This window comes from Pseudarthrobacter sp. O4, from assembly GCF_050157025.1.
Taxonomy (GTDB): Bacteria; Actinomycetota; Actinomycetes; order Actinomycetales; family Micrococcaceae; genus Arthrobacter.
This window is the reverse complement of sequence record NZ_CP189592.1, coordinates 1-103,623: the sequence shown is the minus strand read 5'-3', so window position 1 is coordinate 103,623 and position 103,623 is coordinate 1. Positions and strand designations below refer to the sequence as shown.

95 protein-coding genes and 2 pseudogenes are annotated in these 103,623 nt (G+C 61.4%); 44 read left to right on the top strand and 53 right to left on the bottom strand.

Annotated features, from left to right (window positions below; genetic code table 11):
• Window positions 1-205: 205 nt before the first annotated feature.
• The 5 genes from ACQCSU_RS22060 to ACQCSU_RS22040 form a co-directional block, all read right to left on the bottom strand.
• Window positions 206-433, bottom strand: coding sequence for an META domain-containing protein (locus ACQCSU_RS22060; RefSeq protein ID WP_426980033.1), 228 nt, complete (start codon window positions 431-433; stop codon window positions 206-208).
• Window positions 434-1,157: 724 nt separating this feature from the next.
• A complete protein-coding gene (locus tag ACQCSU_RS22055) occupies window positions 1,158-1,706 on the bottom strand; it encodes a DUF6262 family protein (protein ID WP_426979982.1) in 549 nt (182 codons plus the stop codon).
• Window positions 1,703-1,990 carry a hypothetical protein gene (locus ACQCSU_RS22050; RefSeq protein ID WP_426979981.1) on the bottom strand — a complete coding sequence of 96 codons (288 nt, stop codon included), beginning with the start codon at window positions 1,988-1,990 and terminating at the stop codon, window positions 1,703-1,705. The genes ACQCSU_RS22055 and ACQCSU_RS22050 overlap by 4 nt, the downstream gene beginning before the upstream one ends.
• On the bottom strand, window positions 1,987-3,300 hold the full coding sequence (locus ACQCSU_RS22045) for a tyrosine-type recombinase/integrase (protein ID WP_426979980.1): 1,314 nt from the start codon (window positions 3,298-3,300) through the stop codon (window positions 1,987-1,989). Before ACQCSU_RS22045 ends, ACQCSU_RS22050 begins: the two co-directional genes overlap by 4 nt.
• Before the next feature lie 47 nt (window positions 3,301-3,347).
• The gene (locus ACQCSU_RS22040; protein WP_426978556.1) at window positions 3,348-4,502 is read right to left on the bottom strand and encodes a tyrosine-type recombinase/integrase; all 1,155 of its coding nucleotides are present in this window, start codon (window positions 4,500-4,502) and stop codon (window positions 3,348-3,350) included.
• A 203-nt stretch (window positions 4,503-4,705) separates the two neighbouring features.
• On the opposite strand from ACQCSU_RS22040, the gene ACQCSU_RS22035 reads away from it, so the two are divergent.
• Together ACQCSU_RS22035 and ACQCSU_RS22030 are read left to right on the top strand one after the other, a co-directional pair.
• Window positions 4,706-5,452: a phosphotransferase gene (locus tag ACQCSU_RS22035; protein WP_426979979.1), complete on the top strand. Its 747-nt coding sequence runs from the start codon at window positions 4,706-4,708 to the stop codon at window positions 5,450-5,452.
• Window positions 5,453-5,484: 32 nt separating this feature from the next.
• Window positions 5,485-5,763, top strand: coding sequence for a hypothetical protein (locus ACQCSU_RS22030; protein WP_426979977.1), 279 nt, complete (start codon window positions 5,485-5,487; stop codon window positions 5,761-5,763).
• Between the two features lie 83 nt (window positions 5,764-5,846).
• Here the strand turns inward: ACQCSU_RS22030 and ACQCSU_RS22025 are convergent, their stop codons facing one another.
• From ACQCSU_RS22025 to ACQCSU_RS21980, 10 genes are all read right to left on the bottom strand, one after another.
• Window positions 5,847-6,476, bottom strand: a complete 630-nt coding sequence (locus ACQCSU_RS22025) for an AAA family ATPase (protein WP_426979976.1) — start codon at window positions 6,474-6,476, stop codon at window positions 5,847-5,849.
• A gap of 19 nt (window positions 6,477-6,495) precedes the next feature.
• Window positions 6,496-7,155, bottom strand: a complete 660-nt coding sequence (locus ACQCSU_RS22020; RefSeq protein WP_426979975.1) for an HAD-IB family hydrolase — start codon at window positions 7,153-7,155, stop codon at window positions 6,496-6,498.
• Between the two features lie 8 nt (window positions 7,156-7,163).
• Window positions 7,164-7,427: a phosphopantetheine-binding protein gene (locus tag ACQCSU_RS22015; protein ID WP_426979974.1), complete on the bottom strand. Its 264-nt coding sequence runs from the start codon at window positions 7,425-7,427 to the stop codon at window positions 7,164-7,166.
• Entirely contained in the window at window positions 7,403-8,500 is a 1,098-nt protein-coding gene (locus tag ACQCSU_RS22010) for a beta-ketoacyl-ACP synthase III (protein ID WP_426979973.1), read from the bottom strand. The genes ACQCSU_RS22015 and ACQCSU_RS22010 overlap by 25 nt, the downstream gene beginning before the upstream one ends.
• Window positions 8,457-9,161 (bottom strand): AAA family ATPase, encoded by a 705-nt coding sequence (locus ACQCSU_RS22005; RefSeq protein WP_426979972.1) that lies wholly within the window; start codon window positions 9,159-9,161, stop codon window positions 8,457-8,459. The genes ACQCSU_RS22010 and ACQCSU_RS22005 overlap by 44 nt, the downstream gene beginning before the upstream one ends.
• 46 nt (window positions 9,162-9,207) lie before the next feature.
• Window positions 9,208-10,200 carry an AvrD family protein gene (locus tag ACQCSU_RS22000; protein WP_426979971.1) on the bottom strand — a complete coding sequence of 331 codons (993 nt, stop codon included), beginning with the start codon at window positions 10,198-10,200 and terminating at the stop codon, window positions 9,208-9,210.
• 26 nt (window positions 10,201-10,226) lie between these two features.
• Complete coding sequence (locus ACQCSU_RS21995; RefSeq protein ID WP_426979970.1) at window positions 10,227-11,687, bottom strand: MFS transporter; 1,461 nt, start codon at window positions 11,685-11,687, stop codon at window positions 10,227-10,229.
• A gap of 69 nt (window positions 11,688-11,756) precedes the next feature.
• Window positions 11,757-12,479, bottom strand: coding sequence for an MBL fold metallo-hydrolase (locus tag ACQCSU_RS21990; RefSeq protein WP_426979969.1), 723 nt, complete (start codon window positions 12,477-12,479; stop codon window positions 11,757-11,759).
• A gap of 157 nt (window positions 12,480-12,636) precedes the next feature.
• Window positions 12,637-13,446, bottom strand: coding sequence for a helix-turn-helix transcriptional regulator (locus ACQCSU_RS21985; RefSeq protein ID WP_426979968.1), 810 nt, complete (start codon window positions 13,444-13,446; stop codon window positions 12,637-12,639).
• 97 nt (window positions 13,447-13,543) lie between these two features.
• The gene (locus tag ACQCSU_RS21980) at window positions 13,544-14,215 is read right to left on the bottom strand and encodes a thioesterase II family protein (RefSeq protein ID WP_426979967.1); all 672 of its coding nucleotides are present in this window, start codon (window positions 14,213-14,215) and stop codon (window positions 13,544-13,546) included.
• 120 nt (window positions 14,216-14,335) lie between these two features.
• Here ACQCSU_RS21980 and ACQCSU_RS21975 point away from each other — a divergent pair, with 120 nt between their 5' ends.
• Window positions 14,336-15,283, top strand: a complete 948-nt coding sequence (locus tag ACQCSU_RS21975; RefSeq protein ID WP_426979966.1) for an NADP-dependent oxidoreductase — start codon at window positions 14,336-14,338, stop codon at window positions 15,281-15,283.
• 89 nt (window positions 15,284-15,372) lie between these two features.
• Here the strand turns inward: ACQCSU_RS21975 and ACQCSU_RS21970 are convergent, their stop codons facing one another.
• From ACQCSU_RS21970 to ACQCSU_RS21950, 5 genes are all read right to left on the bottom strand, one after another.
• A complete protein-coding gene (locus tag ACQCSU_RS21970; protein ID WP_426979965.1) occupies window positions 15,373-15,552 on the bottom strand; it encodes a hypothetical protein in 180 nt (59 codons plus the stop codon).
• A gap of 263 nt (window positions 15,553-15,815) precedes the next feature.
• Window positions 15,816-16,484: a DUF6308 family protein gene (locus ACQCSU_RS21965; protein WP_426979964.1), complete on the bottom strand. Its 669-nt coding sequence runs from the start codon at window positions 16,482-16,484 to the stop codon at window positions 15,816-15,818.
• The gene (locus ACQCSU_RS21960) at window positions 16,481-17,032 is read right to left on the bottom strand and encodes a hypothetical protein (protein ID WP_426979963.1); all 552 of its coding nucleotides are present in this window, start codon (window positions 17,030-17,032) and stop codon (window positions 16,481-16,483) included. The genes ACQCSU_RS21965 and ACQCSU_RS21960 overlap by 4 nt, the downstream gene beginning before the upstream one ends.
• A 99-nt stretch (window positions 17,033-17,131) precedes the next feature.
• Window positions 17,132-18,073: a hypothetical protein gene (locus ACQCSU_RS21955; RefSeq protein ID WP_426979962.1), complete on the bottom strand. Its 942-nt coding sequence runs from the start codon at window positions 18,071-18,073 to the stop codon at window positions 17,132-17,134.
• A 351-nt stretch (window positions 18,074-18,424) separates the two neighbouring features.
• Window positions 18,425-19,144: a TIGR02391 family protein gene (locus ACQCSU_RS21950; RefSeq protein WP_426979961.1), complete on the bottom strand. Its 720-nt coding sequence runs from the start codon at window positions 19,142-19,144 to the stop codon at window positions 18,425-18,427.
• An 865-nt stretch (window positions 19,145-20,009) separates the two neighbouring features.
• On the opposite strand from ACQCSU_RS21950, the gene ACQCSU_RS21945 reads away from it, so the two are divergent.
• Window positions 20,010-21,782 (top strand): N-6 DNA methylase, encoded by a 1,773-nt coding sequence (locus ACQCSU_RS21945; protein ID WP_426979960.1) that lies wholly within the window; start codon window positions 20,010-20,012, stop codon window positions 21,780-21,782.
• Entirely contained in the window at window positions 21,706-22,836 is a 1,131-nt protein-coding gene (locus tag ACQCSU_RS21940) for a BsuBI/PstI family type II restriction endonuclease (RefSeq protein WP_426979959.1), read from the top strand. Before ACQCSU_RS21945 ends, ACQCSU_RS21940 begins: the two co-directional genes overlap by 77 nt.
• Window positions 22,837-22,941: 105 nt before the next feature.
• Here the strand turns inward: ACQCSU_RS21940 and ACQCSU_RS21935 are convergent, their stop codons facing one another.
• From ACQCSU_RS21935 to ACQCSU_RS21920, 4 genes are all read right to left on the bottom strand, one after another.
• Window positions 22,942-23,925 (bottom strand): hypothetical protein, encoded by a 984-nt coding sequence (locus ACQCSU_RS21935; protein ID WP_426979958.1) that lies wholly within the window; start codon window positions 23,923-23,925, stop codon window positions 22,942-22,944.
• On the bottom strand, window positions 23,912-25,039 hold the full coding sequence (locus ACQCSU_RS21930) for a DUF262 domain-containing protein (protein ID WP_426979957.1): 1,128 nt from the start codon (window positions 25,037-25,039) through the stop codon (window positions 23,912-23,914). Before ACQCSU_RS21930 ends, ACQCSU_RS21935 begins: the two co-directional genes overlap by 14 nt.
• Before the next feature lie 509 nt (window positions 25,040-25,548).
• On the bottom strand, window positions 25,549-25,788 hold the full coding sequence (locus tag ACQCSU_RS21925) for a hypothetical protein (protein WP_426979956.1): 240 nt from the start codon (window positions 25,786-25,788) through the stop codon (window positions 25,549-25,551).
• A 44-nt stretch (window positions 25,789-25,832) separates the two neighbouring features.
• Window positions 25,833-25,976, bottom strand: a complete 144-nt coding sequence (locus ACQCSU_RS21920) for a hypothetical protein (RefSeq protein WP_426979955.1) — start codon at window positions 25,974-25,976, stop codon at window positions 25,833-25,835.
• A gap of 516 nt (window positions 25,977-26,492) precedes the next feature.
• Between ACQCSU_RS21920 and ACQCSU_RS21915 the strand changes: the two genes are divergently transcribed.
• The 5 genes from ACQCSU_RS21915 to ACQCSU_RS21895 all read left to right on the top strand — a co-directional run bounded on the left by ACQCSU_RS21915 (window position 26,493) and on the right by ACQCSU_RS21895 (window position 36,451).
• Window positions 26,493-26,903: a hypothetical protein gene (locus ACQCSU_RS21915; RefSeq protein ID WP_426979954.1), complete on the top strand. Its 411-nt coding sequence runs from the start codon at window positions 26,493-26,495 to the stop codon at window positions 26,901-26,903.
• The gene (locus ACQCSU_RS21910; RefSeq protein ID WP_426979953.1) at window positions 26,900-27,265 is read left to right on the top strand and encodes a hypothetical protein; all 366 of its coding nucleotides are present in this window, start codon (window positions 26,900-26,902) and stop codon (window positions 27,263-27,265) included. The genes ACQCSU_RS21915 and ACQCSU_RS21910 overlap by 4 nt, the downstream gene beginning before the upstream one ends.
• Before the next feature lie 247 nt (window positions 27,266-27,512).
• Window positions 27,513-27,977, top strand: coding sequence for a single-stranded DNA-binding protein (locus tag ACQCSU_RS21905; RefSeq protein WP_426979952.1), 465 nt, complete (start codon window positions 27,513-27,515; stop codon window positions 27,975-27,977).
• Between the two features lie 222 nt (window positions 27,978-28,199).
• The gene (locus ACQCSU_RS21900) at window positions 28,200-28,685 is read left to right on the top strand and encodes a hypothetical protein (RefSeq protein WP_426979951.1); all 486 of its coding nucleotides are present in this window, start codon (window positions 28,200-28,202) and stop codon (window positions 28,683-28,685) included.
• Window positions 28,686-28,762: 77 nt separating this feature from the next.
• A complete protein-coding gene (locus ACQCSU_RS21895; RefSeq protein ID WP_426980032.1) occupies window positions 28,763-36,451 on the top strand; it encodes a DEAD/DEAH box helicase family protein in 7,689 nt (2,562 codons plus the stop codon).
• A 229-nt stretch (window positions 36,452-36,680) separates the two neighbouring features.
• On the opposite strand, the gene ACQCSU_RS21890 is transcribed toward ACQCSU_RS21895, so the two are convergent.
• From ACQCSU_RS21890 to ACQCSU_RS21830, 13 genes are all read right to left on the bottom strand, one after another.
• A complete protein-coding gene (locus ACQCSU_RS21890) occupies window positions 36,681-37,400 on the bottom strand; it encodes a nucleotidyl transferase AbiEii/AbiGii toxin family protein (RefSeq protein ID WP_426979949.1) in 720 nt (239 codons plus the stop codon).
• Window positions 37,379-37,876, bottom strand: coding sequence for a hypothetical protein (locus tag ACQCSU_RS21885; protein ID WP_426979948.1), 498 nt, complete (start codon window positions 37,874-37,876; stop codon window positions 37,379-37,381). Before ACQCSU_RS21885 ends, ACQCSU_RS21890 begins: the two co-directional genes overlap by 22 nt.
• Before the next feature lie 89 nt (window positions 37,877-37,965).
• Window positions 37,966-41,718 (bottom strand): MobF family relaxase, encoded by a 3,753-nt coding sequence (gene mobF / locus ACQCSU_RS21880; RefSeq protein WP_426979947.1) that lies wholly within the window; start codon window positions 41,716-41,718, stop codon window positions 37,966-37,968.
• Complete coding sequence (locus ACQCSU_RS21875; RefSeq protein ID WP_426979946.1) at window positions 41,715-42,248, bottom strand: hypothetical protein; 534 nt, start codon at window positions 42,246-42,248, stop codon at window positions 41,715-41,717. The genes mobF and ACQCSU_RS21875 overlap by 4 nt, the downstream gene beginning before the upstream one ends.
• A 1,410-nt stretch (window positions 42,249-43,658) precedes the next feature.
• Window positions 43,659-45,005: a ParB/RepB/Spo0J family partition protein gene (locus ACQCSU_RS21870; protein ID WP_426979945.1), complete on the bottom strand. Its 1,347-nt coding sequence runs from the start codon at window positions 45,003-45,005 to the stop codon at window positions 43,659-43,661.
• 527 nt (window positions 45,006-45,532) lie between these two features.
• On the bottom strand, window positions 45,533-45,682 hold the full coding sequence (locus ACQCSU_RS21865) for a hypothetical protein (RefSeq protein ID WP_201762539.1): 150 nt from the start codon (window positions 45,680-45,682) through the stop codon (window positions 45,533-45,535).
• A 159-nt stretch (window positions 45,683-45,841) separates the two neighbouring features.
• Window positions 45,842-46,828: a DUF4192 domain-containing protein gene (locus tag ACQCSU_RS21860; RefSeq protein WP_426979944.1), complete on the bottom strand. Its 987-nt coding sequence runs from the start codon at window positions 46,826-46,828 to the stop codon at window positions 45,842-45,844.
• Window positions 46,829-47,560: 732 nt separating this feature from the next.
• Window positions 47,561-48,919 (bottom strand): IS4 family transposase, encoded by a 1,359-nt coding sequence (locus ACQCSU_RS21855; RefSeq protein WP_426979943.1) that lies wholly within the window; start codon window positions 48,917-48,919, stop codon window positions 47,561-47,563.
• A gap of 199 nt (window positions 48,920-49,118) precedes the next feature.
• Window positions 49,119-50,567, bottom strand: a complete 1,449-nt coding sequence (locus ACQCSU_RS21850) for a MinD/ParA family ATP-binding protein (RefSeq protein ID WP_426979942.1) — start codon at window positions 50,565-50,567, stop codon at window positions 49,119-49,121.
• Between the two features lie 127 nt (window positions 50,568-50,694).
• Complete coding sequence (locus ACQCSU_RS21845; RefSeq protein ID WP_069953121.1) at window positions 50,695-50,973, bottom strand: glutaredoxin domain-containing protein; 279 nt, start codon at window positions 50,971-50,973, stop codon at window positions 50,695-50,697.
• A 31-nt stretch (window positions 50,974-51,004) separates the two neighbouring features.
• On the bottom strand, window positions 51,005-51,511 hold the full coding sequence (locus tag ACQCSU_RS21840) for a hypothetical protein (RefSeq protein ID WP_426979941.1): 507 nt from the start codon (window positions 51,509-51,511) through the stop codon (window positions 51,005-51,007).
• Between the two features lie 76 nt (window positions 51,512-51,587).
• A complete protein-coding gene (locus ACQCSU_RS21835; protein WP_426980030.1) occupies window positions 51,588-51,821 on the bottom strand; it encodes a hypothetical protein in 234 nt (77 codons plus the stop codon).
• Between the two features lie 855 nt (window positions 51,822-52,676).
• Window positions 52,677-53,318 carry an AAA family ATPase gene (locus ACQCSU_RS21830; RefSeq protein ID WP_426980029.1) on the bottom strand — a complete coding sequence of 214 codons (642 nt, stop codon included), beginning with the start codon at window positions 53,316-53,318 and terminating at the stop codon, window positions 52,677-52,679.
• A 335-nt stretch (window positions 53,319-53,653) separates the two neighbouring features.
• Between ACQCSU_RS21830 and ACQCSU_RS21825 the strand changes: the two genes are divergently transcribed.
• On the top strand, window positions 53,654-54,748 hold the full coding sequence (locus ACQCSU_RS21825) for a hypothetical protein (RefSeq protein ID WP_426980028.1): 1,095 nt from the start codon (window positions 53,654-53,656) through the stop codon (window positions 54,746-54,748).
• Between the two features lie 1,085 nt (window positions 54,749-55,833).
• Here ACQCSU_RS21825 and ACQCSU_RS21820 read toward each other — a convergent pair.
• The 4 genes and pseudogenes from ACQCSU_RS21820 to ACQCSU_RS21805 form a co-directional block, all read right to left on the bottom strand.
• Window positions 55,834-57,948, bottom strand: coding sequence for a hypothetical protein (locus ACQCSU_RS21820; RefSeq protein WP_426980027.1), 2,115 nt, complete (start codon window positions 57,946-57,948; stop codon window positions 55,834-55,836).
• Between the two features lie 649 nt (window positions 57,949-58,597).
• Window positions 58,598-59,059: pseudogene (locus ACQCSU_RS21815) on the bottom strand (recombinase family protein); the annotation flags it as partial.
• A 146-nt stretch (window positions 59,060-59,205) separates the two neighbouring features.
• Window positions 59,206-59,760, bottom strand: a complete 555-nt coding sequence (locus ACQCSU_RS21810; protein ID WP_426980026.1) for a DUF5305 family protein — start codon at window positions 59,758-59,760, stop codon at window positions 59,206-59,208.
• A gap of 69 nt (window positions 59,761-59,829) precedes the next feature.
• A complete protein-coding gene (locus tag ACQCSU_RS21805) occupies window positions 59,830-60,021 on the bottom strand; it encodes a hypothetical protein (protein ID WP_426980025.1) in 192 nt (63 codons plus the stop codon).
• 228 nt (window positions 60,022-60,249) lie between these two features.
• Between ACQCSU_RS21805 and ACQCSU_RS21800 the strand changes: the two genes are divergently transcribed.
• The 3 genes from ACQCSU_RS21800 to ACQCSU_RS21790 are packed head-to-tail and all read left to right on the top strand — an operon-like array spanning window position 60,250 to window position 62,085.
• Window positions 60,250-60,717, top strand: coding sequence for a hypothetical protein (locus ACQCSU_RS21800; protein ID WP_426980024.1), 468 nt, complete (start codon window positions 60,250-60,252; stop codon window positions 60,715-60,717).
• A complete protein-coding gene (locus tag ACQCSU_RS21795; RefSeq protein ID WP_426980023.1) occupies window positions 60,718-61,167 on the top strand; it encodes a hypothetical protein in 450 nt (149 codons plus the stop codon). It abuts the gene before it with no gap.
• 60 nt (window positions 61,168-61,227) lie between these two features.
• On the top strand, window positions 61,228-62,085 hold the full coding sequence (locus ACQCSU_RS21790) for a hypothetical protein (RefSeq protein ID WP_426980022.1): 858 nt from the start codon (window positions 61,228-61,230) through the stop codon (window positions 62,083-62,085).
• Here ACQCSU_RS21790 and ACQCSU_RS21785 read toward each other — a convergent pair.
• Window positions 62,082-63,233, bottom strand: a complete 1,152-nt coding sequence (locus tag ACQCSU_RS21785; RefSeq protein ID WP_426980021.1) for an alpha/beta hydrolase family protein — start codon at window positions 63,231-63,233, stop codon at window positions 62,082-62,084. The two genes, ACQCSU_RS21790 and ACQCSU_RS21785, sit on opposite strands and share 4 nt — an antisense overlap.
• Window positions 63,234-63,410: 177 nt before the next feature.
• Between ACQCSU_RS21785 and ACQCSU_RS21780 the strand changes: the two genes are divergently transcribed.
• The 17 genes from ACQCSU_RS21780 (at window position 63,411) to ACQCSU_RS21700 (ending at window position 78,955) form a co-directional block, all read left to right on the top strand.
• Window positions 63,411-64,388 (top strand): hypothetical protein, encoded by a 978-nt coding sequence (locus ACQCSU_RS21780; protein WP_426980020.1) that lies wholly within the window; start codon window positions 63,411-63,413, stop codon window positions 64,386-64,388.
• A gap of 159 nt (window positions 64,389-64,547) precedes the next feature.
• On the top strand, window positions 64,548-65,519 hold the full coding sequence (locus ACQCSU_RS21775) for a DUF2637 domain-containing protein (RefSeq protein ID WP_078107860.1): 972 nt from the start codon (window positions 64,548-64,550) through the stop codon (window positions 65,517-65,519).
• Complete coding sequence (locus tag ACQCSU_RS21770; RefSeq protein WP_426980019.1) at window positions 65,516-65,884, top strand: hypothetical protein; 369 nt, start codon at window positions 65,516-65,518, stop codon at window positions 65,882-65,884. Before ACQCSU_RS21775 ends, ACQCSU_RS21770 begins: the two co-directional genes overlap by 4 nt.
• Window positions 65,881-67,095 (top strand): helix-turn-helix domain-containing protein, encoded by a 1,215-nt coding sequence (locus ACQCSU_RS21765; RefSeq protein WP_426980017.1) that lies wholly within the window; start codon window positions 65,881-65,883, stop codon window positions 67,093-67,095. The genes ACQCSU_RS21770 and ACQCSU_RS21765 overlap by 4 nt, the downstream gene beginning before the upstream one ends.
• 83 nt (window positions 67,096-67,178) lie before the next feature.
• A complete protein-coding gene (locus tag ACQCSU_RS21760) occupies window positions 67,179-67,925 on the top strand; it encodes an RNA polymerase sigma factor (protein WP_426980016.1) in 747 nt (248 codons plus the stop codon).
• A gap of 56 nt (window positions 67,926-67,981) precedes the next feature.
• Complete coding sequence (locus tag ACQCSU_RS21755) at window positions 67,982-68,320, top strand: hypothetical protein (protein WP_426980015.1); 339 nt, start codon at window positions 67,982-67,984, stop codon at window positions 68,318-68,320.
• 2 nt (window positions 68,321-68,322) lie between these two features.
• A complete protein-coding gene (locus ACQCSU_RS21750) occupies window positions 68,323-69,468 on the top strand; it encodes a CHAP domain-containing protein (protein ID WP_426980031.1) in 1,146 nt (381 codons plus the stop codon).
• A 29-nt stretch (window positions 69,469-69,497) separates the two neighbouring features.
• On the top strand, window positions 69,498-70,130 hold the full coding sequence (locus tag ACQCSU_RS21745) for a hypothetical protein (protein ID WP_426980014.1): 633 nt from the start codon (window positions 69,498-69,500) through the stop codon (window positions 70,128-70,130).
• 169 nt (window positions 70,131-70,299) lie between these two features.
• Window positions 70,300-70,920 carry a hypothetical protein gene (locus ACQCSU_RS21740; protein ID WP_426980013.1) on the top strand — a complete coding sequence of 207 codons (621 nt, stop codon included), beginning with the start codon at window positions 70,300-70,302 and terminating at the stop codon, window positions 70,918-70,920.
• A gap of 9 nt (window positions 70,921-70,929) precedes the next feature.
• Entirely contained in the window at window positions 70,930-71,295 is a 366-nt protein-coding gene (locus ACQCSU_RS21735) for a hypothetical protein (protein WP_426980012.1), read from the top strand.
• Window positions 71,296-71,299: 4 nt separating this feature from the next.
• On the top strand, window positions 71,300-72,367 hold the full coding sequence (locus tag ACQCSU_RS21730) for a hypothetical protein (protein ID WP_426980011.1): 1,068 nt from the start codon (window positions 71,300-71,302) through the stop codon (window positions 72,365-72,367).
• A gap of 40 nt (window positions 72,368-72,407) precedes the next feature.
• The gene (locus ACQCSU_RS21725; protein WP_426980010.1) at window positions 72,408-74,057 is read left to right on the top strand and encodes an SCO6880 family protein; all 1,650 of its coding nucleotides are present in this window, start codon (window positions 72,408-72,410) and stop codon (window positions 74,055-74,057) included.
• On the top strand, window positions 74,054-75,577 hold the full coding sequence (locus ACQCSU_RS21720) for a conjugal transfer protein TraC (RefSeq protein ID WP_426980009.1): 1,524 nt from the start codon (window positions 74,054-74,056) through the stop codon (window positions 75,575-75,577). The genes ACQCSU_RS21725 and ACQCSU_RS21720 overlap by 4 nt, the downstream gene beginning before the upstream one ends.
• A complete protein-coding gene (locus ACQCSU_RS21715) occupies window positions 75,574-77,400 on the top strand; it encodes a type IV secretory system conjugative DNA transfer family protein (RefSeq protein WP_426980008.1) in 1,827 nt (608 codons plus the stop codon). The genes ACQCSU_RS21720 and ACQCSU_RS21715 overlap by 4 nt, the downstream gene beginning before the upstream one ends.
• Window positions 77,401-77,403: 3 nt before the next feature.
• On the top strand, window positions 77,404-77,802 hold the full coding sequence (locus ACQCSU_RS21710) for a hypothetical protein (protein WP_426980007.1): 399 nt from the start codon (window positions 77,404-77,406) through the stop codon (window positions 77,800-77,802).
• Complete coding sequence (locus ACQCSU_RS21705; protein ID WP_078107874.1) at window positions 77,799-78,089, top strand: hypothetical protein; 291 nt, start codon at window positions 77,799-77,801, stop codon at window positions 78,087-78,089. Before ACQCSU_RS21710 ends, ACQCSU_RS21705 begins: the two co-directional genes overlap by 4 nt.
• Window positions 78,086-78,955 (top strand): hypothetical protein, encoded by an 870-nt coding sequence (locus tag ACQCSU_RS21700; protein ID WP_426980006.1) that lies wholly within the window; start codon window positions 78,086-78,088, stop codon window positions 78,953-78,955. The genes ACQCSU_RS21705 and ACQCSU_RS21700 overlap by 4 nt, the downstream gene beginning before the upstream one ends.
• Before the next feature lie 249 nt (window positions 78,956-79,204).
• Here the strand turns inward: ACQCSU_RS21700 and ACQCSU_RS21695 are convergent, their stop codons facing one another.
• The 5 genes from ACQCSU_RS21695 to ACQCSU_RS21675 form a co-directional block, all read right to left on the bottom strand.
• Window positions 79,205-79,663, bottom strand: a complete 459-nt coding sequence (locus tag ACQCSU_RS21695) for an HIT family protein (RefSeq protein WP_426980005.1) — start codon at window positions 79,661-79,663, stop codon at window positions 79,205-79,207.
• Window positions 79,660-80,493, bottom strand: coding sequence for a macro domain-containing protein (locus tag ACQCSU_RS21690; protein WP_426980004.1), 834 nt, complete (start codon window positions 80,491-80,493; stop codon window positions 79,660-79,662). The genes ACQCSU_RS21695 and ACQCSU_RS21690 overlap by 4 nt, the downstream gene beginning before the upstream one ends.
• 13 nt (window positions 80,494-80,506) lie before the next feature.
• Window positions 80,507-81,016: a TIR domain-containing protein gene (locus tag ACQCSU_RS21685; RefSeq protein ID WP_426980003.1), complete on the bottom strand. Its 510-nt coding sequence runs from the start codon at window positions 81,014-81,016 to the stop codon at window positions 80,507-80,509.
• A gap of 297 nt (window positions 81,017-81,313) precedes the next feature.
• Window positions 81,314-81,898 (bottom strand): recombinase family protein, encoded by a 585-nt coding sequence (locus ACQCSU_RS21680; protein ID WP_426980002.1) that lies wholly within the window; start codon window positions 81,896-81,898, stop codon window positions 81,314-81,316.
• Between the two features lie 201 nt (window positions 81,899-82,099).
• A complete protein-coding gene (locus tag ACQCSU_RS21675) occupies window positions 82,100-82,771 on the bottom strand; it encodes a ScbR family autoregulator-binding transcription factor (protein WP_426980001.1) in 672 nt (223 codons plus the stop codon).
• A gap of 223 nt (window positions 82,772-82,994) precedes the next feature.
• Between ACQCSU_RS21675 and ACQCSU_RS21670 the strand changes: the two genes are divergently transcribed.
• The 9 genes and pseudogenes from ACQCSU_RS21670 to ACQCSU_RS21630 all read left to right on the top strand — a co-directional run.
• A complete protein-coding gene (locus tag ACQCSU_RS21670; RefSeq protein ID WP_426980000.1) occupies window positions 82,995-84,230 on the top strand; it encodes an MFS transporter in 1,236 nt (411 codons plus the stop codon).
• Between the two features lie 52 nt (window positions 84,231-84,282).
• Complete coding sequence (locus tag ACQCSU_RS21665; protein ID WP_426979999.1) at window positions 84,283-84,693, top strand: hypothetical protein; 411 nt, start codon at window positions 84,283-84,285, stop codon at window positions 84,691-84,693.
• A gap of 210 nt (window positions 84,694-84,903) precedes the next feature.
• Window positions 84,904-85,923 (top strand): glycosyltransferase family 8 protein, encoded by a 1,020-nt coding sequence (locus ACQCSU_RS21660; RefSeq protein ID WP_426979998.1) that lies wholly within the window; start codon window positions 84,904-84,906, stop codon window positions 85,921-85,923.
• On the top strand, window positions 85,916-86,902 hold the full coding sequence (locus ACQCSU_RS21655; RefSeq protein ID WP_426979997.1) for a glycosyltransferase family 2 protein: 987 nt from the start codon (window positions 85,916-85,918) through the stop codon (window positions 86,900-86,902). Before ACQCSU_RS21660 ends, ACQCSU_RS21655 begins: the two co-directional genes overlap by 8 nt.
• Window positions 86,899-88,281 carry an NAD(P)/FAD-dependent oxidoreductase gene (locus ACQCSU_RS21650; RefSeq protein ID WP_426979996.1) on the top strand — a complete coding sequence of 461 codons (1,383 nt, stop codon included), beginning with the start codon at window positions 86,899-86,901 and terminating at the stop codon, window positions 88,279-88,281. Before ACQCSU_RS21655 ends, ACQCSU_RS21650 begins: the two co-directional genes overlap by 4 nt.
• Before the next feature lie 28 nt (window positions 88,282-88,309).
• Window positions 88,310-89,692, top strand: coding sequence for an aspartate aminotransferase family protein (locus tag ACQCSU_RS21645; RefSeq protein ID WP_426979995.1), 1,383 nt, complete (start codon window positions 88,310-88,312; stop codon window positions 89,690-89,692).
• A gap of 346 nt (window positions 89,693-90,038) precedes the next feature.
• Window positions 90,039-91,487 (top strand): GMC family oxidoreductase N-terminal domain-containing protein, encoded by a 1,449-nt coding sequence (locus tag ACQCSU_RS21640; protein ID WP_426979994.1) that lies wholly within the window; start codon window positions 90,039-90,041, stop codon window positions 91,485-91,487.
• 688 nt (window positions 91,488-92,175) lie between these two features.
• The gene (locus ACQCSU_RS21635; RefSeq protein WP_426979993.1) at window positions 92,176-93,606 is read left to right on the top strand and encodes a glycosyltransferase 87 family protein; all 1,431 of its coding nucleotides are present in this window, start codon (window positions 92,176-92,178) and stop codon (window positions 93,604-93,606) included.
• Window positions 93,607-93,971: 365 nt separating this feature from the next.
• Window positions 93,972-94,155, top strand: a pseudogene (locus ACQCSU_RS21630) (hypothetical protein); the annotation flags it as partial.
• On the opposite strand, the gene ACQCSU_RS21625 reads toward ACQCSU_RS21630, so the two are convergent.
• The 4 genes from ACQCSU_RS21625 to ACQCSU_RS21610 all read right to left on the bottom strand — a co-directional run bounded on the left by ACQCSU_RS21625 (window position 94,152) and on the right by ACQCSU_RS21610 (window position 98,756).
• The gene (locus tag ACQCSU_RS21625; protein ID WP_426979992.1) at window positions 94,152-96,155 is read right to left on the bottom strand and encodes an ATP-binding cassette domain-containing protein; all 2,004 of its coding nucleotides are present in this window, start codon (window positions 96,153-96,155) and stop codon (window positions 94,152-94,154) included. The pseudogene ACQCSU_RS21630 and the gene ACQCSU_RS21625 sit on opposite strands and share 4 nt — an antisense overlap.
• A gap of 2 nt (window positions 96,156-96,157) precedes the next feature.
• A complete protein-coding gene (locus tag ACQCSU_RS21620; RefSeq protein WP_426979991.1) occupies window positions 96,158-97,441 on the bottom strand; it encodes a hypothetical protein in 1,284 nt (427 codons plus the stop codon).
• Window positions 97,401-98,264, bottom strand: coding sequence for a hypothetical protein (locus tag ACQCSU_RS21615; protein ID WP_426979990.1), 864 nt, complete (start codon window positions 98,262-98,264; stop codon window positions 97,401-97,403). The genes ACQCSU_RS21620 and ACQCSU_RS21615 overlap by 41 nt, the downstream gene beginning before the upstream one ends.
• Before the next feature lie 159 nt (window positions 98,265-98,423).
• The gene (locus ACQCSU_RS21610; protein ID WP_426979989.1) at window positions 98,424-98,756 is read right to left on the bottom strand and encodes a hypothetical protein; all 333 of its coding nucleotides are present in this window, start codon (window positions 98,754-98,756) and stop codon (window positions 98,424-98,426) included.
• Window positions 98,757-98,919: 163 nt separating this feature from the next.
• Between ACQCSU_RS21610 and ACQCSU_RS21605 the strand changes: the two genes are divergently transcribed.
• Window positions 98,920-99,945 carry a ScbA/BarX family gamma-butyrolactone biosynthesis protein gene (locus ACQCSU_RS21605; RefSeq protein ID WP_426979988.1) on the top strand — a complete coding sequence of 342 codons (1,026 nt, stop codon included), beginning with the start codon at window positions 98,920-98,922 and terminating at the stop codon, window positions 99,943-99,945.
• On the opposite strand, the gene ACQCSU_RS21600 is transcribed toward ACQCSU_RS21605, so the two are convergent.
• Entirely contained in the window at window positions 99,845-100,519 is a 675-nt protein-coding gene (locus ACQCSU_RS21600; RefSeq protein WP_426979987.1) for a ScbR family autoregulator-binding transcription factor, read from the bottom strand. The two genes, ACQCSU_RS21605 and ACQCSU_RS21600, sit on opposite strands and share 101 nt — an antisense overlap.
• Before the next feature lie 28 nt (window positions 100,520-100,547).
• Between ACQCSU_RS21600 and ACQCSU_RS21595 the strand changes: the two genes are divergently transcribed.
• Window positions 100,548-101,549 (top strand): NAD-dependent epimerase/dehydratase family protein, encoded by a 1,002-nt coding sequence (locus ACQCSU_RS21595; protein WP_426979986.1) that lies wholly within the window; start codon window positions 100,548-100,550, stop codon window positions 101,547-101,549.
• Between the two features lie 33 nt (window positions 101,550-101,582).
• Here the strand turns inward: ACQCSU_RS21595 and ACQCSU_RS21590 are convergent, their stop codons facing one another.
• On the bottom strand, window positions 101,583-101,759 hold the full coding sequence (locus ACQCSU_RS21590) for a hypothetical protein (protein ID WP_426980034.1): 177 nt from the start codon (window positions 101,757-101,759) through the stop codon (window positions 101,583-101,585).
• 121 nt (window positions 101,760-101,880) lie between these two features.
• On the opposite strand from ACQCSU_RS21590, the gene ACQCSU_RS21585 reads away from it, so the two are divergent.
• Window positions 101,881-102,417: an RNA polymerase sigma factor gene (locus ACQCSU_RS21585; protein ID WP_426979985.1), complete on the top strand. Its 537-nt coding sequence runs from the start codon at window positions 101,881-101,883 to the stop codon at window positions 102,415-102,417.
• A complete protein-coding gene (locus tag ACQCSU_RS21580) occupies window positions 102,383-103,450 on the top strand; it encodes a CU044_5270 family protein (protein WP_426979984.1) in 1,068 nt (355 codons plus the stop codon). Before ACQCSU_RS21585 ends, ACQCSU_RS21580 begins: the two co-directional genes overlap by 35 nt.
• The last annotated feature ends 173 nt before the right edge of the window (window positions 103,451-103,623 follow it).

Here is a 103,623-nt window from a genome sequence, read left to right as displayed (position 1 = left end):
CCTAGGTTCTCTCGGGGTCCTGCGTGACTGCGGCAGGGAACATACCTCGTTTGTGCAGGTCAGGCGTCGTCGGGCGCCACTCTGGCGTGGGCCACAGGTGTGGTCCTAGTGTTCACACCCGTCGGAGTGTGGCCGGTTGAGCCGGGTCATCAGCTCGCGCTGGGGCAGTCCCGCCGGCCAGTCCCACAACGGCACCTCCGGCTGTTCAGGAATCTGCGCTTTTGAAGCTGAGTGTGTCTGCTCCGCTCTTCCACTGAAGGGTGTCCTGGCTGAAGGTCATTTCTACCGGACGTTTCAGGAATTCCAGGACCCACTGGTCTTGCCGGCCGAGCTCCTCCGGGCACCCTATAGCGCCGATGGCAAGGTCACCGGCGGTCATGGCGTTCCCGGCGATTTCCACTGGCCCGCTAATGGGCGCGCAGTTGGTCCTCACGCTCAGGTAAAGGTCCCCAGTTACGGAGTTCAGCTGGACCCTGAGGCTGCCCGACGCCACCCACGGCAGATTCCTTCCACCCGCTGTTCCGGAAGTGCTCGTATAGATGGCACACGGGGCCGATGGCAGGAACGCCGCACATGTTTCCTGGGGCGGGTGGAGCTGGTCGGGGAGGCAGCGGAAATCACAGGGATGGTCGGGGCGGGACTGAGGCTGGTCGAGGAAGGAGACGATACGGAAGGACCTTGTCCGTCCGAAGTCTGGGCTCCGCAAGATGTCATTAGTGTGCCGATCAAGACGAGAGGAACACCATAGTTCCAGGCCCCAGTGCGCTTCATTGTGCTCCCTTGAAGGTGGACGCTGCTGGGAGCCTATACGCACGCAGCGGCTTTGTCTTGAAGCTGGCCCAGAGGCCGTGTCACCAGAGGTGGATCCGCTGACTGTTGTAGCCACAGCCGCGCTCGGCTGACACGAGTGTGGCTTGGTCTTCGCGAACGCCCCATACCGGTCCCGGCCGCGCCTTCACCAGACAGACGAAGTCATGCGTTCGTCTCCACCCGTAGGACATTGCCAAGGGCTTGTGGGACTCCGGCAACGTCCCACGGCCTATCCACATCCCAGGTCACCTCGGGGTCCGACGGGACTCCGGCAAGGGAAGAGACCTCGATTGTGCAAGTTAGGCGTCGTCGAGCGCCACTCTGGCGGGGGCCACAAGAGTGTGGTCCTAGTGATTGCACCCGTCGGGGTGTGGCCGGTTAAACCGGGTCATGAGCTCGCGGTTGGCTGCCCGTGCCGCGTCGAGCTCGTCGTCGCGTTCTGAGAGTTGCCGGTGTTGTTCTGCGGTGTGTTGTTCCAGCTCGGTGACGCGGCGGTGCAGACGGTCGACATCGTCGGGGGCTCCGAGGCCGGACTCTCGCCACACCTGTTCGCCGAGATGCTCGGACAGGCGCTGGCGGAGTTGGGCGTTTTCGCGGGTCAGGCGCGTGATGCGGTCATGAGCGTTGGCCAGGTCGGCTACGAGGGATGGCCTGCTGACGCAAGGGCCTCTGGTGCTGGCGGTGGTTGGTTCGGCGGCCTTGAGGAGTACCGCGGCGTGAAGATCGCGGTGGCGATAGAGGAAGCTGCGGTCCACCCCGGCGCGGCGGGCGATCGCGGAGATGCTTATTTCGGTGCCCAGATGGACAGCTTGCTCAAGCGCGGCGAGAACACGTTGCCGGCATCGTGTGCTGTGGGCTTGCCGGGCCGCGGCGATGCCGTTGGTGTTATTGTTCACGGTCTCTCCAGTCCCGCGCTGGTATCGGGCTTGCCCCTGATGGCAGGCATACCCAGACTGGTGACCTGGCGGGTACGCCGAACGGCCGAAATGGCGGCGGCGATGTCGGCTTGTTCGGCGGGGGCGAGCTGTTCAAGATGTTCCCCGACCCGGTGCACGAGTTCTTTCACCCGGCGGATTTCTTCCTCTGAGGGTAAAGCTTCTGTTCTGGCCCAGTTTTCGAGATCGGTGGTGGCCAGCACGCGTTCGCGGTCACGGAGCAGGTCATGCAGGTATGCCTTCAACTCGGGCAGGTGCGAGGGATCGGTGTGGAAGTGATCGCAGCCGACGCAGCGAAACCGGAATGGACAGGACCCACCCCTGCCTGGACGTTGGAGGGTTCGTGACAGTTGCCGTAGGGCACCGATACCTGGCCGAGCGTGTGGCGCGCGTGCTCGTCTTCGAGTAAAGCCTGGGCGTCTCGCCAGAGGTGGTTGCCGTGCCGGTCAAACCGGTGGTCGGCCAGCCGGTCGACCGCGGCACGGCGGCGTTTCTCGCCGACCTGGTAATAGGTCTGAGTCGAGCTCAACAGCTCGTGGCCCATCAGCTCGGCGAGTACATCGAGCGCGACGCCGGCGTCGGCGTGCCGTTGCGCGTAGGTGTGCCGATAGGAGTAGGGCGTGATCGTGGTCAGGTCGTAGCTGCTGCCGTCGGAGCGCCGGAGAGGAGAGGGCAGCGAAGCGATCCAGCCGCGGTGGGCCCGGCCGATGCGATGCCGGGCCATCGGACGCCGGCCGTCCGGGTCTTCGTCAGAGGGCAGCAGAACCAAGGACGCCGGGTTGCTGTCGGGGAACCGCTCCCGGATTGCTTTCTGTTGGGTGGTGATTAGCTCGGCGGTCGCCTGGGTGATCGGAAGCCGTCGGCCCGGCCTGTTGTTCTTGAGGTCGTCGTAGACCAGGACATAGTTCTCGTCGTGGTCGCGGTCTATGCAGTCCCAAGGCAGGTTCAGGATCTCGCCGGGACGGCGGCCTGTGTCGATGAGCAACTCGATCGCAACAGCCAACCCTTTGGGCATGCGCGTGCGCAGCAGCGGCAGGGCATCGCAGAGCTGGGCGAGGATCTCGGGAGGCAGCGACCGGTTTGGAGTTTGCCGGTCGGGGCGCCGGGGAATGTCCTCGCGCCGGAACGCGAAGTCGTCAGGCAGCCCGCTGAGCGGGTCACCGGCACGGGTCAGGCCGAGCAGCCGCATCTGACGCAGCGCATGATGAGCCTTTCGACAGCTCAGGGATCGGGACAACGCGGTGATCTTCTCGCAATGCTCCAGGTAGGTGAGTCGCTGCAGAAACAACTCAATGTCAGGGCGGCCGAGGTCACGGATGATCAGGCCGCGGTCGCTTCGATGGGCGCGCAAGCTCTCTGAGAGCCCCGCCAATGCCGCCACGTGGGCTCTCAGCACCGTGGTGGCGCCCTCGCCCCGACGATGTATCAGGTCGTGTATCGCCCACCGTTTCGCACCCTCGCGTAACCACGGTTGGCTTATCGCCGTGAAGTCCAACCGTCCGCTGTGGCCAAACAAGGACATCGCCCAAATGTCCTTGGCCTGTTCTGCCTCCAACGGGTCCTCGTGCGTCGGCGTGACCAGAGCACGGGCTGGCACGGCGGTCACCTCGTCACGTTCCCGGTGACGTGGCGGCCCGGGGCTACCCGCTCCACCGCCGCGCGCAACCGCTCCGGTGCCGGATGGACATACACCTGGCTCGAGCTGATCGAGGCATGGCCGAGGAGCTCTTGGACCTCGTCGATGCTCCCGCCGGCGTCCAGGACGTTGCTGGCAAACCCATGACGCAGCGCATGCGGGTGCACGGCCGGATCCAGACCCGCCCGGCGGGAGGCCGCGGCCAGCAATTCGTTTACCGCAGCGGGAGTCATCGGCGCGCCGATGGGCGCCCGGAACAGGTTCACGAACAAGAAATCGCTCTCACCTGCCGCGGTATTCATGGCTCTCTCGGTGAAGTACTGGTCGTGGGCATACACGACCAGCGAATCCACCGGGACGATCCTGGAGTGCCGCGATTTTGCCCACGCGCCGTTAGTGTTCTGCCTCCGCACCACGTGCAGGTGAGATCCGGGGAAGCGACAGCCCAAGGACGATGAGTCGACCAGGAAATGGACGTCCTCACGCCGCAGTCCAACCAGCTCGCCGCGACGCAATCCAGCCCGCGCGAGCAGCATCACCAGCAGCCGGTCACGCGCCGAGAGGCATGCCCTCAGCAGCGCGAGGACATCTTCATCGCGGGCCCGGTCAGGCCGTTGCCTGATAGCAGGAACCCTGTGCCGGGCCTTCATCCGCAGCCTCCAGACGCCGTCCTCGCCGCGCGCCTCAGCCGGCAGATCCTGGCTATTGGCAAGCTCATAAAGATGACCCAGCACTCCTCTCGGAGCGTCGCCGTGATCCACCGCGAAGGCCAGGAAGCCCCGCACCCCTGCGAGCACGCAGTTGATCCGCCGCGGTCCTCGGACCGCAGTCTCGACCGCGCCGCCGGTTGTTGTCCCCGGCTGCGACGGGGAGTGGCGGAGCCACAACACGAACGCCGGCATCTTCCCCGCAGCGGCCCGCCAGTCTTGCCCGGTGGCCGCGCACCACGATAGATAAAGTGCGACCGCGCCCGCATAGGTCTTAGTCGTCGACTCGGCAGCATCACGCCCGAACCGTAAATACCGCAGATATGCATCCGCCACAGAAATGACCAGCAGGTCCTCGCCGATCACTGTCCAGTAGCGCATTCCAGAAGGCATCTGGACCGGAAAAGTTCGCATAGTCATCTCCTACGCCAATCATGAACGCCATCACGACGAACACCTGACCGACACACGGAGAGAACCCGTCGTCCACCAAGCAAGCGATCCAACTTGTGCCACAGTCCACCACAGGTGGTCGGACCCCTATAGAACCTAGGAAGTGGAACGGCCGCGGCTCGGGTCTTTTGGCCGACGTGAGTGCCGCCCAGTAGCCTGCTGAGGTGATTGAGTACGAGCAGGAACTGACAGGTGGTAATGCTTCGGAAAGTGTTGTTCGCATTGGCAACACTGTCAGGAAACCCTGGTTAGAAAATTCGGCTGTCGTGCAGAACTACCTTGCTGAGCTCCGCACGGCCGGGGTGGACGTTCCTGAACCCCTAGGGCGGGACGAAGATGGCCGGCATGTCATTGAATACGTAGAAGGCGTATCCGCGCTGGATCAGTTACCGCTCGGACACGCTGAATTGCTACGGGTAGGCCAAATGATCCGGCAGATCCATGACGCGAGTGAAACAGTCGCGATTCCCAACGTGGACGGTTGGAATCCGCTGTTACCTGCTGAGAATCCGGACTTGATGTGCCACAACGACCTGGCCCCGTGGAACCTCATCATGGGGGAGCGCTGGGTATTCATCGATTGGGACGCGGCCGGCCCGAGCACGCGGCTTTGGGACCTAGCCTATGCGGCACAGTCATTCGGCGTGCTGTTTGACGGGCAGCCTGTGGACGAAGCCGCGCTGAGATTGCGCGCAGTTGTTGACGGGTACGGAGCTGGTGCCACGCTACGCAAGGCTTTGCCAGCCGCTATGGCCAAACGAACAGCGGCAATGTACGAGCTTCTGGAGTCCTCACACGAGACCGGGTTCCAACCTTGGGCCGACATGTACGTCAATGGCCACGGCGAGCACTGGCGTGCTGCCGCTGAATACGTCCTTCGCAACCAAGCCGTCTGGCAACAAGCGTTGTAGGAGCGGTTTTCCTCGGAGGGTGTTCCGCGCCGATGAGCGCCGCGGACACTTGCAAAGAATTCAAGGCTCTGGCTGCATCTTTTTCTGGGGGTCCAGCGGGCATGTCCCAAGAATCGCGTAACAAGGTAACTGGGCAATATGCCGATCTCGCCTCCAAGTCCCCAGAAGCCTTGAAGAGCGATACGAAAATCGTCGCCGACTACCTTAAAGTGTTGGTGGCCGACGGCAACGTCAGTGAGGCGAACCGGCTCCAAGACGAATACAGGCTGGCCGAACGGCGCATTGGGGCTGCCTGCAACGCCGTGAGCTAGACGGCTCCTTGGCGGTACTGCCAACCTCCGGCGACCCGCACGATTCAATCGCTCAGGGCAGACTAAATTGCCCGAGTAGGGGCCTAGAAGGCGTCTCGCACCCCTGTATAAGTTCCCTTGGGCGACGTATCGCTGCCTTCCAGAACCGCCAGGGCTGAAGACAAGCGATTCTCGAGTGATCCAGTGAGGACGTGGATTGGTTTGGAGCAGAGCGACAATAGTTCAAATAGATGCTTGCCAGCCTCCTCCTGGAATCGGTCGCTTATGGGTGCGCCGTCACGGGGTAGGGGGAATTCGATTGGTATGAAGAAGATCTGGTCATATGCCTTCTCTGTGTAGGCAAGGGCTTCTTCGGTGAAATCATCGATCAGGCTGAGCTGGATGTTTGCGGTGGCGGAGGGGTTGGGATCCTCATCTTGATCGGGAAAAATGCCGAGGCTGAGGCGTGTGGAGGCGTAAACCCACTCGTGAAGGACGGAGCCGTCCGAGATGATGTCAATTGCTGAGTGTTCCTGAACGATTCTCTCGGTGTAGCGTCTCTGGCTTAGCCGCAGCACCTCCTGATTTGTGCAGTCTTGGAGGGATTTGGTTATCCCTGGAAGGGGATTGTGCATTGGAGTAGGCACCGGAGCGACCAAGGGTGTGCGGGCCTCGAGTGCTTTTGTCAGCGTGGTTTTTCCGACGCCGTGGGCGCCGACTATAGCAAGTTTCATAGGGTTCCTTTGTTGGTTGTCAGGAGGCGCTCCGCCGGGACCAGCCAGGCGAAGAAGAGAGAAGTGTCATGCGTGGGTCGGAGCTATTCACAATGACCCTGTTCCCTGTCAGTTCCATGAAGGGAATGTCCGAAACATCATCCCCATATCCATAGGAGTTCCTGAGGTCGAGCCGATGACGGGCAGCATGGGCGGCAACTGCTGTGGCCTTGCCTTCACCGATCATGGGTTCTGAAATCTCGCCGGTGTACCGGCCCTGGTGCACAATTGCGGAGGTAGTTAGGACATCATCAGCGCCGATGTAAGTGGCAAGGGATGACAGTGCAGGGGCAAAGGAGCCGCTGACCAGAACGACCCGATGCTGCTGTGTGCGGTGGTTATGCAGGTCCCGGGACATTGCATGGAAGATCACATTCTCTCCATGTTCTCTGAGTGCACCTTGGAACCATTTGCGGCCCAGTTCATGGACTTCTGCCACATCCCGCCCCGCCCACCAGCGGAAGTACTCACGGTTCGTAGTCTCGCGCGGGGCTCCGGCAGCCCTGAGCTGCCGGAGCCGTCCAAGAAAAACCTGCCCGTCCGGGAGCCGGCCCGTTGAGTCTGCATCGAAAAGCAGAAGCTCGAACATTGTTGTCAGCGGGGTCAGTGTGCCATCAACATCAAAATACGCACCGGCCATGCCTCCGGTCAGAACGCTCCCTCCAGGACGCGACGGCCGTTGACGTGCTGGGCCAGCTCGGCAAACGAGCCCGCCTGAGCGATCTCCCAGTCGTGTACAACCAATCCGTATTTCTCACTGATCATCACAGCTATCTCAACCAGTGAGAGCGAATCGACTTCCATTTGGTCAAAGTTGGTCTGAACCGTTGCCTCGCCAATGATTTCAGGCGCAGCAGCGTGGACCATCTCAAGAAGGTCTTCGGCGGTTACATGGGCTGCGGGTTTGGACATGGTGTGGTCCTTTCATTGAGTTCCTGCTGTGGGTCAGTGACTGTGATGGCGGGCCAGGTCAGTGTTCCGGCGCCCCAGGTGGTGCCTCCGCCGAACGCAGTGAGCAGCAACTTCTCGCCAACTGCGAATTGGGGCGCATGGTCGGCCAGCGCCAAGGGGATCGAGGCGGCGGAGGTGTTGCCGACTCGGTCCAGATGTATGACTGCCTTCTCGGGGTCGATTCCCAGTACCCCGGCCACCCGGTTGAGGATCCGCTGGTTTGCTTGGTGAGCGACGAGCCAATCGACGTCACCGGGCCTCCAGCCGCTTTCCTCAAGGGCGGCACGGGAAGAATCGGCCATAGAGGTGACAGCCTGAACGAATACTTCCTTGCCTTGCATTGAAAAGTAGCGGTCTGCGTCGGAGGTGTCAGGAGTAACCGGCATCCGCGATCCGCCGGCCGCGACCTTGATGAGATCCTGACAGCTCCCGTCGGAGTGCAGATCGAACGCTGAAAGCTGACCTGGCTGGCCCTCTTCACCGGCACCGACAACAACTGCTCCGGCACCGTCCCCGAAGATGATGGCGGTGTTCCGGTCCTGCGGATTGATGATGGCGCTGAAGGTGTCCGCACCGATTACCAGTACTTTTCGGTGTTGACCGGAAAGTACTGCCGCGTTCGCTTGTGCCAGTGCGTAGACGAAGCCTGAGCAGACAGCGGCGAGGTCAAATGCAGCCACCGGACCCAGTCCTAGCCGGGATGCGACCGCAGGGGCGGTAGCCGGACAAGGGTGGTCAGGTGTCGTAGTGGCCAGAATAACCAGGTCAACGTCCGGGTTCCCGGCCGAAGCCAAAGCCCGACGGGCTGCTTCGGTGGCCATGTCACTGGTTGCTTCTCCGGGTCCTGCGAACCGCCGCGAGTGAATGCCGGTTCGCGTGCGGATCCATGCATCCGAGGTATCCAACCGCCCCTCAAGATCCAGGTTGGTCACCTCCTCCGAGGGAACATAGCCCCCCAGCCCTTGAAGGACGACGGCTTCGGGCCGGAATCTAACGGGTTGTGGCAAGTTCACGTTCCTGTTCGTTGCGTACATCCAAGGCGTCATATTCCGTCTGTGCCTTGGCTACGGCTTCCTCAATGCTCATGACCCGGGGCAGGTTGTAGTGTGCCGTGATTCCTTCAAGCCGCTCCGGAATCGTGCCACCGATGGTGACGTTCGGTATGCCCAGCTTGGTGATTTCATCCTGAATCATCTGGTCAGCCAGTGATCGGAACTTTTCGTTCACCGGGCGGTGGCCGTCAGCGACAAGGGGGAATTCGATGGGAAGGTGCACAAAGGCGTCGTAGTTGGCCAGAGCGTGTTGCTTGGCTGGCACGCCGAGTGCGCTGATGACCTCTTCGAAGAAGACGAGCTCTCCGGTCTTCTCGACGCTGTCCAGTTCCACTGAGTCGTTGGGGTTGATGCCGACCAGGACGCGGACCGTTCCGTAGATCCACTCGTGCAGGGACGATCCGTCGGAAATGAATGTGTCAGCCAGGTGGGACTCATTGACGGCGCGCTCGGTGTTCCGCCTGGTGATCAGCATTAGGATTTCCGCGGCAGTGCACTCCTCCAGGGTCTTGCCCGGGACAGAGATGGGCAGCAGTTCACGCATTGTTTTGGCGGCGCTGCGCGGCATGCCCGTCAAATGGGCCAGCGCCATCGTGGTGAACGTCTTGCCGGAGGAGTAGGTGCCGGAAATTGCAAGTTTCATTTTTTCTCTTTCATTGTTTTGATGCGAGGAGGGTAGGTTTTTGGGTCTAGAGCGGGAGTTCGTGCGCCACGTCGCAGGTGATTTCGAGGTGCTCGCCTATCCGCCCGACGATGTCTGCACAGCGCCAGTTTCTGCCGTTAAGCGGCAAGATCCTGGAGCGGCGAAGTTTTACGTCGAGAGGAAGTGCGGTCCGGATGCTGGATGGAGGAGCCGAGGCTTTGATGATGGTTCGTCGCATCCATAACGTGTTGCTGTCGGCACGGGAAATCCCGTCGAGCTCGTAGAGGAGGACCTGACCGAGTTGCAGTGTTGCGACGAAGCCCTCCATCAGGGACAGGCCAGGCTGATAGGCGCCTTCCAGCCCGATGGATGCGGGCATGTCCGGACTCGGTTCCGTCACCGCTACTGTGGCTCTGCTGGTTAGTGCAGAGCTGTCCAGCGTTATGTCCCGGATGTCTGTTTGCCGGGATTTGTAGATGTCTCCGTAGACCCGTAGGGCAGCGTCTCCGACGAGAGCATCGGGGTTCTCCGTTCGGAGGTTTGCCTTTGATGCCACGCATAAAGGGTGGTGCAGTTCCATGACCGCATTCATGGAGGCCATTTCCATGTGGACCCTCATGACCCCATCATTGGACTGTCCGGTGGTGGTGGCGGTCACGGGAAAGTCATCGAGGGTGTCTTCAATAGGAGTTGTTCCGGCGGTCAGGGTAATTTCCCGGACGTAAACTGCGGGAAGGATCGACGGTGCGTATCGGCTTGCCAGCAATGCTTCGGCTGCCTCCAGGGCCAGCACGATTGCATCAGTGGTGCCCAGGTGTGGCTGTTGGGACGTTGAGCCCTTTACGGACCAGTGGTCCCCGACCCGCACCGACCCGCGCGCCTCCATCACTGTGGTCCCGTCAGGGGCATGCCGGATGGCGAGTTCGCGCAGGGCCGGCGTGGTCTTGCGGTAACCGCTGCCGAAGAAGCGGGTGGATGAGGGTCCGAGGTAGTCATCCACGTTGGCCAGGACGAGCGGGTCAGGGAGGGTCAGGCTCATGGGACTGCGCTTTCTGTCGGTTTCAGTCAGACGGATTCTGCGGGGACGAGCTCGGCTTCGGCCGGGACCGCTTTTCTGGCGGGGAGGAAGGCCAGGATCACGGCTGCGGCTCCCAGGATGATGATGGCGTTGACGAGGAGCCCGAAGTGGACTCCGCCAAGGATCGCCTCGGCGGTGGCAGTATTGCTGTAGTTGGCTGTGGTGAAAGCCAGTGCGATTGCGCTGACAATGGGCGTACCGATCGTGAACGCTACCTGCTGGGTCTGACCGGCGAGCCCGGTTGCCAGGCCCTGTTCTGAGTCGGGGAGTCCGGAGGTGACGGCTACGGTGTATGCGACGATGACCAGGACATGGCCGAATCCGCCGATTGCCGTGGCAATGAGGATGTGGGTGAATCCGATGCCGGCGTTCATGCCTAGCAGCAGGAAGCTAAGGGTGGAGACGCCCTGAAGGGTCAGCCCCAGCACCAGGGTGGTTTTGGCGCCGACCTTGTTGATGATGTTGGCTGCGAGCAGGCCGCCGGTGAAGGCTCCTGCGCCCAGGACGCCGAATGCAAGTCCTGTGGCAAGGGCCGAGGACTCCAGTACCCGCTGCAGGTAGATGGTCAGGAGGAATACCTTGCCGCTCTCCATGGCGAAGGTCACCAGGCCGCCAAGGTTGCCCAGCGAGACTGAGGGACGCTTCAGGATAGTGACGGCGGCCAGTGGGTGTGAGGAGCGGGCTTCGATGTTCCAGAAGGCTACGAAGGCCACCACTGCAAGGCCCAGCAGTCCCAGGGTAGTAGGTGAGGACCAGCCTTCACGCTCCACTGCTGTGACGCCCAGGACCAGGGCAAGGAGGCCGAGGGTCAGTGTGATTGCTCCGGGGACATCGAGTTTCTGCTGGATTCGAGCGGAAAGGTCCTTGATGACGAACGGGGCTAGGGCGATGATGATGATGCCGACCGGGACGTTGATGAAGAAGGTGAAGCGCCAGCCGAACAGATCGGTCAGGACACCTCCCAGGACTGCCCCGACGGCGAAACCAAGGGAGAGCAGTGCTCCGTTCAGGCCCAGTGCTTTGTTCCTCAAAGGACCTTCCTCGAAGGATGTGGTCAGCAGGGACAGGGCTGCCGGCATCGTGATGGCTGTTGCCAGGCCCTGGCCGACGCGGGCGGCGAAGAGGACGGACGGGTCAGTGGCAAGGCCTCCGACAGCGGAGGCGATGGTCAGAATGACCATACCGATGAGGAACATCTTCTTTCGGCCGTAGTAGTCGCCGATCCTGCCCATCAGCAGCACAAGGCCTGCGGCGGAGAGGGCGAAGAGGGTGATGATCCATTGCAAATCGCCGTCTGCGATTCCCAGGTCCCGGCCCATTGCCGGTAGTGCGACCGTGACGATTGAGAAGTCGAGAGCGAACATGAACTGTGCGCCGAGAAGCAGGGTGAGGACCAGCCGCTGGCGACCTGTCAGTGAGTGCGTTGGTGGGGATGTTGTCGTTGACATGTTTACAGCCTGCTGCCTTGGCAACGCCCCATCCAGAGTCCGCTTATGGTGGTAGTGGCAGCACCTGCCTTAGCCGACTGGCTCCCAGTACTTGTCTTCCCCGGTGCCTGTGATGACGCGGCCGAAGACAACGTCCCCGAAATGCATTCCCGCACCGATCATGCCGGTATCAGACAGCAGGTCGATGGTCTGCTTTCTGGATTGGAGGGAGGCTGCAGGGTCGGCTTCAAAGCAGGAGTTCAGCCGGGGATGAGAAACCTGAACCGGGCTGTGCATGACGTCGCCGAAGCAGAGCAGGCTTTCGCCCTGGGATTCGATCAGGTAGGACATATGTCCCAAGGTGTGGCCGGGTGTCGCCACAGCTGTGATCCCGGGAAGGATCTCGGCTCCGCTGCGCGCCGGCATCCAACCCGGTGTACTTCCCAGGCCGTTGGTCTGCAGCTCCTTCTCAGATGCCATGAGGGTCGTGTTGCGAAGCAGGTGTCCGGGAGCTCCGTCAGCCTTGAGCCACCCTGTGTGGTCATCGTGCAGATGGGTGAAGAGCGCGGCGTCAAGGCTGGTCGGAAGACTGTTGAAGCGGGCCATGGCCCCGCCGTTCATCTCCCCCAAAGACGGGTGGGATCGGGCAGCCGGAAGATGCCTGGGGCCGAAACCTGCGTCGATGAGTACAGCCACATCCGGCCCGGTGACAAGCAAGGACCCGATGGATCCCGTCAGGTAACCGTCTTCAGTGATCAGTTCCGGCCTGCCGAAGTAGTTCTCGTCGTGGTCCCCCGAAAGGGAGAACCACACTTCAGGATGCAGCTGGACGAATCCGTCGGGCAGGTAAGTGATTGTGAGATTTCCGACGCTGATACTGCGTTGGCGCGCAGCGGCACTCCAGCGGTCGGCGTTCATCCGGGCGGGGCTGGTCTGGGCTTTCAGAAAATCTCCTTTGATACGGTGCCCTTCAGCTGGCACGGGCAAGAGCTTCGGCGGTGCCGGAGCCGGGTTTGGGAAGGTAGAGGAAGACACGCAGATCATCGCTGCCCAGTGGGTTCAGAACAACTGATTCAAGGGTTAGCCGGCCCATCTGATTGTGGTCAAAGACGATGTCCACGTGCGGCTCGACACCGACCACGTAGCTGTCCCAGTAGTCCTTGAATTCTGCGGAGACGGATGCGATCTTGTCGGCCAACATTGTGAAAGTCGCATCGCCTGCGTACATGGCTGCCTGCCGGTGGAACTGCGCGGCCATCATCCGTCCGGCCAGTTCCCGATGGGGATAGTGCGCCGCGACATCTGGTTTCGTGAAAAACTCCTCCAGACAGTTGGAACCCACGCTTATGCCAAACACATATTCCGAAATGGGGTTGGTAGCTACGACGTTCCAGTACCGGTCAACGGCGTAGGCGGGAGACTGGGTGAAGCCGGCGAGGATGCGGTCCATGATGGCCCTGATCTCGGCAGCCGCGGACCTACGAACCGGCTGCTGCTTTCCAGCGAGCTCGTAAAGGTGCTCAAGATCTCCGCCTTCGAGCCTGAGTGCCTGCCCAATGGCATCAACAACAACAGAGGACACGCCGATGTCCCGTCCCTGCTCCAGCCATGTGTACCAGGTGACACCGACGTTCGCCAGAACCGCGACCTCCTCCCTGCGCAGCCCGGGAGTACGCCGCCTACTGCTGTTGGGCAGGCCCACATCCTGGGGGCGCAACTGCTCTCTCTTGGCGCGCAAGAATCTAGCCAGGCTCTGTCGCCGTGCCTCGGATTCATCCACGTCCCTTGGGACGGCGAATGTGGGCATGTCAGTAGTTGCGGGGCGTAAAGTCGCGGATGCCATGAGTGCCTGCTCTTTCTTGATTTCAGTCTGGAAGTCAGGAAGCTGCTGCGGTTCCTGCGAGATGTGCGTTGCAGGGAATCAGCTGCCGCAAAACGATCATGAAATCGTCGAGTGCAGTTCGGTGAAAAAGATGTCCCCCATCCACTTCATGGTAGCGAGGAGACGGACTGCAATATTCCTCCCAAAGTCGCATGCGACGGATGTTTACCAGCCGGTCCCTCGTTCCCCCGATGAGATCAAGCTGTACCGGGAGCCCCTCACGTGGAGGAGAGTAAGCGCAGGCACGCCGGACCCCGGCCGCCGTCCGCTCGGTTATGTACGCTGGCAGGAGCGCCGGGGGCGGCTCCGTCTCGTCCAGTATCCGCAGTGCCTCGCGGCTGTCCGGAACGGACCTCGGGGCGGGGGAGCCGCCAAGAATAACCGCCGACGGCAATTTGAGGCCGTGCTTAATAAGTGACCGGCATACCTCAAAAGCAACATGGCCCCCCATGCTGTGACCGTAAAACGCCGATGTCGAAAGGTCGGCGTCTTGGAGATACGCGAAAGCCTTTGCTGCCATGTGCTCGATGGTTTCAGGTTCTCCAGTGCGACATTCGAGCGGAACTCCGATGACGGTGACAGAGGGATGAAGGTGGGAAGTCCAGGAGCGGAACTGCCACTCCGTACCTCCGGCATGATGAAAACAGTAGAGAGTTGTTCCTGCCATGTACCGAGTATGTGTCCTGGGCGCAGCAGCATCCAGAGGCTGCTTATCCTGTTACAAACTGTGCCCGGCTGAGGGCGGAATTCCAGGAATGACTTCCAGTGTCAGGGGGTTGGGCAGGTCATGAGAGCAATTGGAGTTATGACATATGGCGGCCCGAAGCAACTTGAGCTGCTCGAAGTAAACGAACCGGCACCCGGTTACGCAGAAGTCCGCGTCCGGGTCCATGCTGCGGCCGTGAGCCCCACTGACGTGATGCTTCGCAATGGGCAGCACGCTGCGACCATCGACGCCCATGGCCTTCGCCCGCCATACATTCCTGGCATGGACCTCGCGGGCGTAGTGGATGCTTTGGGGCCGGGCAATGACGGAAGGCTTAAGGAGGGTGACCCGGTAGTTGGTCTGGTGCTTCCTTTCCCTGCGGGCGCGTACGCAGACAAGATCGTCTTGCCCTCAGATTCTGTCGTGGCCGCGCCAAGGGGCTTTGATTTTGTGTCCGCGTCAACCCTTCTGATGAACGCAGCGACGGCGAGGATCGCTTTGAACGAGATGAAGCTGTCCCCAGGGCAGAAGCTGGCGATCACGGGGGCCTCGGGCGCCTTGGGTGGTTACGCAATACAGCTCGCAAAGGCCGAAGGTCTGACGGTTATCGCTGACGCGTCCCCCGATGATGAGGACTCCCTCCAGTCCATGGGTGCAGATCATTTGGTTCGCCGGCGCGGAGACTTTGTGCGTGAAGTGCGCTTACTTGTCCCGGAAGGAGTCGACGGAGTCATCGACGCGGCTGTCCTGAATGGTGAGACACTGGGCGCTATCCGTGATCACGGACACCTTTCCGTTTTTAGAGCATGGGACGGGGCAGGGCAGCGCGGCATCAATGTGCACAAGATCAATGTCGGATCAGTACTAAGAGAGACCGCCATCCTGAAAGAACTGGTCTGCCAAGCGGAGGAAGGTGTTCTGACGCTGCGTGTGGCCGATGTCTTTGCCCCGGAGGATGCCTGGGCCGCTCATGAACAGCTGGAGGCAGGTCGGGTAAGAGGCCGCCTCGTACTGGACTTCGGTTCCTAGCCGCCCTCTCGGAAAAGGTTTCACCCCTCCGTTACAGTCCTCGGGTCATCATGGCCAGATCGATGCTGGAATGTCCCAGTTCCAAGCGGTCAGGAACCGGGCCGCCGGCGTCCTAGCAGCAGCCGAACTCCGTGGCTGAGGAGGCCGACAATTCCGGCCAGGGCCAGCATCGCGGTGAACGCGATGATCTGGCCGAGGAACATGACCGCGGCCACCCCGAGGGTGCCGAGGTAGGTCAGGGTTAAGGTGAGCGTGGATGACTCGACCATCAGTTCTGGCCTGCCGACCCTTCGGGCCCTTCCGCCAGCGTTCCTGATGTCCGAACGCTCAGGGACGGAAGTCCCTCGCGCCAGGTTCATCTTCAATTAGCAGGCATACGCCGTGTGAATTCATGAGCCCCAAAGCCACTACCTCACCGCCCAGTCTAAGGTGAGAGCTCGGTAGAAATGGCCCGTGCCCCTGTGCCACAGTCCACCACAGGCGACCGGACCCCCATAGAACCTTGGAAATGGGACGCACCCTGTGGTGTTCGTTACCAGACCAGGATGTCCAGAAGGCGGAGATCCGTAAGTCCGTCCAGTAGCCGCACCTCGTGCTGCTTATTGATGTCATCCGACTCATATGAGCGAAGTCGACGCCGCAGTTCGTCCAACGCGCCGGAGGCCCGTGCCTCGAGTAGGTCATTGCGTACAGCGATCCACGTGCGTCGCCGCCATCCAAGCTGCGGGTAGTCCCTTCGGAGCATCTTTGCTGCGGGTGCATAAGAGCGCGCTATATGGCTGTCGAGGATGGGGAAAAGGCTTGGCAGCTTTAGGTGTAAGACCTTTGAGATCTTCGCGAAGCTCACGCCTTTTGGAGCGTTTTCAGCGAAGTGCCAGTAGAGATCCGTCATGGAGGCGAACAATTGCCCATCGACGGGAACGGCATCCGGGTCGGCGTTGGCGAGGTCGGCGGCGGGATTAATCCACGACGCCGTTGCAGCAGTCTCTACGAAGAAGGCCACTTCTTTGTTCGAGATCCGAGAGCTGATCTTACGGGTTCGAATCACTTCCAGGGCGGTGAGTTCTCCTGGCTCTCCAGCGCCCAAAAAGTCGAATGCGGCGGGCGTCTTCCGTGGGTATCCTTCCAGAACCCCCATAGCGTCTTCCAAGTTGCGGACATGGCCGGCCACATTAAGCGTCTGCGCTGTTCCTTGCTTCATGTCGTGATTGTTCCATCGATGCGGTTGGCGAACGGGCGCCGCCCCTGGTGGTTCTCCTTGAAGGCTTCGATAAGCGCACCTTCCACTTCAACGGGGTCGCCGGTGACTAACCAACAGACCTTGAGATCTTGGGCGTCCTCCAGCTGCCATATCGTACGACCGCCACTGTGGCCGCTGTTCCCGCCGTTGCCGAAGCGACGGTACTTGTTCAGTCGTTCATATATTCCGAGCTGGCACTGTGCCTTGCCAAAGTAGAGGATCGCAGTGTCTGGCACCCAGGCTGCCTGAAGGAAGTCCAACGTGTAGTGGCCTCCTTTTCTGCCGGTCCCCGGTACTAAGAAACATGGTTCCTGCGTGCTTTCGCGCACTACCGCGTAAACGCCGTGCTCGGTGGAGACTTCTTCAGGGGATATCGCGTCGAATCGAATGAATCCTTCAAATTCTTGGTCCTTCAGCCATTGGATCGTCATGTGACTACCGCCCGCGGCTTTCTTCAAACGGGTCCGGGGTTGCGAGAATTGTTTCGAGATCCGCGGCTGTTTGCTCATCAAAGGGCACGTCCTGTCCCTCTCCGCGAATAGCCCTTGCTTCCATCGCGTCCTGGAAGCGCTCCCGGGCAAACAAGAACTCCACCCACGCTTCAACTGTCATACCCCTCTCGCCTGTTCCTCACGGGAGACGGGATCGTAATCACGGAGGATGACCGCCCTGGTCGTCTTAAGAGCCTTGGCTGTTTCGTTAGCCAGTTCGATCTCATCCCGGGTCCATCCAGGCACAGCCTTTTTCGCGCGTCGCTTCGCTGTCCTGACCGCGTTCCGTTCCCGCTTCAGCTGCTCCGCCAGCTGCTCCGCAATGGCTTTGTGTGTGCGCACAAGCTGGGCCGCCTCTTTAGCTTCAGCGACGGCGTCCGCAGACCTCTGTTCGCCTGCCTCTGGGACTGTGATTTTTGTCTTCCAGAACTCCGCGTATTTCACTCGGTAGCGGGCCTGCTTGAGCTGTTCCCGTAGGTGCGCTAATTCCTCTTGTACTTGTTTGAGATGCTCTGCTGTTGAAAGCGGCTCGGCGGGTACTTCGGCAGGTGGTTCGGTAGGCGGTGCCGAGAATATCGTTTCCTTGGGCGGCCCGGGTGTGATTCCTAGAGTTGTCAGCAACCAGTCGAGGTCCAGGGTCCACTCATGGGTGTTTCGCTCCAGCCACTGATCCCTTGCGGCCAGGAGGTGGTCATTCAGTTCTTCCAGGGACCAACCGTTGACCTTCATCAGCTGGTCACTGGCGTCGTCGGCGTAACCCATCATCTGGGTCCTGCCGTAGTGTTTCGCGCCGTGACATCGCGGGCATAGGGCAATGAGCCCTACGAGATTTTGAACATGGAGTTCGCCGTCCTCGATCCACTCCCAACGCTCGTGGCAATCCACGTGGCCCTTTGCGCCGACACCGCCACAAACACCGCACGCGCTGTCTGAGGCCTCCTTGGCGAACTTCTTGCACTTTTCCCACTCGACGCGTGTCAGTCGGTTGCGGAGGTTTTCCCCGAAGAGGGGTTTCGGGATCAACTCCACGGAAAGCAAGGGCAAATCGTTGCGGCTCATGGGATTAATTCGATTCTTCAACGGTACGTTCAGAGCAGGGTCTGGCGGTGGCTGGCCCAGTGTTCGAGCCTTCTGGGAATGTTCAGGAGAGCTGACCAAAGCCATCTTGCAGTCCCTTTGATGACGCTGACGGCTAGGAATGCCAGGACAGTGCCGACCACGGACATGCCAATGGGCTCTCGCGTCCATGCCGACACCCAGCTAACGATTTCCGTTTCCATGTCCGGACCATAACTGTGGGGTCAGACAATTTGTGCGGATCTGTCCTGTGGCAGCTCGGACTGACGCTGTCACAGGAAGGAACCGTCAGGATTATCCGGTCTCCTTTTGCCTCCTGTACGGATCCAGACTTTAGTCACTGCTTCCCATGCCTCGCTGGTGCGCCGCCCGCCTTTCAGCACGGTGCAGTATTCGCAGGAGGAGGTCAGCTAACTGGATGACCTCAGCGGCCTCGACAGGATCGTCGAACTGCACGGTCCGGTGGCTCGCCGGGTTCTTATAGGCACCCATGGCCCCGGCGAACAGGTCAGCAGTCGCTTGTTGCTCGCCGCCTTCCGCCTCCGGATCCCGGAGTATGCCGTCCTTAGGACTGAAAGCTTTGCGCATCAGGTTCACGCCGAGCAGTTCGTTCGGCAGGCCAGCGACGCGCCGCACTTCGACCTCGACAGCCTTCATGGCCGCGAATGCTGCTGTCTCGTAGTCACCGAGCGCAAAGTTCGACTTGGCCGATCCGAGAGCCGCGTCTAAGTCGCCAGCCAGCCTCTCTGCGGCCCAGAGCTTGGTGATTGCGTTCGGGTCGTTGATCAGTTCTGTGCCAAGTTCGCTGACGCGCTGCCAAGGACTGCCGTCCCGCGGGTCTTTGGCAAGCAGCGCGTGGGCTTCAAGCCAGGCCCATGCATCTGCCACACGGTCCTGCAGAACGTCCACATCGGACTCGTCGGGGAACTCGGTTTGCCTCATCCAGAGCATCAAGTTGTGCAGGTTGCGCCAGCCTGACCACTGGACCAGGACTTTCATGGCGAGGTCAGGGAGGGGAAGATGGCGGATTTCGTCCGCATTCAGCTCGGTCATGGGCTGATCGTAGAGGCCGGGCCGTTGCCAGATCTAACTGCGTAGGGTGATCGGTTTGGCCTTCGACGATTACGGCTGCTGTTCGCCGCAACCATTCCGCATCTTTGGGACTTCTCCGAACTAGTATTCTTGTCCGGTGCCTACCGATCCCATTCACGTCGAGCTTGTTGGCCAATCCTGGTGGCAAAGCCTTCTGCCTGTTCTAGCTATCCTGATTTCACTCGCTTCTGTGGCGCTGACCCTCGTGCTGAAATTCCGTGATGACGCGCGCATAACCGTGGCAAGCAATCTGGGTGTCTTCGTCGGCGGTGGAAGCAGCCAGCCGCACGTCACTCGCACAGCGACCAACGTTGGCCGCACCGGAAAGACCGTACTCACTTCCCTTCATCTCAGGATTCCAAAGGGAGTCAGTCTTCATACACCCCGACCCCTCCCCGGAGCTACGGTGTTGCCAGAAACCCTGGAACCCGGCGCGTCCGCACACCAGTTCATTCCTGTCGCGGAGATACAGCGCGCTATGCGCGAGGGAGACATTGATCCCATGAAGCTCGTTGTGGTCGCGACAACTGGTCATGGGGAGCGGGTCTACTCACTCAGTAAGCATGTTCGACGAGTGCTGGCAGAAAGGTAGGAAATTCGAACCCGCGCCGCGGAACGGGCGTCATTTGATCGCCAAGCGGCATCGCGAAATCACCTACGTCTCAGCGTCGGCTGACGTTTTGGGTGTACTGCTTCGCAGCCAGGGAGCCGCCGTGGAACGGTGGTTTGAGCACACGGAACGCGGGCGCGCCCGGTACTCTTTTCATGGGCGCTAACCAGATTTCTGGTTGCGTCTCCAACGTTAATCCGAACAGCAGGAGAATCTGTGTCCATCCAGGCAGCAGTGGAATCGAAGGCAGATGCTTTCGGATCTCTGAAACCTGGAACGCAGGCCGTACTTGCATCGGTTAGTGGCTGGTGGGAACTCAAAGCTAACCAGGTAGGACTCTCTGGCCGTTGGGCGGACGTCACACAGGCTCTGGCCGCACAGCCTCCAGCCCCAGTGGACGGCGCTTTCGCGATTGAGAGCGTGGATGCCTCAACCACGCCAGACATGCTCGGAGCCCTGTACGTCAGTTCCCTGCCGAATGCCGAGCGCTCCAAAGAGGGAAAGCACTACACTCCCACCATTTTGACTGAGCGGTTGTGGGAGATGACTCGAGCAGCACTGGGTTATACGCGTGGGCGAGATCGTCGTCTCAGCGGCCTCGTTCGTGATCCGGCCTGCGGTGCCGGCGCGCTTCTGGTCCCACCTCTCCGTGAGCACCTTCGAGCGACAACCAAAGATGATCCCGCCATTACCATTCGTGGCTTGCCCTCATTGATCCACGGCATTGACATGGATCCCTGGTCAGCGTGGCTTACAAATGTGGTTTTGGGGGCTGAAGCCCTGCACACCCTAGCGCGTGTGCCGGAGGCACGCCGCAGGCCTGTTCCGGTGCTCGCGGAAACCGGTGATGGACTTGCTGTGGGCCGGGAGAAGGCCCTAGCCACCATTATGAATCCTCCCTACGGCAGGCTCAGGCTTGCCGTAGACCAAAGGTCGGACTTCGCTCACGTGCTCTACGGGCACGCCAATATCTATGGCATGTTCATGGCGTCAGGCGCGGACAATACTCGGTCCGATGGCGTCTTGGCCTGTCTGGTTCCGACGTCCTTCACAGCTGGCAGGTACTTCCATAAGCTGCGTGGCCATCTGGCGAAAACCATGCCGATGCACTCAATGAACTTCGTAGACGGACGTAACGGCGTCTTCGCCGGAGTGCTCCAGGAAACCTGCCTAGTCACGTTCCGGCGCAAGATCACCCGCAAGGTGGAAGTGACCCGCTCCAACGGGCATGTTGAGCACGTTGCCGAGATCCCCACACCTCGAGGGGACGGACCGTGGCTGCTTCCCCGCGAGGCTCGTGATGCTGCTACGGCCGCGGCCGCCGGCCGTATGCCGCTGACGCTGGAACGAGCCGGATGGCATGCCTCCACGGGCCCACTGGTGTGGAACCGTCGTAAAGATGACTTACATGCCCGTCAGGGCAAGAATCGGATACCGGTCTTGTGGGGAGCTGATGTTGACGGTGGTCAGGTCCATCGCGACCGCGCACGTGACACGATGCGCTTTCTGGCCTTGACCGTGAAGTCCGATCCGGACGTAATGGTCTTGGACGAACCCGCCGTCTTGGTACAGCGAACGACCGCCCCTGAACAAAGTCGGCGAATCGTTACTGCCGACTTGGACCGCGAAACACTGAATGAATTCGGGGGAAGAGTCGTCATCGAGAACCACTTGAATGTCCTCCGCACCATAGTTGAAGTGCCCCTGATTTCCCGAGCCACCCTGGCACGGGTACTGCAAACGCAAACCATGGACCGATTGATGCGCTGCATTTCCGGATCTGTGGCCGTCAGCTCATATGAGATCGACTCGCTACCCCTCCCCGAGGCCTCCGTTTTGGCCGAGTGGGAGGGTTTGTCCGGTCTTGAGCTTGAGAAAGCCGTCGCGGCGGCCTACAACCCTGGAGCGACCATTGTCCGATCTTCTGCCCGTAGTAACCCGCGAATTGTGCAAAGAGCGACTGGAACTGATCTTCCCGGAGGGCTTTAAGACTTCGCTATCGAGTCCGATGTCAGCGGCGACAGTGGCGGGATTGATTTGGGCTGATTGCGTCATGCCAGATGATGATGCCGAACTAGACGCGAGCCTTTCTTACGCGCGGCCAACCACCGGTCTTTGGATGAACGCTGAACTGTTGACCATTGACGATGATGACAAACGGCGAGCCTGGTACAAGGCCCACATAGCCGGGCAAGCGGCGGCCACAGCCCTTCAACGAGAGTGGGGCGTTGACACAGAGCAGTGGTATGCCACGAACAGCCGCGAGTCGGTGCGAAAGGGGCTTTACATACTTGGTCGCCAATATGGCGCCATGAGTATGGGTGTTGGCGTGAAGACGAACGCAGGTTCGGCACGGTGGATATTGCGCAGGAGCTTCGCGCAACTCTTTGATCCGGCACTCCAAGGCGAGGCGCTCCGCGGGGCAATAAATGACTGGACCAATACCGCGATGGACCCGGAGTCGCGCCTTCGCGCCATATTCGCTCGAGAACGACACAGCACCTCGACCAGTATTTCCGTGGCTCTGCCGAGCGGCGAGATTCGCCTACTGGCGCCCGATGAGTCGTCCCTAATACTCAAGGGAGTCATTGAGGTATGGGCAGAACAACGCCTCATGCAACCTGCCGTACTAACCATCAGTGAGCCGGGCGACAAGAAAGCTTTCGTGGACGAGCGGCGGCTGGCTCTTGCCGGAATCAACATCAACGTCTCGGACTTACTACCTGACGCCCTGATAGTAGACATGGGGCCCAGACCCGCTGAGTACTGGATCATCGAGGCCGTAGCCACCGGCGGTCCGGTAGATGAGCGTCGCAAACAGAACTTCATCGAATGGGCGCAGACACAGCGCATCAGGCCAGAACAACTGCGATTCCTCAACGCATTCATCTCGCGGAATGATTCGGCCGCGAAGAGGCACCTTATGGACCTAGCCGTCGGAACGTATGCGTGGTATCTGGATGAGCCAACCCGCGAGTTGGCTTGGAATGCAATCGAAACAGCCATACCGAACAACGTTATTGACCTGGGCAACTCCCGTTAGGGCGAGGACCCACTCGAAGCCGCTGGTACGCACGCTGCAGGCGATCGATTTGATGCTGGTCCCCGACCGTCTGGCCGTCCAATGGTGCGGTTGGGACACCTGCGTCTAGGCGGTGCCGAGCACCGTGGCGCGTGGCGCCTTTGCACGATTCAAGCCCATCTCAGCGAGCACTGAGTCGTACACGAATGCGGAGCCATTCGATCTCTTGTTCGTGAGGAACTGCGTCAACTTGTCAGGCTGCTGCTCTGCCAAGTACTGCAAAATTGAACGATATGGGGACCAGTTCAGGTTGTGCCTTCCGCCGTATTTGGCCTGCCCCACGTCAAGCAACTCTCGAAAAGAGTCAGCGTCGCTAAGTCGGATATTCCGCAATAGGGCGTAGACCCCTTCGGCTAGCCGGCGGACATCCCGCGGAAGCTGATCACGTTCCCAGTTGCTCTTTAGGGTTGAGATGATCTCGTTGATCAGCGTGAACTGGTCGCTGGTCTCCGGCAACGCGGCACTGAGCTCCAATGCAGCCATACTTTCGATGGTTACCTCAGCCTGTTCCAGTGCTGCTTTCGCCTGGTGTGCCACACGCTCACGACGCCAGCTGACGTTCTCGGCCTTATATACAACGTCGTGTGTGGCGATCGTCCACGCGTGCTGAAGGAATGTGCGTACCTGCACTTCAAAGATGACCCCGGCAAGCCCCGTTGGCGGCCCATAACCTTGGTCGACGTACTTCATATAGAGGCGCAGGTCGTCGAAGCGGAAGTCCGACGGAGCCTTCTTGGTGATCTCGTGAGATTCGGGCCTCTTGTAGGCAGGCGGGCCGTACAAATCGATGACCAGACGTTCCGCATCCTTTACCTCAGAGTAGTTTGGGACGACTATGACGCACGCGAAAGCGTCCTCGATCGCATCCGGATTCTTGACTCGCCCCGCTTCTATTTTCAGAGCGAAGCTCTCTTCTTCCTTGCTCCTGCTTTCGTAGTGCCACGAGCTGGGTTTGCGAGCAAGGATTTCTTTGTCCACCTCGTTCTTCAGCTTGTCGGCTAATGCCCGCTGCCGTTTGTACGTCGTTCGAAGTTGTTCATCGATCTTCATCGTCGGTGCTCTGCGCCTGCGGAAAGAGGGCCGACTCAAGGGCGCTAAGGCGTTCCCTGCGCTTAGGTTCGTCGGTGGTCGCTCCGACCGATGCCGCCTTGTACTTAGCAACAGCTAGGTCGAGTCCCGTTAGATTTCGGAAGGTTGGCGCCTCGGCGGTCGCGTCATCCAACTCGAATTTCCTCACAGCATTCATGAATTCCGTGTAACGGTGAGCGAAAACGTCAAGCTCGCCTTCTCCCAATGGAGTTCTGTGGAGCGCAGCCCACAGTGTGTAGATGTTAAAGAAGGGCTGTGCGGATTGGGACACAAGCTGGGATCGTTCTTCGAGTTCCTCAAGCGTGGTTCGAACGCGTGAGAACGATTGGATGAAGGCTTCTGTGTCGAACTCGCTCTCCTCGGCGTTCGGGTCGTCGTGGTCAGCGTAGAGCTGATCCAGGTCATCCTGACTGAAGCCGGAAATGTCGTCGCGCAGGATGATGGCCGCCAGCTCTGAGATATTTTGAACGTCCATCATCCGCTTCTCTTTCGCGGCCGTACGGATCTTAAAGCTCTTCCAGATAGGTGTTTGTGCTTCATCTTCCAAGAACGTGATCAACCAGCCATCGAAGCGAGCATGGCGTAGTTCCTGGGCTGTCAGCTTGTTCGCATTCTTATTCAGTCTCGAGAAGACATCGTTGATGTCCGGAAAACTCGCGTCGTCGAGCTCCTCGATTGTGATCCGGTAATTCCACAGGAGACGCTTGATTGCAGGATGGTCATCGAAGTCTCCCCAGCGTTTGCCGTCGAAATTCCGATCACCGAAGTCTTCGGCGAGGCTAAAGCGGTTCGTGACGTACATCAGTATCGTCAGGATCCGTTGTTTTCCGTCTACGACGTGGTAAGTGGTGTTCCCAGTCGCGTCATCGATGGTCTTGTGTAGGAAAATCGCAGGCGACGGATAGTTCCTGAAGACGGTGTCCATGAAGAAGCGGCGATCCTTAGGCGTCCAAACGCTTTTCCGCTGGTACGCCGGGTCGAGGTCAAGCTGACCGTTCTTGTGCAGATCGAGCAGCCATGTCACGTCGTACGTCGTCACAACACGCTCTACTCTGCGCAGTGGCTCGTCAGCCATCTAGACCTCTTCCTATTCGGTAGCTTTATGTTCTCAGGCTATTGGGAAGTCTATTGGCTACCACACGCCTCCGTGCTTACGCTTTGCGCCTGGTCGCGGTTTCGGTATTGACGAGGCCAAGGATGCGGACGGAGCAGGTCTTGCCGCGGTTTACTGCTTGTCGGTCCAGCGTTCGTGTACCGACTGCCGGCTGATGCCTACGGCGCGGCCAATAGGCCTCCCAGGATGCCCCGGCGGCCTTCGCGGCCGCGACGGTCTTGTCCAGCCTAAGCCCGTCCTGGCTGTATTCAAGCGTGGCCGCTTCGACACCGAGCAGGGACGCACACGACAGTGGAACTTGCCGAATCGCGATAGCGCGGTCAACCGTCTACCGCGTCATCAAGCGCGCTGACGACACCACCGTTTAAATCCGAAAAATTTCACCGTCCCAATCCGGAATCCGCACCGGTGCGCCCTAAACGTGAATTTCTGAGCCGATCCTCCTCAAACCCCCGGCTCCGGCCCGCGGTCTATTGGACGGCATCGAGGCCTTCGAGTGCTTCGATTTCCGCGCTGTCCAGCAGCTGCGCTGTGCTGGTACGGGTGACCCTGGCGAAGTCGTCGAGGTAGTCAGCCCCGTTGCGCTGCATCAGGTCATCAAGGATCGCGTGCATGCGGCCGGTCAGCTCACCGGGGCCTTCGGCTTCTTCGGCCGCTATACGCGTGAGCGTCAGCGCGGCCAGCTGTGGATCGTCGTAGATGAGTCCCATGGCCTAACGCTACGCGTCCGCCGGCAAGAGGAAAGGGAAGCCTGCTAGCCGGTCCGGATCGCGATCAGCTTGTGGCCCTCCGGCACCATCGCGTCGAGTGCCTGCCGTGCTTGGTCGTGGGTGGCGCCTTCGGCGTCTCTACGCTCGTGCGCGCCGGAGGGTTCTTCGATGGTGCCCGTAATCTTCACCGGATCATTCTATTTCTGGAGAGCATCGCCCGTCGGGACAACTCACGTGGGGGACCCAACCCGCGAGGGAGACTACTTAGCTGTCATTTTTCGAAGTCGTCTGCACTGGCATCCGCAGAAGTACGGGGGCTGTGCAGACGACTGTGAACAGCTGGGTGTTCGAACCCGGCTGCACAACAGGCATTCTGTATCGAAGTCGTCTGCACTACTTCTACGGCTTCGCCTAACTTGAATCCGCGAGGACTAGGGGGTTGAGGACCAATGCTCGGGAAAGTCACGTTAGCGATTGGTCTTCCTTGATTTGGCGGGCAAATTTGTTCTTGAGCATGTCGATTCTGTTGTGACCAGGGTTTTCCGTCGTTCTCAAGCCCCGGACACGGTGGAGGACGAATTCAGGTTCAGACACGAGTTGGGCATGTGTGAGGGCTGCTGGGAGGGCTTCCCAATGACACACACGAGTCGGCCGCGGCTTCGAAGGATTCTGTGACAGCGGTTCACAGACGAAGGAGCAACCTGATGGCAAACAATCTCCCGGACGAACGGGAACTGACACGGAAAGAGATCGAAGCGGAGCAGTTGAATCGGCGGCATCTGGAAGGGGTCCGCCGGCGTGAGCCCGCCGTCGCAATGATAAGGATTCTCCTGATCCTTTTTCTGGCCTTCGCCGGGGCTTGGCTGGGTGGCTGGGCGATGGCGAGCGTCCAGTACGAGTTCGCCCTTGGCGCTATCCAGGGCCTTGGCGGAGGATCTCCGGAGGCGCAGGAACATTCGGCGTACTTGCTGACCGTGGGGCCGGTAATTCTCGCCGGACTCATGGCTTACTTTGGCTCCGCCAACTTTTTCGGCACGTTGGTTTCGTATGACAGGGTGGACTGGCTCTTCGCCTGGGCCGAGAAGACCGTATTTCGGAAAGGGGGCCAGGCATGAGCATGATTCCGTGGCTGCACATCAAGGACGAGCGCGGGAAGAACATGATGATTCCCGTCGACAAGATCTCCTACATCACGCCCGAATCGGACGGCAAGACGCTGGTGGTCGGGCTTGTCGGGGGAGTGAGCAAGCGTGCCGTCCTTCCGGATCTGGGCGGGGCGATGGCTCCTTGGCAGCAGGATAGCCGCGAGGAAATTGTGAAGCGGCTGCCCGAGGCGATCATGCGTGCCGGCGCCGCCCATAGCGCCGTGGCGGTCATCTCCCTCAATGCTTTCGAACTCACAACCGGCAACCCCAACACACGAATCTTTACGTGGGAAGTGGAGATCGGCGAACCGTACCCGACTAGGGTCTACTGACCGGCAGGGAAGGCAACGCCGGCGGCTGGTGCGCTGGTAGCGTTGATTCCGAAAAGGCCTCCATGTCCCCCAAGGTGGAGGCCTTTTCGTCTGCCTGGATTCGGTCGGTGCCGACTCATCCGGGTTCGCGTTCGAGCCGGTTTACATGGGTGAGCGTATGTCACACACCGTTCGGGATCCCCGGAGCGAACAGTGCGGTAGCGGGCACCAAACAGGTTGGTACCCACCGACTGAGGGAGCACCTGACATGGCTGGACGTCCAAGGCTCGATAAGCACACAGCAACGGGGAACCTCGTCGATGATCCGGTAACACGCGAGGTAAGCGGATCGAAGCTCGTCACTTTCCGTCTGGCGGACACACCCCGGGTCTTTGACCGTGAGGCCAACGAATGGAAGGACGGCGAAGCGGTCTTCTACGACGTCGCCGTGAAGAGCGTCCGGTTGGGGGAGAACGTCGTGGGCTCCCTCGCGAAAGGTAACCGGGCAACGGTCACGGGCAACTATGAGGCCGTCCCGTATGTGAACAAGGAAGGCAGCCCTGGCCTGAACCACAGGGTCTGGGCTGATGAAGTGTCTGCTTCGCTGGAGATCGCCACGGTGGAGATCGCCCAGAACCAGAAACCGGGTCTCTGGGCCAAGGCGATGGACGCCCAAGTCGCTCCGGTCGATGTTGAACAGGCCACGGTTGACCGCGAATGGGGCCTCGTCTAAGTCCGCAAACCTCGTTATTTCCCGGCCCGTCATGGCGTTCGCGTTGTGACGGGCTTGCGGCCGTTCTGAGCGGTCCCCGTTTTCCCTGGACTTGACATCCCGTTGGGAATGCCCACGTTATGTAAACCTGAAAGGCCGTGCACATGGCGCGACGCAAAGTAGACCCGAACCAGCTGAGCATTCTTGATCTGTTGGCGGATCTGGAAGAACCGGAGGCAAATGATGTCCAATCCAGTAGAGCAGTGGCAGTTGCAGGAAGTGATGTCGGAGCGGGCATCGGCCCCGGAGACGGATATCGAGGCAGCCCTGAACTGGGAGATCGACCCGGAGGCGTGGAAGGAACCGCACGCCGCGGCACCCCACATGACTTCCCTGGTGCAGAACTTCGAGGAGCTGTACGAGGGGAAGAGCCTGCTGGACGGGCTGAAGACCCCGCTCTCGGAAGCGGACCCGGAGTTCCTGGACCTCGTGAAGGCGTACTGGGCCCAGATGAAGCGGGACCACAGCCCGCTGCTGCCCCTGACAGCAGGCGCCCACGAGCTGCACCGGTTGTCCGCGAAGGACATGGCAGTGTCGCTGGACAGGATGAACGAGATCATGCGGACCGTCTTCGACTGGATGATCAGCCAGGGCAAGCAACCGGTCCCCGGCTGGACGACATGGAACGTGGGACTCCCGCCGGAGCTCGAGGAGCTGCTGGAGGACTGAGTGGTGTCCCGGTCGATTTCAGACCGGGAACGCAGGTCCTGCCACCCTCGGGGGCGAAATCCCGCGCTGTGGCGAACATGGAGGCGCTGCGCCTGTTGCATCAGCTGCAGGACGAACAGCGGCACGCCTCACCCGCTGAGCAGGATGTCCTGGCCCGGTGGTCGTCCTGGGGTGCTGTCCCGCAAATCTTCGAAGAACACCGCGAGGAATGGGCCACTGAACGCGCGGAACTGAAGTCCCTGCTGAGTGCAGAAGGACACGCCCAGGCCTCCGCGACAACGATCAACGCCCACTACACCGACCCGGCGGTAGTGAAGGCCGTTTGGGACTCACTGCAGAACGCCGGCTTTGGTGGCGGAATCGTCCTGGAGCCAGGTTGCGGGGCTGGCAATTTCATAGGGCTCGCCCCTGAAACAGCCGCAATGGCCGGTGTTGAGTTGGACTCCACCACGGCCGCGATCACCTCTTTCCTCTACCCCTCCGCCCATGTCCGGGCAGAAGGTTTCGAAGACACCACCATCCCGGAGGGGACGGTTTCCGCCGTCGTCGGTAACGTACCTTTCGGTGATTTCGTGGTTCATGACTCCCGGTACAACACCTCCCGGCTGAGCATCCACAACTACTTCATCGCCAAGTCCCTGCGCCTGACCGCGCCCGGCGGGTACGTCGCAGTATTGACCTCCACGTTCACGATGGATGCCCAGGGAGCGAAAGCCCGCCGGGAAATCGCCAAGTACGGTGACCTCGTAGGCGCGGTCAGGTTGCCCAACGGTGCATTCAAAGCAGTGGCCGGCACGGAGGTCGCAACGGACCTGCTGGTGTTCCGTCGCAGAAAGCCGGAGGAACGGCCAGACGAAGACCGGATCAACGCTTGGGTGCAGGCTTCCACAACGTGGGCTACGCACCGGCAAAGCGGGGAACCGGTCCAAGTCGGCATCGGGGGTTGGTTTGCCGCCCACGACGACGCAGTGATAGGTGTCCTCTCCGTCGGGCAGGGGATGTACAACGACTCCACCCTCGACATAGCGGGGCCCTACGGTGAGCCATTGGCTGATGAGATCAGGGACAGGCTTGGGACACAGCTGTCGGAGGCCGCCGCGGCGGGGTACGGATATGCCGCTGAGCCGGTGGCCGTTCCGGGAGAACTCTTCGCTCCGGGACTGGTGCGGGATGCTGGCGTGGCAGAGGCGGTGACCGGGCACGTCCGGTACGAGAGCGGGACGTTTGAAAGGTTCAACGCGGCACGGTCTTGGGAAGTCGTCAAAGTTCCCCGCGCTCGGAAGGATGAAGCCGTTGCCCTGCTGGGTATTCGGGACGCCGCCCGCGCAGTCATTGATTCCCAGCGTTCCGGCGCACCTTCGTCTGAACGGGATTCCCTCCGGGCGGGGCTCACTAATGCCTACGACGCATACTCGGCAAAGTACGGGCCTATCAATCGTTTCCTCCTGCAGACGAACCCTCCCACCAGTGCAATGGTGTCCAGGCGCATTGCCGCGAGCGAAAAGAACTGGCGCATGGGTCTGCCCACGGACGGCACGGTAGCCGCTTCCGAAATACCCATCCCGGAGTCGCTGTCCGCTCAGTGGCTGGAGGAGGCCAGTGCGCCACGAGATCCCGTCAAGAAGCAGGATCACCTGGGTGTGCTCGCCGGCGACCCGGGCCGGGGTCTGCTGCTGGCGTTGGAGAACTTCGACGAAGAGACCGGGCTGGCCCGGAAAGCGGCGGTGTTCGAACGCGACGTCCTCGCGTTCAGAGAACGTCCCGCCACAGCTGCCAATGCTGCAGACGCTCTGGCAATTTCCCTCGACGAGTCACGTGTTGTGGACATGCCTCGCATTGCCGGACTACTGGACGTTGAAGAGACTCAGGCAAGGGAATTGCTCGGGACTCTGGTCTTCGAAGATCCGAGAACAGGAGACCTCCTGCCGGCCGTGCAGTATCTGTCCGGTGACGTGCGGACCAAACTGGAAGCCGCTCGCGATGCGGCGAAGGACGAAAGTCGCTTCGAGACAAACGTGCGGGCATTGGAAGGGGCCATGCCCGAGCAGGTAACGGCGATGGATATCATCGCCAAACCCGGCGTCCGTTATGTAGAACCGACCGACTACGAAGCGTTCATTGCCGAAAAGTTCGGGGTCGCGGCAACCGTGGCCAACAACGAAGTCGATGCCTCCTGGGAGCTGCGTTCAGCGAATGGTTCCCCCAGGTTCTCGCCTGAAGTCCGGTTTTCCTACGCGACTGGGGACAGGACGCCCTTGGCTTTGCTCCAGTCTCTGATGAATAACCGCACCATTGTCATCCGCCGCACCATCACGGATGAGCATGGATCCGAGCGCCAAGTTAAAGACGTCAAGGCGACGTTGGAAGCCCGGGACAAGGCGGGCAGGATCGCAGAAGATTTCGGGACCTGGTTGTTTCAGGATGCCGGACGCGCGGAGCGGATCACGGCTACCTACAACAGGATGTTCAACTCTCAGGCTTCCCCGGATTATGCAGCCGCGGGGGAAGCGCTGAGCTTTCCTGGCTTGAACGGCGCCTACACCCCGCACCACTATCAGCGGGCAGCCGTGGCGAGGATCCTCAACGAGCCGGCTGTGTTGCTCGATCACGTGGTCGGCGCGGGAAAGACCGGGACGATGGTGATGGCCGCCATGGAACTGAGGCGGACAGGCATCGCCAATAAGCCGGCCATTGTGGTCCCAAATCACTTGGTGGATCAGGTGAGCCGGGAGTTCGTGGACTGGTACCCGACGGCAAATGTTCTTTCCGTACCAACAGGGATCAAGGCCGAGGACCGCGCCTTCTGGGTTGCGGCGGCCGCAACCGGTGACTGGGACGCGGTAGTGATCCCGCAGACAGTCTTCGCGAAGATCCAGGTGGATCCGGCCAAGACACAGGACTGGCTGGAAGAACAGATCACCGAGCTCAGGAAAGCCAAGGAAGCCATGTCCGGGGAAGAGAAGTCCCGGATCAAAGCCGTCGAGCGGGCCATCAAAAGGCTGGAAGAACGTCATGCCCGGATTACTACGGGAAAGGACGTCGGTGTCACCTTCGAGGAGACCGGCATCGACTATTTGTTCGTGGACGAGGCCCATCACTACAAGAACCTTTTCCGCCAATCAGATTCCTACGAATTGGCCTGCACCGGTTCGGACCGCGCCTCCGACCTTGATTTCAAGCTGCGGTCCCTGCGGGAGACAAAACTGCAGGATGCACTCCAGGGTGGCTACCACCGAGAGGGGTATCTTCCTGCGGTGGCCACCTTCGCTACCGGTACCCCGGTGGCGAACTCCATGTCCGAAATGTGGGTCATGCAGCACTACCTCCGCCCGGACCTGCTGGAAATTGCCGGGCTGCAGGAGGTCAATTCCTGGGCGAACCAGTTCACGGAACGTTCTACCGTCCTGCGGATCTCCCCGGCCGGCGGTGGATATGACCAAGTGGAACGGATCAACAAGTACATCAACCTACCCGAGCTGCTCAAGATCACGAATCAGTTCTCAGACGTCGTGACCGTTTCGGACATCACCGCGAAGCTCCCGGTGTTGGAAGGCAAGGACCGCCAGCTCGCCAAACGTCAGCCTTCCGGTGCCGTCACCGAATACGTGAAAGAACTGGGGGAGCGAGCAAAGAATCTTTCCGGGGTTGACCCAAAAGAAGACAACATGCCCAAGATCACCAACGACGGGCGAATGGTCGCCCTGGACCCGCGGCTGAAGCATCTGCCTGCAGATCCCGACGGCGGCCGTCCTGTTCAAGTCGCCGCGAAGGTTTGGGAAATACATCAAGTGACCAAAGACCGCGCCTACACACTTCCCGGCGGCTCGGCCTCGGACACTCCCGGCGGCCTGCAACTGTTGTTCTGCGACAGGGCAGTGCCCAACACGGACGGCCGGTTCAGCATGTACGACGCTATAAGCGACGAGCTCGTAGACCTCGGCATGGACCAGGAATCCATCGCCTTCATCCATGATGCGCCGACCGATGATGCCCGGAAGGAGCTCTTCGCGAAATGCCGCGACGGGCGGATCAACGTGCTCATCGGCTCAACAGAAAAAATGGGCACCGGCACCAACGTCCAAGCCCGCGCTGTGGCCCTTCATCACGTTGACGTTCCGTGGCGTCCTGCAGACCTGGAGCAACGCGAAGGGCGGGTACTGCGACAGGGCAACCAAAACGACCAGGTGAGCATCCACTCCTACGCGACGGCCGAAACTTTCGACGTCTACATGTGGGACATGGTGGCCAGAAAAGCGAAATTCATCAACCAGCTCAAGCGTGGAGACGTTCAGGGCAGGACCATGGACGACGGGTTCGGAGACCTTGAACTCTCGGCCGGCCAGGCCGCAGCCGCGCTGTCCGGAGATCCCCGCCTCGAGCAGCTGGCAAGCCTGCAGATGGAAGAATCCCGGCTCCAGTCCCTGCACCGGTCCTTTACCGACGCACAACGTCGCAGCAAGGGCGAGCTAGCGATCACCCAGTCGGCGCTGGCCGCCATCATCCAGGATCTGCCCACGATTACGGCAGCGGCCGCTACCTATCGAAGCACCACCGGCGACGCGTTCAGGATGAGCGTCGACGGCACCAACCATCTTGATCGGATTGACGCAGGCATCTCACTGCAGAAACTGGTCGTCTCCAGGATCCAGCCACTGCCGACAGGAGCGGGACCGTACCAGGCCCTTGGCACGGTGGGAGGCCTGAGTATGGAAGGCCGCTATCACCGTGGACTGGAACTGAGGATCGGCGGTTCCGACGTCGCAAAGGTCCATCTCGACTGGGACACCGCAATCAAGGCCGACTCCTTGGGCATGATCCGACGTCTGGAAAACACAGCTGGGGCGACAGCAGGTATCCGCGACGACCTCATCCGGAAGCAGGCGGCGCATCAGGCCGCCATACCCTCGCTGCAGGAAACACTAACCCGCCCATTCGACCATGCAGCCGAGTTGGCTGCCCTGCAGCTGAAGATCACCGACCTGATGAACGATATGGGCCTCAGTCAAGACGAGGATGCCGAGACCGACGTTCCCCCAGTGATGGGGGAAACCCTTGGTTTGTTCGTCCCGGACCAGGGCAAAGTCTCAGCCGGTGACCTGCGCGGTGGCGACGTCGTGACTGGTCTGCGGGGGCGGGGACAGGCGCTGTTCCGGGTCGAGTCCGTCGTGAAGCACGAGAAGACTGTGGTGCACGAACTTGCGGAAACGGATGAGGCCCTGGAACCGGTGAATCTCGGCTGGTACGACTCTGTCGAGCTGGTCAGCCGGCCGCAGTCGGCATTGACCCCGTTCGAGCGGGCGTTCCTCAAGGTTCCGGAAACGGATGCTGTCGCAGTCAACGACCAGGACATCAACACCGGGGAACGCATCACACTCCAGCGCCCGGTGTTGGACGCTACCACCGGCATGCCGACCGGGAACACGATCATGGTCACAGGGACCGTTGAAGTCCGGTCCAACGACTGGGTGGTAACCGATGATCACGGATCCCGGCATAGTTTCAATTACAGCCGGTGGGCAGGCAGCGGGGCATCCCCGGTATTGCGGCATGGCGTCGTGGATCCGACCTCGCTGGCCGCCGAACTGGCCCTCAAGGAAAGGGAAGCCTCGTTCGTTCACGCCGATCAGTTCCTTCCGGGGGACGTTCTCCTCGAAGACGTCGAGGGTCTGGGGCTTCGGGGAGACACGGCGAGTGGAGGAAGCATCTATCAGAGCGCGTCCTTCATCGATCCCATCACAGGCAGCAAACGCGAAACGACCGGATACTACGAGCCCCGTGCCGTGACTTATCAACAGGGAAGGATCTTGACCCTGGACGAGGAACGGGAACTATATCCGGACGGGTACGGATCCATGATCGAAGACCTCCGCGCCGGAGATGTGGTCCCGGCCCATGAACTCGATCGGAGCCAGGCGCGCAGGGACAACGTAACCGTCACCGCAGCAGGAGCAGGGACCATGGTCGATCTGAAGTACAGATTCGATGATGGCGAGAAGGGCACATGCCGACGACGCTGTGACCAGAAGATCACCATCCATGCGCGCAGATACGGCGCCCTTACAGATCTGGAACGAGCCACACTGCAGGCCCCCGACCAGGTTACGTCCATAAGCGCCGGCGGCCTGCGAAACGAACACCAAGGGCAGTGGGTCCGCCTTCGAGCTACGAAAGGATCCGTTGCCAGCTGGCAAAAGCTCCAACACATGACAGGTCGGGTCGTGGCAGCAGAAAAGGTTCCTTCCCGGGACAGGTACGGCTCGGGGACCATGGTTCTGGTCCTGGAGGAACCGGGCGGGACAAGGACCAGGTGGACGGCATCGGAAAGCACTCCCGTGCTGATGTGGACGGGCGAACTCCCGGAGACACCGTTGGACTTCACAGGGCTGGATCTGGAAGCGGCCCCTGTCGCCGTGCAGCCACCGCCTCCCGCGGCTGAAGACACCATCGTTGAGGCCAGCGCGTTCCTCAATGAACACGTCATGGTCGGAACGGTGCAGCTAGGCAAGGCACCAGCTGCACTAGTACCGGAAACCGTAGCGCCTGTGCCCTCCCACGGAGACGGCGTCGGCATGCAGGGTCCGGCAGCGGTCCTCGGGGAGATGCCCATCCTGGAACACACAGCTGAGGGCAGCAACGTGCGGAACGTCGGCCGGGACGAGGCATCCCTGCATGGTCTGTTGAAGGAGTCCGGCTTCAAGTTCTCCCGCCGGCAGGAACTCTGGTACTTGAACAGCACCTGGAAACCTGGGACCCGTGACACCAAAGTCATGAATCTTATCAGCGCGGCCGCCAAGGCTGGAGTCAGCTTCGATATCCAGGATCCCGGTCCCAACCGGCGAATGGCTCTGCTCAAGGAAGGAGACCGGATCCGGCTCAGCCCGGGCAAGGCCGTGATCCACGGTGTAGACGGCTTTGGGATGCATGAGGCGGTCTCCGAGTTCCCGGAAATGGTCGCGGAAGTCCGGGAGGGACGTTCCACGCACCGCACACCGGTTCAAGTCAGTATCGGCGAACGAGCCCACAGGTTCGACATCAGTCATGAGTCAGGAGCTCTTGAACTGGTGTCTCTGGAGGACGCAGAACGGTGGAATGTGGAGATCGGCGCGGTGCTGCCGCCAGGGGTTTCCGCTGACCTTGACCGGAAGACAGGCAGGCGCGTCCAGGACCTGGTCCCCGGCCAGCGCGTCAGTGTCAGCGGCAAGGAGATCACCTTGGCTGATTTGAAGTCCTACCAGCGGCAACGCTACGACGGCGTCAAGGTCCTTGCGGTGGAAAGGGGACCGGTTGAGCAGCTGCGCTATGTCCTGCTGGAACGCGAACAGAGCAGGAGGGTATGGGTCGAGGCTACCGCCACGGAAACGGTCCCCGTCCACGAGGCCGGGACCATCCGCGAAACCGGCTTCTCGGCTCCACGGTTCCGCATTCAACATGTCAACGACGTCCGTCAGGGCGAGAAGGTGTCAGCCACCGGCATACGCCCGAACGGTACTGGCGCCAGGATGCAGGAGATTATCACTGCCAGTGGGACACTAACGGCGGTCGAGGATCGCAATGGTGGGGAGTACGAACTGACCATAGAGACCCGCCGTGGACCTGTCCAAGTCAGGCAAGGTGAAGACTACGGCTACAGGCCGGAGGTCACGACAATGACGCCCGGGACCACCGCAGTGCCCACAGTGGCGGCAAAGCCCCTGGGGCTTGGTCCGGGACTGGACACGCTGGATCCACTGCTGACAGGAACGACGATTCAACACCCGTCGCTGTAGCCAAACGACGGGTCCGGCCAGCTTCGGCTGGCCGGACCCGTCGAAAAACACATTTCTGACTGACTGACAGGGCAACACGGTGCGGGTCATGTCTGGCCAGATTCTGCCCACGAATGTCCCTGACTGGTCAGGCTATGGGCGCTCTTGATGCAACGAGCTCGTGGAACAGACCAAGGCCCTTTATCGGCTTTGAGCCGCCAGCCATGGGAAGTCCGGGCTGGACCCTGAGTTACAGGTCGATTCCTGGACCGGCGCTTCCGGGCCCGATGAGATCAACGGGTTCCACGGACTCGGTGGCGCTTGCACTGCTTCGGTGTATGGTCCTGGCGAAGTCCAGGAGGGTGGAGCTGAGTTTGGGGAGCTCGTCCTGAGGCAACCCATATCTGGTGTAGTCGGTGGTGGGCAGGGTTCGGTGGCGGGCCATGGAAGTGGCCAGTAGCGGCAGGTCAACGTTCGGGTCCCGTCGCTGGCACAGTGTGATGAGCTGCTTGTGCGTGAATCGGCCGCTGGCAATGATCGAGTACGCGTCGAGGTAGTCCCGGGCGTAGCCGCGGGAGTAGACCGCGAGCAGTTTGGAAGCAACCGAGTCTTTCAGGGAGAGTACCGGTCCGACGTCGATAATTGCCGGGGAGTTCTCCCACCAGTCCAGGCCAAGGTCGATAACAACGGCGTCATCATCACGGCCCACGGTGACGCTGGCGAATTCATCATATTGGCGCGTTATCTCGACCGTGTAGCCTACGGATTCGAGCGCTGCGGTCATTTTCCGCACCGAAGCAGCGAACGTGGCCGGCGTGTGCCGGCGGTGCAGTGCGAAGAGGTCGATGTCTTCGGATGGGCGTGAGCTGATGCCGTGTTCTGCCAGTGCCTGCCCACCCGCGAGGAGGAAGCCGTCAGCCGCCAGGACGTCCAGGGCGGTCTTGGCGGCTATTCGCTGAGCTTGGTCCACGAGGGGTGCTCCTTGGCTTCGGTGTATGCGGGGAGCTCCGGGAAGACTGCTTCCCAGGCGCCTCTGCAGCGGGTCGGCAGGAGCATCGTCGACCAGAGTTTGGCGAGCCGTTCGGCATTGACGATTCTGCAGATTTCTTCGACTGATCCAGAGTTCTGAAGTGTCAGCTGGTAGAGGGCTGAGCAGCTGGCGTCGTCGTCAATGTTGTAGTGCCGTTCCGGGCCCCAGTCGAGGTGGATTGGCAGCTCCACAGTCCCGAAGGCGGGTCCTTGTAGGTCCTCCAATTTGTCGGGAACCAGGTAGACCAGGGAATCGGCAATGGTGCGTCTTTCCGGCGCAGCGCCATGGACGTACTCCCTCAGACTTGCACGGACCCGCTCGGAGACCGTAGTCCCCTCCCTGGTGGCCTTGCCATGCGCTGCTTCCCATAAGGGGTCCTCGACACGGACTGTTCGTCGCGTTGTTCCGGCTGACATGATCTGCTCCCGATTCGTTGCGTTTGGCCCAGTCTACTGGGTGTCATGACACCTTGGTAGATGTCATGACACCCATCGAGAATTGTTGGCTAGAGTTCCCATGCCGCGTCGATGTCGGCAGGTTGAATTTCGTCCGGACCAGGGGTAGGTGTGCGATCCCAGTCGACGGGTATTGTCTCCAGCGTGTCCAGGTTCTCGAACTCTTCCGTGAGCTGTTCGGCGAACCTGAGACGTTCGTCGTCCTCAGCGAAGGAGACGTTCGCCCAGACGTCCTCGGGTTCGGCGCTGTGGGCGTTCGTGGGGCGGGGAGGGAGGTGCTTTCTGGCCCGTTCGTAGTAGTCGGTCATGGTTTTGTCTGTGGATTTAGGTGGTGTTCCCCATGGTGTTTCGGCGTCCTGTTGGCCGGATACTTCCCGCCAGGCCGTGACGGCACGCACGGTTGCTGGGAAGTTTTCAGTCTCTTGGTGTTCCTCGCGCAGTTCGTTGACCCAGTCGGGGGAGTCATCCCCTGCCAGTGGAGGGATGAGCTGATCCAGGCGGGCGCTGATTTTGTCCTGTAGAAGCTGTTGGATGCGCCGGCCTTCGGCTGTTGCCGGTGCGAAGGCGGCGGTGACGACGCCGACGTCGGATCTGGGGGAATCGGTGGCGGATTCCGTTGTGGCGGCCTTGAGCATTTCCTCAACACTTGCGTTTTCCGGGTTGGCACTGTTGAGGGGCGGGCCGGCGTGGACGAGGGCGGTGAAGAGCCTGTCCGTGGTGATCTCTTCTTTCCGTTCCGGACTGAGGTTGGCGTCCAGCCAGTCGAGCATGGTGGAGGTCTTTTCGGAGGATCCGGCATAGTCGTATTCGAAGACCATGCGGGCGAAGTCGTTGGCGTAGCCGTGCTCGGCGTCGCGGACTTCGTGGGCGGTCATCTCGTGTGCCTGATTGCCAAGGACACCTTTCAGGACGGCCATCGCATCTTCGGGAAGGATCTTGCGGACCATGCCCCACTCGTCGGGTGCGTGCTCTTCTTCTGGATCCGGAAGGTCCACGTAGCAGGTGTTCCCGTGTCGGCCGCGGGTCATGGCGACGTAGAACAGTTCGCGTGCGAGTCCGGGTGAGACGACGGTGTGCGCCGAATCGACGGTGACGCCCTGGGAGCGGTGGGAGGTGCAGGCGTAGCCGAGTTCTACAGAGGCGTGGAGGTAGTCGGGGTCCAGTTCAATGAGGGCGCCGGTATCGGTGCGGGTGGCGGTTACCGATCCGTCGGGACGGATCGTGGTCACGGCCAACCGTGTTCCGTTTTTGATGAAGTGCCCCTCGGAGTCTTTGAGCCGGCGGTCGTTCTGTCGTGCAAGGATCAGGTCGCCGGTGCCGGCCACCCCGCTTCTGAGATTGACGCTGGTTTCCAGGTTCACTCGGCCGGCGGCGGCGAGGTCCAGCTGGGCGCGGATGTTCAGGTCGTTCACGGTTCCGTTGTCTCCTGCGATGAGCAGGCTGGCGGTGATGTCCTCTTTGGTGTCTTCCATCCATGCTTGGTAGGCGCGGTCCGGGGCGGTCCCTTCGGGGCATCCGTGGATCCTGCCTTGTTCGAGGTAGGTCGCCAGGATGTCCGGGTCCCCGGTGCGCAGGCGCAGGGATGCTGTCCGTTCCCATTCGGCGCTGAATCTCCAGACGCTGGTCAGGATGGGCGGGTTGGTGTTGCGTTCCAACCATCCTAGAAACCCACCGGCTTCGACGGCGTCGATCTGGGCGGCGTCTCCCACGAGCAGGAGTTTGGCCCCGGCGTCATCTGCTTGGCGGGCGAGTTCGGCCGCGGCGGCAGTGCCGACCATGGATGCTTCGTCCAGGATGACGAGCTGACCTGGCCGCATCCGGTATTTGGCTTGCTCGGCGTACTTTGTGGCGAGCCTGGTGCATGCGGCGTTGAGGCGGGTCTGTGCCCTGTCCCTGGCCCCTCCTTTCGCTGGGGATCCTTTGATGGAGGATTGGTGCCGGTCCACGATGGCTTCGAGCTTGCTGATCTGCACTGCCCGGCGCGCGGCGCCGTCACCGACGGATTCGTACAGCCACTTGGCGACGTTGTCTGTGGGTGCGTCTATTTCCTCCCCAAGGACGGCGGCAGCGACGGCCGAGGGTGCGAGCCCGATCACGGAACCTGTTCCGTGGGTCCCTTCCCAGACATCGCGTACGGCTTTCATGGTCGTGGTCTTGCCGGTCCCGGCTGGGCCGATGATGCCGTCGATGGCCGTCCCGCTGCACAGAACTGCCTGCGCAGCTGCGGCCTGATCCTCGCTTAGGGGCCGGCCTTCCCTGGTCCGCGCCAGGGTGAGTGCTGTCCGGGTTTCGTCCGCGTCCAGTGCCGGCGCTGTTGCTGTTGTCCCGGCGATGAGGAATGCCTCGTCGTCCAGGATCTGTGTGGTGGTGAACCGCTTCGTTTCCTCGTGCTCGAAGGAGCTTCGGCCGCGGATGCTCAGGAACGGGTTTCCCGCTTCGGGCATGGACATACGTTCCGGGCTGAGGGCGACGGCTGTCACGGCTGCTGCTTCGACCACCCGGTCCACGAGCTGTTCCCGGTCCGCCGCGGATCCCATCCGTACCCCACGGAGCAGCCGTTCCGTAGAAGCAATCAGGTTGGCCCGGGTGAACGTGGTCCGTCGGCTGCTTGCGTCGTGGAGGCAGAATTTGCCCAAGGCGTCCACGACGTCCTGACCAAGGTCGGCGTTGGCGACGACTGCGACGTCATGTCCTACCGCATCCCGGATCACGCTGGCGGGGGAGTAGCCGGAGTCAAGCGCGCGTTGACGCCAACCGATCATCTTTTCCGGAAGCGACTCCGTTGAGGGCTGCTTCGCGGTGCGGGAAAAGAGGGTCGCTTGCTGGCGCATCTTCAGAACCATCGCCTGGGGAGGGCGTTTACCATACTGCTCCACCCATTCCGCCACCAGGGTATCGGTCAGGGCTTCGACTTCCAGTGACCTGGACGAGAACTCAGTGATGAGCCCGTCCGGGATGCCTGCCAGTTCCGCGCGGGCGTCCCGCGGATCCTTGTCCGCTTCTCCGAGCTGCTTGAGTAGGTCTTCCGCGTCCGTGCCGGCGAGCCCGGCGGTTCCGTCGCGGATCTCTGCGACGGCTCCGGTGCGGTCATAGATCCGGTCGAAGAGGATGCTGTTGTACTTCTCCGAGACGGCGACCATGTTCCGGTGCAGCGTGTAGGAATCCAGAGTGACCCATTTGCCGTCGCTGACCCGGCGAACACGGTTGGCGATCACCGTATGCGTGTGCAACTGGGGATCACCGGCACGGGAGTCCCAGTGATCAAACATGGAAGCAATCGCTCCTTCGACCGCCACCCACGCAACACCGCCATGACCGGCGCGTGCCTGGATGACGTTTCTCTCCAGCCAGTCCATGCATTCTTCTACGGCCTGCTTGTGGGCCTCGTAGAGGTCTGCCTGCAGCTTCGGATTCGCCAATGCCCAGAGGACACTGACAGATTTGGGCGGGCTGAACGTCAGGTCGAAACCGGCCACCGCTTCACGTGCTGCGCGTGCCGCGTTGCCTATCGGTGTCTTCGCTCCTTCCGGGGCAGTTGCGGCCGTGATGGGACGGGCCCCGAGCTCCTTACCGGACTCAGGATGTGTGAACTGCTCATAGATGCTCTTTGCCGCCCACTTGGTGACCTGCTGGCCGGACACCAGTCCGACACTTTCCAGGCCTCGACCGGCCCACCGACCGGCTGGGGCCTGTGTCTCGGTGTAGTACGCGGTGAGGTCCCTGGTTCCGATCTGTGCGCCGTCGCCGGCGGCCGCCGATTCGAGGTAGTAGTCGATGTTGATCCGCCCGATACTGACTGTCATTTCTTTCCCGCTTTCTTCTGTTGTTCGTTGCGCCAGGAAGCCCATTGCTGCAGGGTCCGCTGGTCGGCTTCGGCAAGGGTCCGACCCTTGGTGCTTTGGTAGAGCTTCTGGCACAGCCGGTCCCACGATTTGTAAACCTGCGCTGCCGCCTTCGTTTGGTGCATGGTCTGGTCGTACGCCGTGCGCAGCTGCTTCTGTTTTGCCGCCAGCTGGGCGTAGGCGGCATTGCCGTCGGCAAGGCGAGCACGTAACTTGCCGACAACGGCGGCATCTGCCGCTGCCGCCCGGACCCCGTCCCTTTCCCCGGCAGCGGCAAGTTGCCGGCGCAGGTCCGTGATCTCCTCACGGAGGGCGGCAGTCTTTGCCGCCTGCTCCGCCACTACGGCAACGGCGCGGCGACGCTCGGTATCAACGGCAGCTTCCAGGGACCGCACCCTTGCCTTGTACTTGTCTCTGGACTCCCGTACCCGGTACTTCCCGGCCGTGGCACCCCGGACTTCCTCGGCCAGCGAGGCCACACGCCTGGCCAACCGCAAGGCCGTCTCAGCGGGCACCGGATCCGCGACAGGCATCCCCCGCCGACGTCGGGACTTGGCCGTCTGCACGCACTCCGTGCGGCAGTAGATGCTTCGTTTGTCCCGTGAATCTGGCAGGGGCCCGTGGCATTTCGGGCACGTCCGGGAGGGCAGTACAAGGTCTTCCATGCCCTGTTGTTCGTTCCCCGCCCGGAAACTGTGTGTGAGATCGGGGTGTCAGAAGACCCCGGTGTGCACCTTGGTGCCAGAGGTGTGAGTCCTTTTTCGTACCTTGAGCCTCCTATGGAGGCTCTGCTTCTCTATGGCTCCTCTGGGGGCTGCATTGATGTCTGGTCGGGGCTGGCTCTGATATTGAGTCGTTGGTCCCTCATTGGTCTTGAGGTTGTCCTGGCAGGTTCGTACGGCCCGTGCTGCCAACAGCCCCGACCTCGACCGCCCCGGATCCAGGATGTGCCCGGTGCCCGCTCACCCACGGTGAGCCGAATAACCAAAGGCGCCGTGGGCATTGGGTGCAGCCGGTCACATGGGTCCCGGCGTCCATCTGTGTGCGGGAAAAGCCCAACGGAAATAGCTTTTGCCGTGCACCTGTGGGCGCCGGGCAACCGAACCCACCCACGACGACGCAGCAGGAAACGCGCCCGCGCAGCGGACCCCCATCATCTTGGGCGAACCAATCTCCCAAGATGACCACAACGGCACCCTTCGGTGCCGGACACCAAGGCGAGCCAACAAGCCGTTGGACGTGTACCGAAGACACCGGACGAAGTCCAGGGCCAAGCGGCAGCGGCAGCGTCCGGCGGCAAGCGGCAAGCGGCAAGACGTCCGCCGCACAACGGCGGCCACGGCAGCGGCAGCGGCAAGCGGCAAGCGGCAAGACGTCCGCCGCACAACGGCGGCCACGGCAAGCGGCAGCGGCAGCGGCAAGCGGCAAGACGTCCGCCGCACAACGGCGGCCACGGCAAGCGGCAAGACGTCCGCCGCACAACGGCGGCCACGGCAGCGGCAGCGGCAAGCGGCAAGACGTCCGCCGCACAACGGCGGCAAGCGGCAGGGTCCAGGCAAGCGGCAAGGCGGCCAGCGGCAAGGCGGCAGCGGTTAATAAACGGAGAAGGGCCGGCTGGTGGGCCGGCCCTTCTCCGCTCCTCGGCAAAAGGAAATCTGTGGTTCAGCTTAGCTGAATGGGAAGGGCTGTGCAGCCGCCTGGGAACACCGTTGTCCTGGCGGCGCGGCACCTGGTCTGGTTCGGAATGGGTGCGGTGAACGGCGGTCCGTCGCTGGTGAGTGGCTGCTGTGGTTCGCACCTAGCGGCGGACCGCCCGACTTCTGGGAGGTTCTCTGCCCGTCTCGTGGTGAGTGGGGCGGGGCCTTGCCGGGCGGTGGGGGTTCCCGCCCGGCAAGGGATCGTTACGCGGCCGCTTCGTCCTCGACTGGCTTGGCGCTGTCAAGGATCAGCTGCTCGACCACACTCGCGGTGTATCCCCACGTGATCAGCTGGTTCAGGTAGTCCCGGTGAGTCTGGCTTGGGGACCGCCACGAGTCCTTGGCGATGGTCTTTTCATACCCCGCGCAAACCAGCGCGATCAGGGAAAACTCCGGTCGTGCTGTGGTCTTGGCGACGTGCTCACGGAGGGGGTTCCATGCCCACGCGTTGGACTCTTCGAACTTCGCCCCGATCATGTCAGCGGCTACCTTGCCCTCGTACCCGCTGGCCGTTTCGGAGTGATGGGTGATGGCGTGGAGGGTGAAGTACTGCCAGCCCTTCGGCGCCTGCTTCCTCGCCAGCAGGGTTTTCACATATTCCCGGCGGACGGTGGTTCCTGACTGCATCAGCTTGTTGTTCTGGATCAGGGTCTTCCTTTCGGCTTTCTGTTCCTCTGTCATGGGGCCTTTGTTGGCTGATGAGGAGCCGTAGCTGTACCGGAGGGTGAATCCGAGGTCTTTCCATCCGGCCACCACCGGGGCGGTGGAGTGGGTGCCGTTGTAGGCGGTGGTGATGGCCACGGCATTGGCGTCCTCCTCGGTGGCCGGTTCCCCGTCTGCGCGGTTCAGCGAGGTAACCCGGACGTTTTCGCTGTCCTCGTCGTAGCCTGCCGTCTCCACGACGGTGGTACCTGCCGCCTCCAGTTCGGCCCTCAGAGCCGCGAGGGCCGCCGCGCGGTCGCGGCGGTCCCTCAGCTGCTGGGTGACGTGGGCGAGCATGTCGGGCTCATCCCTGATGACCGATTCCAATTCCTCAACCGCGTCCTCGTCCGACTCAAACTCCGCCAAAATCAGGGCCGCCTCAATCGTGTAACCCTTGCCCAGGGCGGCGGATCCGCTGTCGGTGGACTTGGCTTTGAGGGCGCTTTCCACGGTGGTCCTGGTCCGTCCGGTCTTCTTCGCGATCGCGGCCGCCGACACCCCGATCAGTGAAAGCTGGTGGTAGGCGTCGGCTTCGTCCGCTTGGGTCAGCTCGGCGCGCTGGATGTTCTCCACTACCTGCGTGACGATGCGTTCGGCTTCCTCGGGGCTGTCGGTGACCATTACCGGAACGAGGGGCCGGTTAGCTTCGACGGCGGCGAGGGTGCGGCGCTGTCCCATCAGGACGTGCACCGCGCCGTCGTCTTTGCGGTGGGCGATGACGGGTTCGAGCACGCCGTGTTCTTTGATGCTGGCGATGAAGGCGGGAGTCAGGGCTGCGTCCTTGCGGACGTTGGTGTCAACGGTCAGGGTTGCGGGGTCGAGCCATTCGAGTGTTGGTGTTGCGTTCATGGTGTTGCTCCTTCTTGCCGAGAAGTTGGGTGGGCGGGGGCGGCCAAGGTGACCGGCCAGCTTCCCCGTTCCCCCGTTGTTTTTTGGTTGCTGGCAAGCTCGCTTGCTCGGCGGCCGACGGAGCCCTGTCTACCCGCAGGGCAAGGTGGGGGAAATTCCTGGAGGAGATCAGCGACGCAGGAGCGCCGGAGGGAAATTCCCGCACCGCAGGCCCCGACGAAGGAGGGGCTAGACGGGGTGGAGCGGACGCCTACAATCCGGAGGACAGCAACCAAAAGACGTCGTAGACAAACAGGGCCAGGGTGTCCGGAGCTCTGCGACGGCGCGCCCTGGACCCAACAGCCGGCCGCGAAGCGGACGCCCATTCTGTTCTTGAAGGGGGTTGAGGACCAATCGCTAACGTGACTTTCCCGAGCATTGGTCCTCAACCCCCTTGAACACCAAAGAGCCGGCACCCAAACGGGGACCGGCTCTTTGGTGTTCCTCGGCAAAAGGAAACCTGGGTGCAGCGTCTTTGCTGCCTGGTGTCAGAAGTTGTGGTGTTCCTGGGCGTGGGTGTAGTCCACTGGGCCCAGGGTTTCGCCGGCTGTGAGCAGCCGCAGTTCGATGACGTCCTCCGCGGGGCTTGCGTCAGGCGCCGGCTTGTCGTCCTCGGTCAGGATGTATTCGGTGCTCATGCTCGCGCTCCTGTCGGTGCAGTTCTTCTTGTGCGCTCACTGTAACCGTCGATCCTGCGCATTGGCTGGGTTTCGGGCTGCGCCCGCGGAGGAGGCCACCCCGCCGCTGAGAGGGCCGGGCCGGATCGTTGACGTGATCCGGCCCGGCCGTCGTGTCGGTTAGTTCTTGGGCCGCTTGTAGGACGTTTCAGCGTTCCGGGCGACGTCCGCGACGTGGCCGCGGTTGATTAGTTCCCGAAGCAGGACCGCGAGGCGGAACCCGGGTACGTCCTCGGCTGCCAGCTTCAGGTACCGGTCGGCCTGGGTTCCGTGGCCTTTGAGCCATTCCAGCCAACCCATCAGGGTCAGCATGGGTGCGCGCTGCCCTGCGGGTACGGCTTTCATCAGCTCGAACGCGATTTCCTGGGCGCGGTCCACCCGCTTCCAGTCGGGGCGTCCGGTGAACTTCCCGGTCACGACGTCCCCAAATCTGCCGTTGTGGGTGGTGATGGTGTCGCGGAACAGGAAGTCCCTGATGAGCTTGTGCTGGAACGCAGCCGCGAGCTTGCGGGCGGTGTCCGTGTCCGGCATGTCCGTGGCGTCCAGCGCGGCCGCCCACGCTTCGCCCGCGGCCGCCAGGTCCTCCTCGGTCCCCTCGGGTGCCTCCACACGGGGTGCCCGGTTGCCCAGCAGCGCGGGGTTGTAGACCTCGATGTCGGTGGCGGAACCGAAGTAGGTCAGCGTGGCGTTGGCATTGCTGTCCCTTATCGCGTCCAGCGGGTACTTGTCGTCTGCGCCGAACTCAGCCCAGAAGGTGCCGGTCACGAGCCAGACGTTACGTACCGGCATCCGGGCCGTGGCGAGTTCGTTGGTCAGGGCCGCGACGTGTGCGGCGTAGGGGTAGAGCTGGCCGTCGGTGCCGGTCTCATCCGTGTAGACAATGACGTAGCTGGCGGTTGCCTCCTCGTCGTTTGCCGCGTAGGTGGCCAACATTTGCGCGTAATCCATCGGCTCGGCCTCGGCCGGGGCGTCCACCCGCAGAGTGGCGCCAAGGGAACCGGCGCGGGCGGTGACCACTACGAAGGATTCCGTGGGGTTCGTGCCCAGCAGGTGCGGGACCGTTGCGAGCAGGTCCGCGGAGCCGGTGATGGTGAGTTTGTCAGTCATGGTTTCTTGTCCTTCTTGCCGAGAAGTTGGGTGGGCGCGGGCGGCCAAGGTGACCGGCCAGCTTCCCCGTTCCCCCCGTTGTTTTTTGGTTGCTGGCAAGCTCGCTTGCTCGGCGGCCGACGGAGCCCTGTCTACCCGCAGGGCAAGGTGGGGGAAATTCCTGGAGGAGATCAGCGACGCAGGAGCGCCGGAGGGAAATTCCCGCACCGCAGGCCCCGACGAAGGAGGGGCTAGACGGGGTGGAGCGGACGCCTACAATCCGGAGGACAGCAACCAAAAGACGTCGTAGACAAACAGGGCCAGGGTGTCCGGAGCTCTGCGACGGCGCGCCCTGGACCCAACAGCCGGCCGCGAAGCGGACGCCCGTCTACCTGATTGAAGCGCAGCGGAAACCAGGGGCGAGCCCTGCGAGCATGCCTGTCATCGCGGATCCCGCGGTGCCCCCTCGCGCAGGCGGCTGCCCTGGCCGAGACCCGGACGCACGGGGGGACCTGTCCGAATTGCAGGAACTCCTACACACGACGTTTACCGGCAAAATCACGGATTCCACGTGTTCTAGGGTTTTTTGGTTCGCCGCGGTGACCAGGTGTCGGCGGATCAGCGACTGTAGGTATTCCACAGTCCGCGCTTTAGCCCGTGTTCATGCCCCACTGTGGTCAGGCGGAGCCCCTCCGCGCAGCTCACGGCTGTCCACACTGTGCATAACCCCGGGCTAGCCTCAATGCCGTTCGGTTAAGGGCGGGGATTCGGTGTCAAGATCCTCGTGGTGAGTGTTGCGGGGTAGGTGCGGCGGTCGACGTTTCGTTCTTTGGCCCGGTATTTGGAGATCGCGCGTTTGATAACCCGTGGTCGGGTTCGTATGCGGCGGGCAGGCAACGGCTCGGCGAGGATCGCCGTACCGATGCGTCCAATGAGGTCGATGGTGGCCCCGGCCGCGGTCCCGTAGGCGTGGACCACTTGGTCGCGGGCTGTCCTTAGGGCAATGCTGAAGGACAATCGATCGGGATCAATCCCGGGGTGCTGCAGGGCCGCGTCGGTCATTGCGGTGCGCAGCACCTGGTAGCAGGTCAGCAGTGCCCAAGTCTCTTGGATGACGGCGCCCGGGTGTCTGCCACGCAGCACCCGCCCGCCCAGGATGCGTGATTTCAGCTCGCAGTACGCCGTTTCGATCTCCCACCGCTGATGATAAAGCCTGGTCAGTGCGTGCGCCGGGGCCTGAAGGGGGTCGAGCATGGTGGTGACCAGGCGGTATTCGGCACTGCGGGTTCCTGCCTCCGTCGTGACGGTCAGTACGGCGTCGATGACCCTCACGCATTGGCCCGCGGCACTGGAAAGGTAGGAACCATCGGACAGGGGCCTCAGGACCGGCAGTTTCATGGCATTGGAACCGGTCTTGGCCCGGAAGAGGAAGTCCGCCCCCGTTTGGGCTACGTCGCGGAAGAAGCCGTAGGTGGCGAAATTCCTGTCCCCGAGCAGCACCATGCCCGGGTGCAGGCAGGAGGTGATTTGGCGGGCGTAGGTCAGCTCGCCCACGGCATCGGTGCCGAAGGCCGCCTCGATCACTGAACGGGTGCCGGCAGTGAGGATCGCGACCAGTCGAATCATTGGGTACCCCGGCTCCCCGTTGGGGCCACTGCGCGCTTTGGGATACCGTGCCCGGTTGGCTTCCGTGTCGGCCACGGCCAGTTGCGTGCCGTCGATCGCCACGACCAGTCGACCCGCAAACCGTGTCGTATGTTGGGAACCAGCCACCGCCGGCCCCTTGACGAAGGTAAACAACTCACGCAGCGGTGCCACTCCAACACGGCGCATCGCTTGGCTCAGCGTCGAGGCAGCAGGGCTTCTCGCCGGCAACGACAGGCCGCAGACCAGGCGCGAATAGACCTGCCTCCATCCTTGGTCAGCGAACAGAACCCCGGCAAGCAACAAGTAGATCACCACCCGCGAGGGCAGTTTCCGTACCCGGCGTTCCTTGCCGCCAGCAGTCTCGATTGCGGCATCAACCATTTCGACCGGGATGATCTGGGTAAGTTCCCCGAGGTGGCCCGGCGCGAATACGTCCGGAACATGATTAATGGCAGAATCAGACACAGTGGCTCCCGTGTGGGTAGATCAGTCTTGGAGGACCGAACTACTCAACAGGAGCCACACCCAAATGCCCCGGTGACACGCCGACTTGACGCCAGACCCAGAACCCTAACCGAACGGCATTGGGGCTAGCCTCCAATGATATAGCCGCCGTCCTGCGGAAGGGGTGCAGGACGGCGGCGGTTTGTTGGGTGCTGCGTGGTCAGAGCCCGTCGATGATGAGGGCGGCTGCGTTCATATAGGCTTCCTTGGTTTTGGTGTTGAGTGCTTCGTAGACGATTTCGTCACCGTCGTCCAGCGCCGGGTCGAATGGGATGACGACACAGTCCCGGACGTGGGCCTTCATGCCGTCGATGATCCGCTGGAGCCGTTCCGCGTTGGCGTTGGATGGCTGGTTGATGATTGCGATTCCGTTGGCGAGCTTGTCCTTGTGGCCCTTGGAGATCAGGTCATCGATCGTGGCGAATGCTTTGCGGGCGCCGTCTTCCTTGTTTGTCGTGACGATAACGAGGATGTCTGCTGCGTCGGCGGTTGCTTCCCAGGTGGAGGCGTTGGTGGCGTTGCCGGTGTCGATCAGGGTCAGGTGGTAGAACTCCCTCAGCGCGGCGTGGGCGTCGCCGAAAGTGTCCCGGTCGATGCGGGCATGGTTACCGGCCTTGTTCGCGCTGGAGAGGACGTGGAACTTGTTCTCGCCCTGGGGCCGGACGTAGTTGACGAGCCGTTCGGCACCGCCGGGGGAGCGGACTTCGTCAATGTTGTCGAGCAGATCGATTACGGTGCGGTCGTGGTTGGCAGTTGCGGCGCGCTCGGCCAGATTGCCCTGGTTTTCGTTGTTGTCCCACGCGACGACGTTGCCGCCGCGGATCCGTCCGATGGTGGCGGCAAGCAGGAACGTGGTCGTGGTCTTGCCCACGCCGCCTTTGATGTTCATTTCACTGATGGTCTTGTGGCTGTCCAGGCCCCGCTGGATCGCGTTGCGCCAGGACCGGAGCTGCTGCTCACGCTGGCCGGGGCCAAGTTTTGTGAATAGGGACCGGTTCATCACGCCGCGGACGCCGATCTGGGCCGGGCCGGTCGGTGCAGGCTGCTTCGCGCGGCTGAATCGGATGGCTGCGGACTCGTCCGGGCCTGCAGGGGCATCCGCCCGTGCCGCCTTGATCTCCGGGGCGGGGGGAGCTGCCGGCGCCGCCTGTGGCTGACGGACGGGCTCGACGAGCTCTTCGAACTCCGAACCACCATGGGTTTTGATGTCCGCGACGTGAACGGCAACGGCACGGTTCTGGCTGTTTGCGAGAAGCTGGGCATCGTTGAGTGCGGTTTCAATGCTCGGTACCAAGTAGGAGCTCTGTCCGGGGACCGTAACGATCCAGGAGTGGTAGTTCACTGTCCACTCAGCGGAAGGGACATCCTCTACCTCTTCTACAACAGATCTGTCCGCATGGATGATGATCGTGTTTCCAAGAGCGGGTTCCGAGGCCTTGTAGCCCTGCTGCTTGACCATGATGGACCCGCCTTGCAGGCTGGCGGTCTGGACGAGAACTTTATGGGCGTCTGACGCTGTCCTGGCCGGTATGGAGGTGCCGTGACGGTCGATGATGTTCGCTTGTGGGGCGACCTTCATGGTGAGTTGATTCTGATGGTTCTCGCTCATTGTTTCCCTTCCTGAGGCGGAGTCTTGCTGTAGGAATCCGATCCGGGGCGGCCACGTGCATGTCAGTACCGGACATCGGAAAGGGCCGGCAGAGCGGGCGCTGCGCCGGCCCTTAGTGGTTTGAGGGTCAGGCGACGTCGGGGCCGTGCGTGGTGAAGGTGGCAGGGACGCTGGCTTTGAACTCTACGATGCTGGCTTTGACGCGTTCTGGCTGGAAACCGGTCCATGTAGCGGTGTCTGTGACGACGACGGGGAGTTGCTGGTGGCCGGCGGCCTTCAGCCTGGCCTGCGCTGTTTCGTTGTTGTCGATCATGACCGTTTCGTAGGCCACGCCGTCACGGTCGTAGAGGCGTTTGGTCATGGCGCATTGCGTGCAGCCGCGGCTTGAATAGATTTTGATGCTCACGGGCTCCTCCTTCTCGGGCATGAGTGCCGACCTAGAACGGGTTCTCGGTCTCGACGTGATCGTCTGCGTCCTCAAGAGCCGTGCTGACAAGTTCCTCGACGTCCTCGGCGTCGGCGTCGGCGTTATCGATCCACCACCTGGCCCGGGTGATTGCTCGCGCCAGGACGAGGATCCGTTCCTCAAAGTCCTCGGCACTGAGCGTTTCGTCCGCGTCAACCGTCAACGCCTGCAGCGCCGTGGAAAGAAGCTCGTACCGGACCCGTGTCGCCCACGGAATCTGCTTCTCACTGCCCTCAACCGGCGGCAACTGGTGGTCTGCCTCGAATGACTCGGCCTCAGCCAATGCCTGGGCGTTCCGTTCCGCGAGCCAGGTTTCCCGGCCGGCGGCGTTTTCCTTTGTGAAGCACCTGCCGCAGATCCGGTTCAGCCCCAGTCCGTAGGCATGGGCCTTACGTCGGCCCGCGGGGACCTTGGACAAGTCAGTTGCCTGGGTGTGCCCGCACTTGTACTTGATGCTCACTGTTGTAGCGATAGCCATGCGTTCCTCCTTGGTTGCGCGATGATGATCTGTTCACCTTCAACGAGCCCACACGCATGTCTGTCTACCAAACGGGTCACATGTGCTTTGCCTGGAACCAGCTCACGAATGATGCGCCTGCCAGAAGCAAAACGCCAAGGAAGCCGTTACCGAAGTTCCCGGCAAAGATCCCCGCAAGCAGGAATATGATGCCGGCCACGCCTAGGGCCAGCTTGAGCAGGCCGGTACCAAACCGTATCGGGTGCACAAATATGTTCCACATCAAGCCCAGGAGCAGCACCACCGCTCCCCCACCAATAATCCAAACCATCGCTCACGCCCTCTTTCATCTAGGTGGTCTTCATCTAGCTCGTCCCATTTCAGCCGTCAGGTGGCACAAATGTGCCACCTGACATCTCGATCTGTGCTGCATCCTTCCACGCGGCAACGACAATTTCGTCCGTTATTGGTGGTACTAGAGGCCAAGTTTTGCTTTGGCCGTGGTCCAGTCGGTCGCAATGGACCTGCTGTGCGGCCGTGAGGGTGACCCGGTGCTGGCACACCGCAGCGTTGAGTTGATTCTCTATGCCGTCCTTCGGGTTCTGAACGTGCGTAGCGCCCGCGGCGTTCGGATTTCGGGCCAGAGGTTCGAGGTGCTGCTTGCTCCCCCGAGTTCCAGAGGCACGATGTCGGCATCCGCTGGACTTAGTCCAGCCTCAGAAGAGCGTCACATTTCCGCTGGGCGCAGACGACCGCGAGGGTCCGCCGCAGATCAATACGAGTCACCAGCGATGCAACAACAATGAATGCACAGTGCAACCAAGGTCAGTCCGGAACTCATCGCACCCCCGCCCCAGACCCTTACTTATCGAGGGCCGGCAAGAGGATCTTGTCGAAGACCCACTGGATACTCCGGTCTTCAGCCGCAGCCGCACTCCTGAGCTTGTCCAACGTTTCCTTCGTCATCCGAAACGTGTAGGACTTGTTCTTTGGTTCCTTCTCAACGGGTGCGGCAGTTTGAATTTGCGCGGGCGGAGCGACTGGGACCGGCGCGGGCGGAGCGACTGGGACCGGCGCGGGCGGAGCGACTGGGAGCAGCGTCTCTGCCTGCTGGGCGAAAGCTTCGATTCGGGCTTCCTCATCCGGGCTGGTTTCACGCCGGCGGCGATTGGGGGTGGGGCGTGCGTTAGCCAAGGTTGATCATCTCCTGTACGAGTACCTGAATTTCGGCCTTGGCCTTGCTGTCGCTCCACTCCACGACTCCCCTACCGACTGGCATCACGTCCATGTAGGAACTGCGCTGGTAGATCGTGGTGTCGAACAGTGGGATCTCGGGGTAGTCACTGAGGATGTCGCGGGACTCGTCCAGACGCTTGTCCATGGCGTGGGTGGATGCCTGGGTGAACAGTCCACGGACTTCGAGTTCAGCATTGAAGTCCAGGATTCCTTCGACCACCTTGACGAACTTAGGCAAAGTGTCGAGGTCCAGCGGAGATGCTTTCATTGGGACGATCAAAAGGTCGGATGCGGTGGCTGCTGTACGCAGCTCCTGTGAGTCATAACCGCCTGTGTCGACGATGACAAAGTCAGCACTTGCCTCAAGGTCCAGAAGAGTGGCGCGCAGGTTTCCCTTCTTCTGCACACCAATCACTGCCGGCAGATCCGGACTACGCTCCTCGCGGTCGGCGACCCAGTTCGTCGTGCTGGCAATGGGGTCCGCGTCCACAACGGTGACCTTTTTGCCCAGACGTGCCAGTTCGGCAGCCAGGTTGACCGTAAGTGTTGATTTTGAACACCCGCCCTTGAGCGAGCCGATGGTGAGAATCATGAGGTGCGAGCCTTCCGTCCGCTGCAGTTTCGCTTAGTTGCATGCTAGTTGATCAGGTGGCCCCAACTCGTTCCATTCTTATTCGCAACAAACAGCGTTTCGGAATAGAACCAGATTGAAACTAGATCTAATCGTAATCACTTGCGAAGTTGAATGCAACTTGTTTGCAACCAGAATGAAACTAGATCCAAACGTAGCCAGTTGCAAAGTTGAACGCATCTTGTTTGCAACCAAACTGGTTGCAAGCGAGAACGCAACCAGGCTCTATCGCGTGCTTTTCGTATTTCGTTTCGTTTCGTATTCCGTTCTGCAACGAAAGACGATATGATGAAACTATGGGCGAGAACATTTTTGAAGTTGACGTGCGTACGTGCCGGTTTCCGGGGTGCCCGCGCCCCGTCATGGCTTCCCTAGCCAGCACCGGCCGGCCGCCGGAGTACTGCGATGACCCGACCCATACGCGCGCGTCGGCTTGGCGGGCGCGGCAGCGCCTCAGCGAAGACACCGCCCGCGCCGCCGAGACACGGCCCGTGGATACCGCGCGCCAGCGAGCCAGCGAGATCACCGGCCAGGTGACCGGGATGATCGAGCACCTCGGGCAGCAGCTGACGACGCTGGTCGAGGAGCTACGCACCGTAGGAGACCCCGAGGCGGCAGAGGCACAGATCGAATCAGTAGCAAGCGAAGCCGCCGAGCAGGTGGCTACCGCGAACGCCCGGGCCGCCCGTGCCGAGCAGGCTCAGCGCCGGGCTGGCGCCGAGAAGGACGAAGCCGATGCCGCAGCCGAGGAAGCAACTCGGCAAAGTGAAGAACTGGCTGAGGCGCTGGCCGGCGTCAACGCCGAGCTGGCCACCGAGCGCGAGGAGAAAGGCCGGCTTGCTTCCGAGCTCGCCGAGGCCCGTGTGGCTGCGGCGGCCGAGCGGGAGCAAGCTCAAGCCGAAGCTGAGCAACTACGGGGTGACCTGGAATCCACCCGGGCCCAACTGAGACAGGTTGAGCAGGAACGTGACGCAGTGACCCGACGGGCCGAGGCTGCGGAACGGGCCCGTGCCGAGGCAGAGCAGCAGGCAGGCGCCGCCGAGAGCCGCGCCAAGGCTGAGGAGGCGCGCGCCGGCCGCGCAGAAGCCGCGACCGGCGAGGTGCGGGGACAGCTTGAGGGTGCCCGGGCCGACGTCGAGCACATACGAGAGACGATGGCCGACCTGCGCGGCACTCTGGCAACGTTGACCGCCGAGCGCGAAGCGGCCAGAGCCGACATCGAACGTGAACGCGTCCATGGGGACCAACGCGTTAAGGACCTCCACGACACCTACCGCCGCCAAATCGACCAACTGCGCGACGAACTAACCCAAGCCCGCGAGACACCGACCAAGGAACGCCGAACCTCTCGCCCGCGCACAGCGGGAGAAGGACAAAGCCCAACGGTGTAGCCCGCTGACCCTCCTGTGTCTTTGGCCCTAGCTAAGGCGGTGGCGCGAATCCCGGGCACCGACGCGTTGCCGGGCTAGCCTTGAATGGTGAGTAGGTTCGAAACAGACCGCGCCTTCCAAATGGACGGCACCATGTACGAACACGCCGACCGCCGGCCAGACCACACCGGACACACAGTCCACAGGTTCACATACAAGCAGGAACCGGAAGTAATCGCCCAGGTTCCCCTGGTTGACGGCGGACCCTTGGAAGTCCACGGGTACGCCACATTCTGGACTCAAGAAGAGGTCGATGTGGCCTGGACCGATGACCGTGGCAGCACCTACCAATGCTGGGTTCCCGCTTCACAGGTACGCCGGCCCTCGCCCGGCGAATGGCACGGAAACTACCTCCCCCGATAAGACAACTGTCCTCACGAGCCGGTGATCCAGTGATGAAACCGGAGGGGCATCGTCCAGGAACAGCTGCGCCACCTCAGCGAACTCTGAACAACCCAGGCGGGTCACGGCGGTCACAAGCCATCGCCGCACGGTCTGACGCCATCCAACGCTCGTTACTGGTCGGCTTGCTCCCCTGGCGCGCCCTGCACTTCTCACAATGCCCACAGATTCCACCAGCGCACGCAGCCGGAGCCTGCACCGGCCACTCACGCAGTGTGGCCACTCCGCGCGCCCTACGCCTGACGACACGGGACCCCGCTTCATCCCGCCACTCAAACGGCACCCAATCGTCAGCAAGTTCGCGCGGATTGTGCGCCCAGATCGCTGCATACGCCTCTCCCCATGCAGCCGCCGACCCCCATACCGGCACAACCTCAGGGCATCGGTGACCATCCCGCCAGTGGCGGGCCACCGTGCTCTTGGGGACGCTCAGCGCGGCCGCCACCTCTCGGATCGACATGCCAGCTTCCCGCGCGTCATACACCGCCATATGCAGCAGGCTCGCCTCAAACGAATCGGCGACGCTCGCACGTTCGCGTGCGAGCCGGTACGCCTCCGCGGAACTGATGAACTCCGACATAGTTTCACTCCCATCGCGTCCCACGGTGGGACACGGCTACTGTCCCACGGCGGGACAGTAGCCGTCAAACGCCCGTGGTAGCGAGGAGTTCAGGCACAGGGAGCGCTTGTTGCACAAAGGTCGGTTGGGGCCCTGGCTCAGGAGGCTGGATGCGTGACCGGCTTGGTGCGGGGAGCCCGAAGCGGGCACGGTGGCGTTCCCAGGAAGCGATGGTGGCCTGCTGCAAGGGTCCAGGCAAGGCCGCGAAAGCGGCGGCGCGTTCGGTGGTACGCAGGATGACGTCGTCGGGGGAGAACGCCTCGCGCCACCTGGCATAGCGGGCGGGCTCGTTGATGCCTGCGGCTGTGCGGCGGGTCGCGAACTGCGCTTTGAGCGCTTCTTGGGTAGTGAGAGGGAGCCGCTGGAAAGCCCGGGCGTGGTGTTCCTGACGTTCCTGGCGTTCTTCGGCCGGCAGGGTGTCCCACCAGGCTTGGTAACGGGCGTGGTCTTTGGCCAGGGCACGGCGGCGCTGTGCCGCCCACGTTCCTGATTGCCGCTGGCGGTATGCCTGCCGCTCGGCGTCAATCTGCTCTTCGAGCCGGTCAGCTTCTTCCGCAGCAGCTGTCGCGTGCTCAGGGGCAACCGTGCTGGTGGCAGTCCAGATTCCGTCACTGTCACAAAGGGCAAGGCCGGCGGCCGCGAGAGCCGTGAGGGAAGAGCGTCCGGTACGGAGGGTGCTGGGGCCGGCAGGAGTGTTCAGGAGCTCGGGCAGGGCAGCGGAACGGCAGAGGGGAGCAATCGCGGAGGGCCCGTTCTGGCGGAGTGTTTGCCAGAAGCGCCGTGCGGTGGGAGGCAGGGGCAGCCAGGTGGAGGAGCGGGGGAGGGGGGCGTGACTACGAGGTGGGGAGGATTCCAACACAGCTGTACCCTGTGCCGGAATCAGTTCAAACTCGAAGCTGCCGGTCTCAGGCGATGCGGGGTTCAAGGTGTCCCTGTGCAAGGTGCCGAGCTTGCCGTCGATGAAGCGCAAGGCTGCGCGGATCGCAGGGCGGAAAGCGATGCCCGTGTCCAGGACAAGGTTTCTCTCCGGAACCGGGACACGGAGTACACCGGTCCGTTCGATCCTGTCCAGGACGGCGTGCGCGACGGTGGCAAGGGTGTCTCTGCGTCGGACCGGGTACTCCCACAGCAGCACGTGCAGTCGCCGCCTGGCAGCGTCCACTATGGCCAGCACCTCCGGTGAAGCCTGATCAGCTGACCGGGCCGCCGTCGGATCCTCTGCGAAGAACGTCGTGAGGTCCTCTACACAGTGGTTCCAGACGTTGTTCACCCAGCGTTTCTGGTTCAGGCAGGCTTTGGGCATCGCGGACGGGTGCGCGGCGGACACGGCGTTCCAGGCTTGTGCGGGTGTGTAGCCGGCGACCACCATCTTCTTTGTCGCGATCAGCTCAAACGTCGACCCTGAATGGTCCATGCCACCGATCACCGGGCGGGTCCCGTGTGTAAGGTACTCGTCCCAGACATCCGGCAAAGTGCGGCCGCCTGGGACGGGGGAGGGGAGTGCTGCGCGGAGCCAGGAACCGGATCCGTCGCGCGCGGCCGTCTGGGACACGGAGGATCGGGAACGCTGGGACACACGCGCTATGTCACCATGGCTCCGTCGTCCAGTGCGTTTCGCGGCAGGGACGTCCGGGCAGGACCGCAGCGCCTCCCGCAGGACCCGAGCACCGCCCAGAACAGTCGTGGTCGCACCGGTACGGTGCGGGGCGCTCAGCGGGCGGACCGCCGTACGCACATCAATGCTGGAAGTGTTGACGCGGAAGCTCTTGCGCAGCTGCGCGACGTACTCCCGCAGGGCCGGGAGTGTGGCGACGTCGACGTGAATGAATATGTGGTGCCGGCCGGCGGCGCCGCCGGAAGGGCGCACCAGGTGCCAACGGCTGTGTTTGACGGCCCAGTCGGCCACGAGGTCGGTCACAGCGTCACCGCGATTACCGGACAGGTCAACGTCGACCACCCGGAAGTCTGATCGCAGTCGGCCAAACACCGTTGCGATAGCACGGGTGCCGACCCAGCCGAGGGCAGCATCCAGCGAACCGGCCAGCAGCCCGGGGACAGCCACGTTCGAGGCGTCCAGGGCCCGCCATGAGCCCGGCTCGAACAACGCCTCGTCAAGGTGGTTCAGCGGACCTTGAGTCATGCCGATCCATCAATGGATAAGGCGCAAAATCGCATGATGGGGGAGCCGGCGATGAGCGGCGCCAAGGCAGTCCATGCCTGGACATGGACTGAAGATTTGTCCGAAACGCCGCGCGTGTCGGTGGGCACAGCCGTACCCAAAAAAGGGTGTGTGTGTATGATGGAGTCATTCCTAAACAGGAGCGGACATGAAAATGCCGCTGTTGTTCAAGTAGCTGGAAACTAAGAAACTTGCCGGGATCAGAGTTTCTGGCTACCGATTGATTAGCAGTCAAGGCCCGCCTAGTGCGGGCCTTTTCTTTTAAGAGGCCACGCGGAAAGCCTCCTCTTGGACTGGTCTTGGGCCTAGCTGAGCGAAGTCGAAACTCTCGATCCACTCAATGACGCGCTCGGTGGTGAGTGGTCCGGGCTTGCTGCAAGCGGAATCAGCGATTGCTTGGAGCTTCACCCAGTGCTCGGGGTCAAGCTTCACTGCCACGGTGTGGCGGTCCTTGCTTCCAGGAAGCGGAGGGCGTCCAGGGCCTTGTCGAGTTGCCATGTGATTGACGCTAGCGAATTTAAATAAAAAGGTTGGCGGGTGACACGCCGGACGCTAGCGAATTTAAATAAAAAGGTTGGCGGGTGTCGGGGGTTGAGCCGCAATGGAACGGTCAGTCACGTTTAGCGGCTTGTTTTGGGCTTTGGTCGATTTGAGGGCTTGCCAGGGTGAGTGTTTTGTGGACGATTGATATGCCGAGGCTGTTGGCGATGGTTCTGATGGACTCGCCGCGTTCGCGTCGGGCCAGGATGGCAGCTCGTTTGTCGTCGTCCACCACGGGGCGTCGACCTCCGACACGGCCGTTTCGGCGGGCGGCCTCTAGGCCGTTCTTGGTTTTGGCTGAGATGTCGCGGCGGCGGTCTTCTGACAGGGCCAGGGCGATATCGAGGATGAAGGAACGTTGGGTGTGTTCGCCGGCGGCGATCCCGGCGAGGACTTTGACGGCGATGCCGTGTTGGAACAGGTCGTTCAGGACGATGAGGCCTTCGAGGAGGTTGCGTCCGAGTCGGTCGACTTCGTGGATGGCGAGCATTCCTCCGGGAGGTACTTGCGAGATTGCTTCCAGCAGGACTGGCCGGTCCTTAGTTGCCCGGTACTCCTAGGCCTGGTACTCCTGAAGGTGTCTTCAGGGGCAATCTAGGGGCTTGGCGACTCACGACACGTTCAGGAGTACCAGGCCGTGGAGGCGGGTTGACCCTGAGGCGTGTCCGGACCCATCAGTCACGGTTGGATGGTTGCTGGCTGGGGCTGGGGTTCGGCCGGTGCCGGTTCGGTTCCGGCCCGGTAGCGGTAGGTGATGTTTTCGTCCTGGACGACGAAGGTCTCCACGCCGCTGCGGGTCCAGTGCAGGACGAGAAGGCCGTAGCGTTCGGCGAGTTTGGCCAGGGTCGAGAAGGTCGTGACGTCAATAATCGGCCGGCCTTGCGGGGCGGACATCGGGTGGACCCGTACCAGCAGTGCGGAGTAGCGACGGCGGATGGCCGCCCCCTCGTCCGCGGGAGCCGTGCGGCGGGCAAAGACCACGATGACGGCTCCCGTAACCAGGGCGGCGAGCAGCAGGACGGCGGAGATGAAGCGGGCAAGGGCTGCGCTGATGCTTACGCCGTTCATTCCCACCATGCGCGGCGCCGTGGCTGTCTGCTCCGTGGTGGTGTTGTCGGTGACGGTCAGGGTGTCCGGCGCACCGGTGAGGGAGAGCTGAAGTGCTGTGAGGTTGAGCTTGAGCTCCGGGTGGAAATCGGGACCCTTTGATGTGCTGACCTGTGGTGTGACCACGATGGAGAGCGGCCCGGGGGGGCAGGCCGGTAACAGCTGATGCAGCCTGGGCCTTGGCTTCGAGGGCCTTTAGGTCTGGTGCATACCATCAAGCTTGTTGGGGAGCCCGGCCGCGCGGTCGATCAGCGCGCCGACATACTCGCCGAAGGACATGTTGTACCGCTGCATCGCCATCCAGGCTCGGTAATGCTGGTCTGGGAGCACAAGACAGTTCAGTGGTGCCCTCTTCCCAATCAGCTTGGGTGCGCGGTATTCCTCCATGTAGACCACCCTAACCTCGGTTTAAGAGAACCTGTAGATATACAGAACGTGTCGCGATGGCGGCGATCGCGCCCCCGGGACCAGGCAAGCGACAGCCTACATACATGCTCCGCACATGCACAACTCAATAGTTGCGCACTGCCTGTACGCTCCGGATGGCATCAGGTAACATTTTGTGTCAGCTGTCAGCCTGCCCTATGTGGCGGTCTACACCACAAGCAGCTGACCTTGGCTGAAGGAGCTTTAACGATGGCAAACGGCGGCCGCAGCGTGTTTCTTACGCAGCAACAGAAGAAAGAGCGGCTAGCGGATCGCATGGGCATCCTGGTGGATATCTGGGAGTCCGACAACAACACTGCGCTCACTTACCCTCATGTCCAGGAAGCACTTTCCACCCACGGAATCCACCTGTCGCGAACACGCTGGTCCTACTTGATCAATGGCACTGGAAGCCTGGTGACAGATCAAGAACTCCTAAAGGGCATCGCAGAGTTCGTTTTTAAGGTGCCGGCTACTTATCTGTGTGATCTCAACAGTGAGACTCCACCTGAGGTAGAGGCCCAGATGAAGTTTCTTGTCCAGATGCGAAAGCTCAAGGTGAAGAACTTCGCCGCCAGAAACCTGGGAGCCATGTCGCCTGAAACGCTGAAGACAATCACTGAAATTATCGATGCATCGATGAATGGTGAAGAGTGAATGGCTCTCCCACCGGTTCAGGACAAGGTTCGGGAATTATGCGGTGACGGCACGACATCGATGACGGAAGTTATCGAGCGTCTGGCCGTAATCTGTGAGAAAGCGATCAAGCTGATCGAGCAAGAGTGGTCCTGGGGAACACTGACAGCCTTCAAATTGGACTTTGAAGATCACATCAAGATCTATTTCCCTCCGCAAAACTCGATGCAGTACAAGCTTCACTGCATATATCACGAGCTCGGACACATATATCTGGAGAGCCTGCAAGTCCCCTTGGCTCTGCCGGATTTCTCTGAAGAGATGCTGAAGGAGGCAGCCGGCGCGATAAGCATGAGCTGCCGGTCTGTTCCGAATCATCCCGTAGAACGGTGGGTGGAGGATTTCGCTTTCGAGATGTCGAAGAAGACCCGCGGGAACAGCTCGTCCGATCCCGATCCGTTCCTCTGCTGAGCCATGCGACTACTCCTTTTTGCGCTGCTGAGCGCCCTATGCCTCCTACGGATCCCTGCCATGGTGAAGATGAAGGAGGCCCGCGCTTCGTGGCTGGCGTCAGTGTTCGGCCTCGCTGCGCTCTATGTGCTGGGAACCGTCACGCCACTAGAGGACCTTGACAGTGCCCTCGGCGGAATCAACGTCACAAATCTGCTCCAAAGCAGCTTTGCGCTGCTGGCAATCTTCTTCTTTAACGACAGCGTGCGCCGCTTGGCGAACGTAGACGAAGTCAGATGGACCTACTACGCGCCGCTGCTTATCCTTCCCGTCATGGCTTTCAGCTTCGCGCTCATTGAGGATAAAGCTCCAACGGCAGCGAGCTTCATCGTTAGTCGGCTGGACCAGCTCCCAACAGTTGTCTATAGCGGTATGTACATGATCGCCCTGTTGTTTACCGTGCTTAGGACGGTCTACATGCTGCGTCACAAGGCTAAGGGCCTGTACGCCGCATTCACGATAGGGCTGCTCGTCGTTGCGGCGGCATGCTCTTGCCATATCGCCTATGTGGCCCTCTTCCACTTCACGCCCTGGCACGCCCTAGCCCTAGATATCGGGTCCTGGTGGGATCGACTGTTCTATAGCGGCCTCTCTGTAACGGCTGCTGGTTGGCTCATTCTCTTCCTCTCAAAGCAGCTCGCTAGGGTGCGTCTCTGGACGGCTGATGCTTTCTGGCTCACTGCGTTAAGGATCCGAGTTAATGCTGACCGGTCACGCCTCAGCCCCGCGTGGGATCTTTTAAATGAGACGCTCGAAAACGGCATTTACAAAAGCCTTATTGTTCTGCACAACTACGAGCGCGGCAACTTGATTACGTTCCCGGAACCGATGCAAGACAGGATCACTCGAGTTGAAGCCAAGCTGGACGCGCGTGTCTAGCTTTGGCCAGTCGCGATCGTCCTGTTGACCCACCCGGTCAGTTGGCTGGCAAAAGTGTGAGGCGAGGCGTTCCACTCCTGAGTATGATGCGCTCCGGGTAACGAAATCAGGGTGACGGTGCCAGGATTCGCCCGTTGGAACGCGGCCGAGATCTCCCAAGGAACTTCTTGGTCAGCTTTGGAGTGCAAGACCAGCGTCGGGACGGCCACCCGGTCAGGTACATCGACCCATTCAAGCGCATCGAAATTGATTGCTTCCTCCAGACCGATTAACTTCGCGAAGAGGGGAACCTGCATGAGACGCATGACGAGGCCGGCCCCGATCGCCGGTACGCCGGCTCGCGCCGCACCTGCTGTGATGGTTTTACGCCAGCTCGTGACGGGCCCCACCAGAATGATCCCTGCGATCTGCTCCCGGTATGCGCTGCGCTCCGCTGTAAGCAGGGCAATGGTCCCGCCCATTGACCAGCCGGAGAGGATGATTCGTCGGGCCCCATGAGCTACGGCGTAGGCCACCGCGCTTTCCACGTCATGCCATTCGGTTTGCCCCAGGTGGCTCGACTCGGCCTGTGGCGGGCTGACCTCCGGGTCGCTGCGAAATGAGGGCACCAGGGAGGTAAACCCCAAGGGACTGAAAGCCTGGACATCTCGGAACATGATCGCGCGGCTGGTCCAGCTGCCATGGATATGGATCACCCATACGTCCGTGTTCTCACCTTCGAATAGCCAGGCCGGCGCCGCACCGTAGGAGGTGGGGATGTCCACCTCTTCGTATCGTCCGCCGACCGCAGACGGTTCGAAGAATACATCGGGGGTCCAGTCGACCAGTGGCCCCAGCCGTTCCGGTCCGGAGCCAGGAGGATCGATCCGCCGCTCTACAAACTTTTGATCCTCATCGATCAACATGACTTCGCTGACCCTCGTGTAGCTCGCGGCCACAGGGTCGAACACCCCAAAGTCACCCGGGGCTTTGGTGTAGTCGTCCAGATCGATGCGGATTCCTCGTCCGTCATCTGTCAATTCGGCTCGGCGGTAGTCCTTTGGGCCCTGCTTAACGATCTTGTGGGCCATGACAACCGCGAACGCAGATAGCGCGGCAGTCGGTACAAGGAACGCCAGGCAGACCAGGCCATGCCGTGTTGTCAGCATTACGTCTCACCCTCCAGCGCCGATCCAGGTAGAGCAACGGAGCCAATTCATCGTAACGTCCCTTCAGCACTTGCTAAATGAATAAGCCATGCTCACTACAGGCGTTGCACATGTTCACTACAGGCGTGTAACGTTCTGACTGGACCATCCGACGCCTGAGCATTGAAGGGGATTCATATGACCAGGAGTGAACGGCAGACGTCGTTTTCAGACTCGTTGACCGAGGAGCAGCGGGCTGGGATGGATGGGGCGGCCCTGGATGCGGACGATGTTGAAATCATCGACGAGATTGATCCGGATAACCCATCTCTGGACGCCCCGAGGGCGCGTGAACTCACAAGACAAATCAGAGTCGCTTTGGAGCATTCCTACACGCTGATCATTACGGCGTATCAGGGGAGAGCATGGGCCGCTATGGGATACAGCTCGTGGGATGCGTATTGCCAGGGTGAGTTTGGGTCTTTGGCGTTGCAGCCGCCCCGTGAGGAGCGGCAGGCAGTGGTTATGTCGATGCGTGAGGCGGGCATGAGTACGCGGGCGATCGGTTCCGCCCTTCAGGCTAGCCATACGACCATTGAGCGCGATATTGCCAGCAGCAGGCGAGCCATCGAAGTCGCGGACAATTCTGCAGGTGGCACATATGTGCCACCTGCAGAGGCAAACGTCGTGGGCCTTGATGGCAAGTCCTACCCGGCAGCCGATGCCCGGCCCAGGAAGCCGGAGCGCGGCACGTTTGAGGATGTTCCGTTGAGTGATGAGTTGTTGAATATGTCGCCGTCGGAGATGGGGATCGCGGCGTTGTCGCCGTCGTCGTTTACGTCGCGGCCGGCGCGGGAGCGTAAGGATGCTGCGCGGCGTTTGACGGGGTCGATGGATTTGCCGTTGCCTCTGGTGATCAAGCTGGCGGGGCAGATCACGCTGGATCCGACGACGCTGACGGTTGATGAGGATTCGGACGCGGAGACGTTGACGGAGCTGGCTGCGGACGCTTCCCGCGGAGTCCTGGCGTTGTCCCACGTGCTGACAGCCATTGACGTCAAGGTGCTCTCCGGCGATGTCGATGATGCGGTGGCGTTGACTGCCGTTGTCACGGATGCGGTGGATGAGCTGGGGAGGTTCCTGGATGCACTGCATTCCCGGAAGCGCAGGCCTTAAACGGAAACAGCCCCGGATTGGACTCCCAGGGGCTGTTTCCAAACAAACATCTACGAAACAGAAGATTTTCATCAACGGATTCAGTGTACAGGCAGTGGTTGAGCTGACAAGTAAGTTCCCGCTCCTTGACACGGAATATTTGACTAAGGGGATTGCGTCATGACGCCCGGGATAGATCGTAAGACTGACCGGATCAATCCGGATTCCATGGCCACTCTGTGGCTGACCGTTTGCCTCGTCGGGTTCCTGGCTGTGGCCTCGTTCATGGTCTCCTTTACTGGCCTGCATGAGGTCGCGGCGTGGGCCGGATTGCCGGTCTGGCTGCGTTGGGCTGTCCCGGTGTTCATCGACGTCGCAATCCTTGCCTACACGCTGGCGGTGTTGATCCACCGGCACCGCGGGGAGCGGACGTGGGCGTCCTGGATTTCCTTGGGCGGGTTCACGGTGTTTTCCATGGTGGCCAATGCGGCCCACGCGTTGTCGATCCCGCACCCGGACTTCGGTCAGCAGATCATTGGTGCGGCGATTGCTTCACTGGCTCCGCTGGCCGTGTTTGCAGCTACAGAGCAGCTGGGCCGTTTGGTGATCGGCAGGCCGGACGCAGGGGAGCCTGCCGCCAAACTGACCGTAGGGTCTGTCGGCACTGCACCGGATGGCCCTGGTAGCGGTGGTGAGCCTCTGCCCGAGGCTGAGCTCGCCCATGTGCCGGCTACATGGCTTGCCGCCGAAAGCACAGCTGGTGAGGCCGTACGGGCGTCCCTGCCCGTCACACAGGATGAGCCTGCCGTGCCTGTTCCTGTTGGTGCCGCCACTGCGCCATCCACGGAATCAGTTCCCGCAGTACCGGCTGAAACCTCCAGCGATGGGCTGACGTCCCATGTTGCCCCTGTTCCTGCCCTTAATGTTTCACCCCGGCCTTCTCTGAGTGTTGTCGGGCGGAAGCCGAAGGCTATGGATCTGGAGCAATGGGTGGGCGCCCAGCTGAGCGCCGGCACCCAGCCGACAGGCAAGGCCGCCGCGAAATTCCTGAACGTCTCTGAACGGACCGGGCGGACGCGCCTGAACGATTTGAAAGCCACCCAGCCTGCCCTGTTTGCCGGTGCAGTGTTGAAGGAAGGTACCAACGCGTGAGCACAAAAGCTATGGCATGGGCGTTTGAGAAGGAGGTATCCGCGGAGACGTGGAATGTTCTTCTGAGGCTTGCACATGACGCAGACGATGCCGGCCTTGTCGTCTTCAGCCACGGGTATCTCTCACATTTGACTGGTGAGCCGCAGGGGAGGGTCCAGGCCGCTCTGGCCGAGCTGATGGTGAAGGGCCTGGTGAAAAGCACGTCCTTGCCGGACAGCGCCGCCGTGGCGGAGGCCGGACACGACCAGGCATTGTGCCTGCAGCTGGGGAACACCGCCCACGAAAGGGCGGTGCCCCAAGAATTTCTTGATGAGATCAACGCAGACCGTGCCCGCAGACGAGCAGAGATCGAAGGCATCCTGTGAGTTCGAAAGCCCTGACATGGGCATTCAGTAAGGAGCTTCGGCAGGGAGCCAAGTTCGTGTTGGTGACCATGGCTGATGCGGCCGACGACGACGGCTATCTCTTCCCCTCGTACGAGTATCTGGCCCACAAGACGTGCTTGTCTCAACGCTCCCTGGTGGCCGCTATCAAGGAACTGGTCGAGCTGGGGTTGGTGGTGTGCGAGCGGAACCACCACCAGGACGGCTCGCGGGCGGCGAACCTGTTCTTCCTGCTTCTGGAGAACAGGAAGCATGCGTCGCCGGTGTGGCGGGGTGCGGTGTCCACAAAGGAACGCAAGGCTCAAGCCGAGCGATTCCGCAAGGAAGCGTTAGCGAACCTGACCGAGCAAGTTCCGCAAGAAACCAGTAGTGCAGAATCTGCACTTAGGCCCGATGAGGGGCCTGCAGGTGAGCCTTCCTTGGAGGAAACCAGTGGGCAAGTTCCGCAAGAAACCAGTAGTGCAGAATCTGCACTTAGGCCCACGGGGCAGGGCAAAAACTCCGGAAAACCAGTAGTGCAGAATCTGCACTTAGGCTCCACCAAAGTGCAAAATACGTCGGACCTAAGTGCAAATTATGTAAACGCCTCCTTTAAGGAACCTCATGATGACTTAAGTCATCATCATCAGTCCGGGCGCGAAACGGCACCTGCCGCTGAGGTCGTTCCGGTGACGGTGATTGATGATGAGCCTGCGAAGCATCGGGGAGTGGACTTGGCCGGGCTCAAGCACCGGCTGGAGCCGGTCCTTGGCCCGTGCCGATCCGAGAAGCTGGTCTGGGTCATCGATGAGGCGCTGTCCAGGGCGACGGCGAAGGTTTCAAATCCGTCGGCGTTCATCGTCAAGTGCGTTCTCAACGACCCGGACCGGTTCGCACCAGCACCGGCCGGTTCCGGACCAGCGGCGCCCGCTGCCGGCTGCGCAACGGCTGCTGCCGGGTTCGCCGTGGTGACGCGGTCCAGGGCCTTGCTGGGACCGGGCGATACCCCGTGTACGAAACCGGATCATGGCCAGTACGCGGCGGATCACTGCCCGGCGTGCCGGACGGAAAACCTTGTCGCCGAAACGGCTTTGGAGCCGGCACCGATGAGCGGGGATGAGCTGGCGGCGTGGCGGGCCGAGAGGGCCGCGAAGCGCAGCGGGCCGCGGGTTCTTGAGCGTCCACGCACGGTCTCCGGCGGTGTTCAGGTCTGATGTCGGCTGGTCAGGGCAGGGGGATCACTGGCATGGAGACGGTCATCGCGGAGGCTGTCATGCATCCGAAAACGCGGGGGGCCGTGTGGAACATTCTGGCCGGTTACGGGCTGGGGCAGGATGTGGACGACGTCGTGGCGGACACGGCGGAGTCGGCGTTGAAAGCCTCTGGTTCGTTTGATCCGGAGCTGGGGCATGTGCAGGGCTGGGTGCTGACGATCGCCAAGCGCCGGGCCTATGACCACGCGAAACGGGCCGGGGCGAAAGGCCGGCTGCAGGGCCGGCTGGAGGGTGAATCCGACGGGCCTGACCCGGCGTTGAATCTCGTGGAGGATGACTTCGCCCAAGAGGTTGTCGAGCGGTTGGCGGCCAGTGCGGAGTCCCGGCAGATCCTGGCTTTGACGGAGAAGCTGGTGGCTAATCCGGATTCGTTCCGCCGGGTCGCGGCGTTGTGGATGGTCTACCAGGGCAGCGTGCCGAAAGCCTCTGCGGCGCTGGGCATCTCGCAGGAGGCGCTCCGGGATTCCCGCCGGGAAGTCGTCCGGTGCGCCCACGTCGTCCGCAAGGCCGTGGCAGCCCGGTCCGCCGGGGACCCCGTGACCGTCGGGACGCTGCTGGGGTGTCTGCCGGTGGAGGGCAACGAGGACGGTTCGTGGGCGCGTGCGTTGTCCGTCGCTGTGGTCCGTGCCGGCGGGTTCGGGAAGGTCACTGCCGCATCGATGGCGGAGGTGACCGGGTACTCGCTGAACACCTGCCGGCAGTACGTCGTCGAGGCGCACTGGCTCCTGCAAGTCGCCCGGACCGTACTGGAAGGTGTTGAGACAGCTTGAGCGGGTCCGGAAGCGAACCACCATTGACAACACCGGCAACAGGCAACGGGGAGAGCATGACTTTCAACATGGACGGCACCGGACGGCAGGAGGACGGATTCAGTCCCGGGCAGCGTGCGCAGCTGGAGGAGATGATGTCCGCCAAGCAGCCGGGCAAGCGTGAACAGAAGCGTCTGGCCCGGCGTGCGGCGCGTCAGAGGATCCTCGGGGCCATGCAAGACACGGTGGACGCCGCGGCGCCCCAGGACAGTGCCACGGGCTTTGACCGGACAACAGTCAGGGGCAGGGCGGCGGCGTGGTTTTCACGCAGTGCCCTGACACGGGCCGTGCTGGGTATCGCCGTGATCGCCGTCATTTTGACGTGGTGCGTTGTGGTGTTGGGCGGCAACCGGTGAAGATGCTTAGCCGGGCCGGGGGCGCGTTCTTCATCACGGTCCTGTTCGCGGCGTCGCTGCTGGTCGCTGTTGTCCTCGGCGCGGTATCCGGCGGGAGGGCTGGCGCCTCGACGGACCCGTCCTCGTGCGTGGCACCTCTGCCCGGGGCCGGCCTGGCCGCCGGTAAGGTCCCTGCGGAGTACGTCGAGGCGATCAGGGAAGCCGCGAAGGCCTCGGGTATCCCGGCGCCGATCCTTGCCGGGCAGCTGCGGCAGGAAAGCAACTTCAACCCCAAGGCCGTCTCCCATGCCGGGGCCCGCGGCATCGCCCAGTTCATGCCGGGCACGTGGGCGAGCTACGGGCAGGGAAAAGACCCGTTCGACCCGCAGGCCGGTATCAGTGCCCAGGGGAAGTTCATGGGGGAGCTGCTGAAGCAGGCGAAGGCCTCGGGGTTCGCCGGGGACCCGGTGGATCTTGCCCTGGCCGGCTACAACGCGGGCTGGGGCGGGGTGACCGCTGTCGGTGGGATCCCGGACAACGGTGAAACCGCCCAGTATGTGACGCGGATCAGGCAGTTCGCGAACGAGTTCGCGGCCAAGGACGGCACGGACGCTGTCACTGCCGGCGAGGATAAGGGTTCGGGGGACTGTGATCTTGCGACCGGCACGTCCAGCGGGAATGATGACTACCCCTTCAAGGACCTGCCGCACTGCATCCTGAACGCCAATGGCGGATACGCGGGCTGCCCGGCGGGGTCCCAATCGGAGTTCAACGCCTTCCACGGTGAGTGTGTGGACTTTGTGATGTGGCGGCTGAACCAGCAGTTCGGTGTGGTCAAAGCGCCGTGGAAGATCATGAACGGCAACTTCCGTCCGGACGGTGGCGTCCTGGGTGATGCGCGGGATTACAGGGCCGCATGGGAGAACAAGGGCTGGCCGGTGGATAAGACACCCACCGTCGGGGCCGTGGTCTGGTACGGGCCCTCGAACGCGAATGCCTCCTCGGCAGGCTACGGGCACGTTGCCATTGTGAAGGAAGTCCTCAAGGACGGGTCCTTCATCGAGGAAGGCTATAACTTCGGGTTCCCGCCGGACGATCACAAGTACTACACGACGAAGCGGGCCAGCAGTGCACCGGATAATTTCCTGCACCTGCCCAAAGCCGGCTGAACCCCAAGCCGGATGAACACGGAACGGACATGACCATGATGACGAACGAAACCACAGCCGCGCGGAAGCCCGACCGTTGGGCAATGCCAGCTGCCGTGCTCGGCGCAGCCCTTGCGCTGGTGTTCCTGACCGGCTGCGGGGGCGGGCCGGTCGTGGACGTCACCTCACCTCCGGAAACTGCCGCGCAGCCCACCGGAACGGTAACGGGGACCACTGGGGAACCGGCGCCGGGCAGCGGGGCGGCGTCTGCGTCTGTATCGCCGCCGTTTACCGGCAATCCGGCCCCGCCGATGCAGGGGCAGGGTGTCGAGACGGCCCAGCCGGCATGGAACGCTGATGCCGAACGTGCCGCGCTGGTCGCGGCCGATGATGTGATGCGTGCGTTCACCGCCACCACCCTGACCTCATCCCAGTGGCAGGCACGGATCAAACCGTTGCTGACCCCCCGGGCACAGCAGGCATGGTCCCGCGCTGATCTGAAGTACTTCACGGCCACCTCGGTTACCGGCCAGCCGCGGCTGGATGAGGACCGGTCCAACCCGTACTTCGTATGGGCGAGCGTCCCGACGAACGACGGCGACTACCGGGTACACCTGAACCGCCTCGAACCGGGCGCACCGTGGCTGGGAGACATGATCAGGCCGCTGCAGCTCAAACGCTGAGACCCGCTTCACGCCCCATCCTCCACGGACGGTCTCTGCACCTGGCGCATTTAGCCGCCGGTGCAGGGGCCGTCTTCTCTTGTGCTCTGACACACGGCTGCGGGACAGGGCAATGAACCTTCCATAGACATGCCGGCAGCACAACAGTTTGCCGGCGGAAGGGAAACCAATGTTTGAAGGCATCGCCACCGGGTTCAGCCAGCTTCCGCTGGCACCGGAACCGGTGAACCCCGACCAGTCACCGGATTATCTGGCGGGGCTCCGGGATTTCGCGGGACAGTTCCTGACCGGTTGTATCGTGCTGGTCGTCATCTCCGCGATCGTGTCAGTGACCTTGTTCGTGATCGGCAAGATGACGGCTCTTTCCAACGCCCAGGCCAAGTCATTGATGTGGTCCGGCCGTGTCTTCCTCGGTGCCGCGATCATCGGATCCGTCGGCGGCCTGATCTTCTGGGGCTCCGGTCTCGGGAAGTTCAACCTCATGCCCGCCGGGGCGCAGCAGCCAACCGTCGAGATCACCAAAAAGCCGGCCAAATCGACGTGCGCAAGCAGGGTTGAACTAGGGGCGGGCCTGTTCAACCAAGATGACATTGCCGGAGCGGTGAAGTCGTTGCTCTCCGATGAAGACGGCGAAAAGTACAAGAACACGGGCAGCGTCATCTGGCTGCCAAAGGGACCCCAGTGCACCTCTGAGAACCACGTAGCCGATCCGTGTTCGAAGGTTGAGGTCTATGCCGGGGGATCGCAAATCGAGGTAGCTCCCCGCAACACATCCGAGTGCAAGAACTGATTGAAGGGTATGTATCTGATGAGTGTTTTGACTGAGTTGTTGGTCTCCGTTCCGGCGGAGGGGATTGATCCGAAGGTCACTGCCAATAACACGGCTCCGTGGTTGCCGGTGCTGCGTGATATTGCCGGTGGTGTGATGGTGACGTGCATCGTTTTGCTGGTGATCGTGCTGATTATCGGTGTTGTTCTGCTGGTGGCCGGGAAGCTGGGTTCGATGTCCGGTGCGCAGTCCACGGGCTTCATGATCCTGGTCTGGGGTTTGCTGGGCGCCGCGGTGATCGGCTCCGTCAGCGGGCTGGTGTTCTGGGCTACAACGAATTCCCTGGCGCCGGCACCGGTCGCGGCGGCCGCCGGTGCTTTGCTGGGGCTGGGCTGATCCGGTGAGGTTCGCGGCGCTGGCACCGATGGGGCCGGCAGAGGATATCCAGAAGTTTTTCGACGGCGGGATCCAGGGTTTCGCGGCGAGCGTTTTCGATGTGATCAAGGGCGCTTTCAGTTCGACGGACATGAACTCGAACTGGTGGGTCTCTGTGATCGGCGGGACGGTCAACACCCATGTCGGCGGGCAGGTCACCACGGTGGTGTATCCCGGCATGTTGACGCTTTTGGTGCAGGTCATGGCCCCGGTGATGGTCATTCTTGTTGCCGCGCAGGTTGTTGTCAGTCTCTTCCGCTCTTCCACTGTCGGCCTGATCCGGGCCGGCGCCACAGCGGTGTTCGCGATCCCGGCGACCTACATTCTGGCCGGGATCATGTTCACCCTGATCCAGGTGATGGACAACATCTCCGTGTACATCCTGGCTGCCGGGAACAACGACGGAGAGGACGCGGTCACCACCACGGTGCTGGCGTTGTTCGGCCTCTCCTGGGATCCGGCCACAAAGTCCGTGGTGCTGGATGAGAACTACCAGCAGTGGGCTCTGGCGAAAGACCAGAACAACCCGGGAGCGATTCTCGTCCCGGTCATCCTGATCTTCGTGATCTGGATCATTGCGCTTTTGCTGGCGGCGTTCATGGTGTTCCGGATGCTGGGTTTGATCGTGCTGGCCTCGTTGCTGCCGATCGCGGCGATGAGCCAGCCGCTGGAAGCAGCGAAGGGCATTTTCAAGGGCTTCGGCACGACGGCTCTGGCGTTGCTGATAGCCAAACCATTGTCTGCACTGGTGCTGAAGATGGGGTTCGTGATCTCGGCGACGTCGAACACGACGTTCCAGTTTCTGGCCGGGATCCTGTGCCTGCTCATGGCCGCTGTCATGCCCGTGCTGACGATGAAGTTCATGGCGTTCCTGACCGGCGGGGCAGGGGACGGGATCATCGGCGGCGGCTCCGGGATCGGGTCCGCCGCCGGGCGCCGCTTCGAACGCCACGGCGGCAGTGCATTGCGCAGCACACGGCAAATGAGTTCCAGGATCGCGCGGATGCCGGCCCGGATCGGGCGCGGCAGGTAATGAATACAACCAACGATTTTCGGGGAGAGGTGCTTCGCTGATGAGCGCAGGCGTAGTAATGGAAGAGGAGCTCGGCTGGCACGATGTGCGGTTCGGGCGCGAAACCAAGAGGGGAGTCGTGCTCGGGCTGGAAATGCACCAGCTCATCACCTTCGGTATCGCGATGGTGGCCATCGTGGTCACGGTCCTGGTGTTTGGCTTCCCGCTCGGCTGGCTGATCGGCGGGACCATGCTGCTGATCACCGGGCCGGTGTGCTGCACGAGGTTCCACGGGACCTCCACGCTGCAATGGGGGCTCCGGTGGGTCGGCGGACGGTGGAGCAAGGGTACGGGCCAGGGGAAGTACCTGCGGGCGACCCGGACCGAAACACCGTTGGATCTTGCCCCCGCGCCGGTACACACCCACGGTGCACTCCATGCAGCCCCGGACCCGGATGGGGAGCCTCCGGCCTACCGGTCAACGATCGGCAAGAAGGGCCAGATCGTGCCGGGAACACCGGAGCGGTTCATGTTGCCGGGGGAGCTGAACGAGCTGCTCTGCTATGAGCTGCCCGGCGGGGAAGCGTTCGTCTATGACCCGGTGAACAAGTACGGGATCCTTGCCGCCCAGGTCGAATCCATGAACGCTTTCGCGCTGGAGTCTGAAGACGAGCAGATCAACCGTACCGAGGCTTTCTCGTCCGTTTTGACCGCGCTCTCCACCCAGGAAGGCGTCGAGTACCTGCAGCTGACCGATCAGACGTCGGTGGTGTCCGGGGCGAAGATCCGGGACTACTACAAAACCAAGGGCGCGCAGGCTCCCCGGGTGGTCCGGGACGGGGAACTGGTGCCGCTCTCGGGCGCGAACATCAACTCGTTCGCGTCCCACGCCTATGAGGACCTGGTATCCAACGGGCGCGGCATCATGCACCACGAAGGCTGGGTTGTGGTCGTGTTGAGCCGGAAGAAACTGGAGAAATCGATCACGGCCCACGGCGGCGGGCTCGCCGGGTTCATGAGCCTCGCGGCGGGCACCATTTCCTCGGTGACGGAGTCGCTGACGCCGACAGGGACGATGGTGCGGTTCTGGATGAACGCCCGGGAACTCTCAGCCTGCATCCGGCGCGCAACCGACCCTGCCTCCGCGGTGGAGATCTCGGAGCGGACCGGAGCGTTTGCCGGTGTCGCACCGGCCTCTGCCGGGCCGATGGTCATGCTGCCGGAGTGGTCCACGCTCCAGACGGACACGGGCATTCACCGCACCTGGTGGGTTTCGGAGTGGCCACGGAAGAAGGCCAGCCTCGGGTTCATGTCCAAGCTCGTGTTCGCCGGTGACTTCCGGCACTCCGTGACCCTCATCGCCAAGCCATACCCGGTCAGTAAGGCCATGAAGGACATCACCACCTCCCTCGCCGATCACGATTCCGGGCTCGATATTCAGCACCGGCTGGGCCGGCCGATTTCCCGGGCGCAACGGCTGGAAGGAACCGACCTTGAATTCCGGGAAATGCAGCTCACCGACGGCTTCGGGGCCTTGAAGATCGGCGGCTACGTCACGCTCTCGGCATCGGACGCGACGGAACTGGAAGTGAACAACACCAAACTGCGCAACGCGGCCGCGGCCGCACAGGTGGAGCTCCGGTGCCTGTACGGGCAACAGGCCGAAGGCTTCGTCGCCTCGGCCATGCCGCTGGGCAGGGGACTGCTGTGAAGCACATCGGAGGAAAATCGAACCGGCTGTCCGGGCTGGTCCCGGTCATGCTGGATATCTCCAATGGATCCCGGCAGGCAAGGGCGCAGCAACGCCTGACCAGGGCCCGTGCCGTCGCGGCTGCGTCGGTTGAGACGGCTGGCGGGGATGACGGCTTTCCGCAGCAGGCATTCCCTGCCGGCGGGAAGCAGCGCATCAACAATCTTCGCGGCGGTTTCCGGCTCCGCCAGCGCCCGTTCAGCGAGACGGCGTTTTCCTTTGCGACGGCGTACCCGTTCCTGGCCGGCGCGAACCTGGGACACAAGGGCGCCTACATCGGCGAGGACGTTTACGGCGGCGGGGCGTTCGTGTTTGACCCGTGGGAGCTGTACGAGGCGAAGGTCATCACCGGCATGTCGATGATCCTGATGGGCGCTGTGGGTTCCGGAAAGTCCACGTGCGCGAAGTCCGTGGTCTGCCGCCTGGTGATGCTGGGACGCAAGGCGTTGATCCTCGCGGACCGTAAGGGCGAATGGGATGTTGTCGCGCAGTTCCTGGGCGGTCACACCATCAAGGTCGGCCCGGGCCAGCCGGACCGGGTCAACCCGCTCGATGAGGGCATCCGGCCCTCGGTGACGCCGGACGGGGAACCGATGACGGATCTGCGCTGGGCGGCGATGGTGCGCGCCAGGCGATTGAATCTGCTCCAGACCATCGGTGAAATCCTGCTGGACCGTGCCGTGCAGGGCGCCGAACACACAGCCCTGTCGATGGCACTGGATCTCACGGTGGAGTCGGCTGCGCCGGGTGTGCCGACGTTGCCGGGCTTCATTGAGCACCTGCGGCAGATGAGCGTTTCCACCGATGGTTCACGCTCCGTTGCCGAAGCCGCCGAACGGCTTCTGCACGCCTTTTCCCGCTGCACCCAGGGGGACCTGAAGGGCATGTTCGACGGCGAAACGACAGCGAACTTCGACCCCGAACTGCCGATCATCACAGTCAACACCAAGGCACTGGTCGGCGCATCGAAGGAAGCACGGAAAATCGCCTACGCCTGCACCGGGTCATGGGCTGAATCCATGGTCACCAACTCCGACTCCGGACAAAGGCTCTGCGTCTACGAAGAGGGCTGGGACTCAGTCAGCGACGAAGCATCCCTGACACGGATGATGGAGGCGTGGAAACTCGCCCGTGACTACAACATCTTCAACGTCCTGATCATCCACAAACTCGGGGACCTGGACATTGCCGGGGAGGCCGGATCGAAAATGGCGGCGATGGCACGCTCCCTGCTGGGCGATACCACGGTGAAAGTCATCTACCGGCAGGAAACAGCCAACCTTGCCGTGACCGAGCGGGAGCTGGGCCTGACCCGGGCCGAGCGGGAAGACGTAAACCGTTCCGCCCAGGGCACCGGGCTCTGGAAGGTCGGCCCCTACCGGACGGTGAGCGTGAAAAACCAGCGCACCACCGCCGAAGTGCCGGTATTCGATACCGACGGCAAAATGCGCTCCACCAGGGGCGGGGAGGCAGCAGCATGAAGGCGATGGATAAAGGGACCCAGATGGCGGTCCTTGCCCTGGGCCTGATCGCACTGGTGCTCTATGGGCTGTACCTGCCGGGGCAGATCGCCGCGTTCTTCCGCTGCGGATCCTTCACCACCCTGCCCTCGATCCTCCAGCCGCTCGGATTCCTGAACCCGTCCAGCCCCGCCGACGCCTCCGTCTACGGTGTCACGGCAGCCGGCTGCGGACCGGAGAGCGGGGCAGTCATCGTCTGGATGGTCCTGCTCGTCGTTCTGGCCGTCGGCGCCGGCGTGACCGTATGGAAGCTGGTGCACGACTGGAAGCTCTCGGACGAGTACTTCGTCAGGGACGTCATGGGCCGTGACGGGCTGGCAAAGATCAAGGAAATCAAGAACACGGTCGGGGAGAAGAAAATCCTCGAACGCGCCAAAAGCATCCGCCCCACGCTGGCGCGGCCGTCAGTGGAGGACGCATCCATCCGGATCGGGCACGTCCTCTCCCAGGCGGTCCTGGTCTCCTGTGAGGAATCGATCGTTCTGGTCGGCCCTCCCCGGTCAGGTAAGGGGTTTCACCTGCTGATCTCCGCGATCCTGGACGCCCCGGGATCCTGCATCACCACCTCGACCAGGGCGGACAACTACGCGGCCACCCGTGAGCTGCGCTCAAAGGGCGGGCCGTGCACGTTGTTTGACCCGCAGGGACTCACCGGGGCGAAGTCCTCGCTGAAGTGGTCACCGATCACCGGGTGCGAGCGGCCCGAGGTCGCAGCCCGCCGGGCCTCCTCACTGATCGGCTCCTCCGGGCTGGGGAAGTCCGGGTCCAACCAGGAATGGGCCGGCGCAGCGATCTCCATCCTCCAGTCACTCCTGCACGCCGCAGCCCTCGGCGGGCACAGCGTTGACGAGCTCTACCTGTGGGGGACGGCGCCGGCAACGGCGAAAGCGGCGCAGAAGATCCTGCTCGAACACCCGGACGCCGCATTCGGCTGGGGACAGTCGCTCAAGTCCATCCTTGACGGGGACCCGAAGATGCTCGGCAGCCGCTGGTTCGGCGTCGAAGGGGCACTGGCCGGCCTTGCCGTGCCGCTCGTGCGCGAAACCCTGAAACCGGCCAGCCCGGCCGAAGAACTCGTCCCGGCGAAATTCATCAGGGACCGGGGCACCCTGTACCTGATCGGGACGAAGTCCGGCGGCGGGGCCATGGCGCCGTTCCTGATTGCGATGATGGACGAAATCACCGAAACCGCCCGTGAAATGGCCATCCGGCTGCCGGGAAACCGGCTCGATCCGCCGCTGTCGCTGGTGCTGGACGAGATCGCGAACATGTCCAGCTCCTGGCCAGGGCTCGTGACGCTGATGTCGGACGGCGGCGGTTTGGGGATCAGCCCGCTCGTTGTCCTGCAGTCCCTCGCTCAGGCCCGCGGCGGCTGGGGAGCGGAAGAAGCGCAGGCCGTGTTCGACTCCGCGACGGTGAAAATACAGCTCGGCGGCTCGGGCAACGAAAAAGACCTCGAATCGTTCGTCAAGCTCTTCGGCACCAGGGCTGTGGAGGAAGGCTCCGTCACGCACACCTCCGACGGGTACTCCTCCAACACCTCCAAGCGGGAGAAGGACGTCATGACCGTCTCGGAGCTGCGCCGGCTGCCGTTCGGCTATGGCCTGTTCGTCGGGCGCAACGGCAGGCCTTTCCTGCTGAAAATGACGCGCTGGATCGACCGGCCCGACGCCCCGGACATCAAGGCCGGCATCAGGAAGTTCAGCAGCTCACTGCTGGTTGAACTGACCGACTCCACGGCCACAGGAACGCAAGAGCGCATCAGCGAAGAAGTCCCTGGATAAGCCATGGGTCTCTCTCTGGCCCGGAAGTCCGGGGCCCGGCGCCGCGCCTACACCGGATACCTGCATTCCGGTGCCTGGGCGTGGCGCCGCACGCGCTGGTTCAGGGACTGCCGCGCCGCCGGGGCCGAACCGGCCTGCCAGGTCTGCGGCACAACCCTGGCCGTGGCGGGGACGCTGGATCTGCACCACACCAGCTATGACGGCGTCTACATCAACGACGACGGCAGCTACCGGGCCGAAGAGCCGGACACCGATCTGCTGCCGTATTGCAGGGAACACCACCAGGACTTACACAGGATCCTTGATGAACGACGAGGCGATTACTGGGGCTGGAACCGCCGGCGCGCGACCGCCGTCATCACCCGGATCCTGACCCGTAAACATCACCAAAGGACACCATGACCGATCCTCGCACCACCACCGGCACCCTGGGGACCTGCTGGCTCTGTGCACAACAAAGCAACCGCATCGAAAGCCACGTCGTTGACCACGACCACTACGAACTCGCCGCCTGCAACGGAGCCGAAGGAGTCAGCGTTGACCTCTGCCCGATGTGCCACGTCGCCGTGCACAAATGGATGCGCTCCAACGGCAGGCCCGGCACGCACGCGGCCGCCGACGCCCTCGACGCGATCTTCTACCGATTCACCAACGCACTGCTGCCCGAACCGCGGAAAGAGGAGCCATGAGCACGAGCACCGAACCGTCAGCAACCGACTGGACCGTCGAGCCGTTCAACGCCGACGAAGACTCCCCGGACACCTGGACGCAAGACGCCGGCACATCAACCGGGGGCGGGGGAGGCGGGCTGCCCGCATTTCTGGACCCGGTTATTGAAGCGGAACTCGGCGCAGGCCCGCCGGAATGGATGGGGATCCGCTGGCGCGAGATCAGTGCCGAACACAAACCCGCTGCGTGGACTGCCATGAGGCAATGGGTGGACTGGTTCGTCCGCGAGTACCAGCTGAACACCTCCCAGATCACCGAGTGCTGGTTTGAACATTCCGACATCGTCGCGGAGCTCTACGCCGGGATGTGCGCCGAATACAAGATCTGGGAAGAAGGGACGCCGGGCCTTGGGGCGATGACAACGTGGCACCCGCACGTCCAGGCGATGATCGTCCGGCTGGCCGCCATGGTCGATAAAAGGCAATGCCACATCACCGGACACCAGGACGATCCCGCCGACCTGGCTTTCACCTACAACCAGGACCGGTGGGCGCGGATCCGCGACGGTCTGACCGCAACCGTGGAAGTACCGCGCGAAAGGATCAATGGGCGCTGGAGGCCTGTGGTCGTTGCACGTGGCGGGGAAGTCATCACCGGCCGCGAAATTCTTGTTGGCCCTGCCGCCGCTGTCGAGGCCGTCCAGATCACCGGCACAACCCTTCTCTCCGGGGCCGCAGCGAACAGCGTGCAGCTACGACACACAACCCAGGGCGCTGCCGCTGAATCGTATTGGGAACAAACCACCGGACCCGGCGGGGGAGACAGCTGGACACGCCACACGGATCCCGAAGCAGAGACCGGACCCGACACCACAGACCCTAAGTGAGATAGCGGTAGACCGTTGCCCGGGAGGCTCCCAGCATCTTGCCGATGTCGCCGGCACTGATTCCTTTGCCCTTGAGTCCTTCGCCCGGGCGGCAGCCGGATCGTCGATTTTCAAGGATATGCCCGGGTGTTGCGGCCCAGCCGGTCAAGCTTCCACACGGTGAGCACATCATGTACGCGCTAAATGGCAGGTTTTCACGTGTCCTGATGGCGGGGCAGGAGTGCCTCCTCCCCTACGAGGGGCGCCGCTTCATGGCTGACAGATCGGCGGCCTGGTGGGTCCTGTGAGGTGTCGTGCGATTTGGTCTGTTTGCTCGAGGGTGAGTTCGGGTACTTCTCCGAAGTCGGTACCGCCGCCGGGGAGTGTGCCGGCGACGTGGAAGTGAAGGTGCGCGATGGCTTGGTGTGCGGCGGTTCCGTTGTTCTGCCAGACGGCGATGCCGGGCCGTTCGTAAGCGTCGTCGATCGCAGCGGCAGCCGCGGCCACGGTATCGATGAGGGCGTGGCGTTCCTGTGGTGTTGCTTCCAGCAGCGTTGGGTAGTGGCGGGTGGGGATGATGAGGAGGTGGCCGATGCCTCGTTGATCCCTAGTGACGAGCACGGCGATGAGGTCCGTGCGGCAGAGGACGGTGAATGGTCGTCGGCCGGTGAGGTAGTCGCAGAAGGCACAGGGATCGTCGTCGGGCAGTTCGAGGCTGGTTTCGGTCATGAGGTGACTAGCGAGGTCAGGAATGCTTGGAATTCGGGCAGGTTGATCTTGTGCTGCTCGGCCGGGTGGATGACGATGCGTAGTTCGCTGGAAAATCGGGACCGTTTGGTGCGGAGCAGGAAGGAGAAGGCGATCAGTCGAACGGCGATCTCGGGGGTGAGTTCGGGGATGCGGGACTGTCCCTGCCCGATGAGAGGGACGCAGATCGGGTCGCCGTTGCCGTGCACGTCGACCTGGTCCCAACTGTTGTCGAGGCTGTCGAGGACTCCACGGATCGTTCCGCTGGCCCTATTTTGATTGTCCATGGTCGTGTACGCGGCGCAGTAGTAGCGGATGGGACCTGGGGGTGACAGCGTGATGACTGTGCCGACGGGGTAGACAGTCTGCTTCCCGGCCTTGGTGATCGTCCCGACGGGGGCCACGGCTGTCAGGGCTTGATCCAGGTTGTGGTCGAGCTTGTGTTGCGATCCTCCATATACCTCGTGCAGGAAGTTGCCCTGGAGGCTGCCTCGCGCGATTACGTCGGGCACCGAGGTGTCGAAGGTGGTGGTCATCCCGATTAGGACGCTCGCGCCCTGATTGAACAGATCGCCCACGACCAGGCGGATGGTGACGTTTTCTCGATAGGTCTGACGCGGTTCTCGTCGACGTAGGCCCAAGCACGCCCACCCCGCGGCAGCCACACCCACGAGGAGAACCAGCCACCATTTCCCATCCCACCACGACGGCGCCAGCGGTGCCAAGATCCCGATCGGGATCGCGCTGATACCGAGTGCGGCCAGGAACCGATGACCCAGCACCTTCATCTGGCGCGGCAAGGGTTTCACCACGGCGGGGTCTCTCTTACAACCCCAGGTCGGTGTAGACGCTGGCGTTGTAGATACGCTCACCAGTCGTGGCGCTGCCCGCGAATCCGGGGGCGTAGCTGTCGAGCGCGTACTTGATTATCTTCGGTTGGAACGACACCGAGACAGTGTGGTGGTCGGCGTCGGTGAGCGGCTTAGGGTAGTTAGAACTGTTGCCCTTGCGCGACCCGTCCAGATGGGAGACCACGACCGGCAGATCGAACTCCAGCGCCACCTGGAGTTCGTAGGCCAGGAACGACACCCCATCCCCGCCCTTCTTCTTCGCGTGCGGACTGCCGAGGACCACGACCTGCTTCGCGTTCTTCATCCGTTCACGCAGATTCCTCTTGATCGTCTCAGGCTTACTAGTGTCACGCGCCTCGTACAGGTCGTGGGCGTCGTAGAAGTTGAACTCGATGTTCTTGTTCTCTCGCCACGCCTCCATCAGCCGATACGACGTGATGTCCTCACTCGCGAACGCCACATAGGTCTTGTTCCGGTAGCCCATCTCAGTCTCCCCATCAGATCTTGGCCAACCTCGAGAATGAGACTCGCCGGATGAGACAACCATAGCCACGGCCGCCGACAAACATCGGCATTCCCGCCATGTCCCTACCCGTCTCGAAAACCTATTGTTTTTCAAGACACTCGAACGGACCCGGGAAGAGGGCTGTCATTTTCAGTACTTGTCTGCACGGCGGCCCCTGGATTTCCGGGGTTGTGCAGGCGAGTGTTGACAAAGACTTGTCAGTACACGTCTGCACAAAACGCGCATTTGCCCAGCACTCCTCTGCACAATGAATGCTTAGGCGGCAGTGTCCCCGGCGCGCTGGATCGCGCGGTAAACCGTAGACCTGGCCACGCTAAAGAGTTCCGCAATCTCGGTCGTGGTGTGAGTGCCGGCCTTGTGGACAATGAGCAGATGCTTCTCCTGCGCCTTGGAGAGTTTCGGCTGCTTCCCGCGAAGGCGACCAGCTGCCTTCGCCACTTGCATGCCCTCACGGGTGCGTGCACGAATCAGGTCGGCCTCAAACTCCGCGACCATCGCGAGCACGTTGAACAGCAACCGGCCTACCGGATCGGTGGGATCATGCACGGAACCGCCGATGCTGAGCTTCACTTCGCGGCGGGTGAGGTCATCGACAATGTCTTTCGCGTCGCGCAGCGACCGGGCGAGGCGGTCGAGCTTGGTCACGACGAGGGTGTCGCCGGCCCGGCATGCGGCTAACGCTTCGCGGAGACCTGGCCGGGCTCGGTTCGTTCCGGTGAGGCCTTGATCGGTGAACGTCGTCTGGTGTGAGACACCGAGGGCGGCGAGGGCGTTCTTTTGGGCGGTGAGGTCTTGGTCGTTGGTGGATACGCGCGCGTAGCCTATAAGCATTCCGGTCATGCCTGTGGAGTGTACCGTTTAGCCCCCCTTGACCGGGCATTTTCTCGGGCGGGTACTACGGGAATCGGGCGCCCCCGGAACCATGCGGATCGTCTTCGGTGTTCCATTCACGGCTGGACGTCCCGGTGGAGGACCGGCTTATGGGACATGACGTTCTCCGTCTAAACCGCAATGGTAGGAGCAGCACGCAAACAAAGAGGATTAGTTCACGGGAAGATCCGATCGGGACTTTGTGTAGTGGGAAACGAAGATGCTCCGGACCGAATTCAAATGCTGATGAAGGCATCGGGGCTCAGCGATGGAAGGAAGCAGGAATAGCCACATATGGGCTACCCGTTCAATGAGGTCGGTGCGGCTGGTGAGGGTATCGGAGACGAATTGCACTCCGATGAACGAGGCCACCACATAGCGGGCAAGGTCCTCTACATTGATGCCCGGGCGTAGTTCTCCCGCCGAGGCCGCCCGGCGGAATAGCCCTTCGAACATCTGCACAGCATCCAGATAGGGTTTCGTGACACGGGAGGCGAAGGTGGATTCTTCCATCGTGAGCCGGTATGCGGCCCCGACAAACGGTTCTTCAGTCAGTTGGCGAGCGATCACTGCCGAGAGCTCCATCGCAGCAGTCATGCTGTTGCCGTCTTGAGTGGACACTGCATCAGATGCGGGGCCGAACTCCTGCTCATACTCAGCGATCACAGCCCACGCAAGCTTTTCCTTGGTCTGGAAGTGAAACTGCATCGATCCCTTGGTAACTGCGGCTTCCCGGATGATGGCAGCGGCGGTGGCACGGGCAAACCCTTCGCGGTTGAACACGACAGCGCCCGCCCGCAGTACGGCGGATCGAGTCTTTTCGGCACGCGCCTGAACCGTCATAATTCATCCTCTCTCAACAGAGCCTGGAGTGGTGATAGGCCGTGCTGTTGGTTCTTGCAGAACGGACCTTCGTCCCGAGACCCATCACGTGAAAAAAGTATAGAGGGATTGTTTTCATTGACCACGTACGCCCGGCCTCGCAGGCTGGATTGAGCGGCCGCACCCGCGGCGTGGCATTCCCACATCAAGAATGCATTTTTCTCCGACAATCTAAGGATTCTTCGTGTCCAATAGCCTGTTCACTCCCATAGGAATCGCGTCGTCCTTCGGCGGGATGTTTCTCATCGGCGCGCTCGAAGCACTCTATGGTCCATCTCTGATCCGGCTCATAGAACGGTTCGAGGCGTCCCCCTCCGCCGTAGGCATCGTCATCAGTGCCCACTTCATCGGGGGCCTTCTTGGAGTGCTCTCCAGTCAAAGTATCCATGCGCGCATCGGGAACAGAGTCACGCTCGCGGCCGGCTACCTGCTCCTCCTCCTGGGTAGCGTAGGTTTCGCTTGGGCCCCGACGCTGCTTCTTGCCATTACGGCTTCAGCTGCGGCCGGTTTAGGGTTTGGGGCATTGGATTATGCCTTCAGTCATCTGTTTGCCGTGGCTTTTGGTTCCGGTTCTGGAAAGATGCTGAATCTTCTTCACGGCTTTTTCGGCGTCGGGGCTATCCTTGCCCCTCTTGCGGTTGCCCTCTTTGGTCCCGAACACTACCCGGCGTACTTCACGGGCTTTGCCCTTCTTACCCTCATCACCGCCCTGGGAGTCCAGGGAGTGAGGTCATTCCCCACCCAAGGCTCCGCGGCACGGGAGACCCCCGCAAGCGCACCAGGGACGGGATTATCCATGGCGGCAGGCAAACGATTCTACTTCATGGTTGGATTCGCCGGAATGATCGGTGTCTTCGTTTTCCACGTCGCAGTGGGAAGCGGAATAGGAAGCTGGGAAGCAACCTACCTGACCCTCAGCGGGATCAGTGTCGAGCAGGCGGCCGCGGCAACGTCTCTGTTCTGGTTGAGCATGACTGCAAGTCGTTTCGTTCTGGCCGCAGCGATTAAGCGACTGCGTCCGGGAACGGTTGTGACCCTCAGTTGCACACTCATGACGATTGGTTCAGCTGTCGCCTTCATCCCTGGCTTCGCGGTTGTAGGTCTGGCTCTGGCGGGGTTCGCGATCGGGCCAATTTTTCCGACTGCCTTGGCCTGGGCAAACCAGCTCTTCGGTGGACGATCCTGGGTGAGCGGATCACTGATCGCCATTTCCATGATCGGCGGCATCGCGTTTCCTCCTCTACTCGGCGCCACAGTCACGGCAGATGCTGACCAGGCCCCGTTCCCGTTGGCACTTGCCGGACTCTCGCTGCTCTGTGTGCTGGCATGTATAGCAATAGGCGCCATGCGCATTCTTCAGCGCCGCTCAGACACGAATACAGACCAGGACCAAGAGGTTCCGGCACTCGCGCGTCGCTGATACCCGCAGCGATAGCGGACGTATGGCGACTGAGATTTGGAGGACCAACCAGATGGCTTTCGACTTCGATCGGCCACCGAGGCACCCGGACGCGCTGCCGGACAAACCCTGGCAGACACCAACCACCCGATACGTCAATCCGATGTTCCAGGAGGAAAGCTTTGCACTTACCTCCGACTGGACGATGCATGCCGACGACACCGTCAGTGGCCAACTCCATCGGTTTTCAGATGAAGACCAAGATCTGGCATATGAACTTGAGCGCGAAATGTACAGGTATGGCCTCGGATGGATGATGGGTCCGGACAGACGACTCATCACCGTGATCGGACCTGAGAGTTGTCGGGCAGGAGAACCTGTCCCCGAGCGGCTCTTCCCCCACTTAACGGCAAAAGTAGCGTGCCGGGCGACGGCTTTTTTGAATCAACAAGCGCTCAACCAACCGCGTAGAGAATCTTCGTAGAGAGAGGCCCGCGGCGAAGGGTACCTCACGGGCCTGAGGATAAATCGAACCCAAAAAAACCGGACGAACGGCTTGGTATTCGCGTAGGCTGCTGGTTATTCCCGATGTGAGAGGAAGCTAGAGGTTGTGTCCATGCCGAGGATGACACTTCCTGACAGCTGTTAGGAGGCGTTGCCTCAAATTTGTGACCGGTTTCCCTTTATTCCATGGATGGTCATTTTTTTGCTCGAGCGTTACCTCATAGTCGATTTTCAAGGAAAAGGATGCACGATGAACCCTCCTCCTATTCACGGTGAGACGACCCACTTCAGCCAGACACCAACGCTGGAGATCGTCTACGCCGCAGATGATCACTACGTTGTGCCACTAGTTGCAGCAATCTCGGCACTGGTTGAATCCCAGAAGTCCGAACCGTACGAAATGCGCGTGACAGTACTTGCCAACCAAATGTCGCCGAGCAACGTCGAGCTGATAGAGAACCTGCGGACTCTGGGCCTAAGCTCGGAGAACCTGCGTGTCCTCGATATATCCGACCGGATACCTGAAGGGCTGCCTTCTCGGTCTCCTCACAACACATACATTTCCCAGACGGCGTACGCCCGCTTCCTAGCGCCGCAGCTCGCGCAGGGGTCTTCTGATCGCATCCTTTATCTAGACGCTGACACGCTTGTGAAAGGCTCTCTCGAACCCCTGCTGACGCTTCCGCTGGGAGGTCGGCCAGCTGCCGCCGTATGCGATCGGATCATCGAGACGGTCTCCCATCCACAGGGATTACCGAATTGGCGGGACCTTGGATTAGCCCCAGACGCTCCCTATTTCAACTCTGGCGTTTTGCTGATGGACTGTCAGCTCTGGCGGGATGAACAGATAGCAGAACGGTTGTATGCCTACTGCTTTGGTCGCGGCGACGATCTTGAGCTGTTCGATCAGGAAGCGCTGAACGCTGTTCTTGGACGAGAGATTGTCGCTCTCGACCCTGAATACAACATGTTCACAAACCACCTCTGCAATGAAACGGTGCCTGGAGAGGCACCCCTGCAGCGCGATCCTTTGAGCCCGGAAGATATTGCATCCGCACGCATCGTTCACTACATCGGACACCTCAAGCCATGGAAGCCCGGTGACACCGCTTCGATTGAGACCGACATGTTCTTTGAGGCACTGGATCGGACTTCATTGTCCGGATGGCGCCCAACAAATGTTGTCACTAGCAGCGCCGGACATGAGTGACACCCACCGGCTCGGCGGTAAGCGGGCAACCTTAGACAGAGTGAGTGTTGTAGTGCCTTGCTTCAATGAGGAGGCTGTCATTAAGTTGTTTCACCAACGCTTGATTGCAGTCCTGAGTTCTCACTTTGGATTGGGCTACGAAGTCATCTATGTCGACGACGGGAGCAAGGATTCCACCTGGATGATCCTTCGTTCCTTGGCGCTGAATGATGAACGTATCCGAGTCGTGCGCTTGTCGCGAAACTTCGGCCACCAGAACGCATTGATTGCTGGACTGTCCCATGCCGTCGGCAACCCGGTCATAAGCATCGACAGCGACCTGCAAGATCCTCCCGAACTGATCCCGGCTCTCGTGGACGAGTGGCAAAAGGGCAGCAAAGTTGTTAGCGCCCAGAGGAATGAACGTCAGGGGGAGACCTGGTTCAAGAGGTCAAGCGCCGCCTTGTATTACCGCCTCCTGAACCAGATCTCGAACGTCCCGATCACCGTGGACTGCGGTGACTTCAGGCTCATGGACGCTGAGGTGGTCTCCGAGTTGTATGGGGCGGCTGAGGCGGACCCATACATCCGGGGGCTCATCGGCTGGCTGGGGTTCCAGGAGTGCGTGATCAGGTATGACCGGGACCGTCGGGCATCGGGAAGCACGAAATACACGCTCTTCCGTATGTTGGCCTTGGCGAAACAAGGACTCATGAATTCATCCTCGCTTGCGCCCAAGGTACCCGGGCTATTTGCGATCGTTGCCGTGGTGGGTTTTTGCGCTGCTCTGGCAACGAAATCAAAAACAGTTGCCGGCTTTTGGGGGACGGTCTTCGCTAATTCTGTTCTCTTTTCCGTGCTGGGCCAGTATATGGAATCGATACTCCGGCTCTCCGGTAATAAGCCCGCCTTCGTTGTATCGGAGGTATTCAGCGTTTCAAATACCCTGCTCGCGCCCATTGGAGTGGGAGCTCAGACAGAACTAGGAGATTCGGTATGACTGAAATTCATGTGCCACGAGACTTACAGGCGCGACCAATCATCATCGGCGCCGGCGCTACCGGTCTCAGCGCTGCCTACCAGATGGCAAAGATGAATCTGAATCCGATCGTCTTTGAAGCGACTCCAACGGTGGGCGGTCTGGCTGGCGATTTCGATCTCGCCGAGGGAAAAGTCGAGAAGTTCTATCACCACTGGTTCGGCTCGGACAACGAAGTATTCGACCTGGTGCGTGAACTAGGCCTCGGAGATTCAATCGTGCGACGTGCCACTTCAACAGGCATGTACTACTCGAACCAGATTTTCAAGCTCTCGAGCCCTCTAGACCTGCTCCGTTACTCACCCCTGAAGCCGTTCGATCGTCTCCGGCTGGGCCTAATGTCTCTGGAAGCACGCAGAGTGAAAGATTGGCGGGGCATTGAACACCTCACGGCGAAGGAATGGCTGATCAATCTCGGCGGCCAGCGGGTCTACGACCAAGTCTGGGAACCCCTTTTGAAGGGCAAGTTTGGCAGTTTTGCCGATCAAGTGGGAGCTTCCTGGATGTGGACGAAGCTTCATCTTCGAGGCGGAAGCAGAGGGAAAAACCAGAAGGAGGAGCTCTTCTACCTCGTCGGCGGGTCCGGCAACTTCATGGAGACACTGGCCCGGTCCGCTTCAGGTCTCGGAGCCGAGATCCGGACAGGCGCTGCAGTTGATCAGATAGTCGTCGAGAGCGGAAAAGCCGTAGGAGTCATTTCTCAGGGGACCTTCCATGCTGCGAGTTCGGTGCTCACGACCGTCGCTCCCGGGCTGGTGGCCGGGATGCTTCGTGACAACGACGACGAACCCATCCTTGCCAAGCAGGTCCGAGAACTGAACGAAGTGCAGTACCTCGCTAACGTTTGCGTTACCCTGCTGGTCACCGAGTCACTCTCGAGTACCTATTGGTTGAATGTTGCAGATCCCGAATTTCCCTACGTGGGCGTCATCGAACACACAAATATGTACGAGGATCCGAAGTGGGGATCGACGAAGATCGTCTATCTTTCAAAATATCTTCCCGTCGATGACCCCATGTACACCATGAGCGACCAAGACCTTATTAACTTCAGCATTCCTCACTTGCAGAAGATGTTCCCTCATTTCAGCGCCGACAAGATCGTGGGTTCCCACGTTTGGCGCGCAGAACATGCACAGCCGATCATCACGCCGAACTACTCAAGGATCAAACCCGCGCAGATATCCTCCGTCACGAACCTTTTCATGGCCTCAATGGCGCACATTTTTCCCGAGGACAGGGGAGTCAACTACGCCCTGAAGCAGGGGAGAGAACTCGGTCACCTCGTCGGTGAGCGCCTGTTAGTCTCTGACGATCTGGCGGGAGCTCAGTATGTCTGAGCTTGTATCTTCTAACCAGGTTCCAACAATGGAACAAGACGAAGTGCTGCGTCTCTGGGCCGAACACATCAGCAAGGGTCAAACAACGCTTATAGGTGCCTTTGGATTCGGAAATGACCGAGCGCACTCAGCTCAAGGGGCGTGGATCACCCTCAGCAGTGGGCGCCGGATACTGGATTTCACCGGGGGTATCGGGGTCCTGAACCACGGCCACAACCATCCGAAGATTTTGAACGCGCGCATCGACTACCAGCGCAGAAACCGCATGGAAGTTCATAAGAACTTCTTCTCGCCTTATGCTGCCGCGCTGGCAAAAAACTGGTCAGATCTGATGCCTGAAGATTTGGAGGTCTCCTATTTCCCGAGTTCAGGCGCAGAAGCGGTAGAGGGCGCCGTGAAGTTGGCTTATAAATACCATGCAGGGCGGCGTGGGACGATCCTGAGGAGCAACATCGCGTTCCATGGCAAGTTGCTCGGGGCCGGAGGGCTCACGGCTTCGCCGGAGCTGAACTTCAGCTTTCCGACCATACCCGGCATCGACGAATTCATGTTCGGTGACCTGGAGTCGGTCAAGCGGGCCGTTGCTCGTCATGACCACCAGGACGGATCCTCTGATGTTTATGCCATCATTATCGAGCCTTTCAGCGCTTCTACCCTTCGTGCGTGTTCGGAGGAATTCCTTAGGGGATTGATGCAGCTGTGCCGCTCGCTGAACATCGTCTTGATCTTCGACGAGGTGTATACCGGTTGGGGAAAAACAGGTAGCCTCTTCTACTTCATGCGGCACGAGGGTCTTGTGCCGGATATTGTGACGACTTCCAAATCCTTCGGCGGAGGTAAGTCCTCAATTTCCGGATTCATCTCCCGACGGAAGATTTTCGAAGGCGCATACCGAACCTCCGCTGATGCAACGTTGCACAGCACGACGTATTTCGGATTCGGCGAGGAAGCTGCCACTGCCCTTGCTGCCATGGAGATAGCGGTTGATGAACGCTTTGCAGAACGTGCGCTGGATCTCGGCGCGGCTCTTCAACAGGGTTTGGAACATCTTTGCGCCACATACCCCGACTTCTTCATAGAGCATCGCGGAGCCGGCGCCCTCAGAGGTGTTCGGGTGGCCCCGGCTGGGGAAGCGTTCTTCAAGATGCTCGCAGTTTTGCCAGGTCCCTGGCATGCCGATGCGCAGTTTGCACAAAAGCTGGCCGTCGGAGCGGTGATCTCGCGCCTGTATGACGAGCATGGAATCCTGACATATTTTGCTTCCAACGAGCCGATCCTGCTCATCGCATCTCCACCGTTGATTTGCGAGGTGTCAGACGTAGAAGCATTTCTGGTTGCGCTCGAGGAATGTGCACAGTACGGACTGCCCAAAATGGTGTCCGATTTCTGTCTGAAAGCCATTAAGAGGTGAGGGCCTCAAGATTGACGAACGCCCTAGCAGAACGCGCCATTCGGCTCCATCTGGCGGACAGTCTAGGAGGACTCCCACAAGTCGAATTGGAAAGGATCAGAAGAGAGTTTCTGGGACAGCTCTCCAGTTTCCAGTATCCCTATCGGATAGCTTTCACCGCTCTTTTGCTTCTCCCTCCAAGTGTGCGCAGCGAACGGAGGCACGCTCAGTTACCGGTAGCAGGAGATCTGATCCGAACCATCCCGCTAGGAGGAACGGCCATAAACGTACTGCGCAGCCTTCTGACGGTCATCGCGCTTGACGGACACGTCAGGGCGTAATGACCAAGAAACGGAGAGGTAGCCTCATGGGTGACGTAATTGAATGTGAATCGCTTGTAATCGGTTCTGGCGCAGGCGGAGGGGTAGCCGCTGAGGCTCTCGCTTTAGCCGGTGAACGTCCGGTGGTGCTGGAAGAAGGACCGCGTTTTGAGGTTGAGGACATCGTCCGGCTGACCAGCTCGGAAGCCCTTCAAACACTCTATCGGCGGGCTGGTCTTCAACCTGTCTTCGGAACTCCCAAGGTAGTTTACGGAGAAGGCCGTTGCGTCGGAGGAAGCACGGTAGTCAATGGTGGACTGCTTTGGTTTCCCAGCGATTGGCGAACACAAAGATGGGAGGAGTCCAGGGGCCCAGATCTTCCCTCACACCAAACACTCACGAAACATGCCACAACGATCGCGTCCAATCTATCCATGCGGGTCCAGGGAGACGAAGGCGGAAATCTCGACTCGAGGCTGATGAGGGCCGGAGCACTTGAGCTCGGCCTGAGGTGGCAGCATCCGCAGCGCGTGGTCACCAACTGCGTGCACGCGAACAGGTGCACCATGGGCTGCCCTACTGGCGCCAAACGCACCGTACTCGATACCTATCTCCCCAACGCCGAAAGACTCGGGGCACTGGTTGTCGCCAACGCAAGAGCCAACAAGCTCGTGACAAAAAATGGACGAGTTGTAGAAGTCCAGGCGACAGTCAACGGGCGGCAGACGGCCTACAAGCCCTCCAAAGTGATCTTGGCAGCCGGCGCCATCGGTAGCCCCGAACTGCTGCTCCGAAGCGGAATTTGGCCAGGACACCATCGACCCAAGATGTCCTGGCACGCAAACATTCGGTTTATAGCCCGATTCGCCGACGAAGTATTCGCTGAAGACGGAACTATTTTCACGACACAAATAAATGAATACGAAAAACAGGGAATTTACCTCATGCCCGCGAATTCGTCGCCCGGTATCCTGGCTGGATTCCTCCAGGTACATGGACCGAAAGCCGTGCGAGAGTATCTCGCAGCCCCTGAGAAATACGCGGTGTTCACAGCTCAAGTGGAGATGCAAGGAAAAATTAGCATCAGCACCGTGCCGACACTGGGTAGGCTGATGACCCATGCGCTCACTGCGGCGGACGAAATAGCGCTGCGCTTTGCCTCGGAACGAATGACCTCGGTGCTTTTCGCAAGCGGAGCTGATCGCATATACCCCCCAGTTAACGGTCACGGGCCCCTTACCAAAATGCATGAGGCAGCAGACTTTGCAAAAACAAAACCTATCGATGAATGGCAGCTACTGAGCGTTCACGGCATGGCATCGTGCCCAATGGGCGACCCGTACCGCGGGGGAATCGTCGATCGTGGAGGCCGCATACCAACAGTTGATAACCTCCATATTGTCGACGCCAGCGTACTTCCTGGAGCATCCGGGATCAGCCCCCAAGGCTCAATAATGGCGTTTGCGCACACAATAATGGGTGACGTACTTGAGTAGAAAAAGACTTCGAACCAGCTATCCACAAGTGGAGTTTTCTACAGTTTGACGTTACCTCATTTTGGCCGGCAGGGCCGCTCAATGCGCTAAGGAAGGTGAGGGTCCATTGGAGACTCAAGTCAACCAACCATGGCGGCTCGATGCGCAGCCAAGCAGCTTCGGAGTCAAGGCAAGACTCTGAAGGACCCGGCAGGCACCCTGACGTCTTTCATCCCGGACTCGAACGCTCAATTGAAGAAAAACAACTACCGTTCAGCCGCCAGCCGGGGGAGTCCCGAAGGCCAGTTCTGAACGCCGTTTGAGATGCGTCTTTTGGCAGGGCAGGGCTCGCCGCGGCCGCGGCCAACAACCGCCACGGCGGGAGGCCGGGGGTAGAGGACCGCTGCGCGGAAAAGTAGCGCTAAGCATCAAAAATAGCCAAAGTTGGAGCGGCTTTCCCTTACCGCGATGGGAATTCGTAGGGCGACGAGAGCTGCCCCGGTTCCCATCCACTGAGAGTCTCCTTCAAGAAGAAACAGGATGGTCGCAATAGACAAGGACGACGGTGACGGCGCGCTGCCGGATACGGCGTTTTGATCTAGCTTCGGTAGGGTGAAACAAGGCGGTTACCCGGTTTAACGAGAACCGGTAAGCCGGGATGCTTTCGAGGACGTGCCGAAGCGGCAGTCAAAATTTGGGGGATGCGCGAATGTCACTGCTCGACGCCGAAGATACGCACGCACCGTCTGCCGGGCCCTCTCGTGAGGCCGTGCCGGACCCCAGCCCGGACCGGACCGGCCGGAGGTGGGGCTGGACGGGCCGCCGGTCGTGGCGCCTCCCGGCCTTGCTTCCGCTCGCGACCCGGCTGACTGCGCCGTTGGCCCTTGCCGGGGTGGTGGCCCTGGTGGCCATCTGGCTCGGCGTCTGGTCAAAGCAGGGTCTTGACTTCAGCGTCTATTGGCACGGCGGCAAGATCCTCAATGAGGCTGGCCCGGAGTCGGACCTCTACGGATCCTCCGTTGCCTGGGCCGGCGGGCCGGGATTGCCGTTCACCTACCCGCCGTTCGCCGCGTTGCTCTTCAGCCTGCTGGCCCTGCTGCCGGAGAAGTTCGCCCTGAACCTCTTCAACGCCGCGGGTGCCGTCGTGGCGGTCTGGGTTGCCGTGCGCGCAGTCCGCTACTGGACCGCCAAGTCGGACTGGCGCAGCACGTTCCGCTCCACGGGCACCCGCTGGGCTGCCCTCCTGCTGGTCCTGGCCGTGCTGAACCTGGGCCCGTGGCGCGAGACCCTGGCGTTCGGCCAGATCAACATCCTGCTGATGGGCCTGATAGCCGGGGACCTGCTGGCCCGGAACCCGCGCTGGACCCGGGGCGTGCCCGGCAGCGGCTTCCTGGTCGGCGTCGCGGCCGGCATCAAGCTCACACCTCTGGTCTTCGGACTCTACTTCCTGATGCGCAAGGACTGGCGCGGACTGCTGAACATGGCGGCCGGCTTCGTCTCCACCGTGCTGATCGGGTTCCTGCTGCGCCCCGCCGAATCCCTGCAGTTTTGGCTGGAAATCCTGCCGGACACCTCCCGGATCGGCGGCGCCGGCTACGTGGACAACCTGTCCATCAAAGGCACGCTGCTGCACTTCGGCGTCCCCGAGACCGCCACCGCCCCCTGGCTGGTGTTGAGCCTGCTCGTGGTGGCGCTGGCCGCCGTGATCATCAAGACCGCCGGCGACCAGGGCGCCCGGGTGGTCGCCATCTCGACGACGGCGCTCACCATGCTGCTGATCAGCCCGGTCTCCTGGTCGCATCACTGGGTCTGGGTCGCCGCCGTGCTGCCCGCCTTCGCCTGGACCCTGCGCGAGACGCCGGAACGCTACCGGATCACGCGCTTGCTCATGGGCGGGGTGCTCGGCATCTCCGTGCTGGTGTTCCTGTTCTCCCCCAAGACCATCGGTGCCGCCTTGGGCGCGGAGAACCTGGACATCCAGACGCCTGGGCTCTGGATCATGGCCTCGAGCGCCGGCGTCTTCTGCGCCCTGGCCATCCTGGTGTGCTGGCTGGTGGTGCTGCGGCGCGGGTCCCTGGCACCCGCCTTCCACCTCCACAGGGACAGCACCTCGGACAAGGCAGCGCCGGCCAAAATATAGAGGTCCCGCGGCAGGGCGCCAGGCTGATCCGCATAGTCTCGCTAACCATTCGGCGCCGCCGGCGCCGCAGTCCCGGCCCAGCGCAGGACTGCCCTCGTGACCGACGTCGGCCGGCTAACTGAAATCGGTGCGCTTCTTCACCCCCATCCTTCGCGACCGGGGACTGTTCCGGAACGCTTCCGCGGGCAGGACGCCGCGCGGGCATTTTGGCCTCGCGCGGCCCGCGAATGTTTGGAGTCGGTGGGCTAGCAAGACCAGCTAGGAAGGGCAAGCACTTCAGCCATCAGGAGGAGCCCGGTGACGCTGGCGGACGATCTCGAACCGGCCGTATTGCGGGAGGTCTTCGGCCAATAGCAGTCCCTCAACAAGAGTACGTCCGCGATTGGCTGACCTCTTCGGAGTTTGGCTGGGACAGGCCCTCGGACACGCCGTCGCCAGTGCTTACGGCCGAAGCTGTGGAGCGCACCAGGGTCCTATGCGTGGGAGGCTTTTGAGAAGCTCAGGGAACGTGCTTTCGCTAGCGGCCTGTTGATGTTGGGCAGGGTTTAGTTTCTGATGGCTGTGGCGGGATTTTGGCGGCTGGCTACCCATGCGGGGTAGAGGGAGCTGATGAGTCCAGCGCAGATTGCGGCACTTAAGCCGATGAGGGGGAGGCTGCTGGCCAGGACGGGGGTCCATCCTTGTGCGGTGGCGCCCAGGAGTGTTCCGGCGATGCCTAGGGCGACGCCGATGGCGCCGCCCATCGATGAGATTAGGAGGCCTTCGATGATGAAGAGACGTCCGATGAATCCCCTGCTGGCTCCGATGGCTCGGAGGAGTGCGATTTCTGATGTTCGAGATTGGACTGTGAGGTACATGACGGTGGCTGCGCTGGCGGCGGTCAGGGCGAGGAGCACTGATGAGAGAATTCCAACGAATATGCCGAGGTCATTGGATACCCCGTACCTGAGTGTGTCCAGATCGGCAACGGTTTGTGTCTTGATGCTCCCCGGGCTTGCGGGGTTGAGGGTGATGGGCACGGCGCGCGCGACGGCGGCGGGGAATCCCATGTCGGTTCGTATGATGATGGATAGCTGAACGTCAGCGTGGTTGACCAATGGCCCTGGGCTAACGACGACGGAGTTTTCGAGCTGTTCAAAGCGGTCGTTTACCTGAAATGTGCCTACCACCGGCACGCGTGCCCCGTCTATCCAGATGGCGTATCCGGGGCTTAGGGCTGTTTCGTCCTGAACCGGCAGCCCCAGCGCTGTTGCAGCGTTTTTTGAGATCAGTGCGACGGGTCCCACGGAGGGATCGTCCAGTAACTGGGCGCTGGTGGCGGGTGTGATTTTGGTGGTTGCGAGGTCCATTAGGGATCTCGAGGCGCTGGCAAGTCCTATGGCTTGACGCGGTTCTTGGCCTGTGGGGTGCAACCGGGAAATCCAGGTGTCCGAGGGGTCGACCGTGGCAAGGAATCCGGCGCCGGCAACATGGGGAAGGTCGTTGAGTTTTTGCAGGTCCTGGCTAAGCAGCTCACTGGCCGGGTTGAGGAGACTTGCCGGATTATCGAGGTCCACGCGGACTTCATCGAGGGCGGCAGCGGTCAGGCGGCTGCTGATTTGGGCTGATGCGGTTTCGCTGAGTCCAGCCGAGGTCACGAGCCCGCCGATGCCGAGCGCGAACGCCACCATCAGCAACAGAGTGCGGACTCCGCGTGTTGAAAGTGCCGATACTGCCGCGAGAACGTCATCGATCAGGCAGCGCCAGGGGCCTAAGCGTCCGGGTTTTTGATCGAAAGCGGTGTGATTTCCTTGTCGGGCTATCGGTGCTGTTGGCCCGTCAACGGTGGTAGCGGCGTCCTGGACAATTCTTCCGTCCAGGACGCTTATCCGACGAGTGGCTGCGGCGGCAACGTCCATGTCGTGGGTGATGATCACCACTGTTGCGCCTGACCGGTGGAGCGCGAGAAGGTGTTCAACGACTTTTTGGCTGTTTTCTGAATCGAGATTCCCTGTTGGTTCATCGGCAAGGATCAGCGCCGGTGAGGTTGCAATCGCACGAGCTATGGCGACGCGCTGCCGTTCACCTCCTGAGAGCAGCTTTGCCCGTGCCATTGTTTTTGCTTCCAGTCCAAGCTGTGCGAGGGCGTCGGCGGCGAGCTGGGCACGTTCCCGGATGGGGACCCGTTGGACCCGCAGCCCCATCGCGGTGTTGGAGAGGACAGATTCGTCTCCCAGCACGTGTGAGGATTGAAAAATGAACCCGAAAGCTGCCGAGCGGAGGTGATTGAGCTCCTTCTCGTTCATGGCACCTGAGTCCAGGCCCAGAACGTGGTACTCGCCTCCGGTAGGAGTATCCAGTAATCCGAGGATGTTCAGGAGGGTGGATTTTCCGGATCCCGAAGGGCCAACGATGGCAACGAACTCTCCGGGATAGATGTCAATAGAGATCCCGTCAAGGGTGGGGGCGTTGTTCCCGGCATAACGCCGGGAAACTTTCTTCAACGACAACAGTGGTGAGTCCGCATCCGGGTGCCGGACATCCTCAGCGGCTCGGTCAAGCAGGGTCATCGCTAGGACACCTTAACCTGATCCCCCGGGTGCAGGTCGGCGCTGATCGCGGCGAAGCCTCCACCGGTCCGCAGGACTTTGACGTCAATTCGCTCCTCCAGGGTCGCAGGGGCCGGTGAGGAACTACCGGAATCTGTGGTTTCAGCGCTTCCCCGCCTGATGACATAGTGTCCACTGGCGTCCTCGCGTACAGCGATCAACGGAACGGAGAGGGACGCCTCGACATGACCGACAGTGACAATGGTCGCGGCCTGGCCGACCGGCAGGGCCAGATCTCCGCCCTCGGCGGGAGCCAGCGAGATGGCCTTTCCCGGCTTGATTCCTTCTTTTGCTGCTTGAAAGGCCCCGATGGTTGCCACGGTTGCCAGGAACTCCTTGGAATCCAGCCGGACGGTGAGTTTCTGGCCGGTTTGAAGAAGGTCGGCCTGTGCTACTTCGGCAATGAACTCCACGTAGCTGGGAGTCGCGCGTACCGTGAGGAGTGGGGTGTCAGCATTGAGTTCGGCCCCTACCAGCGCGGAAGTGGCAACCACTCCACCCCCGGCCGGCATCAAAAGAAGCTGCCGGAACGGAATATATGGGCTCTTGGCCGTGGACGCTGCCTGCCCAGCCTTCGCCGCGGCCCCGCCGGTCCTGGCGTCCGGTCCGTCGGCTGCGGAACCTTGGGGTGCAGCAGGGAGTTCGGGCAAGGCAAAGCCCGCTGTGGTAAAGAGATGCTTCACAGCATTCATCGTGAGATGGTCCACGACGCTGCTCAGCTCGACAAGATAACCGAGGCTCGCGAGTGCCGTTTGCAGAGCCAGGACATCATCCCCCTCGTCTTTAAGGGAAACATCGCGGTACAGGGGCAGCGGGCCCGGCAGGAAAAAATATGGCCGGCCGGACACCACACCCGCGAGGGTGCCCGCTTCCACACGGGCCCCAACTGCCAACGTTTGCCGCACGACAACATTTGGCCCGGTATCGGAGGTCACCACAACACTGACGTCTGTTCCCGGCTGAACCCGGCCGGTAAACGTCACCCGGTCATCGACAGCTTTGGTCTCAACCGCTGACCAAACATCGATGGCCTGCTGCGCAGATTGAATAGCATCTCGCGTAGGCCTCTCAATGAAACGCCCGGCAAGAAAAGCTGCCGCCAGAAGCGACAACACAATCACGGTGACAACGGCCACGCGCAGGGGATAGGCGACCCGCCGGAACCGGAATTTCTGATCATTGCTGTCCAACGATCCGGACTCCATTTTACTGATGGGTCGCAAGATACTTTTCTGCCTTCGCAACATATTCCAGATTCTTGGACTTTTGTTCGTTCAGCATTGCCTGTTTCCCTTTAATCAAGGGAACCTGGTAACCGGCCTCAATGTCGCCCAACTTCTGGGTAAGAGCCGTCTCTTCGTTACACGTCGCCTCCTTCACAGCAATGCGGATCTCCTCCTCCTTCTCCGCCGGTGACGGATTGTTCGGATCCGCCATGCTGCGAGTGAGGTCCCTTGTCTGCTGGCTGGACCATGCGTCCTCTTCGGGAGGGGCTATCAGCCCGACGTTCTTCAAGCACTGCCACCACTCGTCACGATGCGCTTTCCACTGCGGGTCCTTCTCAGCCAACTTGTGGGCTTCTATCTTGACCTGAAAGGTTGCTGGACGAGCGGCGATCTCATCCGGGGGAGTGAAGGGTTCAACTTCACTTGCGAGGGATCCTATGCACGAGCTCCTGGCTTCGACCCATGCGGGATCCAGCTCACGGTAGACGCCCGGGGGTTCCTCCGACGCGGCAGGCGCTTCATCTGCAGGAACTGACCCGAACCCGTACAGCCTGGCCCGCTCGACGTTCCACAGCCCGTAGTCGCGATCCTCGCTGAGTAGAGACTCAGGGGGGTTGGCATCGATGACCCCGAGTTTAGCCATACAGTTGGCGAAGGCGAGTTCACGGGCCCGGGAAATCGTAGCCCATCCGGCATCCGATATGTCGTATTCATCCAAAGGCATGATGATCGTGGAAGCCACTCGGTCTAACCTGGCGCGGCCCACCTCGTCCGACTCTTCGTTGCCGCCGACGCCACAGCCGGCAATCCACACAGTTGCCAGCGCAAGCGTTAACGCAGTCACGCGTTGGGAAATATTCAAAAGTCAAACCCATTTCTGTATTACTAATCGTCGCAAGCCACAGCGCCCTGGCGACCTGCGGAACATGTTCCTGAGTGAATCTCCGAAAGTCGCCGCTGGTAGGAACCGATACGTTCCTACCAGCGGCGACTATACGGCTAGCTACCAGCGTTGGTAGCTACTGATGTCGTCATCCCAGTTGTAACCCGGCTTCTGCCCGACACTCCTGAGGTCGTTGAAGTCAGCAGACGAAGTGAAGTGGAGGCCGAGCTTGTAGTCGTACTCAAAGAAGCGAACGTTATATCCGTAGTTCCGCACCGAGGTTGCTTGGTCGTCAATCCATCCCAGCGTGTATGGTGCGTTGTCGGCGCCGTACACTCCTCCCGTGTAGTTGACATCAGTATGAAGAACCGTTGCGTTTGCTCCGGGAGCAACAGTCAAAGTCAAGCCGGCGACGGCGACAAGACCCAACAGGGCCTTGGTAATTTTGTTCATGATTTCCCCGATATCTAGTCAGTGTGGATGAGCTGCATTCGACGAACGGCTGTTCGGAGAAGTGCTGCCTCACACAGACGGTAGCGGCCGCTCGGAAAAAAAACAATACGGTTGGCCGGTTTATCTGTAATCCAGTAAACCGTTCGCCCGGTATGATTCTGGCATGCGTGTCTTGGGGGACAAATTGGCAGGTTCATTTTCGGAGCAGGATCAACTACCGAGTGGCTGCTTCAGTGCTCCGATCGCGCGCGAGCTCGTCCACCGTCGGGCGATCGCGGAGGTCTTCCTGACCGGAATCCATTCCCCCGGCAACAGGACCTTCACGATCTGGGCACAATGGCCGCGATGGCATGTCTTTTATGGTTCCCAGCGTGACTGTTTTGACTCCGCGCTGGTCGTGGAAACTCTCCGCCAACTGACGGTCCTGGTAGCGCACACCCAGTTGGGAGTACCGCTGGACATGCAGTTCCTGATGCCGGAGATGTCCGTCTCCATGACTCCCGGCGCCACACAGGACCCGTTGCATCCTGCCGACGTGACCGCTGAAGTCCATGTTTCCGAGGTCAGGAGAACGGGCCAGGGAATCTCAGCCTTCCGCACCACTGCCGTCTTCTTCGTGAACGGGCACAAGATCGCTGAGGGAACAGCCAGAGCACGGATCGTTGATCCTGAAGCTTACAACCGGATCCGGTCCCGCCACCGGATCACCGAGGGTCACCAGGAAGTCCCGCCAGTCTCAGCGGACAGGGTTGGGCACACATCCGCCTGGAACGTGGTTCTGGGCGAGAGCGACGCCTCGGGCTGGTGGCCTTTGCGCGTCGATATTTCCAACCCGATCCTCTTCGATCATCCACTGGACCATGTCCCAGGCGTGCTGCTCATCGAAGCCGTACGGCAGGCACTGCGTCTGGCGGTAAAGGATCCGGGACTGGACTTCGCGACTCTTGAAGCACAGTTCACGTCCATTGCCGAGTTCACAGACGAAGCCAAGGTCGTGCTGGAAGCCCTGACGAACGGAGCGGAATCGACGACGGCAGTGGCAAGCATCCAAGCTAACGGAAAAGTTCTGATGCGTGCAGTCACCGGGACTACGCCGATGAAGCCGCCTTTACGCCGAGCGGACCAGCACTTTCAGTGGAAACCAGCCCGGACAGTGCCCGCGGGTCCTCGTGAGAATCTTCATCCGTGATCCCGGGCAGCAGGATGACCCACATCTCCTCAATCCGCTGCATGACGTCAGTCCTGCCTGTGAGCACCTCAGAGACCATCTGCACGCCTGTGAAGGAGGCCACGATGTAGCGGGCGAGAGCCGCCGGATCCACGGAGGACCGTACCTGCTTTTCCTTCTTGGCCCGATCGATCAGCTGCTCCATAGCAGCGATCCAATCCTCGTAGGGCCCTTGAACGGGGTGGCCGAATGTGGTCGCTTCCAGAGTGAGCCGGATGCCTGCCCTGACGACCGGCTCGTGGACGAGATTGAGTCCGAACGCGCGGCACATGAGGATCATGGTCGGCAGGGCAGGACGGTGCTCGGCCAAGATGCCTTCGCTCTCGGCCACGACGATCCGGTGCTGCTCCTCGATGACCGCTCTTGCCAGCTCTTCCTTGGACTGGAAGTGAAAGTACAGTGCACCCTTTGTCACCCCGGCCGCATCGGATACCTGAGTCAGACTGGCACTGCCATAACCGTGCTCCTCAAAGACTGCTGCCGCCCCGGCAATGATCGCCTCACGCGTTGCTATTGCACGATCCTGAAGGACCATAAATGAACCTCAACTCTGGTAATACGGCATGATTCCGGGATCTCGCTCACTCGCCGCCCGCAGCAAGCCGGCACGATGGCCGACGAAGGTCCTGCTGCTCGGAGCCACCGGTTTCATCGGAAGCCGGATACTCCAGGCGCTCCAGGCACGTGACGACAACCTTGTTTCGATCCTAGCAAGACGGTCAACCGGCCTGGTTTCTGAAGCTCTCCCCGGGTTTCATCTCGGGGACGTGACGGACAAGGAATCGGTTTCCCGTGCCGTTAGCCGCGCGGATGTCGTGATCAACGCTTCCTCATACGTCGGCAGCGAGCAGAGTCTTGCCAGACAGGTCAATCAGGAAGGAACCATGTCGGTCATCCGTGCCTGCGAAGATTCGCATGTCCGAAGGCTGATTCAGATCAGCACGACTGCTGTTTATGGTTCCGGTCCCCACAGGGCATTGTTGCCCTGGGAGGCACCATACCGTCCTGATTCTGCTGCCAGCCGAAGCCGGGCAGCAGCAGACAGGGCAGTGCTCTCCGCCGGCGGTATCGTCATCAGGCCCAACCTCATCCACGGGATCGGAGACCGCTGGTTCATCCCAGGTGCTGTGGATATGTTCAGGGCCCTCGGCACAGACATAGAAAACGGCAGGGCGAGGCTCTCGATGATTGATGTCGTGGACCTCGGCAGGCTCGTGGCTTCCCTCGCTGTAACCGCCTTTCCCGTGGCCGGGGCCTTCCACGCGACCGACCCGGTCCCGGTCACCCTGGCACGTCTTCTTGGGACCATCAGTCGGCACGTAAGGCCTCTTGATCTCGCAGGAAGCTCCTCGCTTGAAGAGGCCGTCCGCACTCTGGAACCGGCCGGATTCCGGCCTCATCAGGTACACATGCTCGGCATGGACCACCATTACGAAGCGCAGGACCTGTGGAACCTTAGCGGGCTGCAACCGAGTGGCTTTCACCTCACACCTGAGACTGCTGCCTGGTACAGGGCCGAAATGTCCGTTCGCCTTTCTGGCATGGTCGTCGTTCGTCCGTCGTGAAAACGTTCGTTCGTTTTACATGTTTGGGTACTGTCATTTTCCGAAGTCGTCTGCACCGAATATCCGAAGCCCTCTGCACTGCTCGTCCGTGATCGTGCTGAGTTCATTGATCTTCATAACGCGTTCGACCTGGGTGAAGAGCCGGTCGATGAGGCGGAAGTTGCCCCGGGTAATCCGCATATCGGGCACCCGGTACGCTTCGATGGACATCCATTGGGCGCGAGAAGGGGAAGCTCCGTGAACCCTTTTGCGGGTACCGGGCAATACATAGTGTGAGCACAGACAGCGACATCATCAGGCGGTCCCGGGACAGCCCCGCAGCTTTCGGGAGTTGTACGACAGACACGCGTCAATCATTTACAGGTATGCCGCCAGGCGCGCCGGGGACTTCGTGGCAGACGACGTCACATCGGAGACTTTCCTGGTCGCGTTCGAGCGGCTGGAAACCTTTGACCATGCCAGAGAAGATGCGCGGCCCTGGCTTTTTGGCATCGCGAACAACCTCCTGCGCCGGCACCATCGGGCCGAGGCCCGGACGCTTAAAACGCTGGCAAAGTCCGCCTCCCGGGAAGCGACAGAAGACAATGCCGACCGTATTGCCGCGCAGATCGACGCTGTGGCCGCAACAAGCCGCATTGCCCTCAACCTGAAAAGCATGCCCGCCATCGACCGGGAGACCCTGTTGCTCTATGCCTGGGCTGACCTGACGTACGAAGGCATCGCCGATGCGCTGGACGTCCCGGTAGGGACCATCCGCTCCCGCCTGAACCGCGCACGCAAGACGCTGCGCGACGCCCTGCGCCTGGAACAACTTGAAGAAACGGAGAACGATCATGGACGAATTGCAGCTGCTGCGCGAAATGCGTAGCGAGGTCGGCTCAGCGCCCCAAAGCACACTGGCACGGGGCCGCACCAAACTCATGGCCAGGATCGATTCGGCTTCCCGTCCCGGGGCAACGACCAGTACGCGCCCCCCGGCCACGGTGATCCCGATCCGCTTCCGGCGCCGTGTCCTGATCGCTTCGGCAGCGGCGGCTCTGCTCGTGGGCGGAATCGTAGTGGCAGACGTTGTCAGGCCCAGTGGTCCGGGAGCAACCGCCGAGGCAGCCGAAGTGTTGAACTCCGCCGCAGCCGCAACCATCACCACGTCCGACCCGCTCGTCGGACCTGGCCAATACCTGAAGATAGATACCACGGCCGTCTACGCCACGGGCGTCCTATTGGGGGACGACCCTGGAGGAGACCGCCGTACGGTGGAGTGGCTGGACAAGTCCTCCGACCATCTCTACATCCCCGCCGACCAGACAGCCGAATGGATCTGGAACCGCGAAGCCCGCATCCCAACGACGTTCTTCAGCGAGGAAGCCAAGGCAGAGGCGACCAAATACCAACAGTCCCATGCGGGCGAACCCAGCAGGGCGGGAGAACTGCTGCGGGCACCGGGGGGGAACTTCTACGGAGAACAGCGGCTGCTATTCGCCGGCATGCCCCTGGACGAGGGCGTGAAGAACCTGCCCCGCGACCCCCAGGCCCTCCTGGACATAATTCGTCAGCGAGGCAAGCAAGGCAGGCCGGAAGCCGAAACGCTAGAAGCCATCGCGGCCGCCCTGGGGACCGGAGTCGTCCCGGCAGACCTCCGCGCTGCACTGTACAAAGCGGCCGCGCTCATTCCCGGAGTCACCGTCGTAGACAGGCAAGCGAACCTTGACGGCAAGGTAGGCACAGCGATCGGGATCGAGCGTCCGGACAGAGAAACCCGGATGGACATCATTATTGATCCCGCCACCGGGCTGCTGATCGGAGAACGTGAGGTGACGCTGACAGCCGGCAAAACCTTCCCAGCCGGAACAGCGATCGAGTGGACCTCAGTACAGACCTCAGTGGTCAAATCAGCGCCATAACCATCCAAGCAACCGCGGGAAAAGGGCCGAGGCGGCCGACCACTCTTTGGGTGGCCGGCCGTCTCTCGCTATTCCTCTAACGGGATCGCAAAACCGCCACTCTAAGCTGCGATCAAACCGCCATTCTCGGTTAACAGTCACAGGTAGCGGCTGGCCGAAGTGGCGTCTCAGAA

What these genes read in the sequence shown, in the direction of transcription:
- ACQCSU_RS22040 (WP_426978556.1), bottom strand. Translation starts at nt 4,502, where the DNA reads ATGCGAACTTTTCCGGTCCAGATGCCTTCTGGAATGCGCTACTGGACA.
- ACQCSU_RS22030 (WP_426979977.1), top strand. Translation starts at nt 5,485, where the DNA reads ATGAGCGCCGCGGACACTTGCAAAGAATTCAAGGCTCTGGCTGCATCT.
- ACQCSU_RS22025 (WP_426979976.1), bottom strand. Translation starts at nt 6,476, where the DNA reads ATGAAACTTGCTATAGTCGGCGCCCACGGCGTCGGAAAAACCACGCTG.
- ACQCSU_RS22020 (WP_426979975.1), bottom strand. Translation starts at nt 7,155, where the DNA reads ATGGCCGGTGCGTATTTTGATGTTGATGGCACACTGACCCCGCTGACA.
- ACQCSU_RS22015 (WP_426979974.1), bottom strand. Translation starts at nt 7,427, where the DNA reads ATGTCCAAACCCGCAGCCCATGTAACCGCCGAAGACCTTCTTGAGATG.
- ACQCSU_RS22010 (WP_426979973.1), bottom strand. Translation starts at nt 8,500, where the DNA reads ATGTACGCAACGAACAGGAACGTGAACTTGCCACAACCCGTTAGATTC.
- ACQCSU_RS22005 (WP_426979972.1), bottom strand. Translation starts at nt 9,161, where the DNA reads ATGAAACTTGCAATTTCCGGCACCTACTCCTCCGGCAAGACGTTCACC.
- ACQCSU_RS22000 (WP_426979971.1), bottom strand. Translation starts at nt 10,200, where the DNA reads ATGAGCCTGACCCTCCCTGACCCGCTCGTCCTGGCCAACGTGGATGAC.
- ACQCSU_RS21995 (WP_426979970.1), bottom strand. Translation starts at nt 11,687, where the DNA reads ATGTCAACGACAACATCCCCACCAACGCACTCACTGACAGGTCGCCAG.
- ACQCSU_RS21980 (WP_426979967.1), bottom strand. Translation starts at nt 14,215, where the DNA reads ATGGCAGGAACAACTCTCTACTGTTTTCATCATGCCGGAGGTACGGAG.
- ACQCSU_RS21975 (WP_426979966.1), top strand. Translation starts at nt 14,336, where the DNA reads ATGAGAGCAATTGGAGTTATGACATATGGCGGCCCGAAGCAACTTGAG.
- ACQCSU_RS21970 (WP_426979965.1), bottom strand. Translation starts at nt 15,552, where the DNA reads ATGGTCGAGTCATCCACGCTCACCTTAACCCTGACCTACCTCGGCACC.
- ACQCSU_RS21965 (WP_426979964.1), bottom strand. Translation starts at nt 16,484, where the DNA reads ATGAAGCAAGGAACAGCGCAGACGCTTAATGTGGCCGGCCATGTCCGC.
- ACQCSU_RS21960 (WP_426979963.1), bottom strand. Translation starts at nt 17,032, where the DNA reads ATGAGCAAACAGCCGCGGATCTCGAAACAATTCTCGCAACCCCGGACC.
- ACQCSU_RS21955 (WP_426979962.1), bottom strand. Translation starts at nt 18,073, where the DNA reads ATGAGCCGCAACGATTTGCCCTTGCTTTCCGTGGAGTTGATCCCGAAA.
- ACQCSU_RS21950 (WP_426979961.1), bottom strand. Translation starts at nt 19,144, where the DNA reads ATGACCGAGCTGAATGCGGACGAAATCCGCCATCTTCCCCTCCCTGAC.
- ACQCSU_RS21935 (WP_426979958.1), bottom strand. Translation starts at nt 23,925, where the DNA reads ATGAAGATCGATGAACAACTTCGAACGACGTACAAACGGCAGCGGGCA.
- ACQCSU_RS21930 (WP_426979957.1), bottom strand. Translation starts at nt 25,039, where the DNA reads ATGGCTGACGAGCCACTGCGCAGAGTAGAGCGTGTTGTGACGACGTAC.
- ACQCSU_RS21925 (WP_426979956.1), bottom strand. Translation starts at nt 25,788, where the DNA reads ATGGGACTCATCTACGACGATCCACAGCTGGCCGCGCTGACGCTCACG.
- ACQCSU_RS21915 (WP_426979954.1), top strand. Translation starts at nt 26,493, where the DNA reads ATGGCAAACAATCTCCCGGACGAACGGGAACTGACACGGAAAGAGATC.
- ACQCSU_RS21910 (WP_426979953.1), top strand. Translation starts at nt 26,900, where the DNA reads ATGAGCATGATTCCGTGGCTGCACATCAAGGACGAGCGCGGGAAGAAC.
- ACQCSU_RS21905 (WP_426979952.1), top strand. Translation starts at nt 27,513, where the DNA reads ATGGCTGGACGTCCAAGGCTCGATAAGCACACAGCAACGGGGAACCTC.
- ACQCSU_RS21900 (WP_426979951.1), top strand. Translation starts at nt 28,200, where the DNA reads ATGTCCAATCCAGTAGAGCAGTGGCAGTTGCAGGAAGTGATGTCGGAG.
- ACQCSU_RS21895 (WP_426980032.1), top strand. Translation starts at nt 28,763, where the DNA reads ATGGAGGCGCTGCGCCTGTTGCATCAGCTGCAGGACGAACAGCGGCAC.
- ACQCSU_RS21885 (WP_426979948.1), bottom strand. Translation starts at nt 37,876, where the DNA reads ATGTCAGCCGGAACAACGCGACGAACAGTCCGTGTCGAGGACCCCTTA.
- mobF (WP_426979947.1), bottom strand. Translation starts at nt 41,718, where the DNA reads ATGACAGTCAGTATCGGGCGGATCAACATCGACTACTACCTCGAATCG.
- ACQCSU_RS21870 (WP_426979945.1), bottom strand. Translation starts at nt 45,005, where the DNA reads ATGAACGCAACACCAACACTCGAATGGCTCGACCCCGCAACCCTGACC.
- ACQCSU_RS21865 (WP_201762539.1), bottom strand. Translation starts at nt 45,682, where the DNA reads ATGAGCACCGAATACATCCTGACCGAGGACGACAAGCCGGCGCCTGAC.
- ACQCSU_RS21860 (WP_426979944.1), bottom strand. Translation starts at nt 46,828, where the DNA reads ATGACTGACAAACTCACCATCACCGGCTCCGCGGACCTGCTCGCAACG.
- ACQCSU_RS21850 (WP_426979942.1), bottom strand. Translation starts at nt 50,567, where the DNA reads ATGAGCGAGAACCATCAGAATCAACTCACCATGAAGGTCGCCCCACAA.
- ACQCSU_RS21840 (WP_426979941.1), bottom strand. Translation starts at nt 51,511, where the DNA reads ATGGCTATCGCTACAACAGTGAGCATCAAGTACAAGTGCGGGCACACC.
- ACQCSU_RS21835 (WP_426980030.1), bottom strand. Translation starts at nt 51,821, where the DNA reads ATGGTTTGGATTATTGGTGGGGGAGCGGTGGTGCTGCTCCTGGGCTTG.
- ACQCSU_RS21830 (WP_426980029.1), bottom strand. Translation starts at nt 53,318, where the DNA reads ATGATTCTCACCATCGGCTCGCTCAAGGGCGGGTGTTCAAAATCAACA.
- ACQCSU_RS21825 (WP_426980028.1), top strand. Translation starts at nt 53,654, where the DNA reads ATGGGCGAGAACATTTTTGAAGTTGACGTGCGTACGTGCCGGTTTCCG.
- ACQCSU_RS21820 (WP_426980027.1), bottom strand. Translation starts at nt 57,948, where the DNA reads ATGACTCAAGGTCCGCTGAACCACCTTGACGAGGCGTTGTTCGAGCCG.
- ACQCSU_RS21805 (WP_426980025.1), bottom strand. Translation starts at nt 60,021, where the DNA reads ATGGAGGAATACCGCGCACCCAAGCTGATTGGGAAGAGGGCACCACTG.
- ACQCSU_RS21795 (WP_426980023.1), top strand. Translation starts at nt 60,718, where the DNA reads ATGGCTCTCCCACCGGTTCAGGACAAGGTTCGGGAATTATGCGGTGAC.
- ACQCSU_RS21790 (WP_426980022.1), top strand. Translation starts at nt 61,228, where the DNA reads ATGGTGAAGATGAAGGAGGCCCGCGCTTCGTGGCTGGCGTCAGTGTTC.
- ACQCSU_RS21785 (WP_426980021.1), bottom strand. Translation starts at nt 63,233, where the DNA reads ATGCTGACAACACGGCATGGCCTGGTCTGCCTGGCGTTCCTTGTACCG.
- ACQCSU_RS21780 (WP_426980020.1), top strand. Translation starts at nt 63,411, where the DNA reads ATGACCAGGAGTGAACGGCAGACGTCGTTTTCAGACTCGTTGACCGAG.
- ACQCSU_RS21775 (WP_078107860.1), top strand. Translation starts at nt 64,548, where the DNA reads ATGACGCCCGGGATAGATCGTAAGACTGACCGGATCAATCCGGATTCC.
- ACQCSU_RS21755 (WP_426980015.1), top strand. Translation starts at nt 67,982, where the DNA reads ATGACTTTCAACATGGACGGCACCGGACGGCAGGAGGACGGATTCAGT.
- ACQCSU_RS21750 (WP_426980031.1), top strand. Translation starts at nt 68,323, where the DNA reads ATGCTTAGCCGGGCCGGGGGCGCGTTCTTCATCACGGTCCTGTTCGCG.
- ACQCSU_RS21745 (WP_426980014.1), top strand. Translation starts at nt 69,498, where the DNA reads ATGACCATGATGACGAACGAAACCACAGCCGCGCGGAAGCCCGACCGT.
- ACQCSU_RS21740 (WP_426980013.1), top strand. Translation starts at nt 70,300, where the DNA reads ATGTTTGAAGGCATCGCCACCGGGTTCAGCCAGCTTCCGCTGGCACCG.
- ACQCSU_RS21735 (WP_426980012.1), top strand. Translation starts at nt 70,930, where the DNA reads ATGTATCTGATGAGTGTTTTGACTGAGTTGTTGGTCTCCGTTCCGGCG.
- ACQCSU_RS21725 (WP_426980010.1), top strand. Translation starts at nt 72,408, where the DNA reads ATGAGCGCAGGCGTAGTAATGGAAGAGGAGCTCGGCTGGCACGATGTG.
- ACQCSU_RS21715 (WP_426980008.1), top strand. Translation starts at nt 75,574, where the DNA reads ATGAAGGCGATGGATAAAGGGACCCAGATGGCGGTCCTTGCCCTGGGC.
- ACQCSU_RS21710 (WP_426980007.1), top strand. Translation starts at nt 77,404, where the DNA reads ATGGGTCTCTCTCTGGCCCGGAAGTCCGGGGCCCGGCGCCGCGCCTAC.
- ACQCSU_RS21705 (WP_078107874.1), top strand. Translation starts at nt 77,799, where the DNA reads ATGACCGATCCTCGCACCACCACCGGCACCCTGGGGACCTGCTGGCTC.
- ACQCSU_RS21700 (WP_426980006.1), top strand. Translation starts at nt 78,086, where the DNA reads ATGAGCACGAGCACCGAACCGTCAGCAACCGACTGGACCGTCGAGCCG.
- ACQCSU_RS21695 (WP_426980005.1), bottom strand. Translation starts at nt 79,663, where the DNA reads ATGACCGAAACCAGCCTCGAACTGCCCGACGACGATCCCTGTGCCTTC.
- ACQCSU_RS21685 (WP_426980003.1), bottom strand. Translation starts at nt 81,016, where the DNA reads ATGGGCTACCGGAACAAGACCTATGTGGCGTTCGCGAGTGAGGACATC.
- ACQCSU_RS21680 (WP_426980002.1), bottom strand. Translation starts at nt 81,898, where the DNA reads ATGACCGGAATGCTTATAGGCTACGCGCGCGTATCCACCAACGACCAA.
- ACQCSU_RS21675 (WP_426980001.1), bottom strand. Translation starts at nt 82,771, where the DNA reads ATGACGGTTCAGGCGCGTGCCGAAAAGACTCGATCCGCCGTACTGCGG.
- ACQCSU_RS21665 (WP_426979999.1), top strand. Translation starts at nt 84,283, where the DNA reads ATGGCTTTCGACTTCGATCGGCCACCGAGGCACCCGGACGCGCTGCCG.
- ACQCSU_RS21660 (WP_426979998.1), top strand. Translation starts at nt 84,904, where the DNA reads ATGGTCATTTTTTTGCTCGAGCGTTACCTCATAGTCGATTTTCAAGGA.
- ACQCSU_RS21655 (WP_426979997.1), top strand. Translation starts at nt 85,916, where the DNA reads ATGAGTGACACCCACCGGCTCGGCGGTAAGCGGGCAACCTTAGACAGA.
- ACQCSU_RS21650 (WP_426979996.1), top strand. Translation starts at nt 86,899, where the DNA reads ATGACTGAAATTCATGTGCCACGAGACTTACAGGCGCGACCAATCATC.
- ACQCSU_RS21645 (WP_426979995.1), top strand. Translation starts at nt 88,310, where the DNA reads ATGGAACAAGACGAAGTGCTGCGTCTCTGGGCCGAACACATCAGCAAG.
- ACQCSU_RS21640 (WP_426979994.1), top strand. Translation starts at nt 90,039, where the DNA reads ATGGGTGACGTAATTGAATGTGAATCGCTTGTAATCGGTTCTGGCGCA.
- ACQCSU_RS21635 (WP_426979993.1), top strand. Translation starts at nt 92,176, where the DNA reads ATGTCACTGCTCGACGCCGAAGATACGCACGCACCGTCTGCCGGGCCC.
- ACQCSU_RS21625 (WP_426979992.1), bottom strand. Translation starts at nt 96,155, where the DNA reads ATGACCCTGCTTGACCGAGCCGCTGAGGATGTCCGGCACCCGGATGCG.
- ACQCSU_RS21620 (WP_426979991.1), bottom strand. Translation starts at nt 97,441, where the DNA reads ATGTTGCGAAGGCAGAAAAGTATCTTGCGACCCATCAGTAAAATGGAG.
- ACQCSU_RS21610 (WP_426979989.1), bottom strand. Translation starts at nt 98,756, where the DNA reads ATGAACAAAATTACCAAGGCCCTGTTGGGTCTTGTCGCCGTCGCCGGC.
- ACQCSU_RS21605 (WP_426979988.1), top strand. Translation starts at nt 98,920, where the DNA reads ATGCGTGTCTTGGGGGACAAATTGGCAGGTTCATTTTCGGAGCAGGAT.
- ACQCSU_RS21600 (WP_426979987.1), bottom strand. Translation starts at nt 100,519, where the DNA reads ATGGTCCTTCAGGATCGTGCAATAGCAACGCGTGAGGCGATCATTGCC.
- ACQCSU_RS21595 (WP_426979986.1), top strand. Translation starts at nt 100,548, where the DNA reads ATGATTCCGGGATCTCGCTCACTCGCCGCCCGCAGCAAGCCGGCACGA.
- ACQCSU_RS21590 (WP_426980034.1), bottom strand. Translation starts at nt 101,759, where the DNA reads ATGTCCATCGAAGCGTACCGGGTGCCCGATATGCGGATTACCCGGGGC.
- ACQCSU_RS21580 (WP_426979984.1), top strand. Translation starts at nt 102,383, where the DNA reads ATGGACGAATTGCAGCTGCTGCGCGAAATGCGTAGCGAGGTCGGCTCA.